This is a genomic window from Streptomyces sp. 12E (assembly GCF_055633275.1).
Genome location: NZ_JBVNCJ010000001.1, coordinates 3,327,140 through 3,436,049, shown reverse-complemented (window position 1 = coordinate 3,436,049; position 108,910 = coordinate 3,327,140). Strand labels below are relative to the sequence as shown.

At 71.6% G+C, this 108,910-nt stretch carries 112 protein-coding genes, 1 tRNA gene, 3 rRNA genes and 1 pseudogene (1 of these 117 only partly in view); 60 read left to right on the top strand and 57 right to left on the bottom strand.

What is annotated here, in order from left to right:
* Positions 1–492 precede the first annotated feature (492 nt).
* The 3 genes from ACZ8ZB_RS15945 (at position 493) to rrf (ending at position 5,642) form a co-directional block, all read left to right on the top strand.
* Positions 493–2,019: ribosomal RNA gene (locus ACZ8ZB_RS15945) — 16S ribosomal RNA — on the top strand.
* 297 nt (positions 2,020–2,316) lie between these two features.
* A 23S ribosomal RNA gene (locus ACZ8ZB_RS15940) occupies positions 2,317–5,438 on the top strand.
* Positions 5,439–5,525: 87 nt separating this feature from the next.
* Positions 5,526–5,642 (top strand): 5S ribosomal RNA (rrf, locus tag ACZ8ZB_RS15935).
* The 16S, 23S and 5S rRNA genes sit together here, the layout of an rRNA operon.
* 50 nt (positions 5,643–5,692) lie before the next feature.
* Here the strand turns inward: rrf and ACZ8ZB_RS15930 are convergent.
* Entirely contained in the window at positions 5,693–6,364 is a 672-nt protein-coding gene (locus ACZ8ZB_RS15930; RefSeq protein ID WP_470738392.1) for a response regulator, read from the bottom strand.
* The gene (locus tag ACZ8ZB_RS15925) at positions 6,361–7,668 is read right to left on the bottom strand and encodes a sensor histidine kinase (RefSeq protein WP_470738391.1); all 1,308 of its coding nucleotides are present in this window, start codon (positions 7,666–7,668) and stop codon (positions 6,361–6,363) included. Before ACZ8ZB_RS15925 ends, ACZ8ZB_RS15930 begins: the two co-directional genes overlap by 4 nt.
* Positions 7,669–7,763: 95 nt before the next feature.
* On the opposite strand from ACZ8ZB_RS15925, the gene ACZ8ZB_RS15920 reads away from it, so the two are divergent.
* Positions 7,764–8,318: a GNAT family N-acetyltransferase gene (locus ACZ8ZB_RS15920; RefSeq protein WP_470738390.1), complete on the top strand. Its 555-nt coding sequence runs from the start codon at positions 7,764–7,766 to the stop codon at positions 8,316–8,318.
* Positions 8,319–8,331: 13 nt separating this feature from the next.
* Here ACZ8ZB_RS15920 and ACZ8ZB_RS15915 read toward each other — a convergent pair whose 3' ends face one another.
* The 6 genes from ACZ8ZB_RS15915 to ACZ8ZB_RS15890 form a co-directional block, all read right to left on the bottom strand.
* Positions 8,332–9,846, bottom strand: coding sequence for a type IV secretory system conjugative DNA transfer family protein (locus ACZ8ZB_RS15915; protein WP_470738389.1), 1,515 nt, complete (start codon positions 9,844–9,846; stop codon positions 8,332–8,334).
* An 11-nt stretch (positions 9,847–9,857) separates the two neighbouring features.
* Entirely contained in the window at positions 9,858–11,267 is a 1,410-nt protein-coding gene (locus ACZ8ZB_RS15910; RefSeq protein WP_351998349.1) for an ATP-binding protein, read from the bottom strand.
* A 13-nt stretch (positions 11,268–11,280) separates the two neighbouring features.
* Positions 11,281–12,840, bottom strand: a complete 1,560-nt coding sequence (locus tag ACZ8ZB_RS15905) for an SCO6880 family protein (protein WP_470738388.1) — start codon at positions 12,838–12,840, stop codon at positions 11,281–11,283.
* The gene (locus ACZ8ZB_RS15900) at positions 12,837–14,174 is read right to left on the bottom strand and encodes a hypothetical protein (protein ID WP_470738387.1); all 1,338 of its coding nucleotides are present in this window, start codon (positions 14,172–14,174) and stop codon (positions 12,837–12,839) included. Before ACZ8ZB_RS15900 ends, ACZ8ZB_RS15905 begins: the two co-directional genes overlap by 4 nt.
* On the bottom strand, positions 14,164–14,976 hold the full coding sequence (locus ACZ8ZB_RS15895) for a hypothetical protein (RefSeq protein ID WP_470738386.1): 813 nt from the start codon (positions 14,974–14,976) through the stop codon (positions 14,164–14,166). Before ACZ8ZB_RS15895 ends, ACZ8ZB_RS15900 begins: the two co-directional genes overlap by 11 nt.
* Positions 14,977–15,177: 201 nt before the next feature.
* A complete protein-coding gene (locus ACZ8ZB_RS15890) occupies positions 15,178–15,486 on the bottom strand; it encodes a hypothetical protein (protein WP_030829533.1) in 309 nt (102 codons plus the stop codon).
* Between the two features lie 552 nt (positions 15,487–16,038).
* Between ACZ8ZB_RS15890 and ACZ8ZB_RS15885 the strand changes: the two genes are divergently transcribed.
* From ACZ8ZB_RS15885 to ACZ8ZB_RS15870, 4 genes are all read left to right on the top strand, one after another.
* Positions 16,039–16,986 carry a bifunctional lytic transglycosylase/C40 family peptidase gene (locus ACZ8ZB_RS15885; protein WP_470741493.1) on the top strand — a complete coding sequence of 316 codons (948 nt, stop codon included), beginning with the start codon at positions 16,039–16,041 and terminating at the stop codon, positions 16,984–16,986.
* A gap of 211 nt (positions 16,987–17,197) precedes the next feature.
* Positions 17,198–17,908: a phosphatase PAP2 family protein gene (locus tag ACZ8ZB_RS15880; protein WP_470738385.1), complete on the top strand. Its 711-nt coding sequence runs from the start codon at positions 17,198–17,200 to the stop codon at positions 17,906–17,908.
* Positions 17,909–18,320: 412 nt separating this feature from the next.
* Positions 18,321–19,157 carry an SCO4651 family lipoprotein gene (locus ACZ8ZB_RS15875; protein WP_470738384.1) on the top strand — a complete coding sequence of 279 codons (837 nt, stop codon included), beginning with the start codon at positions 18,321–18,323 and terminating at the stop codon, positions 19,155–19,157.
* An 82-nt stretch (positions 19,158–19,239) separates the two neighbouring features.
* Complete coding sequence (locus tag ACZ8ZB_RS15870; RefSeq protein ID WP_470738383.1) at positions 19,240–19,425, top strand: hypothetical protein; 186 nt, start codon at positions 19,240–19,242, stop codon at positions 19,423–19,425.
* 6 nt (positions 19,426–19,431) lie between these two features.
* Here ACZ8ZB_RS15870 and ACZ8ZB_RS15865 read toward each other — a convergent pair whose 3' ends face one another.
* Positions 19,432–19,845, bottom strand: coding sequence for a metal-sensitive transcriptional regulator (locus ACZ8ZB_RS15865; protein ID WP_470738382.1), 414 nt, complete (start codon positions 19,843–19,845; stop codon positions 19,432–19,434).
* Positions 19,846–20,084: 239 nt separating this feature from the next.
* On the opposite strand from ACZ8ZB_RS15865, the gene ACZ8ZB_RS15860 reads away from it, so the two are divergent.
* Together ACZ8ZB_RS15860 and pitH are read left to right on the top strand one after the other, a co-directional pair.
* Complete coding sequence (locus ACZ8ZB_RS15860; RefSeq protein ID WP_006136311.1) at positions 20,085–20,705, top strand: DUF47 domain-containing protein; 621 nt, start codon at positions 20,085–20,087, stop codon at positions 20,703–20,705.
* A 7-nt stretch (positions 20,706–20,712) separates the two neighbouring features.
* On the top strand, positions 20,713–21,711 hold the full coding sequence (pitH, locus tag ACZ8ZB_RS15855) for a low-affinity phosphate transporter PitH (RefSeq protein WP_470738381.1): 999 nt from the start codon (positions 20,713–20,715) through the stop codon (positions 21,709–21,711).
* Between the two features lie 155 nt (positions 21,712–21,866).
* Here pitH and pstB read toward each other — a convergent pair whose 3' ends face one another.
* The 10 genes from pstB to ACZ8ZB_RS15805 all read right to left on the bottom strand — a co-directional run bounded on the left by pstB (position 21,867) and on the right by ACZ8ZB_RS15805 (position 32,661).
* A complete protein-coding gene (gene pstB / locus ACZ8ZB_RS15850) occupies positions 21,867–22,643 on the bottom strand; it encodes a phosphate ABC transporter ATP-binding protein PstB (protein WP_470738380.1) in 777 nt (258 codons plus the stop codon).
* A 33-nt stretch (positions 22,644–22,676) separates the two neighbouring features.
* Complete coding sequence (pstA, locus tag ACZ8ZB_RS15845; RefSeq protein ID WP_470738379.1) at positions 22,677–23,732, bottom strand: phosphate ABC transporter permease PstA; 1,056 nt, start codon at positions 23,730–23,732, stop codon at positions 22,677–22,679.
* Positions 23,729–24,733, bottom strand: coding sequence for a phosphate ABC transporter permease subunit PstC (pstC, locus tag ACZ8ZB_RS15840; protein WP_470738378.1), 1,005 nt, complete (start codon positions 24,731–24,733; stop codon positions 23,729–23,731). The genes pstA and pstC overlap by 4 nt, the downstream gene beginning before the upstream one ends.
* A gap of 132 nt (positions 24,734–24,865) precedes the next feature.
* Positions 24,866–25,993, bottom strand: a complete 1,128-nt coding sequence (gene pstS / locus ACZ8ZB_RS15835; RefSeq protein ID WP_470738377.1) for a phosphate ABC transporter substrate-binding protein PstS — start codon at positions 25,991–25,993, stop codon at positions 24,866–24,868.
* 232 nt (positions 25,994–26,225) lie between these two features.
* Positions 26,226–26,666 carry an NUDIX hydrolase gene (locus ACZ8ZB_RS15830; RefSeq protein ID WP_470738376.1) on the bottom strand — a complete coding sequence of 147 codons (441 nt, stop codon included), beginning with the start codon at positions 26,664–26,666 and terminating at the stop codon, positions 26,226–26,228.
* A gap of 28 nt (positions 26,667–26,694) precedes the next feature.
* Positions 26,695–27,885, bottom strand: a complete 1,191-nt coding sequence (locus tag ACZ8ZB_RS15825) for a CHAD domain-containing protein (protein ID WP_470738375.1) — start codon at positions 27,883–27,885, stop codon at positions 26,695–26,697.
* The gene (locus tag ACZ8ZB_RS15820; protein WP_470738374.1) at positions 27,866–30,229 is read right to left on the bottom strand and encodes an RNA degradosome polyphosphate kinase; all 2,364 of its coding nucleotides are present in this window, start codon (positions 30,227–30,229) and stop codon (positions 27,866–27,868) included. Before ACZ8ZB_RS15820 ends, ACZ8ZB_RS15825 begins: the two co-directional genes overlap by 20 nt.
* A 142-nt stretch (positions 30,230–30,371) precedes the next feature.
* Complete coding sequence (locus ACZ8ZB_RS15815) at positions 30,372–31,361, bottom strand: ABC transporter permease (RefSeq protein ID WP_470738373.1); 990 nt, start codon at positions 31,359–31,361, stop codon at positions 30,372–30,374.
* Positions 31,358–32,239: an ABC transporter ATP-binding protein gene (locus ACZ8ZB_RS15810; RefSeq protein ID WP_470738372.1), complete on the bottom strand. Its 882-nt coding sequence runs from the start codon at positions 32,237–32,239 to the stop codon at positions 31,358–31,360. The genes ACZ8ZB_RS15815 and ACZ8ZB_RS15810 overlap by 4 nt, the downstream gene beginning before the upstream one ends.
* A complete protein-coding gene (locus ACZ8ZB_RS15805; RefSeq protein WP_470738371.1) occupies positions 32,236–32,661 on the bottom strand; it encodes a GntR family transcriptional regulator in 426 nt (141 codons plus the stop codon). The genes ACZ8ZB_RS15810 and ACZ8ZB_RS15805 overlap by 4 nt, the downstream gene beginning before the upstream one ends.
* Before the next feature lie 120 nt (positions 32,662–32,781).
* Here ACZ8ZB_RS15805 and ACZ8ZB_RS15800 point away from each other — a divergent pair.
* Positions 32,782–33,003 (top strand): annotated as a pseudogene (locus ACZ8ZB_RS15800) (RNA polymerase sigma factor); the annotation flags it as partial.
* Here ACZ8ZB_RS15800 and ACZ8ZB_RS15795 read toward each other — a convergent pair.
* Complete coding sequence (locus tag ACZ8ZB_RS15795; protein WP_470741662.1) at positions 32,976–33,185, bottom strand: hypothetical protein; 210 nt, start codon at positions 33,183–33,185, stop codon at positions 32,976–32,978. The pseudogene ACZ8ZB_RS15800 and the gene ACZ8ZB_RS15795 overlap by 28 nt on opposite strands.
* Positions 33,186–33,223: 38 nt before the next feature.
* On the opposite strand from ACZ8ZB_RS15795, the gene ACZ8ZB_RS15790 reads away from it, so the two are divergent.
* Entirely contained in the window at positions 33,224–33,607 is a 384-nt protein-coding gene (locus ACZ8ZB_RS15790) for a hypothetical protein (protein ID WP_470741661.1), read from the top strand.
* Here the strand turns inward: ACZ8ZB_RS15790 and mshD are convergent.
* Positions 33,567–34,493: a mycothiol synthase gene (mshD, locus tag ACZ8ZB_RS15785; RefSeq protein WP_470738370.1), complete on the bottom strand. Its 927-nt coding sequence runs from the start codon at positions 34,491–34,493 to the stop codon at positions 33,567–33,569. The two genes, ACZ8ZB_RS15790 and mshD, sit on opposite strands and share 41 nt — an antisense overlap.
* Before the next feature lie 148 nt (positions 34,494–34,641).
* Between mshD and ACZ8ZB_RS15780 the strand changes: the two genes are divergently transcribed.
* On the top strand, positions 34,642–36,462 hold the full coding sequence (locus tag ACZ8ZB_RS15780; RefSeq protein ID WP_470738369.1) for a bifunctional metallophosphatase/5'-nucleotidase: 1,821 nt from the start codon (positions 34,642–34,644) through the stop codon (positions 36,460–36,462).
* A 66-nt stretch (positions 36,463–36,528) separates the two neighbouring features.
* On the opposite strand, the gene ACZ8ZB_RS15775 is transcribed toward ACZ8ZB_RS15780, so the two are convergent.
* Positions 36,529–36,708, bottom strand: a complete 180-nt coding sequence (locus tag ACZ8ZB_RS15775) for a DUF1737 domain-containing protein (protein WP_386013502.1) — start codon at positions 36,706–36,708, stop codon at positions 36,529–36,531.
* An 86-nt stretch (positions 36,709–36,794) separates the two neighbouring features.
* On the opposite strand from ACZ8ZB_RS15775, the gene ACZ8ZB_RS15770 reads away from it, so the two are divergent.
* Together ACZ8ZB_RS15770 and ACZ8ZB_RS15765 are read left to right on the top strand one after the other, a co-directional pair.
* Positions 36,795–37,082 (top strand): hypothetical protein, encoded by a 288-nt coding sequence (locus ACZ8ZB_RS15770; RefSeq protein WP_470738368.1) that lies wholly within the window; start codon positions 36,795–36,797, stop codon positions 37,080–37,082.
* On the top strand, positions 37,079–37,477 hold the full coding sequence (locus ACZ8ZB_RS15765; protein WP_470738367.1) for a PIN domain-containing protein: 399 nt from the start codon (positions 37,079–37,081) through the stop codon (positions 37,475–37,477). Before ACZ8ZB_RS15770 ends, ACZ8ZB_RS15765 begins: the two co-directional genes overlap by 4 nt.
* Before the next feature lie 47 nt (positions 37,478–37,524).
* Here ACZ8ZB_RS15765 and ACZ8ZB_RS15760 read toward each other — a convergent pair whose 3' ends face one another.
* The 6 genes from ACZ8ZB_RS15760 to ACZ8ZB_RS15735 all read right to left on the bottom strand — a co-directional run bounded on the left by ACZ8ZB_RS15760 (position 37,525) and on the right by ACZ8ZB_RS15735 (position 44,915).
* Positions 37,525–39,594, bottom strand: coding sequence for a pectinesterase family protein (locus ACZ8ZB_RS15760; protein WP_470738366.1), 2,070 nt, complete (start codon positions 39,592–39,594; stop codon positions 37,525–37,527).
* Positions 39,595–39,671: 77 nt separating this feature from the next.
* On the bottom strand, positions 39,672–41,093 hold the full coding sequence (locus ACZ8ZB_RS15755; RefSeq protein WP_470738365.1) for a sensor histidine kinase: 1,422 nt from the start codon (positions 41,091–41,093) through the stop codon (positions 39,672–39,674).
* Positions 41,090–41,824, bottom strand: coding sequence for a response regulator transcription factor (locus tag ACZ8ZB_RS15750; protein WP_470738364.1), 735 nt, complete (start codon positions 41,822–41,824; stop codon positions 41,090–41,092). Before ACZ8ZB_RS15750 ends, ACZ8ZB_RS15755 begins: the two co-directional genes overlap by 4 nt.
* Positions 41,825–41,893: 69 nt before the next feature.
* Positions 41,894–42,964: a S1C family serine protease gene (locus ACZ8ZB_RS15745; protein ID WP_470738363.1), complete on the bottom strand. Its 1,071-nt coding sequence runs from the start codon at positions 42,962–42,964 to the stop codon at positions 41,894–41,896.
* Positions 42,965–43,094: 130 nt separating this feature from the next.
* Positions 43,095–44,117: a LacI family DNA-binding transcriptional regulator gene (locus tag ACZ8ZB_RS15740; RefSeq protein ID WP_470738362.1), complete on the bottom strand. Its 1,023-nt coding sequence runs from the start codon at positions 44,115–44,117 to the stop codon at positions 43,095–43,097.
* A 42-nt stretch (positions 44,118–44,159) separates the two neighbouring features.
* Positions 44,160–44,915: a response regulator transcription factor gene (locus ACZ8ZB_RS15735; RefSeq protein ID WP_470738361.1), complete on the bottom strand. Its 756-nt coding sequence runs from the start codon at positions 44,913–44,915 to the stop codon at positions 44,160–44,162.
* A gap of 223 nt (positions 44,916–45,138) precedes the next feature.
* On the opposite strand from ACZ8ZB_RS15735, the gene ACZ8ZB_RS15730 reads away from it, so the two are divergent.
* The 8 genes from ACZ8ZB_RS15730 (at position 45,139) to ACZ8ZB_RS15695 (ending at position 50,151) form a co-directional block, all read left to right on the top strand.
* Positions 45,139–45,996, top strand: a complete 858-nt coding sequence (locus tag ACZ8ZB_RS15730) for an alpha/beta hydrolase (protein ID WP_470738360.1) — start codon at positions 45,139–45,141, stop codon at positions 45,994–45,996.
* A 40-nt stretch (positions 45,997–46,036) separates the two neighbouring features.
* On the top strand, positions 46,037–46,291 hold the full coding sequence (locus ACZ8ZB_RS15725; RefSeq protein ID WP_381223086.1) for a MoaD/ThiS family protein: 255 nt from the start codon (positions 46,037–46,039) through the stop codon (positions 46,289–46,291).
* A gap of 3 nt (positions 46,292–46,294) precedes the next feature.
* Positions 46,295–47,320: a hypothetical protein gene (locus ACZ8ZB_RS15720; RefSeq protein ID WP_470738359.1), complete on the top strand. Its 1,026-nt coding sequence runs from the start codon at positions 46,295–46,297 to the stop codon at positions 47,318–47,320.
* A gap of 138 nt (positions 47,321–47,458) precedes the next feature.
* On the top strand, positions 47,459–48,199 hold the full coding sequence (locus ACZ8ZB_RS15715) for an LmeA family phospholipid-binding protein (protein WP_470738358.1): 741 nt from the start codon (positions 47,459–47,461) through the stop codon (positions 48,197–48,199).
* Positions 48,200–48,396: 197 nt separating this feature from the next.
* The gene (locus ACZ8ZB_RS15710) at positions 48,397–48,504 is read left to right on the top strand and encodes a putative leader peptide (RefSeq protein WP_366482813.1); all 108 of its coding nucleotides are present in this window, start codon (positions 48,397–48,399) and stop codon (positions 48,502–48,504) included.
* 124 nt (positions 48,505–48,628) lie between these two features.
* Positions 48,629–49,474, top strand: coding sequence for a sulfurtransferase (locus ACZ8ZB_RS15705; RefSeq protein ID WP_470738357.1), 846 nt, complete (start codon positions 48,629–48,631; stop codon positions 49,472–49,474).
* A 41-nt stretch (positions 49,475–49,515) separates the two neighbouring features.
* On the top strand, positions 49,516–49,803 hold the full coding sequence (locus ACZ8ZB_RS15700) for a DUF1416 domain-containing protein (RefSeq protein ID WP_067049055.1): 288 nt from the start codon (positions 49,516–49,518) through the stop codon (positions 49,801–49,803).
* Between the two features lie 87 nt (positions 49,804–49,890).
* On the top strand, positions 49,891–50,151 hold the full coding sequence (locus ACZ8ZB_RS15695) for a DUF3099 domain-containing protein (protein WP_470738356.1): 261 nt from the start codon (positions 49,891–49,893) through the stop codon (positions 50,149–50,151).
* A gap of 6 nt (positions 50,152–50,157) precedes the next feature.
* Here ACZ8ZB_RS15695 and ACZ8ZB_RS15690 read toward each other — a convergent pair whose 3' ends face one another.
* Positions 50,158–50,520 carry a DsrE family protein gene (locus ACZ8ZB_RS15690; protein ID WP_470738355.1) on the bottom strand — a complete coding sequence of 121 codons (363 nt, stop codon included), beginning with the start codon at positions 50,518–50,520 and terminating at the stop codon, positions 50,158–50,160.
* A 101-nt stretch (positions 50,521–50,621) separates the two neighbouring features.
* Here ACZ8ZB_RS15690 and ACZ8ZB_RS15685 point away from each other — a divergent pair, with 101 nt between their 5' ends.
* The 6 genes from ACZ8ZB_RS15685 (at position 50,622) to ygfZ (ending at position 55,398) form a co-directional block, all read left to right on the top strand.
* The gene (locus ACZ8ZB_RS15685; RefSeq protein WP_470738354.1) at positions 50,622–51,440 is read left to right on the top strand and encodes a hypothetical protein; all 819 of its coding nucleotides are present in this window, start codon (positions 50,622–50,624) and stop codon (positions 51,438–51,440) included.
* A complete protein-coding gene (locus ACZ8ZB_RS15680) occupies positions 51,437–52,267 on the top strand; it encodes a hypothetical protein (protein WP_470738353.1) in 831 nt (276 codons plus the stop codon). The genes ACZ8ZB_RS15685 and ACZ8ZB_RS15680 overlap by 4 nt, the downstream gene beginning before the upstream one ends.
* Entirely contained in the window at positions 52,264–53,127 is an 864-nt protein-coding gene (locus ACZ8ZB_RS15675; protein WP_470738352.1) for a hypothetical protein, read from the top strand. The genes ACZ8ZB_RS15680 and ACZ8ZB_RS15675 overlap by 4 nt, the downstream gene beginning before the upstream one ends.
* A gap of 227 nt (positions 53,128–53,354) precedes the next feature.
* Entirely contained in the window at positions 53,355–53,930 is a 576-nt protein-coding gene (locus ACZ8ZB_RS15670; RefSeq protein ID WP_470738351.1) for a heme-binding beta-barrel domain-containing protein, read from the top strand.
* A gap of 55 nt (positions 53,931–53,985) precedes the next feature.
* On the top strand, positions 53,986–54,423 hold the full coding sequence (locus tag ACZ8ZB_RS15665) for a Fur family transcriptional regulator (protein WP_470738350.1): 438 nt from the start codon (positions 53,986–53,988) through the stop codon (positions 54,421–54,423).
* A gap of 9 nt (positions 54,424–54,432) precedes the next feature.
* On the top strand, positions 54,433–55,398 hold the full coding sequence (ygfZ, locus tag ACZ8ZB_RS15660) for a CAF17-like 4Fe-4S cluster assembly/insertion protein YgfZ (protein WP_470738349.1): 966 nt from the start codon (positions 54,433–54,435) through the stop codon (positions 55,396–55,398).
* Positions 55,399–55,408: 10 nt separating this feature from the next.
* Here the strand turns inward: ygfZ and dtd are convergent, their stop codons facing one another.
* Positions 55,409–55,834, bottom strand: coding sequence for a D-aminoacyl-tRNA deacylase (dtd, locus tag ACZ8ZB_RS15655; protein ID WP_470738348.1), 426 nt, complete (start codon positions 55,832–55,834; stop codon positions 55,409–55,411).
* Between the two features lie 177 nt (positions 55,835–56,011).
* On the opposite strand from dtd, the gene ACZ8ZB_RS15650 reads away from it, so the two are divergent.
* The gene (locus ACZ8ZB_RS15650) at positions 56,012–56,644 is read left to right on the top strand and encodes an RsiG family protein (protein WP_470738347.1); all 633 of its coding nucleotides are present in this window, start codon (positions 56,012–56,014) and stop codon (positions 56,642–56,644) included.
* Between the two features lie 57 nt (positions 56,645–56,701).
* Positions 56,702–57,958: a GNAT family N-acetyltransferase gene (locus tag ACZ8ZB_RS15645; protein ID WP_470738346.1), complete on the top strand. Its 1,257-nt coding sequence runs from the start codon at positions 56,702–56,704 to the stop codon at positions 57,956–57,958.
* Positions 57,959–58,121: 163 nt separating this feature from the next.
* Here the strand turns inward: ACZ8ZB_RS15645 and ACZ8ZB_RS15640 are convergent, their stop codons facing one another.
* Positions 58,122–58,307, bottom strand: coding sequence for a hypothetical protein (locus tag ACZ8ZB_RS15640; protein WP_470738345.1), 186 nt, complete (start codon positions 58,305–58,307; stop codon positions 58,122–58,124).
* 180 nt (positions 58,308–58,487) lie between these two features.
* Here ACZ8ZB_RS15640 and ACZ8ZB_RS15635 point away from each other — a divergent pair, with 180 nt between their 5' ends.
* On the top strand, positions 58,488–59,396 hold the full coding sequence (locus ACZ8ZB_RS15635; protein WP_470738344.1) for a winged helix-turn-helix domain-containing protein: 909 nt from the start codon (positions 58,488–58,490) through the stop codon (positions 59,394–59,396).
* Positions 59,397–59,429: 33 nt separating this feature from the next.
* Here ACZ8ZB_RS15635 and ACZ8ZB_RS15630 read toward each other — a convergent pair whose 3' ends face one another.
* Positions 59,430–59,618: a hypothetical protein gene (locus ACZ8ZB_RS15630; RefSeq protein ID WP_470738343.1), complete on the bottom strand. Its 189-nt coding sequence runs from the start codon at positions 59,616–59,618 to the stop codon at positions 59,430–59,432.
* A 157-nt stretch (positions 59,619–59,775) separates the two neighbouring features.
* Between ACZ8ZB_RS15630 and ACZ8ZB_RS15625 the strand changes: the two genes are divergently transcribed.
* Positions 59,776–60,657: a GntR family transcriptional regulator gene (locus tag ACZ8ZB_RS15625; protein WP_470738342.1), complete on the top strand. Its 882-nt coding sequence runs from the start codon at positions 59,776–59,778 to the stop codon at positions 60,655–60,657.
* Between the two features lie 483 nt (positions 60,658–61,140).
* A complete protein-coding gene (locus ACZ8ZB_RS15620; RefSeq protein WP_470738341.1) occupies positions 61,141–61,356 on the top strand; it encodes a hypothetical protein in 216 nt (71 codons plus the stop codon).
* Here ACZ8ZB_RS15620 and ACZ8ZB_RS15615 read toward each other — a convergent pair.
* On the bottom strand, positions 61,331–62,218 hold the full coding sequence (locus tag ACZ8ZB_RS15615; protein WP_470738340.1) for an NAD(P)-dependent oxidoreductase: 888 nt from the start codon (positions 62,216–62,218) through the stop codon (positions 61,331–61,333). The genes ACZ8ZB_RS15620 and ACZ8ZB_RS15615 overlap by 26 nt on opposite strands.
* Before the next feature lie 50 nt (positions 62,219–62,268).
* Between ACZ8ZB_RS15615 and ACZ8ZB_RS15610 the strand changes: the two genes are divergently transcribed.
* Positions 62,269–62,613: a winged helix-turn-helix transcriptional regulator gene (locus ACZ8ZB_RS15610; RefSeq protein WP_470738339.1), complete on the top strand. Its 345-nt coding sequence runs from the start codon at positions 62,269–62,271 to the stop codon at positions 62,611–62,613.
* Positions 62,614–62,790: 177 nt separating this feature from the next.
* On the top strand, positions 62,791–64,008 hold the full coding sequence (locus ACZ8ZB_RS15605; RefSeq protein ID WP_470738338.1) for an aminotransferase class V-fold PLP-dependent enzyme: 1,218 nt from the start codon (positions 62,791–62,793) through the stop codon (positions 64,006–64,008).
* A 22-nt stretch (positions 64,009–64,030) separates the two neighbouring features.
* Here ACZ8ZB_RS15605 and ACZ8ZB_RS15600 read toward each other — a convergent pair whose 3' ends face one another.
* Genes ACZ8ZB_RS15600 through ACZ8ZB_RS15590 form a run of 3 tightly spaced genes read right to left on the bottom strand, consistent with a single transcriptional unit; the run spans position 64,031 to position 66,730 of the window.
* A complete protein-coding gene (locus tag ACZ8ZB_RS15600) occupies positions 64,031–65,683 on the bottom strand; it encodes a DUF6297 family protein (RefSeq protein WP_470738337.1) in 1,653 nt (550 codons plus the stop codon).
* Entirely contained in the window at positions 65,676–66,338 is a 663-nt protein-coding gene (locus ACZ8ZB_RS15595; RefSeq protein ID WP_470738336.1) for an ABC transporter ATP-binding protein, read from the bottom strand. The genes ACZ8ZB_RS15600 and ACZ8ZB_RS15595 overlap by 8 nt, the downstream gene beginning before the upstream one ends.
* Positions 66,338–66,730 carry a hypothetical protein gene (locus ACZ8ZB_RS15590; protein ID WP_470738335.1) on the bottom strand — a complete coding sequence of 131 codons (393 nt, stop codon included), beginning with the start codon at positions 66,728–66,730 and terminating at the stop codon, positions 66,338–66,340. Before ACZ8ZB_RS15590 ends, ACZ8ZB_RS15595 begins: the two co-directional genes overlap by 1 nt.
* A gap of 278 nt (positions 66,731–67,008) precedes the next feature.
* Between ACZ8ZB_RS15590 and ACZ8ZB_RS15585 the strand changes: the two genes are divergently transcribed.
* The 3 genes from ACZ8ZB_RS15585 (at position 67,009) to ACZ8ZB_RS15575 (ending at position 68,618) form a co-directional block, all read left to right on the top strand.
* The gene (locus ACZ8ZB_RS15585) at positions 67,009–67,473 is read left to right on the top strand and encodes a helix-turn-helix domain-containing protein (RefSeq protein WP_470738334.1); all 465 of its coding nucleotides are present in this window, start codon (positions 67,009–67,011) and stop codon (positions 67,471–67,473) included.
* A 78-nt stretch (positions 67,474–67,551) separates the two neighbouring features.
* On the top strand, positions 67,552–68,157 hold the full coding sequence (locus ACZ8ZB_RS15580; protein WP_470738333.1) for a hypothetical protein: 606 nt from the start codon (positions 67,552–67,554) through the stop codon (positions 68,155–68,157).
* A gap of 128 nt (positions 68,158–68,285) precedes the next feature.
* Positions 68,286–68,618, top strand: a complete 333-nt coding sequence (locus ACZ8ZB_RS15575) for a DUF2516 family protein (protein WP_470741492.1) — start codon at positions 68,286–68,288, stop codon at positions 68,616–68,618.
* Between the two features lie 19 nt (positions 68,619–68,637).
* On the opposite strand, the gene ACZ8ZB_RS15570 is transcribed toward ACZ8ZB_RS15575, so the two are convergent.
* The 3 genes from ACZ8ZB_RS15570 to ACZ8ZB_RS15560 form a co-directional block, all read right to left on the bottom strand.
* Positions 68,638–70,005: a PP2C family protein-serine/threonine phosphatase gene (locus tag ACZ8ZB_RS15570; RefSeq protein ID WP_470738332.1), complete on the bottom strand. Its 1,368-nt coding sequence runs from the start codon at positions 70,003–70,005 to the stop codon at positions 68,638–68,640.
* A gap of 357 nt (positions 70,006–70,362) precedes the next feature.
* Entirely contained in the window at positions 70,363–71,451 is a 1,089-nt protein-coding gene (locus ACZ8ZB_RS15565; protein WP_470738331.1) for a C40 family peptidase, read from the bottom strand.
* A gap of 195 nt (positions 71,452–71,646) precedes the next feature.
* Positions 71,647–72,438 (bottom strand): class I SAM-dependent methyltransferase, encoded by a 792-nt coding sequence (locus ACZ8ZB_RS15560; RefSeq protein ID WP_470741491.1) that lies wholly within the window; start codon positions 72,436–72,438, stop codon positions 71,647–71,649.
* 263 nt (positions 72,439–72,701) lie between these two features.
* Here ACZ8ZB_RS15560 and mshA point away from each other — a divergent pair, with 263 nt between their 5' ends.
* The gene (gene mshA, locus ACZ8ZB_RS15555; RefSeq protein ID WP_470738330.1) at positions 72,702–74,039 is read left to right on the top strand and encodes a D-inositol-3-phosphate glycosyltransferase; all 1,338 of its coding nucleotides are present in this window, start codon (positions 72,702–72,704) and stop codon (positions 74,037–74,039) included.
* On the top strand, positions 74,032–74,553 hold the full coding sequence (locus ACZ8ZB_RS15550) for a type III secretion system chaperone family protein (RefSeq protein WP_470738329.1): 522 nt from the start codon (positions 74,032–74,034) through the stop codon (positions 74,551–74,553). The genes mshA and ACZ8ZB_RS15550 overlap by 8 nt, the downstream gene beginning before the upstream one ends.
* On the opposite strand, the gene ACZ8ZB_RS15545 is transcribed toward ACZ8ZB_RS15550, so the two are convergent.
* The gene (locus ACZ8ZB_RS15545; protein ID WP_470738328.1) at positions 74,507–75,325 is read right to left on the bottom strand and encodes a helix-turn-helix domain-containing protein; all 819 of its coding nucleotides are present in this window, start codon (positions 75,323–75,325) and stop codon (positions 74,507–74,509) included. The two genes, ACZ8ZB_RS15550 and ACZ8ZB_RS15545, sit on opposite strands and share 47 nt — an antisense overlap.
* Here ACZ8ZB_RS15545 and ACZ8ZB_RS15540 point away from each other — a divergent pair.
* The 3 genes from ACZ8ZB_RS15540 (at position 75,324) to ACZ8ZB_RS15530 (ending at position 77,819) form a co-directional block, all read left to right on the top strand.
* Positions 75,324–75,791, top strand: coding sequence for a DUF2000 family protein (locus ACZ8ZB_RS15540; RefSeq protein ID WP_470738327.1), 468 nt, complete (start codon positions 75,324–75,326; stop codon positions 75,789–75,791). The two genes, ACZ8ZB_RS15545 and ACZ8ZB_RS15540, sit on opposite strands and share 2 nt — an antisense overlap.
* A 12-nt stretch (positions 75,792–75,803) precedes the next feature.
* Entirely contained in the window at positions 75,804–76,313 is a 510-nt protein-coding gene (locus ACZ8ZB_RS15535) for an HAD domain-containing protein (protein WP_470738326.1), read from the top strand.
* 162 nt (positions 76,314–76,475) lie between these two features.
* Positions 76,476–77,819 (top strand): FG-GAP and VCBS repeat-containing protein, encoded by a 1,344-nt coding sequence (locus ACZ8ZB_RS15530; protein WP_470738325.1) that lies wholly within the window; start codon positions 76,476–76,478, stop codon positions 77,817–77,819.
* A 467-nt stretch (positions 77,820–78,286) separates the two neighbouring features.
* On the opposite strand, the gene ACZ8ZB_RS15525 is transcribed toward ACZ8ZB_RS15530, so the two are convergent.
* The 3 genes from ACZ8ZB_RS15525 to ACZ8ZB_RS15515 form a co-directional block, all read right to left on the bottom strand.
* Complete coding sequence (locus ACZ8ZB_RS15525; protein ID WP_470738324.1) at positions 78,287–78,859, bottom strand: PIN domain-containing protein; 573 nt, start codon at positions 78,857–78,859, stop codon at positions 78,287–78,289.
* Entirely contained in the window at positions 78,856–79,953 is a 1,098-nt protein-coding gene (locus ACZ8ZB_RS15520) for a helix-turn-helix domain-containing protein (protein WP_470738323.1), read from the bottom strand. Before ACZ8ZB_RS15520 ends, ACZ8ZB_RS15525 begins: the two co-directional genes overlap by 4 nt.
* A gap of 183 nt (positions 79,954–80,136) precedes the next feature.
* A complete protein-coding gene (locus tag ACZ8ZB_RS15515; protein ID WP_470738322.1) occupies positions 80,137–80,898 on the bottom strand; it encodes a phosphoglyceromutase in 762 nt (253 codons plus the stop codon).
* Between the two features lie 156 nt (positions 80,899–81,054).
* On the opposite strand from ACZ8ZB_RS15515, the gene ACZ8ZB_RS15510 reads away from it, so the two are divergent.
* On the top strand, positions 81,055–82,362 hold the full coding sequence (locus ACZ8ZB_RS15510) for an MDR family MFS transporter (protein ID WP_470738321.1): 1,308 nt from the start codon (positions 81,055–81,057) through the stop codon (positions 82,360–82,362).
* Between the two features lie 80 nt (positions 82,363–82,442).
* Here the strand turns inward: ACZ8ZB_RS15510 and ACZ8ZB_RS15505 are convergent, their stop codons facing one another.
* Both ACZ8ZB_RS15505 and phoU read right to left on the bottom strand, forming a co-directional pair.
* Positions 82,443–82,598 (bottom strand): hypothetical protein, encoded by a 156-nt coding sequence (locus ACZ8ZB_RS15505; RefSeq protein WP_167353487.1) that lies wholly within the window; start codon positions 82,596–82,598, stop codon positions 82,443–82,445.
* A 130-nt stretch (positions 82,599–82,728) separates the two neighbouring features.
* Positions 82,729–83,430: a phosphate signaling complex protein PhoU gene (gene phoU / locus ACZ8ZB_RS15500; RefSeq protein WP_381223167.1), complete on the bottom strand. Its 702-nt coding sequence runs from the start codon at positions 83,428–83,430 to the stop codon at positions 82,729–82,731.
* Between the two features lie 201 nt (positions 83,431–83,631).
* Between phoU and phoR the strand changes: the two genes are divergently transcribed.
* On the top strand, positions 83,632–84,993 hold the full coding sequence (gene phoR / locus ACZ8ZB_RS15495) for a two-component system sensor histidine kinase PhoR (protein WP_470738320.1): 1,362 nt from the start codon (positions 83,632–83,634) through the stop codon (positions 84,991–84,993).
* Positions 84,990–85,670 carry a two-component system response regulator PhoP gene (gene phoP / locus ACZ8ZB_RS15490; RefSeq protein ID WP_030829297.1) on the top strand — a complete coding sequence of 227 codons (681 nt, stop codon included), beginning with the start codon at positions 84,990–84,992 and terminating at the stop codon, positions 85,668–85,670. The genes phoR and phoP overlap by 4 nt, the downstream gene beginning before the upstream one ends.
* A 164-nt stretch (positions 85,671–85,834) precedes the next feature.
* Here phoP and ACZ8ZB_RS15485 read toward each other — a convergent pair whose 3' ends face one another.
* Positions 85,835–86,524: a copper chaperone PCu(A)C domain-containing protein gene (locus tag ACZ8ZB_RS15485; protein ID WP_470738319.1), complete on the bottom strand. Its 690-nt coding sequence runs from the start codon at positions 86,522–86,524 to the stop codon at positions 85,835–85,837.
* A 652-nt stretch (positions 86,525–87,176) separates the two neighbouring features.
* On the opposite strand from ACZ8ZB_RS15485, the gene ACZ8ZB_RS15480 reads away from it, so the two are divergent.
* The 6 genes from ACZ8ZB_RS15480 (at position 87,177) to ACZ8ZB_RS15455 (ending at position 93,661) form a co-directional block, all read left to right on the top strand.
* Positions 87,177–87,659 carry a CarD family transcriptional regulator gene (locus tag ACZ8ZB_RS15480; RefSeq protein WP_003953493.1) on the top strand — a complete coding sequence of 161 codons (483 nt, stop codon included), beginning with the start codon at positions 87,177–87,179 and terminating at the stop codon, positions 87,657–87,659.
* Between the two features lie 324 nt (positions 87,660–87,983).
* On the top strand, positions 87,984–88,757 hold the full coding sequence (ispD, locus tag ACZ8ZB_RS15475; RefSeq protein ID WP_470738318.1) for a 2-C-methyl-D-erythritol 4-phosphate cytidylyltransferase: 774 nt from the start codon (positions 87,984–87,986) through the stop codon (positions 88,755–88,757).
* A complete protein-coding gene (gene ispF, locus ACZ8ZB_RS15470; RefSeq protein WP_470738317.1) occupies positions 88,747–89,241 on the top strand; it encodes a 2-C-methyl-D-erythritol 2,4-cyclodiphosphate synthase in 495 nt (164 codons plus the stop codon). Before ispD ends, ispF begins: the two co-directional genes overlap by 11 nt.
* A gap of 169 nt (positions 89,242–89,410) precedes the next feature.
* Complete coding sequence (cysS, locus tag ACZ8ZB_RS15465; protein ID WP_470738316.1) at positions 89,411–90,811, top strand: cysteine--tRNA ligase; 1,401 nt, start codon at positions 89,411–89,413, stop codon at positions 90,809–90,811.
* Between the two features lie 158 nt (positions 90,812–90,969).
* Positions 90,970–91,911: a 23S rRNA (guanosine(2251)-2'-O)-methyltransferase RlmB gene (gene rlmB, locus ACZ8ZB_RS15460; RefSeq protein ID WP_470738315.1), complete on the top strand. Its 942-nt coding sequence runs from the start codon at positions 90,970–90,972 to the stop codon at positions 91,909–91,911.
* A gap of 118 nt (positions 91,912–92,029) precedes the next feature.
* Positions 92,030–93,661 (top strand): DoxX family protein, encoded by a 1,632-nt coding sequence (locus tag ACZ8ZB_RS15455; RefSeq protein WP_470738314.1) that lies wholly within the window; start codon positions 92,030–92,032, stop codon positions 93,659–93,661.
* Positions 93,662–93,750: 89 nt separating this feature from the next.
* Here ACZ8ZB_RS15455 and ACZ8ZB_RS15450 read toward each other — a convergent pair whose 3' ends face one another.
* The 5 genes from ACZ8ZB_RS15450 to ACZ8ZB_RS15430 form a co-directional block, all read right to left on the bottom strand.
* Positions 93,751–94,155, bottom strand: coding sequence for a VOC family protein (locus ACZ8ZB_RS15450; protein WP_470738313.1), 405 nt, complete (start codon positions 94,153–94,155; stop codon positions 93,751–93,753).
* A 99-nt stretch (positions 94,156–94,254) separates the two neighbouring features.
* Positions 94,255–94,986: a nucleotidyltransferase family protein gene (locus tag ACZ8ZB_RS15445; RefSeq protein ID WP_470738312.1), complete on the bottom strand. Its 732-nt coding sequence runs from the start codon at positions 94,984–94,986 to the stop codon at positions 94,255–94,257.
* Positions 94,987–95,129: 143 nt separating this feature from the next.
* Positions 95,130–95,573 (bottom strand): hypothetical protein, encoded by a 444-nt coding sequence (locus ACZ8ZB_RS15440; RefSeq protein WP_470738311.1) that lies wholly within the window; start codon positions 95,571–95,573, stop codon positions 95,130–95,132.
* 191 nt (positions 95,574–95,764) lie between these two features.
* Positions 95,765–96,853 (bottom strand): ABC transporter ATP-binding protein, encoded by a 1,089-nt coding sequence (locus tag ACZ8ZB_RS15435; protein WP_470738310.1) that lies wholly within the window; start codon positions 96,851–96,853, stop codon positions 95,765–95,767.
* Positions 96,854–97,084: 231 nt separating this feature from the next.
* A complete protein-coding gene (locus ACZ8ZB_RS15430) occupies positions 97,085–98,056 on the bottom strand; it encodes a helix-turn-helix transcriptional regulator (RefSeq protein ID WP_470738309.1) in 972 nt (323 codons plus the stop codon).
* A gap of 91 nt (positions 98,057–98,147) precedes the next feature.
* On the opposite strand from ACZ8ZB_RS15430, the gene ACZ8ZB_RS15425 reads away from it, so the two are divergent.
* Positions 98,148–98,558 carry a DUF3224 domain-containing protein gene (locus ACZ8ZB_RS15425; protein ID WP_470738308.1) on the top strand — a complete coding sequence of 137 codons (411 nt, stop codon included), beginning with the start codon at positions 98,148–98,150 and terminating at the stop codon, positions 98,556–98,558.
* Positions 98,559–98,644: 86 nt separating this feature from the next.
* Positions 98,645–98,721 (top strand) — tRNA-Thr (locus tag ACZ8ZB_RS15420).
* 38 nt (positions 98,722–98,759) lie between these two features.
* Here ACZ8ZB_RS15420 and ACZ8ZB_RS15415 read toward each other — a convergent pair.
* On the bottom strand, positions 98,760–99,656 hold the full coding sequence (locus ACZ8ZB_RS15415) for an aminoglycoside phosphotransferase family protein (RefSeq protein ID WP_470738307.1): 897 nt from the start codon (positions 99,654–99,656) through the stop codon (positions 98,760–98,762).
* A 14-nt stretch (positions 99,657–99,670) separates the two neighbouring features.
* A complete protein-coding gene (locus tag ACZ8ZB_RS15410) occupies positions 99,671–100,645 on the bottom strand; it encodes a zinc-binding dehydrogenase (protein WP_470738306.1) in 975 nt (324 codons plus the stop codon).
* Between the two features lie 178 nt (positions 100,646–100,823).
* Here ACZ8ZB_RS15410 and ACZ8ZB_RS15405 point away from each other — a divergent pair, with 178 nt between their 5' ends.
* Positions 100,824–101,501 (top strand): pentapeptide repeat-containing protein, encoded by a 678-nt coding sequence (locus ACZ8ZB_RS15405; protein ID WP_470738305.1) that lies wholly within the window; start codon positions 100,824–100,826, stop codon positions 101,499–101,501.
* Positions 101,502–101,505: 4 nt separating this feature from the next.
* On the opposite strand, the gene ACZ8ZB_RS15400 is transcribed toward ACZ8ZB_RS15405, so the two are convergent.
* Positions 101,506–102,006, bottom strand: a complete 501-nt coding sequence (locus tag ACZ8ZB_RS15400; protein WP_470738304.1) for a hypothetical protein — start codon at positions 102,004–102,006, stop codon at positions 101,506–101,508.
* Between the two features lie 50 nt (positions 102,007–102,056).
* Between ACZ8ZB_RS15400 and ACZ8ZB_RS15395 the strand changes: the two genes are divergently transcribed.
* On the top strand, positions 102,057–103,460 hold the full coding sequence (locus ACZ8ZB_RS15395) for a M1 family metallopeptidase (RefSeq protein ID WP_470738303.1): 1,404 nt from the start codon (positions 102,057–102,059) through the stop codon (positions 103,458–103,460).
* Between the two features lie 68 nt (positions 103,461–103,528).
* Here the strand turns inward: ACZ8ZB_RS15395 and ACZ8ZB_RS15390 are convergent, their stop codons facing one another.
* Positions 103,529–104,104: a TerD family protein gene (locus ACZ8ZB_RS15390; protein WP_470738302.1), complete on the bottom strand. Its 576-nt coding sequence runs from the start codon at positions 104,102–104,104 to the stop codon at positions 103,529–103,531.
* A gap of 153 nt (positions 104,105–104,257) precedes the next feature.
* On the opposite strand from ACZ8ZB_RS15390, the gene arfB reads away from it, so the two are divergent.
* A complete protein-coding gene (arfB, locus tag ACZ8ZB_RS15385) occupies positions 104,258–104,695 on the top strand; it encodes an alternative ribosome rescue aminoacyl-tRNA hydrolase ArfB (RefSeq protein ID WP_470741490.1) in 438 nt (145 codons plus the stop codon).
* A gap of 200 nt (positions 104,696–104,895) precedes the next feature.
* On the opposite strand, the gene ACZ8ZB_RS15380 is transcribed toward arfB, so the two are convergent.
* Both ACZ8ZB_RS15380 and ACZ8ZB_RS15375 read right to left on the bottom strand, forming a co-directional pair.
* Positions 104,896–105,369: a GNAT family N-acetyltransferase gene (locus ACZ8ZB_RS15380; RefSeq protein ID WP_470738301.1), complete on the bottom strand. Its 474-nt coding sequence runs from the start codon at positions 105,367–105,369 to the stop codon at positions 104,896–104,898.
* Positions 105,370–105,433: 64 nt separating this feature from the next.
* A complete protein-coding gene (locus ACZ8ZB_RS15375; protein WP_470738300.1) occupies positions 105,434–106,015 on the bottom strand; it encodes a flavin reductase family protein in 582 nt (193 codons plus the stop codon).
* A 317-nt stretch (positions 106,016–106,332) separates the two neighbouring features.
* On the opposite strand from ACZ8ZB_RS15375, the gene cdgB reads away from it, so the two are divergent.
* A complete protein-coding gene (gene cdgB, locus ACZ8ZB_RS15370) occupies positions 106,333–108,030 on the top strand; it encodes a diguanylate cyclase CdgB (protein WP_470738299.1) in 1,698 nt (565 codons plus the stop codon).
* A gap of 117 nt (positions 108,031–108,147) precedes the next feature.
* Positions 108,148–108,910, top strand: partial view of a carbohydrate-binding protein gene (locus ACZ8ZB_RS15365; RefSeq protein WP_470738298.1) — the 5' portion only. Its footprint extends 179 nt past the window's final position; 763 of the gene's 942 nt are visible here — the first part of the coding sequence; it begins with the start codon at positions 108,148–108,150; the stop codon falls past the right edge of the window.

The following is a 108,910-nucleotide window of genomic DNA, read 5'->3' as shown; positions in this document are numbered from 1 at the left end:
TCTCCCAGCGGGAAAGATTTCGGCGTGCCCGAAATTCAATTCCAACCCTCGATTTGAGGAACGCGAAGAGGGTCCGCTAAGGTTTGAGACGTCGGAACGGCCCAACGGCCGGGAAGGCAACCCGCTCTGACCGGGAATCAGGCCCGAAAGGATCTGATAGAGTCGGAACCGCCGGAAAGGGAAACGCGGAAGCGGGACCCCGGAAAGCACCGAGGAAATCGGGTCGGAAAGATCTGATAGAGTCGGAAACGCAAGACCGAAGGGAAGCGCCCGGAGGAAAGCCCGAGAGGGTGAGTACGAAGGAAGCGTCCGTTCCTTGAGAACTCAACAGCGTGCCAAAAGTCAACGCCAGATATGTTGATACCCCGACCCGGTCGGTTCGATCGGGTTGAGGTTCCTTTGAAGAAACACACAGCGAGGACGCTGTGAACCGCCGGATCATTCCTCCGGTGGTTCCGCTCTCGTGATGTGCAACCCGATCACGGGTAAACATTCACGGAGAGTTTGATCCTGGCTCAGGACGAACGCTGGCGGCGTGCTTAACACATGCAAGTCGAACGATGAACCACTTCGGTGGGGATTAGTGGCGAACGGGTGAGTAACACGTGGGCAATCTGCCCTGCACTCTGGGACAAGCCCTGGAAACGGGGTCTAATACCGGATACTGAGCCTCGCAGGCATCTGCGGGGTTCGAAAGCTCCGGCGGTGCAGGATGAGCCCGCGGCCTATCAGCTTGTTGGTGAGGTAACGGCTCACCAAGGCGACGACGGGTAGCCGGCCTGAGAGGGCGACCGGCCACACTGGGACTGAGACACGGCCCAGACTCCTACGGGAGGCAGCAGTGGGGAATATTGCACAATGGGCGCAAGCCTGATGCAGCGACGCCGCGTGAGGGATGACGGCCTTCGGGTTGTAAACCTCTTTCAGCAGGGAAGAAGCGCAAGTGACGGTACCTGCAGAAGAAGCGCCGGCTAACTACGTGCCAGCAGCCGCGGTAATACGTAGGGCGCGAGCGTTGTCCGGAATTATTGGGCGTAAAGAGCTCGTAGGCGGCTTGTCGCGTCGGTTGTGAAAGCCCGGGGCTTAACCCCGGGTCTGCAGTCGATACGGGCAGGCTAGAGTTCGGTAGGGGAGATCGGAATTCCTGGTGTAGCGGTGAAATGCGCAGATATCAGGAGGAACACCGGTGGCGAAGGCGGATCTCTGGGCCGATACTGACGCTGAGGAGCGAAAGCGTGGGGAGCGAACAGGATTAGATACCCTGGTAGTCCACGCCGTAAACGGTGGGCACTAGGTGTGGGCGACATTCCACGTCGTCCGTGCCGCAGCTAACGCATTAAGTGCCCCGCCTGGGGAGTACGGCCGCAAGGCTAAAACTCAAAGGAATTGACGGGGGCCCGCACAAGCGGCGGAGCATGTGGCTTAATTCGACGCAACGCGAAGAACCTTACCAAGGCTTGACATACACCGGAAAGCATCAGAGATGGTGCCCCCCTTGTGGTCGGTGTACAGGTGGTGCATGGCTGTCGTCAGCTCGTGTCGTGAGATGTTGGGTTAAGTCCCGCAACGAGCGCAACCCTTGTCCCGTGTTGCCAGCAAGCCCTTCGGGGTGTTGGGGACTCACGGGAGACCGCCGGGGTCAACTCGGAGGAAGGTGGGGACGACGTCAAGTCATCATGCCCCTTATGTCTTGGGCTGCACACGTGCTACAATGGCCGGTACAATGAGCTGCGATACCGCGAGGTGGAGCGAATCTCAAAAAGCCGGTCTCAGTTCGGATTGGGGTCTGCAACTCGACCCCATGAAGTCGGAGTCGCTAGTAATCGCAGATCAGCATTGCTGCGGTGAATACGTTCCCGGGCCTTGTACACACCGCCCGTCACGTCACGAAAGTCGGTAACACCCGAAGCCGGTGGCCCAACCCCTTGTGGGAGGGAGCTGTCGAAGGTGGGACTGGCGATTGGGACGAAGTCGTAACAAGGTAGCCGTACCGGAAGGTGCGGCTGGATCACCTCCTTTCTAAGGAGCACTTCTCAATCAGGCTTGCCTGGTTCAGAGGCCAGTACATCGGCGCACGTCCGATGCTGGTTGCTCATGGGTGGAACGTTGACTACTCGGCACACTTGACCAGCTTCTCTTCCCAGTACTGCTTCGGCGTGGAACGGAAACGAGGAGTGGCGAGGGTGTCGGGCACGCTGTTGGGTGTCTGAGGGAACGAACCCTCAGTTGCCGGCCCCAGTGCACTCGGGAGTCTGTCCCGGGGTGATGGGTGGCTGGTCGTTGTTTGAGAACTGCACAGTGGACGCGAGCATCTGTGGCCAAGTTTTTAAGGGCGCACGGTGGATGCCTTGGCACCAGGAACCGATGAAGGACGTGGGAGGCCACGATAGGCCCCGGGGAGTCGTCAACCAGGCTTTGATCCGGGGGTGTCCGAATGGGGAAACCCGGCAGTCGTCATGGGCTGTCACCCTTGCCTGAACACATAGGGCAAGTGGAGGGAACGCGGGGAAGTGAAACATCTCAGTACCCGCAGGAAGAGAAAACAACCGTGATTCCGGGAGTAGTGGCGAGCGAAACCGGATGAGGCCAAACCGTATGCGTGTGAGACCCGGCAGGGGTTGCGCATACGGGGTTGTGGGATCTCTCTTTCATGGTCTGCCGGCCATGAGACGAGTCAGAAACCGTTGATGTAGGCGAAGGACATGCGAAAGGTCCGGCGTAGAGGGTAAGACCCCCGTAGTCGAAACGTCAGCGGCTCGTTGGAGAGACACCCAAGTAGCACGGGGCCCGAGAAATCCCGTGTGAATCTGGCGGGACCACCCGCTAAGCCTAAATATTCCCTGGTGACCGATAGCGGATAGTACCGTGAGGGAATGGTGAAAAGTACCGCGGGAGCGGAGTGAAATAGTACCTGAAACCGTGTGCCTACAAGCCGTGGGAGCGTCGGGGTGGAGCTTGCTCCATCCTCGTGACTGCGTGCCTTTTGAAGAATGAGCCTGCGAGTTTGCGGTGTGTTGCGAGGTTAACCCGGGTGGGGAAGCCGTAGCGAAAGCGAGTCCGAACAGGGCGTTTCAGTAGCACGCTCAAGACCCGAAGCGGAGTGATCTAGCCATGGGCAGGTTGAAGCGGAGGTAAGACTTCGTGGAGGACCGAACCCACCAGGGTTGAAAACCTGGGGGATGACCTGTGGTTAGGGGTGAAAGGCCAATCAAACTCCGTGATAGCTGGTTCTCCCCGAAATGCATTTAGGTGCAGCGTCGTGTGTTTCTTGCCGGAGGTAGAGCACTGGATAGGCGATGGGCCCTACCGGGTTACTGACCTTAGCCAAACTCCAAATGCCGGTAAGTGAGAGCGCGGCAGTGAGACTGTGGGGGATAAGCTCCATGGTCGAGAGGGAAACAGCCCAGAGCATCGACTAAGGCCCCTAAGCGTACGCTAAGTGGGAAAGGATGTGGAGTCGCAGAGACAACCAGGAGGTTGGCTTAGAAGCAGCCACCCTTGAAAGAGTGCGTAATAGCTCACTGGTCTAGTGATTCCGCGCCGACAATGTAGCGGGGCTCAAGCGTACCGCCGAAGTCGTGTCATTCACACAACAGGGCCAACGCCTGTGTGGATGGGTAGGGGAGCGTCGTGTGCCGGGTGAAGCAGCGCCGGAAGGCAGTTGTGGACGGTTCACGAGTGAGAATGCAGGCATGAGTAGCGATTCACACGTGAGAAACGTGTGCGCCGATTGACTAAGGGTTCCTGGGTCAAGCTGATCTGCCCAGGGTAAGTCGGGACCTAAGGCGAGGCCGACAGGCGTAGTCGATGGATAACCGGTTGATATTCCGGTACCCGCTGTGAAGCGTCAAACATCGAACCAGGCGATGCTAAGCCCGTGAAGCCGCCCCTGATCTCTTCGGAGTGAGGGGGAGTGGTGGAGCCGGCGAACCAGACTTGCAGTAGGTGAGTGATGGGGTGACGCAGGAAGGTAGTCCATCCCGGGCGGTGGTTGTCCCGGGGTAAGGGTGTAGGACGTCAGGTAGGCAAATCCGCCTGGCAATAGTCTGAGACCTGATGCCGAGCCGATTGTGGTGAAGTGGATGATCCTATGCTGTCGAGAAAAGCCTCTAGCGAGTTTCATGGCGGCCCGTACCCTAAACCGACTCAGGTGGTCAGGTAGAGAATACCGAGGCGTTCGGGTGAACTATGGTTAAGGAACTCGGCAAAATGCCCCCGTAACTTCGGGAGAAGGGGGGCCACAACCGGTGATGAGCTTCGCGCTCTGAGCTGGGGGTGGCCGCAGAGACCAGCGAGAAGCGACTGTTTACTAAAAACACAGGTCCGTGCGAAGCCGTAAGGCGATGTATACGGACTGACGCCTGCCCGGTGCTGGAACGTTAAGGGGACCGGTTAGTCACTCTTCGGGGTGGCGAAGCTGAGAACTTAAGCGCCAGTAAACGGCGGTGGTAACTATAACCATCCTAAGGTAGCGAAATTCCTTGTCGGGTAAGTTCCGACCTGCACGAATGGCGTAACGACTTCTCGACTGTCTCAACCATAGGCCCGGTGAAATTGCACTACGAGTAAAGATGCTCGTTTCGCGCAGCAGGACGGAAAGACCCCGGGACCTTTACTACAGTTTGATATTGGTGTTCGGTTCGGCTTGTGTAGGATAGCTGGGAGACTGTGAAGCTCGGACGCCAGTTCGGGTGGAGTCGTCGTTGAAATACCAGTCTGGTCGTGCTGGATGTCTAACCTGGGTCCGTGATCCGGATCAGGGACAGTGTCTGATGGGTAGTTTAACTGGGGCGGTTGCCTCCTAAAGAGTAACGGAGGCGCCCAAAGGTTCCCTCAGCCTGGTTGGCAATCAGGTGTTGAGTGTAAGTGCACAAGGGAGCTTGACTGTGAGACCGACGGGTCGAGCAGGGACGAAAGTCGGGACTAGTGATCCGGCGGTGGCTTGTGGAAGCGCCGTCGCTCAACGGATAAAAGGTACCCCGGGGATAACAGGCTGATCTTCCCCAAGAGTCCATATCGACGGGATGGTTTGGCACCTCGATGTCGGCTCGTCGCATCCTGGGGCTGGAGTCGGTCCCAAGGGTTGGGCTGTTCGCCCATTAAAGCGGTACGCGAGCTGGGTTTAGAACGTCGTGAGACAGTTCGGTCCCTATCCGCTGTGCGCGTAGGAGTCTTGAGAAGGGCTGTCCCTAGTACGAGAGGACCGGGACGGACGAACCTCTGGTGTGCCAGTTGTCCTGCCAAGGGCATGGCTGGTTGGCTACGTTCGGGAGGGATAACCGCTGAAAGCATCTAAGCGGGAAGCCTGCTTCGAGATGAGGACTCCCACCTCCTGGAGAGGATAAGGCTCCCAGTAGACGACTGGGTTGATAGGCCGGATATGGAAGCACGGTAACGTGTGGAGTTGACCGGTACTAATAGGCCGAGGGCTTGTCCTCAGTTGCTCGCGTCCACTGTGTTGGTTCTGAAACCACGAACGGCCCCATGCCAGGTCAGGCATGGTTCGGTTGTCTGTTTCATAGTGTTTCGGTGGTCATAGCGTAGGGGAAACGCCCGGTTACATTCCGAACCCGGAAGCTAAGCCTTACAGCGCCGATGGTACTGCAGGGGGGACCCTGTGGGAGAGTAGGACGCCGCCGAACAATCTTTGTGGAAAGCCCCCGTGCCATTCGGCACGGGGGCTTTCTGCGTTTCAGGACGGCTCCACCAGTTTCGTGTCGTACGCCAGGATCACCGCCTGGATGCGGTCCCGTGAGCCGGTCTTCGCGAGTATCCGGCCCACGTGGGTCTTCACCGTGGACTCGGCCAGGTGGAGGCGGGCGGCGATCTCGGTGTTCGTCCAGCCCTTTCCGATGACCGTGAGGATCTCGCGTTCCCGTTCCGTGAGGGCGGACAGACGCGGGTCGTCGAGGGGAGCGTCCACCGTGCCGTCGCCGGTCGGCAGATGCTGGACGTAGGCGTCGAGGAGGCGGCGGGTCAGGCTGGGGGCGACGACCGCGTCCCCGCTCGCCACGGAGCGGATGCCGGAGAGGAGTTCCTCCGGCTGGGCGTCCTTGACGAGGAAACCGGAGGCGCCCGCGCGGAGACCGGCGTAGGCGTACTCGTCCAGGTCGAACGTGGTCAGGATGAGGACGCGGGTACGGTCGCCGGTGGCGGCGATGCGGCGGGTCGCCTCGATGCCGTCCAGGCCGGGCATGCGGATGTCCATCAGGACCACGTCGGGGTGCAGTTCCGCCGTCATGCGGATCGCTTCGCTGCCGTTCGCGGCCTCGCCCAGGACCGTGATGTCGTCCTGGCTCTCCAGAAGCATGCGGAAGCCGAAACGCTGGAGCGGCTGGTCGTCGGCGATGAGGACGGTGGTCACTGCGGGGTTTCCTCCGGAAGGTGCAGACGGACGCGCCAGCCCTGCTCGGGGTGCGGGCGTGGGCCGGCTTCAAGTGTGCCGCCGTACAGGGCCGTTCGCTCGCGCATTCCGGGGATGCCGCGGCCGTCGGACGGTGTGGGGGACGGCCGGCTCCTTCCGGTGTCGGTGAGGGTGACCGTGACGGCGCCTTTGTCGCCGTGGACGATGACGATCTCCGAGCTTGCGTCGGGGCCGGCATGCTTGAGGGTGTTGGTGAGGGCTTCCTGGACGACCCGGAAGACGGTGAGCTGCCGGCCCGGGGGGAGGGTCGCCCGGCCCTCGGCCCTGATGCGGACGGGCAGGCCCGCGTTGCGGACACCGTCGATGAGCCGGTCCAGGTCGGTGAGGCCGGGCTGGGGGGTTCGTGCGGCGGGGAGTGCGAGGTCGTCGTCTCGGAGGACGTCGAGGAGGCGGCGGAGTTCGCCGAGGGCCTGGCGGCTGGTGGCGCCGATGGCGTCCAGCGCCTGGGTGGCGCGTTCCGGGGACTTGGCGGCCGCGTATTTTCCGCCGTCGGCCAGACCCGTGATGACGGACAGGTTGTGGCCGATGATGTCGTGCATCTCGCGGGCGATGCGGGCGCGTTCGGCGGCGGCGGCGATACGGGCCTGCTGGTCGCGTTCGATCTCCAGGCGGCGGGCGCGGTCCTCCAAGGCCTCGGTGTAGCTCCGTCGGGTGCGGACCGTGATGCCGATGAGGACGGCCACGGCGATGGACGTGAGGTGCGAGCCGATCTGCTGGTGCCACTCGCCCTCGCCGTAGCGGGCCGTGGAGACCGACACGGGGACGATCATCAGGGCCGCCGCCCACCACAGGTTGCGCAGGGGGAGGCGCAGGGCGATGTGGTAAATGACGAGGAGTTGGAGCAGGGCTGCCTGGAGCGCGGCACCGGACCAGGCGTTGACCAGGGCGAACGGGGTCGTGGCGAGCAGGACCGCCGCCGGGTGGGTGCGGCGCGGGAGGAGCGGGGCGGACAGGCCGAGGCTCAGGGTGAACAGGAGCCAGCCGGGAGTGTCGGGGTTGTGGGTGACGCTGCGCCAGCCGTCGCCGACGTAGTCGATGAGGGCGGCCGTCACCCAGAAGCCGGTGACGGTCAGGTCCCACGGCAGGGGGTGGCGCCGGTCGAAGGCGCGTACCCGCTGACTGACGCGCTGCACGTACGGGGCGAGGGGCTCCGTCGTCCGTACCCCCGTCGGAGACTCCTGCTCGTTCGTCACGAGGCCCATGGTGGCGGGTGCGTCCGTCGGGGGGAACACGAGGGGTTGCATGGTCAGATGCTCGTCCGCGCGGGGGGCGGCGGGCGTCGGGCCGCGGGCCGTATTTCGGGTGAGGGCGGTGGTACCCCGGTACTACGGTGGCGGTCATGAGTGCCGTCTCCATCGAGGACTGTGTGATCCGGCCGGTGCGCGCGGAGGAGTGGGCCGCGTCGAGGGAGCTGCGGCTCACCGCGCTGCGGGACCCGGTCGCGCACATCGCCTATATGGACACCTACGAGGAGGCCGTGGCCCGGCCGGACTCCTGGTGGCAGGAGCGTACGGCGAACGGGGCGCGGCAGTTCATCGCCGAGACGGCGGACGGGAGCTGGGTCGCCAGTGCGACCGTGCTGATCGAGGAGGCCGGTACGACGGACTGGACCGGTTCCGTCGTCGCGCGACGGCAGGGGCATCTGGTGGGCGTGTACGTGGCTCCCGGGTATCGGGGGACCGGGCTGGCGAAGGAGCTGTTCGAGACCGCGCTGGAGTGGGCGTGGGGCCGCGGGGCGGAGCGCGTGCGTCTCCTCGTGCACGCGGACAACGCGCGGGCGCTGGGGGCCTACCGCAAGGCGGGTTTCGTGGACACCGGGGTGACCATGTCGCTGGGGGACGAGCCGGACGACCTGGAGCTGGAGCTGGCCGTGGAGCGGCCGGTGTCCGGCTAGTCGGGCCGGCGGGTCAGACCGGTAGTTCGTCGTGCGGCCAGCGGGCCCTGCCCTGTTCACGGGAGCGGAGCAGGGCCAGGGTGGGCATGCCGTGGTCCGTGCCGGTGGTGAGCAGGTCCGGGAGTTGGGGGAGTGGGGCCACGGCCGCCACGTCGTCCAGGACGAGGGTGAGTGGTGGGTCGAGCCGACCGGAGGATGACCGTTCGGCCATGCGCCGGCCGTGCTCGACCACGTGTGAGGCGAGGGCCGTCAGCAGGGGCATCGCGCCCGGGCTGGTACGGGGGTCCTCGATGGATTCGCCCACGACATAAAGTGTGCCCCCTTCGCGGACGAAGGAATCCAAGGCGAGGGCATCAGTTCGGTTGGGAGTGCAGGCCTCGCGGACATTGACCGTGGAGAGCGCGGCCAGGGCGCGGGTGGTCAGCTGCTGGGCCATGTCCCGGCGTTCGGGGTGCGCCGTGAGGGCCGCCTCGAGTTCGCCGGCGGCGCCGGGGGCGGCCTTGGGGTTGGTACGCAGGATGCGTACGGCGTCGTGGACCTGGAGGCCCTGGGACCAGCGGTGGACGTGGCGGATCGTACGGCCGTCCACGGCGGCGGCGTGTACGTAGCTGCGGAGCAGGGTCTCCGCGGTGTCGCTGACCGCCCGGTCGAGGCGGGAGGTGGGGCGGACGGGAGCGAGGAGGGCCGCCGCGCGGGCGACGGCCGTCCGTTTGTCCTCGCAGCCGGCGGTGGGGGACCAGTGGAGGCGGGCCGGGGTGTCGCAGAGGTGGGTGGGGTCGTAGAGGTGGGTGGGGCCGAGTTTGGCGCGGGCGTCCTTGGTGTCGTGCCAGAGGGTGGGGTTGGAGGTGAGGACGAGGGCGGGGCCCTCCGCGTCGCGTACGGCCCGGGCCGCGGTGGTGTGGCGGGTGGCCGGGGGGCCGTAGAACAGCCCCGCGCCCTCGGTGCGGGGGGTTTCCCACCCGCCCGCCTGTGCACCGTCGTCCATGGGCGCGGCCACGGGCTCTTCCCTCGCAGGGGTTTCCTCCTCGGGCCCCCTCGGGGCCGGCACCTCGTGCAGTTGCTCCGGTGTCGGCTGCGGCTCCGGCCGCCTCCCCCGTTCGGGCAGGTGCTCCGGCTGCCGCCGCGTGCCCCCGGTGGCCCGTTCCGCCCGGCGCCGTGCCCGTACCGCTCTCCAGCGGGCCACCGTGCCCAGCACGAACACCGTCAGGACGGTCAGGATCATCAGCTGGCCGATGAGCAGGCCCCAGAAGAGGCCGTGCCCCGAGAGGGCCGACTCCGGGGCGTCCGGCCAGGCGCCGGGGAGGTTCTGCGGGTCGGCGACGAGGTGGCGCATGGCCACCGGGGTGCGGGTGAAGGTGACGCCGGACGGCCAGTGGCCGTGGGCGAAGAGGCCCGCGAGGCCCGTGGCCGTCCACACCATCGCGGTGATGCCGACGAGGAACGCGAGGACGCCGATCAGCAGCCCGTCGGGGATGCCGCCGCCCTGGCCGCCGGCCCGGCCGTGCTCACGGTGGTCGTCCGGTCTCACGCGTGCTCCCCCTACGCCACCGTCGATTCGGAGTCGCCGACGTGCTGCTCCACGAAGGCCGCCGCCCGCTCCTCCGCCTCCCGTTCGGCGGCGCGCAGGGCGTCGTCGGCGAGGTCGGCGGAGGACTCGGTCATCGCGCGGTCGGTGAAGACCAGCGGGCGTTCGGTCTCGGTGACCAGGTGCTTGACCACCTGGACGTTGCCGTTGACGTCCCACACCGCGATACCGGGCGTCAGTGTCGGAATGATCTCCACCGCCCACCGGGGCAGGCCGAGCACCCGGCCCGTCGCCCTCGCCTCGTCCGCCTTCTGGGCGTAGATGGTCCGGGTCGACGCCATCTTCAGGATGGCCGCCGCCTCCTTCGCCGCCGCCCCGTCCACCACGTCGGACAGGTGGTGGACGACCGCGACGAACGACAGACCGAGCCGCCGGCCGAACTTCAGCAGCCGCTGGAACAACTGGGCGACGAAGGGGCTGTTGATGATGTGCCAGGCCTCCTCGACCAGGAAGATGCGCTTCTTCCGGTCGGGGCGGATCCAGGTGTGCTCCAGCCACACGCCGACGATCGCCATGAGGATCGGCATGGCGATGGAGTTGCGGTCGATGTGGGACAGGTCGAAGACGATGAGCGGTGCGTCGAGGTCGATGCCGACGGTCGTCGGGCCGTCGAACATGCCGCGCAGGTCACCGTCGACCAGGCGGTCCAGGACCAGGGCGACGTCCAGGCCCCACGCCCGTACGTCGTCTATGGCGACGTTCATCGCCTCCGCCGACTCCGGTTCGGGGTGGCGCAGCCGCTCCACGATGTCGGAGAGGACCGGCTGGCGTTCGACGACGGACTCGTTGACGTAGGCGTGCGCGACCTTGAGGGCGAAGCCGGAACGCTCGTCCAGGCCGTGCCCCATCGCGACCTCGATGATGGTCCGGAGCAGGGCGAGCTGCCCGGTCGTCGTGATCGACGGGTCGAGCGGGTTGAGCCGGATGCCGTGGTCCAGGGCGGCCATCGGGTCGAGGCGGATGGGGGTGATGCCCAGCTCCTGCGCGACGAGGTTCCACTCGCCGACGCCGTCCTCGCCCTGGGCGTCCAGGACGACGACCTGGCGGTCGCGGAAGCGCAGCTGGCGCAGGACGTACGTCTTCTCCAGGGCCGACTTGCCGTTGCCGGACTCGCCGAGGACCAGCCAGTGCGGGGCGGGGAGCTGCTGGCCGTAGAGCTGGAAGGGGTCGTAGATGTAGCCCTTGCCGGAGTAGACCTCGCGGCCGATGATGACGCCGGAGTCGCCGAGGCCGGGGGCGGCGGTCGGGAGGTAGACCGCCTGTGCCTGGCCCGTGGACGTGCGCACCGGCAGCCGCGTCGTCTCGACCTTCCCGAAGAGGAAGGACGTGAAGGCGTCGGTGACGACGGACAGCGGATCCCGCATATCGGCTCAGCCCCTACCTTCGAATGCCGGTGGCGAACGGGAGTGTGTTCACGAACGCGCGGTGGTGCTCGCGGTCGCACCACTCCACCTTCAGGTACGACTTTCCGGCCGACGCCCGTATGGTCCGCTTGTCTCGGGCCAGGGCCTCGGGATTGCGGGAGGAGACGGTGATGTAGCCGACCAGGTTGACGCCGGCCGCGCCGCTGGCGAGGTCCTCGCCGCGCTGGTCCAGACGGCCGTGGGCGGCGATGTCGCGCGGGTCGACGGTGCGGTTCATCTTGGCGGCGCGGGACGCCTCCGCCTCGTCGTTGGTCTTCTCGGTCAGCATCCGCTCGATGGCGACCTCGGTGGGTTCGAGGTCCATGGTGACGGCGACCGTGCGGATCACGTCCGGGGTGTGGACGAGCAGCGGGGCGAGGAAGTTCACGCCCACCGGGGTCATCGGCCACTCCTTGATCCACGCCGTGGCGTGGCACCAGGGGGCGCGGGTGACGGACTCGCGGGTCTTGGCCTGGAGGTAGGTGGGCTCCATGGCGTCCAGCTCGGCCGGCCAGGCGTTGCGCTGCGTCATCGCCTGGATGTGGTCGATCGGGTGGTCCGGGTCGTACATGGAGTGGATCAGCGAGGACAGTCTGCTCTGGCCGAGCGGCTGCCGTACGCGGATGTCGGCCTCCTGGAGCCGGGAGCAGATGTCGGTCAGCTCACGGGCCATGACGACGGCGAGTCCCGCGTCCCGGTTCACCTTGCCGCCGCCCTGGCTGCGCATCGCGCGGGCCATGGTGGTGGCCTCGGCGGCCAGTTCGCGCGTGTAGTGCATGCAGGCGACGAGGTAGGCGCGGTGCTGCTCGCTGCTGGTCGACACCATCGACTGGAGCTGGTCGTACGACTGCTGGAGCCACGGCGGCGACGTGGCGTCCCCGCGGAGGGCGACGTCCTTGGCGTGGGCGTCGGGGTCGGCCGGCAGGGTGCGGGCGAGCATCTGGATGCGGGTCACGAAGCCGTCGCCGTTGGCGACGTGCTTGAGCAGCGTGCCGAAGCGGTCGACGAGGGCTTCCTGGTCCTCGGAGTCGCGCAGGCCGACGCCCGGGCCCTCGATCTCGATGGCGGCGGTGACGGTCTTGCGGTCCGCGTGCAGCAGTACGGCGATCTCGTCCGGGCCGAAGGGAGCGGCGAGCCAGGTGATCCTGCCGATCCCGGGCGGCGGTCCGATCTCCACCTCGCGCCCGTCCAGCCGGGTGCCCGCCTCGACGGCGCCGGAGCGGTAGGTGGCGTTCCGGCGCACGGTGCGCTTGTAGCTGCGGTTGATCTCGAACCACTTGTAGAAGGTGCGGTGCTTGTAGGGCACGTACACCGCGGCCAGCGCCAGCATCGGGAGGCCCGCGAGCAACACGATCCGCACGGACAGGACGGGGACGAGCAGTCCGCACATCATGCCGAGGAACGCGCCCACGACGATCAGCGCGATCTCACCGGTCTCGCGATTACGGCCGACGATCGCGTTCGGCCTGGCGCGGCCGATCAGATACGTACGGCGGGGCGCGCCCGGATGGGACAGATGGGACTCGGTCGTCAACGCCCTTCACCTCCCGTGCTGTTGGTGCTGCTGTTGCGGGTGTTGCTGGCGTGGGGGGTGTTCACCGGGCTGCTCGAGCGGGGTGCGGGGGTGGATCCGCCGCTGTTCGACGTGCGCGAGCTGTGCGCGGCGACTCCGCCGGAGGCGGGGTTGGAGGGGCGGGGGCCGGTGGACTGGCCGCCGCCCCCGTGGTTGTTGTCGGCGCGGGTGCTGTGGGTCTTGATGCCCTGGGCGACCAGGGTCGCCGGGGAGCTCATGACGGCGGCGGCCTTGCCTTCGGCGCCCTGCATGAGGCGGTTGTTGCGGGAGTTGGCGATCTCGTCGCCGAAGCCGGGGACGAAGCGGTAGATCATCGCGGAGGCGAAGATGGCGAGCAGGATGATGGCGAGGCCCGACACGATCGCGGCGAGCGAGTCCGGGCCCTCGTCCGACGCCAGCGCGCCGGCGAGGCCGAGCACGATGACGATCACCGGTTTCACCAGGATCACTGCGATCATCACGCCGGCCCAGCGGCGGACGTGACCCCACAGGTTCTTGTCCACCAGTCCCGCGTACACGACGACACCGAGCAGGGCACCGACGTACAGGAGCACCGCCCGCAGGTACAGCTCCAGGTAGAGGACGCCTGCCGCGACGATCGACACCAGCGAGACCACGATCAGCATGATCGGACCGCCGCCGATGTCGTTCCCCTTGGACAGGGCCTCGGAGAAGGTCCCGAAGAACGTGTCCGTCTGGTCCCCGGTCGACTTCGCCAACACGTCGGAGACGCCGTCGGTGGCCGAGACGACGGTGTAGAGGATCAGCGGTGTGAACGCCGATGCGAGCACCGTCAGCCACAGGAAACCGATCGCCTCGGACATGGCCGTGACGAACGGCACGCCGCGCACCGCGCGCTTGGTGACCGCGAGCAGCCAGAGCAGCAGCGTCAGGATCGCCGACGCGCCGAAGACGATCGAGTAGTGCTTCAGGAACTGCGGATTCGTGAAGTCGACGTTCGCCGTCTCCTGTACGGCCTTGCTGAGCTGGTCGACGGTCCAGGAAGCGGCGTCGGCACAGCCCTGGGCGAGGGAGGCGAGGGGGTCGAGGGTGGTGGTGGGGTCGTTGAGCGTGCTGGATCGTTCGGATCCTTCGCCGGCTCTGCCTTGTTCGCAGTAGTCCTTGGCGGGGCCGCGGATGAGGTCGCAGGGATCGTTGCTGTCCGTCGGCGTCGGCGTCGGCGTCGGCGTCGGGGTTGGGGTTGGGTCGGCGACAGCTTGTGTGGCGAACAGCACCGTCGTGGTCTGCACAGCGACGACGGCGGCTGTGAACTTGAGGAAGCGGTTAGCGCGCATACGTGAACCCTCCGTACTCCTCGACGGCCTTCGTCATGTCGTCGGCAGTGGAGGCCTTCTGGTCGCGCCCGACCGGGACCGGCCCGTCCTTCTGCTGGAAGTCGGTGACCTTCCAGTCGTTGTCGATCCACTTCAACTGATACGTGGTGGTGTACCAGCTCTCGGTCACCGGGTTGGTCGAGCCATCGCCGGACAAGCCGAACAGCGACGTGTACCAGACCTCGACGGAGGCGTCGCTCGCACTGGACGCCGTTACCTTGGTCCCCACGGGAATCACCCGGGAGACGAAGGTCTGTCCGGCGGGTGCCCGTCCGTTCTTGTCGAGGCCGATGTTGGCGAGGAACTCCGCGTTCGAGTAGGCCTGATCGAGGTCCGCCTGCCTGGCTGAGGCGGCATCCGGTGCGTAGACGGTAGTAACGATCTCGCGGCGCCGTTCCTTGTTGAACATCTCGGCGGAACCCAGAGCCACCGCATAGTTCGCCGCCGCGCTCTCCGCCCCCCGGCGGTCGTGGGCGAAGCCCGACGGGATGCCGGCCGCCTTCGCGTCCACCGGCTTCTCTCCCGACGGGGCCGTCGCCGCAGCCTTGGGGGAGTCGCCGGAGCCGCCGCCCTCCTCTGCGGCGGAATCGTCGCCTCCACGGTTCGCGAAGGCGATCGCCGCGATCAGGAGGACCACCACGCCGACCACCGTGACCAGGCTGCGCGAGGAGGAACGGCCGCCTCTGCGCGCGCCGCCGTACGGATCGCCGCCCCTCTCCGGCAGGCGGGTGCGGGTCTGGCCCGTGTCGTCTCCGAGACTCATACCGCGTACGCCCCCTCAGCGTCGTGCGGAAACACCTCGTACTCCGCGTACTCCATGTACGACGGTAGCCGTGCTGGTCCCCGCGCGGGCGCGGTGTGGTGAGTGGACATCAGGGAAACGCAACCTCAGCCGGTGGGCACGACGGGCGGGTGGGATGGAGGAGGTGCCGGGCGTGCCCGGTCGGAAGCGGTGGGGCGGGGACTACACGGCCATTCCGTACACGATGGTGAACAGCGTGCCGAGCGAACCGATGATGAAGACGCCCGTGAGCCCCGCGATGATGAGGCCCTTGCCCTGTTCGGCGCTGAACGTGTCCCTCAACGCCGTGGCGCCGATGCGCTGTTTGGCCGCCCCCCAGATGGCGATGCCCAGGCAGATGAGGATGGCGACCGCCATGACCACTTCGATCATGATCTTGGCCTCGTTGCCCAGGCTGCCGAAGGGGCCCCAATCCGGAGCGATCCCGCCGATAATGGTGTTGATGTCTCCCTCGTCGGCCGCGAAGAACATGTAAGTCACCGCCCCTGTATGGGTAGTTCTGCACCCCCTGCGTTGTGCAGAGGTCAGGCCTCATTGTCGCCGAAGATGACGCTGTCGCATGTCGGCTTGGCGTCACCTGTTGGCGGGTTTCGTACGAATAGCTTGCCACCGGCGCGCGCCGGACTACGGGAGAGGCGCGCTCCGACGGGTGAGAAGTCGTATCGTTACTCTGTGTATCACGCTGTGTAACGTCGGGCAATGAAGTCGGAACGTGAGGTTCCTGACGGTTGGTGAGGGCGCTCGGCGGGACCCCAGGCCGTGTCGGATCAGGTGGACGACGTGGTCCGCGCCTGTCAGGGCCTCCTCGCGACCGAGCATGCCGCCGGACGTGAAGGTCCGGAGCAGGGGACTTCGCCGTGCCCGTAGCAACCGCGCCAAAGTCCCAAGTGATCATTCCGAAGGGCGGGTGCCGCCTCTACACTGGCGTGCGGCAGTGGGCTGCCGGACGGCGAGGGGCGGTTGACGGTGCGTAAGGCATGGATCGCGGCGGGGATCGCCGTCAGTTCCGCGCTAGCCTTCGTGATGCTGCTCGTCGTCGGGGTCTACGTCGTCGCCGGAAACCTCGTCAACGGGGTCGGCGGCGGGGCGGCCAAGTCGCTGGCCAAGGGAAGCGTGCCGGCCGCCTACCAGGCGCTCGTCCAGAAGTGGGGCAACCACTGCCCGGCCATCAACCCGGCGCTGCTCGCCGCCCAGCTCTACCAGGAGAGCGGGTTCAACCCGAGGGCGCAGAGCCACGCGGCGGCGCAGGGCATCGCCCAGTTCATCCCCGGCACCTGGGCCACCCACGGGATCGACGGGGACGGGGACGGGGACCGGGACGTGTGGGACCCGAAGGACGCGATTCCGTCGGCGGCGGCGTACGACTGCGCGCTCGCGTCCTATGTGAAGGACGTCGGCGGGAATCTGACCGAAAACATGCTCGCCTCGTACAACGCCGGGGCGTACGCGGTGATCAAGTACGGGGGCGTCCCGCCGTACGAGGAGACGCGCAACTACGTCAAGCGGATCCTGGCGCTGGAGAAGAGCTTCGCCGCGCCGGTGGGGCGGGTGGATCCGTCGAGGCAGGCGGCCGGGGCCATCGCGTTCGCGCAGAAGAAGCTCGGGACCTTGTACCTGTGGGGCGGCAACGGCACGCCTGAGCAGGGCGGACGGTTCGACTGCTCGGGGCTGACCAAGGCGGCGTACGAGAGCGTGGGGATCACGCTGCCGCGCGTGGCCAACGACCAGTACAACGCGGGGCCGCATCCCGAGCGGGACGAACTGCTGCCGGGCGATCTGGTCTTCTTCTCGGACGACCTCACCAATTCCCGGGCCATCCGGCATGTGGGCATTTATGTCGGCGGCGGGTACATGATCGACGCGCCCCGGACCGGGGCCGTGATCCGATTCGACCCGATCGACACACCTGACTACTTTGGTGCCACCCGCGTCACCGAAGATGGCGCGAAAGCGCTCCCCACCACGGCGTGAGCGGAGCGTTAACCCCCACCCTGAGCTGCGGAGATGCATCTCTCTTCGATAACGTCTGCGTGATCATTCGGTGGAGTGTGGAACGTATCGACGGGGACCGTGCGTTCCTGTTGTCGTAGCCGAGCGGACGAGCGGATCTACAGACCACGGGGGTGGCAGGATCGGCGTGCGAAACGTGCGCCGCGAAACATGACGAAGGGGCCGCAGCACCATGGCTGGACTCGCCGAATCCGGGTCGAACCCCGACGTCGACCTGCTCTATGACATCAACGGCCTGGCGAAGGCCGCACCGCCGTGGTTCGACCACCTCATGGAGTTCGTGGGCGAGTACGGCCTGCTGTTCGCCCTGCTGGCGCTGCTGGCGTGGTGCTGGTGGGGCGTCAGGCGACGGGGCGGCGAGGACGCGGCCCCGACCGTGGCGGCCCTGGTGTGGGCCCCGCTCGCGGCGGGCGTCGCGGTCCTGGTGAACGTGCCGATACGCGGGTTCGTGGAGAGGCGCCGGCCCTTCCTCGACCACGAAGGGCTCGAGGTCCTGGTCGATGGCAAGAACGACTACTCGTTCGTCAGCGACCACGCGACGCTCTGCATGGCGCTGGCGGTGGGGCTCTTCCTGGCCAACCGGCGGCTCGGGATCATCGGACTGGTGCTGGGACTGCTGGGCGGGTTCATCCGGGTCTACATGGGCGTGCACTACCCGACGGACGTCGTGGGCGGGCTCGCACTCGGTACGGCCGTCGCGCTGCTGCTCTCGCCGCCGGCGATGGCGCTGCTGACGCCGGTGATGCGGGCGGTCGAGCGGTCGCCTCGGGGTGGGTGGCTGGTGTCTGCGCGGGGGCGGCAGCGGGGCCGGCGGAGGAGGGGCGCCCCGGATGCCTCGCGGAACGGCGCGACCGGGGCCGAGGAGCGGGACCTGGCGGCCTGAGCCGCTGTTCGTGGGCGTACCGCGTGCTGGCGCCGGTCGGGGGCGCCCCGCAGCCCGGCGCTTGCGGGGTGCGGGGCACCCCCGGAAGGGGGTACCCCAGCGCCCACCCGTGCCGCCCCGGGGGTCACCCCCCAGGCCTTCAAGGCACTGGGGGAGGCACGACCGCCCGCAGCCACGTGCGGTTACGTCACTCCCCCGTGTGGTTCTGGGCGTCTCTTCTGGCTTGGCTTCTGGCTCTTCTCGCGGGGCCCCGCCAGCCGCAGGTGCAGCGGGCCGTGCAGAAAGGGCCCTGCTCGGTGGTGGTCGTGGTGTGGGAGGCGGGGGTCGGCTCGTCGTCCTGGTGCGGCACGTCGACCACGGTAACGCCCCGTCCGACGGCGTGACGGGGCCCCTTACCGGTCGTTAACCGGACATGGCTCGGATGCGCGGCGTGGTGGCTGGGTTCGGGGTGGTGTGCTGTCTGGGGCTCGGGAGCGCGGGCTGTGCGGGAAGCGACGCCGTGTCCCGCGAGGCACCCGCCGGGGACGCGGTGCGGGTGCTGAGGGAGGCCGCCGACGTGCTGGTGGACGCCGGGAGCTCCAAGGCGACCACCTCCCTGGAGATGGCGACCGGCGGGACCCGGGTCACCATCCGGGGCGAGGGCGTGTACGACTACCGCAAACGGCTCGGGCGGCTGAAGGTGCTGCTGCCGCAGGACCCGGCCGGGAAGGTCGTCCGGCGGCCCATCACCGAACTGCTCGCTCCCGGGGCGCTCTTCATGAAGAACCGGGGGGCCGGGGTGCCCGCCGACAAGTGGGTGCGGGTGGAGACCGGGACGCTGTCCGACGGGAACCTCGTCACCGGCGGGGCCACCGACCCGTTCGCCGCCGCCGAGGTGCTGCGCGGGACGTGGTCGGCGACGTTCGTGGGGCGGACCGAGGTGGCGGGGGCGAAGGTGCGCCACTACCGGGGGACCGCCGACCTGCGGCAGGCCTCGCGGTACGCCTCGGACGCGAACCGGGAGGCGCTGGACGCGGCGGCGAAAGGGTTCGCCACCGCGCGGGTGCCGTTCGACGTCTACCTCGACGACGAAGGACGGATCCGCAAGCTCCGGCACCGGTTCAGCTTCGTGAACGGCCGGCGGGACGAGCCCGTCGCGGTCGCCTCGACCACGCTGCTGTACGACTTCGGGATCCCGGCCGACGTGCGGCTTCCCGAGGACGGGGACATCTACGCGGGCCGGATCGCCGAGGAGCGAGGCCGGGAGTGACCGGCCTGAACTAGCCCTTCCGTGCCATGCGCGGTGCGTGGGGCGCTCCCTACCCTAGGAAGTCGGTGACGACGGGGAAGGGGTGAGGCGCGTGGCACCGCTCGGCGGTGGGACGGTCCTGGTTCAGGACCACGTGGCGCTCGCCGAGATCGAACTCTGCGGGGAGCTGATCATCGCCGCCTCCAACGCCGAGGAGCGGCTCAGCCTGGAGAGCATCGACGAGGTGCTGAGGGTGGCCGAGGCGCGGGCGGAGCCGGGCAGGTTCTGAGCCCGGTCAGGTGCGGAGCATGCGGGCGATGGCCTGCGTCGCCTCCTTGACCTTCGCGTCGATCTCGTCGCCGCCCTTGACGGCCGCGTCCGCGACGCAGTGGCGCAGGTGCTCCTCCAGCAGTTGCAGCGCGAACGACTGCAGTGCCTTGGTGGAGGCGGACACCTGGGTGAGTATGTCGATGCAGTACACGTCCTCGTCGACCATGCGCTGCAGGCCGCGGATCTGGCCCTCGATGCGGCGCAGGCGCTTGAGGTGATCCTGCTTCTGGTGGTGGTAGCCGTGGATGCCGCGGTCGTGATCGGTCACGATGTCCGCCGTGTCGGTCCCGGACGCTCCTCCTGTCGCGTCCGTTACCTCCGTTACCTCCGTTACGTCCGGGGAGGAGGGCGCGTTCGCGCCGGTCTCGGTGGTCGTCATCGCGTCCTCCTGGTGCACTGGCGGGCGACATATACCCCTGGCGGGTATATGGTAACGAACTTTGCTGGGTATAGGCCTCTTGGCCGATGACATGCGCCGCGGCCGGGAACGGACCTCGGAACGCCCCCGTGCCCATCACTCTGTCCGATGGGTGACACTGGTGGGCGGCCCGTTAGTCGTGGCCGGATGATGCGCCTAGCATCAGCCTGACCGAAACCGATGCTCACCGAGGACCCCACGTGCGCTTTCGTCTGACCCCCAGGGAGACGAGCTTCTACGACATGTTCGCCGCGTCCGCGGACAACATTGTCACGGGCTCGAAACTCCTGATGGAACTGCTCGGGGCGGACCCCTCCGCCCGGGCCGAGATCGCAGAGCGTATGCGGGCCGCGGAACACGCGGGTGACGACGCCACGCACGCGATCTTCCACCAGCTGAACTCCTCGTTCATCACGCCGTTCGACCGTGAGGACATCTACTCCCTCGCGTCGTCCCTCGACGACATCATGGACTTCATGGAGGAGGCCGTCGACCTGGTCGTCCTCTACAACGTCGAGGAACTGCCCAAGGGCGTCGAGCAGCAGATCGAGGTCCTGGCGCGGGCGGCGGAGCTGACCGCGGAGGCGATGCCGCACCTGCGCACCATGGAGAACCTCACCGAGTACTGGATCGAGGTCAACCGGCTGGAGAACCAGGCCGACCAGATCCACCGCAAGCTGCTGGCCCACCTCTTCAACGGCAAGTACGACGCGATCGAGGTGCTGAAGCTCAAGCAGATCGTGGACGTACTGGAGGAGGCGGCCGACGCCTTCGAGCACGTGGCGAACACGGTGGAGACCATCGCGGTCAAGGAGTCCTGAGCACTTCATGGACACCTTCGCTCTGGTCGTGACCATCGGGGTCGCGCTCTTCTTCACCTATACCAACGGCTTCCACGACTCGGCGAACGCGATCGCCACGTCCGTGTCGACGCGGGCGCTGACGCCCCGGGCGGCGCTGGCGATGGCGGCCGTGATGAACCTCCTCGGCGCGTTCATGGGCTCCGGGGTCGCCAAGACCGTCAGCGAGGGTGTGATCCAGACACCCGAGGGGTCCAAGGGGATGGGGATCCTCTTCGCCGCGCTGGTCGGGGCGATCGTCTGGAACCTGATCACCTGGTACTTCGGGCTGCCGTCGTCGTCGTCCCACGCCCTGTTCGGGGGCATGGTGGGGGCGGCGCTGGCCGGGGGGACGACGGTGTACTGGCACGGGGTGGTCGACAAGATCGTCATCCCGATGTTCGTGTCGCCGGTGGTGGGTCTGATCGCCGGTTACCTGGTGATGACCGTGATCCTCTGGATCTTCCGGCGGGCCAACCCGCACAAGGCCAAGCGGGGGTTCCGGATCGCGCAGACCGTCTCCGCGGCCGGCATGGCGCTGGGGCACGGTCTGCAGGACGCGCAGAAGACGATGGGCATCGTGGTGATGGCGCTGGTCATCGCCGACGTCGAGGACTACGGCGATCCGATTCCGGTGTGGGTGAAGGTCGCCTGCGCGCTGATGCTGTCCGCGGGGACGTACGCCGGTGGGTGGCGGATCATGCGGACGCTGGGGCGGAAGATCATCGAGCTGGATCCGCCCCAGGGGTTCGCCGCGGAGACGACGGGCGCGTCGATCATGTTCGGGTCCGCGTTCCTGTTCCACGCGCCCATCTCCACGACGCATGTGATCACCTCGGCGATCATGGGCGTGGGGGCGACGAAGCGGGTCAACGCCGTGCGGTGGGGGGTGGCCAAGAACATCGTTCTCGGGTGGTTCATCACCATGCCGGCGGCGGCCGCGGTGGCCGCGCTGTCGTTCGGGCTGGTGAATCTGGCGTTCCTGTAGCCCGGCGTTCGCGGGGCGCCTCCCAGGCCCTCGAGGCACGGGGGGAGGCGCGACCGCCCGCAGCTGAGCGAGAAAGGGCCCGCCCCCGGGAGTTGGGGGGCGGGCCCTTCGGGCCTCGCGGTGGCACCGCCATGCAGCACCGCGAGGAGAATCGGTCAGCCGAAGCGGCCGGAGATGTAGTCCTCCGTGGCCTGGACCGACGGGTTGGAGAAGATGCGCTCCGTGTCGTCGATCTCGATCAGCTTGCCGGGCTGGCCGACGGCCGCCAGGTTGAAGAACGCCGTGCGGTCCGAGACGCGCGCCGCCTGCTGCATGTTGTGCGTCACGATGACGATCGTGAAGCGCTCCTTCAGCTCGCCGATCAGGTCCTCGATGGCGAGGGTGGAGATCGGGTCCAGGGCGGAGCAGGGCTCGTCCATGAGGAGGACGTTCGGCTCGACCGCGATGGCGCGGGCGATGCACAGGCGCTGCTGCTGACCGCCCGAGAGGCCCGAGCCCGGCTTGTTCAGGCGGTCCTTGACCTCGTTCCAGAGGTTGGCGCCCCTGAGGGACTTCTCGACGATGTCGTCCAGCTGGGACTTCTTGTACTTGCCGTTCAGGCGCAGGCCCGCCGCCACGTTGTCGTACACCGACATCGTGGGGAACGGGTTCGGGCGCTGGAAGACCATGCCGACCTCACGCCGTACCGCCACCGGGTCGATGCCGGCGCCGTACAGGTTCTCGTCGTCGAGCATGACCTTGCCCTCGACCCGGCCGCCGGGCGTCACCTCGTGCATGCGGTTGAGCGTGCGCAGGAAGGTGGACTTGCCGCAGCCGGACGGACCGATGAAGGCGGTCACGGAGCGGGGCTCGACGGTCATCGAGATGTCCTCGATGGCCAGGAAGGAGCCGTAGTAGGCGTTGAGGCCGCTGACATCGATGCGCTTGGCCATGGGTATCACTTCTTCTTTCGGGTCCGGAGGGCCTTAGCGACCGGTCTTCGGGGCCTTCCAGCGGGCGATGCCGCGGGCCAGGAGGTTGAGGATCATGATGAACGCGATGAGCGTCAGGGCCGCCGCCCAGGCACGGTCGTACGCGGGGTCGGAACCGGCGCCGAACTGCAGGTAGATGTACATCGGCAGCGATTCCTGCGGGTCCTGGAACGGGTTGGCGTTGATGAAGTCCGTGCCCCACACCAGCAGCAGCACGGGGGCCGTCTCACCGGTGATGCGGGCGATCGCCAGCATGATGCCGGTGATGATGCCGCCGAGCGACGTCGGCAGGACCACCTTCAGGATCGTGCGCCACTTCGGCACGCCGAGCGCCAGGGACGCCTCGCGCAGCTCGTTCGGGACGAGCTTGAGCATCTCCTCGGTGGAGCGGACGACGACCGGGATCATCAGGATCGACAGGGCCAGCGAACCGGCGAAGCCGGACGGGCCCATCTTCAGGATGAGGACCCACAGGCTCAGGATGAACAGACCCGCGACGATCGACGGGATGCCCGTCATGACGTCGACGAAGAAGGTGACGGCCTTGGCGAGCTTGCCGCGCCCGTACTCGACCAGGTAGATCGCGGTGAGCACGCCGACCGGCACGGAGATCAGGGCGGCGAGGCCGACCTGCTCCAGGGTGCCGAGGAGGGCGTGGTAGATGCCGCCGCCGGGCTCCGCGTCGGCGACCACGCCCATCGAGTGGGTGAGGAAGTAGCCGTCGAGGACCTTCACGCCGCGCTCGGCCGTCTCCCAGAGGAGGGAGGCCAGCGGGGTCACGGCCAGGAGGAAGGCGACCCAGACCAGGCTGGTCGCGGTGCGGTCCTTGGCCTGGCGGGTGCCCTCGATCTTCGCGGAGATGGCGTAGGAGCCGACGACGAAGAGGACCGCGGCGATCAGCGCCCACTGGATGTCGCTGCTCAGGCCGGCCGCGGCGCTGATGGCGTAGCCCAGGGCGAGGGAGCCGGCGGCGACGGCCCAGGCGAACCACTTGGGCAGGGTCGCGCCGCGCAGGGAATCGCGCTGGGGGGAAAGGGTTGCGTTGCTCATGCGTTGGCCCCCGAGTACTCCTTGCGGCGGGCGATGATCAGACGGGCCGCGCCGTTGACCAGCAGGGTGATGACGAAGAGCACCATGCCGGAGGCGATCAGCGCGTCCTGGCCCATCACGGTGGCCTCGTTGAACTTGCTGGCGATGTTCTGGGCGAAGGTGCCGCCGCCCGCGTCGAGCAGGCTGGCGGAGATGTCGAAGGACGGCGAGAGCACCATGGCCACGGCCATCGTCTCGCCGAGCGCGCGGCCGAGGCCCAGCATCGAGGCGGAGATGACGCCGGAGCGGCCGAAGGGCAGCACCGACATGCGGATGACCTCCCAGCGCGTGGCGCCGAGGGCCAGGGCCGCCTCCTCGTGCATCCGCGGGACCTGGCGGAAGACCTCGCGGCTGACGTTGGTGATGATCGGGAGGATCATCAGGGCGAGCAGGATGCCGACGGTGAGCAGCGACCGCGCGGGGCCGCCTTCCCACGCGAAGACGCCGGTCCAGCCGAGGTAGTCGTCGAGCCAGCCGTAGAGGCCGTCCATGTGCGGCACCAGGACGATGGCGCCCCACAGGCCGTAGACGATGGACGGGACGGCGGCGAGCAGGTCGATCACGTACGCGACGGTGCCGCCGAGCCGGCGGGGGGCGTAGTGCGTGATGAACAGGGCGATGCCGACCGAGATGGGGACGGCGATGACCATGGCGATGATCGACGACACGATGGTGCCGAAGGCCAGGACCGCGATGCCGAACTCCGGCGGTACGCCGGTGGGGTTCCACTCGAAGGTCGTGAAGAAGTTGGCCTCGTCCTTGCTGATGGCCAGCGCGGCGCGGTAGGTCAGGAAGGCCGCGATGGCGGCCATGAGGACGAGGACGAAGATGCCGGATCCGCGGGAGAGCCCGAGGAATATCCGGTCGCCGGGGCGGGTGGCGCCGCGTGCGGCGCGCTTGTCCTCGGGCGCGGCCGGTCCGGGTGCGGGGGGAGCGGCGGGTTTCTGTGCGGTGATGTCCATCGGGTTCTCCGGTCTGCGGAGCCGCCGGGGCGGGCGGCTCGGTCGGAGCCACCGTGCGCCGGGGGCTCCTGTTGGCGGTGCACCGGACGGTGCGGACCGGCACCGTGGTCGGGGCCGGTCCGCACACTCGGGTCAGGCGAGGCTGGAGATGGTCTCGCGGACCTTGGTGATGATCTCGGTGGGCATCGGGGCGTAGCCGGCGTCCGCCAGCAGGCCCTGGCCGTCCTCCGAGGCGATGTAGTTCAGGAAGGACTTGGTGGCGGGCAGGGTGTCGGCCTTGTTGCCCTTGTCGCAGACGATCTCGTACGTGACGAGGACGAGCGGGTAGGCGCCGTCGGCCTCCGGGGTGTAGTCCAGCTCCAGCGCGAGGTCCTTGCCGGTACCGACGATCTTGGCGGCGCCGATGGCGGCGGTGGCGTTCTCGATGGTGGCCTCGACCGGCTCGGCGGCCTCGGTCTTGAGGGAGACGGTGTTCATGCCGTCCTTGGCGTAGGACAGCTCCATGTAGGAGATCGCGCCCGAGGTCTGCTTCACCTGCTGGGCGACGCCGGCGGACTGCGGAGCGGACTGGCCGCCCTTCGCCTGCCAGGCCTTGCCGCCCTCGTACTTCCAGTCGTCGGGCGCGGCGGCCTTCAGGTACTTGGTGAAGTTGTCCGTGGTGCCGGACTCGTCGGAGCGGTGGAAGGCCTGGATCTTCAGGTCGGGAAGCTTGGCGTCGGGGTTGAGCTTCGCGATCGCCTCGTCGTTCCAGTTGGTGATCTTGCTGTCGAAGATCTTGGCGAGGGTCGAGGCGTCCAGGACGAGGGTGTCGACGCCCGGGAGGTTGTAACCGATCGCGATCGGGCCGCCGACCATCGGCAGGTCGATGCCCTGGCCGCCGGAGCAGATCTTCTTCGAGGCCTCGATCTCCTCGGGCTTCAGCGCGGAGTCCGAGCCGGCGAACGCGGTCTGGCCCTGGGTGAAGGCCGTGATGCCGGCGCCCGAACCGGTCGGGTTGTAGTTGACCTGCACACCCTTGCACGCCGCGGCGTACTGCTTGACCCAGGCGTCGATGGCGTTCTTCTGGGCGGAAGAGCCGGAGGCCTGCAGCTGGCCCTTGGCGTCGCCGCAGTCGATGTTGCCGGCCTGCGCGGTGGCGGAGGCGTCGCCGCCGTTGCCGTTGCCGGTGTCGTCGGAGCCGCACGCCGTGAGGGCCAGGGCGCCGGAGACGGCGAGAGCACCGAGAGCGAGGGCCCGCCGGTTCTTGCGCTGAAGCTTCACTTGAGTCCCTTCCAGTGGCCGCCGTCCTGAATTCGGCGGCGTGCGAAGTGTGGGTGACACGGTCACCCTTCCCTTCGGGCGATCCGCATCGCGTAAGGCCGAAATTAGGCAGAACAGGTGAAGGAGCCCATTGGCGTAAATGAACGAGGGGTGAACCCCTGTGGACGGTGCGGTGAGGTCACGGAACGCTCACGTCGAGGACACGGGGGGATACCGGGCGGGAACGGGACACTCACCGTGCCGGGCGGAGGGTGGCGAGGAAGGCGTCCACGAGATCGGCGTCCCGGGGCTCGGTGAGGCGGGCGCGGGCGGCCTCCGGGGGGAGCCAGAGGACGCGGTCGACCTCGTCGTTCGGGGTGAACGTGCCGGAGACGGCCTCGGCCGCCCAGTAGCGGACCCGTTTGGGGCGGCCGTTCGCCAGGTAGTGCGCGCTGGGGAGTCCGGCGGTCGGGACGGCGGTGTGGCCCGTCTCCTCGGCGACCTCGCGCAGGGCGCCGGCCAGCGGGTCCTCGCCCCGCTTGAGCTTGCCCTTGGGCCAGGACCAGTCGTCGTACTTCGGCCGGTGGACGAGGCAGAGTTCGAGCGCGCCGTTCACGGGGGAGCGGCGCCACAGGACGCAGCCGGCGGCCTGGACGGTGAGGGTGCCGTGCCGTGTCGAGCCGGGGGTGCTCACCGGGTGCCTCCCTGTGACGTGCCGACGCCTATAACGTGCCGAGGGCTTCCTTCTGCCAGACCCGCTGGAACGCGTACCGCGCCGCCTCCACCTCATGCCGCTGGTCGGCGTGGAGCACGCCCAGCGCGTACGCCGTGGCCGGCGCGATCCGCGGGGTGCGGGCCGCCTGCGCGGCGGCGGCCGCGGCCTCGGAGGCGTCGCGGTGCCGGTCCAGCGCCTCGCCGGCGGCGAGGAGGCCCGGGTCCGGGCCGGCGTGGAGGACCTCGAGGGCGTAGCGGTGCAGGCGCAGGAGGAGCCGGACCTGGTGCCAGGGGGCGTCCTGCGGGTGCGGGGCGGGGTCCGGGGAGAGCCCGTGGATCAGCGCCTCGGCGTTGTACGGGCTGCCCGCGGTGAGCAGGGGCAGCGCGCCGACGGCGTCGGCGAGCCGTTCGCGCGCGGCGTCGGCGAGCGGGCGCAGATCGGCGTGGGCCGCCGCCGGGGACAGCGGGACCTCGCTGGCGAGCACGGCCACCTTGTCGGCGACGGCGTGGAACCGGGAGGAGCCGAGGGCCTGCAGCGCGGTGGAGTGCGCACGGGTCCGGGCGAGGGTCAGCTGCCGGTCCAGCAGGGCGCCGGCCTTGGCGGCGCCGACGGTCAGGTTCCCCCGGTCCGGGGTGGTGACCCTGCGGTCGGCGGTGGCCGTCAGTGTCGCCGTGGCGGTGCGGGTCCCTCCGAGGGCGGTCGCCGGGGCGGCGCGGCGGAGGTGTGCGGGGTGTGCGGCCCCGCCTTCGGCCGGAAGGCCGTCCCTGCCCGCACCGCCCGTGCGGGTTCCGTGGTCGGGTGCGGGTGGCCCCTGTGGGGAGTTCCCGCCGTCGGCGGGCGCGGGGGACGGTGCCCCCGACAGGCGGTGCAGGGCCAGGAGGAGCTGGTCCAGGCGGGACGCGCAGGCGTGCTCCAGGGCCAGGGTGCCGGAGACCCAGGCCAGTTCGGGACGCATCGCCTCCGACCAGTCGGGGTCCAGGACCGGCTGGAAGGTGTGCAGGCTGGCACTGACGCGGCGGGCCGCGCGGCGCAGCGCGCGGGTCGCTTCGACGGAGTCCTCCGACGCGGCCGCGCCCGCACCGGTCTCCCGGTGGAGGCGCAGCGCGCGGAGGAACTCGGTCGCCCGGTCCCGCAGATAGCCGGCCAGGACGTCCGCCGGTACCGGACCGGCCGTCGGGTCAAGGTGTCGCTGTGCCACGCCGGCGCCTCCGGGCGTCTATGAGCATCTCCTGGACGTTGCGCAGGGGCTGGCCGTCCGCGTCCGTCGCGTGCCGGGTCCACTCGCCGTCCGCGGCGAGGTGCCAGGACTGGGTGGTGTCCGACATGCCGGTCTCCAGCAGCCGGTTCAGGGCCGCCCGGTGAGCCGGGTCGGTGACCCGCACCAGCGCCTCTATCCGGCGGTCGAGGTTGCGGTGCATCATGTCCGCGCTGCCGAACCACACCTCGGGCTCGCCGCCGTTGCCGAAGGCGAACACACGGGAGTGCTCGAGGAAGCGGCCGAGGACGGACCGTACCCGCACGTTCTCCGACAGGCCCGCCACGCCCGGCCGGATCGCGCAGATGCCGCGCACCCAGATGTCGACCGGCACGCCCGCCTGCGACGCCCGGTAGCAGGCGTCGATGACGGCCTCGTCGACCATCGAGTTGACCTTGATGCGGACGTAGGCGGGCCGCCCGGCGCGGTGGTGCTGGGCCTCCTTGTCGATGCGGGAGATCAGGCCGTCCCGCAGGGACTTGGGGGCGACGAGGAGGCGCCGGTAGGTCTCGCGGCGGGAGTAGCCGGAGAGCCGGTTGAACAGGTCGGAGAGGTCCGCCCCGACCTGCGGGTCCGCGGTGAGCAGCCCGAGGTCCTCGTAGAGGCGGGCCGTCTTGGGGTGGTAGTTGCCGGTGCCGACGTGGCTGTACCGCCGTAGCGTCTCGCCCTCCTGACGGACCACCAGCGACAGCTTGCAGTGGGTCTTCAGACCGACCAGGCCGTACACGACGTGGCAGCCGGCCTCCTCCAGCTTGCGCGCCCACTTGATGTTCGCGTGCTCGTCGAACCGCGCCTTGATCTCGACCAGCACCAGCACCTGCTTGCCGGCCTCGGCGGCGTCGATGAGCGCGTCGACTATCGGGGAGTCGCCCGACGTGCGGTACAGCGTCTGCTTGATGGCCAGCACGTCGGGGTCCTCGGCGGCCTGCTGCAGGAACGCCTGCACCGACGTGGAGAACGAGTCGTACGGGTGGTGCAGCAGCACGTCCCGGCTGCGCAGGGCGGCGAAGACGTCGGGCTGGGACGCCGTCTCCACCTCCGCCAGGTCGCGGTGGGTGCCGGCGATGAACTTCGGGTACTTCAGCTCGGGCCGGTCCAGGCCGTGGATGCGGAACAGGCCGGTGAGGTCCAGCGGGCCGGGCAGCGGGTACACCTCGGCCTCGCCGACCTTCAGCTCGCGCACCAGCAGGTCCAGCACCTCGCGGTCGATGGACTCCTCGACCTCCAGGCGCACCGGCGGCCCGAAGCGGCGCCGCATGAGCTCCTTCTCCAGCGCCTGGAGCAGGTTCTCCGCGTCGTCCTCCTCGACCTCGAGGTCCTCGTTGCGGGTGAGCCGGAAGGCGTGGTGCTGCAGCACCTCCATGCCCGGGAACAGCTCCTCCAGGTGCGCGGCGATGACGTCCTCGACGGGGACGTAGCGGCCGGGGGAGCTCTCCAGGAAGCGGGACAGCAGCGGCGGCACCTTGACGCGGGCGAAGTGCCGGTGGCCGGTGACCGGGTTGCGGACGACCACGGCCAGGTTCAGCGACAGGCCCGAGATGTACGGGAAGGGGTGCGCGGGGTCGACCGCGAGCGGGGTGAGGACCGGGAAGATCTGGTGCCGGAAGAGGGTGAACAGGCGGGCCTGTTCCTTCTCCGTCAGCTCGTTCCAGCGGACCAGGTGGATGCCCTCCTCCGCGAGTGCGGGGGCGACGTCCTCGTGGTAACAGGCGGCGTGCCGGGCCATCAGCTCGCGGGAGCGGGCCCAGATCATCTCCAGCACCTCGCGCGGCTGGAGGCCGGAGGCGGAGCGGGTGGCGACGCCGGTGGCGATGCGGCGCTTCAGTCCGGCCACGCGGACCATGAAGAACTCGTCCAGGTTGCTGGCGAAGATCGCCAGGAAGTTGGCGCGTTCCAGCAGCGGCGTGGCGGGGTCCTCGGCGAGTTCGAGGACGCGTTCGTTGAACGCGAGCCAGCTGCGCTCCCGGTCGAGGAAGCGGCCCTGCGGGAGCGGTGTGGCGCCCTCCGCCAGCGCCTCCTCGTAACCGTCGAGGTCCGCGTCGATGTCGGGTTCCAGATCGGAGACCGTTCCGGCCACGGTGTGCGGGCGGTGGGCGGCTATGGAGCCCACGGAGGGCTGCGGGTGCTGTGCCTGGGCGTCGGGCTGGCTCATGTCCCCATTCTTCCGCGCCGGGAGCGCCACGGGCGCGTCGGAACGCGCGGGTGGGAGCGGTGGTGGCCCTGAGGCGTTCCCGTTCCCCCCGTTCACCCTTGTGGGCGGTGAGGGCTCCGGCACGGCGGGATGCATTGGCCGAGCGTCGCAAGCCCGTCTGAATCGACGGTTACGGAGACATGACGTCCCGGATATCGGGCGGCGACCCGCGGGGGTCCGGGCCCCGGCGCGCGTCCGTACGTCCCTCCCCGCCGGGAGGGACGTACGGACGCGGGCGTCAGGCCGTGCGGCGGCGCAGCAGCCGGAAGGCCGCGTAGGCCAGCAGCGCGGCGACGGCGAGCAGGACGCCGGAGGCGACCAGTTGGAGCGGCCAGTAGTGGGCGGCGGGGTGGAGGTCGCGGTAGAAGCCGACGGCGTGCAGGTCGGACAGGGTCGACTCGCACTCGGGCAGCATGCTGGTGTAGCAGGGGAGGTCCAGCCGGTCGCCGTCGGCGGTCACCACGCCTTGGCCGACCACGATGCCCGATCCGTCCGGGCCGTACCGCAGGCTGCTGAACCGGGTGGTCGCGGGCCACAGGTGCGGCAGGGCGGCGTGGACGGCCGCCCACAGCACGCCGAGCGCGACGGCGGCCGCGGCGAGCGCGGCCATGGCGCGGCGCAGCAGCAGCCCCGCGAGGACGCCCGCGGCCAGCCCGGCCAGGGCCAGGGCCACCGGGACGGTGCCGTTGGCGTAGAACGTGGGGACGGCGTTCCACGACTTGGCGGTGCCGATGCGGCCGTCGGCCGCCGTCCAGGCCAGGCGGTGCAGGCAGACCAGCAGGCCGGTCGCTGCAGCGGTCAGCGCGGCCGGGAAGGCGAGCCGGGAGGCCAGCCAGCGGGCCGGGGAGACGCCCTGGGTCCAGGCGAGGCGGACCGTGCCGGACTCCATCTCGCGGCCGGTCAGCGAGCCGCCGGCCCAGGCGGCGACCAGGAACGGCACGGCGAGGAGGGCGATGGTCGTGTAGTCGTAGACGTTCCTGTAGAGCAGGATCGAGTCCTGGTCGTAGCTGCATGTCAGGGTGGAACTGCAGGCGTCGTACTGCTTCCAGGCCGCCACCGAGGCGTCGGTGAGCGGACCGCCGAGCCAGAGCAGGGCCGCGCCGAGCAGCAGCACGGCCGTCGCACCGGTGAGGAGGGCCGGGCGGTGCAGCCGGTACAGCCAGCGCAGCTGCCGGGGCGCGGGTGCGGGGCGGTCGGAGGTGGCCGGGGCGGTCAGGGCGGCGGTCATGCGGCGGGCTCCATGGGGTCGGCCGGGGTGAGGGCCTCGGGGTTGCGCAGGTAGGACAGGACGAGCTCCTCCAGGGACGGCGCGCCGGTGCTCCAGTCGCCGGGCAGCGGGCCGGAGGGACGGATCAGCGCGCTGAGCCGGCGGCCGGTGGTGCGGGACTCCACGACGTCGTGCGGGGCCAGGTCCGTCGTCGCCGGGGCGGAGACGCGGGTGTGGGCGGCCAGCAGGTCGTCGATCTCGCCGGCCAGGCGGACCCGGCCGCCGCCGATCAGCAGCAGGTGGTCGCAGGAGTCCTCCAGCTCGGCGACGATGTGCGAGGACATCACGATCGTCGTGCCGTGCGCGGCGGCCTGCCCCATCAGGACGCCCATCAGCTCGTGCCGGGCCAGCGGGTCGAGGTCGGCCATCGGCTCGTCCAGGAGCAGCAGTTCGGGACGCTTGGCGAGGGCGAGCGCGAGGGCCACGCGGGTGCGCTGGCCGCCGGAGAGGGCGCGGACGCGCCCTCGCGGGTCCAGGTCGCCGCCGGCCACGATCCGCCGCGCGGTGTCCGCGTCCCAGCGGCCCGGGTTCAGGTCGGCGCCCATGCGCAGCGTCTCGTCGACCGTGAGCTGCGGGTACAGCGGCTTGCCCTGGTCGACGAAGCCCACCCGGGGGCGGGCCGACGCCGGATCGGCGCCGAGGACGGTGACCGTGCCCTCGGTGGGGGCGAGCAGCCCGGCGGCGATCGCGATCAGCGTCGACTTGCCCGCGCCGTTGGGGCCGACGACGGCGCAGACGCGGCCGGCGGGCAGTCGGAAGGAACAGTCGCGCAGCGCCCATGCGGCGCGACGGCCGAAGCGCTTGCCGAGCGCGTCCGCCTCGATGGCCGGGACGGTCATGACGGGTCTCCCTGAGAGGTCTTCGGATGTGCGGGGTCCGGCGTGCGCGCCGGGTAGTGCGATTCGAGTACGGCGGTGAAGAGCGCGGCCAGGTCCTCCCGCTCCAGTCCGGCCTCGCGGGCCCGGGACGTCCAGTCCTCCAGCTCCGCGCGGAGCGGGGAGTCGGCGGGGGCGGCGCCCAGGGAGCGCCGCACGAAGGTGCCCAGGCCGCGCCGGGCCTCCACCAGGCCCTCGCGTTCCAGCTCGCGGTAGGCCTTCAGCACGGTGTTGGGGTTGACGGCGGTGGCTTCGACGACCTCGCGGGCCGTGGGCAGCTTGTCGCCGGGTTCCAGCAGGCCCAGGCGTAGGGCCTGCTTGGTCTGCTGCACGATCTGGACGTAGGTGGCTGTGCCGCTGTGCCGGTCGATGCGGTAGTCGATCACTCGGCAACCACCCTTTCACTAATTGAGTAGTGAAAGGGTGGTGTAGGAGGGACGGAAAAGTCAAACGGTGTTCCCGTGCCTCCCGTGAACCGATCGGCCGGGCCCGGTCGATGAGGGGACGTGAGCGAAACGAGAAGCGACGGGGAGCTGCTGCGCGCCGTCGCGTCGGACGGGGACCGGCGCGCCTTCGAGGAGCTGTACCGGCGGTACGCGCCGTGGCTGACCGCCCGGATGCGCAGCCGGTGCGCCGACGCGGGGATCGTCGACGACGTCGTGCGGGAGACGTTCCCGGCGGTGTGGCGGGGGAGCGCGCCCTACGGGGAGGACGGCGACGCGGCCGGCGCCCCGGGCCTGCTGCTCGCCGCCGCGCCGAGGCCGACGGGCGAGGGGGCGGACGGCCGGCCGGCGCTGAACGTGCTGCGGGCGTCCGCCGTGGCCTTCGCGCCGGGGGGCGGCCTTCGGTGCTGGACGCCCCGGCCCGGCACGCCACGGCCGTCGTCCCCGTCCGGCGCGCCGTCCGCCACGGACTGCGCGTCCTCCTCGTGGTCCCGGTCGCCGCCGTGTGGTGGACCGCCGCGCCGCCCCTGGTGCCCGAGCCCGTACGCCCCCGGCCGCCGGGACCACCCTGGAGGCGGCGACGGCCCTCGCCCTCGCCCTGGCGGGGGCGGCGCTCGCGATCCACCGCGGGGACGGCACCCGGCCGGGTCGGACGGTCGCCGGGCTCCTGCTCGTCCTGACGGTCCTGGGTCCGCCGCCGGCCCCCGGGAGCCGGGCCCTGTTCGTGGCCCCGGGCGACCCGAGGTGGGCGGCGGCCCACGACCGGTGGGCGGCACTGCTGTACGCGGCGGTCGTGGTGGGCGCGGTGTGCGCGACGGAACCGGGGCGCCGCGTCACCTTCCGCGGACTCAGGTCTCCGTCCGGTACATCAGGTCCGTCTCGTGCGTGACGAAGCCGAGGCGCTCGTAGACGGAGACCGCCGCCTTGTTGTCGGCGTCGACGTAGAGCATGGCCGTCGGCAGTCCCCGCTCCGCCAGGTGCCGCAGCCCGATCGTGGTCAGCGACCTGCCGAGGCCGCCGCCCTGGGCGTCGGGGCTCACCCCGAGGACGTACACCTCACCGAGGCGCTCCGCCGCGTGCACCTTGGTCCAGTGGAAGCCGACGAGCCGGCCGTCCTTCTCCGCAAGGAAGAACCCCTCCGGGTCGAACCACGCCTCGGCCTTGCGGTCGTCCAGGTCGCGCTGGGTGAGGGCGCCCTGCTCGGGGTGGTGGGCGAAGGCCGCGGCGTTCAGCGCGAGCCAGGCGGCGTCGTCCCGCCCCGGCACGAACGTACGGACGCGCACGCCCTCCGGCAGCACCGGGTCGGGCAGGTCGAGGCCGGCCAACGGCCGCCGCATCTGACGCAGTTCCCGGAACAGCGTCAGCCCGAGGACCTGCGCGAGGTGCCGGGCGGCGGAGTGGCCGCCGTGCGCCCACACCCGCAGCCGCTTCCCGGAGGCGGCGAGCAGCGCCGAACCGAGCGCCCGCCCGTGGCCGCCGCCCCGGTGCGAGGGGTGCACGACCAGCTCGGCGGCCGGCGGCTCCACCGGATCGGTGTCCTCCAGCTGGGCGTATCCGACGAGTTCGCCGTCGACGGAGAGCAGCAGGTGCGAGACCCCGTCCCGCTCCCCGCCGCGCAGCTGCAGCCGCCCCTGTTCGGACACCGCCTGCTGTCCGTCGGTCCGGGCGGCCTCCGCGAGCAGGTCGAGCACCGCCCCGGTCTGCTCGGGGCCGAGCGCGGCGTACGTCTGGAGCGAGCGGGGGCGGCCGGGCCGTGCGAAGTCGTCGCTGGTCATGCGTACGAGATTAAGGGGAGGCGGCCCCAAAACGGACAGCGGCGGTGTCGACGAAACCTCAACCAGGCCGTAACCCTGGACACCCTGTTGCGCTACGCGCGTTGACTCTAGGCTGCGCCGGTACCCATTCGGACCCACAGGGGGGCGCATGCCAGCCACATCCCCGGCGCACCACCAGCGCCGCAGACGCCGTACGAACCGTCTCCTCGCGACCGCCGCCGGTGTGCTCACCGCCGGCGCGCTGGCCGCGGCGGCCCTGCCGGGGTCGGCGACCGCGGGCGAGAGCCACGGGAGCAAGGGGAAGACCCACCCCGGCCGCTACCAGGACGTGCAGCTGCTGTCCTTCAACGACCTGCACGGCAACCTGGAGCCGCCGTCCGGCTCCTCCGGCCGGGTCACCGAACTCCAGCCCGACGGCACGACGAAGACCGTCGACGCGGGCGGCGTGGAGTACCTCGCCACCCACCTGCGCGAGGCGCGCAAGGGCAACCGCTACTCCATCACCGCCGCCGGCGGCGACATGGTCGGCGCCTCCCCGCTCCTCTCGGGCCTCTTCCACGACGAACCCACCATCGAGGCGCTGAACAAGCTCGACCTCGACGTGACGAGCGTCGGCAACCACGAGTTCGACGAGGGCGCGAAGGAACTGGCCCGCCTCCAGAACGGCGGCTGCCACCCCACCGAGGGCTGCTACACCGACAAGCGGTTCAAGGGCGCCGACTTCCCGTACCTGGCGGCGAACGTCCTGGACGAGAAGACGGGGAAGCCCCTCCTCGAGCCGTACTGGGTGTGGAAGAAGCAGGGCGTCAAGGTCGGCTTCATCGGCGTGACCCTGGAGGGCACCCCGGACATCGTCTCGGCGGAGGGCGTGAAGGGCCTCGCCTTCAAGGACGAGGTCGAGACGATCGACAAGTACGCCGAGGAGCTCCGGCGCCAGGGCGTGAAGTCGATCGTGGCGCTCATCCACGAGGGCGGCTTCCCGGCCTCGTCCTCCTACAACTACGACTGCGACTCCCCGGGCGCCGGCGCCGGCGTCTCCGGCCCGATCGCGGACATCGCGAAGAACGTCTCGCCGCAGGTGGACGCGCTGGTCACCGGCCACACCCACAACGCGTACGTGTGCACCATCCCCGACCCTGCGGGCAAGCCCCGCATGGTCACCTCGGCCGCGTCCTTCGGCCGCCTCTACACGGACACCACGCTGACCTACGACCGCGCGACGGGTGACATCGCCCGTACGGCCGTGAAGTCCGCGAACCACGTGGTCACCCGGGACGTCCCCGAGGCGCCGGACATGACCCGACTGATCGACAAGTGGAACACCCTCGCCGCCCCCATCGGCGACCGCGCGATCGGCTACATCTCCGGCGACATCGTCAAGGACGGCACGGAGTCCCCGCTCGGCGACCTGATCGCCGACGCGCAGCTGGAGTACGGCAGGACGCTGGACGCGGAGACCGACCTGGCGCTGATGAACCCCGGCGGCATCCGCGCGTCCCTCACCCACGCGGCCGGCGGCGCGGAGGGCGACGGCGTGGTGACCTTCGCCGAGGCCTTCACCGTGCAGCCGTTCGCCAACACGGTCAACCTCCAGGACTTCACCGGGGCGCAGCTCGTCCAGGCCCTGAAGGAGCAGGTCAGCGGCGCGAACGAGGCGGCCCCGAAGATCCTCCAGATCTCCTCCGGCCTGACCTACACCCTGGACCTGACGAAGACCGGCGCGGACCGCGTGGTCACGGACTCGATCAGGCTCGACGGCGCGCCCATCGACCCGTCCGCCACCTACCGCGTCGCGACCAACAGCTTCCTCGCGGGCGGCGGCGACGGCTTCCCGACGCTGGGCCAGGGCACGAACGACCTGGTCGGCGAGGACGACCTGGCGGCCCTGGAGCGGTACCTGGTCACCCACTCGACGCCCACGACCCCGATCGCCCCACCGAAGGCGGACCGCATCACCATCGTGCGGTGACCGTCGTCGGGGCCGGTACGGGGGGTGTGCACCGCCCCGTGCCGGCCCCGACGCGTGCCCGTGCCGCTACCCGGGCCACACGACCGCCTGCGCGACGATCACCCGCTCACCGTCGAAGGTGACGGCAGGCCCTTCGTGCAGCCTGTACCCCAGCTCCAGCGCCTCGCTCACCCGGTGGCAGAAGGCCGGGTCGTCGGGACCGGTCAGTACGCGGTAGACGGGCAGCCCGTCCGGTGGTGTCGACATACCCGGAAGCGTGTCACACCCCCTCTTCCGGGTGATGCGATCGGGTGAGCCTGTGCGGGCTGCCGTGGTCTGATTATGGTGAATCCATGGCAGAACACACCACCATCCAGGTGTCCCGGCAGACCCGCGACCACCTCGCCCAGGTCGCGAAGGAGCGGGGCATGACCCTCGGGCAGCTGGTCGAGCAGTTGGCCTCGGAGCAGCCCACCGCGGAGCAGATCGCCGAACGGGTCGCGGCCGACCGGCGGGTCGTGCGCGAGGTCATCGGCCTCGACCTCAGCGACGAGGATTTCGATCAGTCCCCTGACGTGCTGGGGAACATCTACCGGCTCGCCGCGGAGAAGGCTCGCCTGGCACGGGGCGCGGCTGCGTGATCATCCTGGACACGGCTGCCACCCGTGCTCTCGCGGACGGGCACAAGACGCTGAACCTTCTAGCGGGCAACATGGCCCGTACCCCGGGTGACCTTCTCCGGATTCCGGCGCTCTGCCTGACGCAGGCGGAGTCCGAGGACGCGGGCGCGGCGCAGCGTGTTCTGTCCTTCTCATCGGTCGTGGTCGACGAGCTCGGCACCGTCGCCTCGGTCAGTGTCGGAACCATGATCCGAGACGGTTACGGCGGCGCGGACACCTGTCACGCCCTGTACTGCGCCCTGCCGCGTCCGGAGTTCACGGGCATGTCCATTCTGCTGACGGACCGTGAAGAGGCGTACCCGTCCGGCGTGGTCACGGTCGACATCGACTCCCCCGGGATGCTCGGCTTCCACTGAGGCGCCCGGCCCCACGCCGAGGAGGGCGCGGGACCGGGCGCGAGGGGTCAGGACGCCGAGGGCGTCCAGCCGGCCAGCCAGTCGGCGACCTCCTGGTCGGCTGCCTGGGCGTCGGACAGGTGGGGGCGGTTGCTGCTCGCCGCGCCCGAACCGGAACCGGTGTTCCTGTACTCGGCGAAGCGGTCGTCCTTCCAGGAGAAGCCGCTCATGTCGGTCCAGGGCGTGGTGCGGATCGCGGCGCTGAGGCTGGTGTTGCGGACCGTGGTCTGCGGGTCGAGGGAGGCGTCGCCGCCGGCGTGCCAGGGGCGGCCGAGGTGGAAGGTGCGGTCGGAGACGTCGCCGCCCACCGCCGAGTTGGCGATGAGGATGCCCTTGCGGTTCGCGGCCGTGCTCGGGGCCGTGACGTAGCCGGCGGAGGAGCCGTCCCAGCGCTTCTTCAGCGTGATGACCGAGCGGTCGATCACCGCGGTGGCCCGGCCGAAGATGAAGTCGACGTTCCCGACGACGTAGGAGTTGGTGACGTAGACCCGGCCCAGCCTGTCCTTGGCGGCCGTGTCGAGGAGGAGGGTGTCCTGGTCGCCCTCGACGATCACGCTGTCCAGGAAGACCTTGTCGGCCGCCGTGCGCAGGGCGACCGCCTGGTGGCCGGAGAGGGACTGGTTGGCGCGCTCGTCGAAGTCGTTGGAGATCGTCAGGTTGCGCGCCTGGAAGTCGTCGGCCTCCACGGCGACCGTGGCGCTGCCGGAGGTGCCGTACGTGCCCGAGCCGTCCGGCTTCTTCGTGCCGGCCGCGTTGTCGTAGACGATCACCGTGTCCTTGCGGCTGCCGCCGGTGCCCTGGAAGGTGACGTGCGGCTTGTTCGACGGGACCTTGACCGTCTCGCGGTACGTGCCCGGCTTGATGGAGATCACCACGCGGGAGGCGTTGTTCGCGGGGACGGCGTTCACCGCCGCCTGGACCGTCCTGTACTGCCCGGAGCCGTCCTTGGCGACGGTGAACGTCGTGGCCGCCGCGGCCTTCGGGGAGACCTCCGCCGCCGCGGCCGTCGTGCCGATGTCCGTGCGCGGGCCCGTGCCCGACTTCAGCAGCGACGGCACGTCCGCCGCCTTGTCGAGCGCGTACGGGTAGTACGCCTTCGGGTCGAACGCCGTACCGCCGCTCTCGTTCCGTCCCGACGTGCCCGAGAAGACGTTGCCGCGCTGCACGATCGTCGCCGTCGCGTCCTTGATGACCGGGTTCTTCACGCCCTGGAAGTAGCTGTTCTCCAGGACCATCCGGGTGCCGCCGCGCGAGTAGTTGCCGTACGAGGAGTTGATGCTCGTGTTCGCGACGTCCTCGAGGAAGTTGTTGTAGAGGTGCGCGTGGGCGGCGTTGTCCGTGGAGGGGTTGCGCTGCTCGGTCTCGCGGAACCAGTTGTGGTGGATCGTGATGTCCGTGACGACGTTCCCGGTCCAGCCGATGCCGAAGGTCTTGTTGTTCTGGCCGAGCCTGTTCCAGGAGACCGTCACGTACGTGCTGTCCTTGCGGACGTCGATCAGGCCGTCGGCCATGTGCCGCAGGTCGTTGTGGTCGATCCAGACGTGGTGGGCGCCGTCCATCTGGATCGCGTCGAAGTCGTGCTCCTTGTCGTTCCAGACGCCCTGGTAGGCGTCCCGGACCGTCAGGTTGCGGATGATCACATTGTGCACGCCCTGGCCGAGGAAGAAGCCCCCGCCGACGATGTGCCCGGACGTGCCGGAGCCCACGATCGTCTTGTCGGAGGCGACCTTGATCTCCTTGCCGACCGGGTTCATCGTGATCGTCCCGGCCACGACGATGACGTACGGTTCGGCGGCCGTGGCGTACTTCTCCAGGTCCGCCTGCGTCCGCACGGTGACGGTCCTGCCGTCCCGGCCGCCGTACGTGCCGTTCTGGCCGAGCGCGTCGACGGAGGCGAAGCCGTCGGCGGCGGCGGTGGCCCAGGCGGGGGCGGCGGCCGACGCGGCGGACGCCTCCTGCTGGGGCAGGAGGCCGTTTCCGTGGACCAGGAGTCCGGCGGTGGCCAGGGCCACGGGGAGGCCGACGGCCAGGATCTTCCCGGACCTGCGGTGCCGGGCCGTGCTGCGGTGCTCGCTCATGCGGCGATCCGTTCCGTGTGGGGGAGGGGACGACGACCGGTCGCCGCCCGGCACGGAAAGGTTGCCGCCGAACGCGCCTAGGGCACCTCGGGCGGCGGGGTCGGTGCGCCCGGCAGGCGGACCGTGGCCGTGGTGCCGCCGCCGTCCGCCCGGGTCAGGGCCACCTCGCCGCCCGCCTGCTGGACCGTGCGGGCCACGATGGACAGGCCGAGGCCGGAGCCCGGGAGGGCGCGGGCCGTGGGGGAGCGCCAGAACCGGTCGAAGACGTGCGGGAGTTCGTCGACGGGGATGCCGGGGCCGTGGTCGCGGACGGTGAGGACGCCGTCGGCCAGGCGCACCTCGATCACGCCGCCCTGCGGACTGAACTTCACCGCGTTGTCCAGGATGTTGACCACCGCCCGCTCCAGCGCGGACGGCTCCGCCCTGACGTACCACGGGTGGACGTCCGCCGTGATGGTCAGCTCGGGGCCGCGCAGCCGGGCGCGGCGCAGGGCCGACTCGACGACGTCCTGCCAGGCGACGATCTGCGCCCGGCCCGCGTGCTGGCCGGTGTCGGGGCGGGACAGCTCCTGCAGATCGCCGATGAGCGCGGCCAGTTCCGTCATCTGCGCCTTCACGGAGGCGAGCAGGGCCTTGCGGTCGGCCTCCGGGAGCGGACGGCCCGTCTCCTCGCTGCGGGTGAGGAGTTCGATGTTGGTGCGCAGCGAGGTGAGCGGGGTGCGCAGCTCGTGGCCGGCGTCCGCGATCAGCTGCTGCTGGAGGTCGCGGGAGCTGGCCAGCGCGGACGTCATGGAGTTGAAGGAGCGGGAGAGACGGGCGATCTCGTCCTCGTCGGCGTCGTCGACGGGGATGCGGACGGTGAGGTCCTCGGTCCGGGCCACGTGCTCCACGGCCCGGGTCAGCTCGTCCACGGGGCGCAGGGCGGTCCGGGCCACCCAGAGGCCGGCGGCGGCGGCGCCCACGACCCCCGCGCCCGCGACGAAGACCAGGACCAGCGCCAGGTTGTTGAGGGAGTCGTCCACCTCGCTCAGCGGGCGCGCGGCGGAGACGGCGACGTCCCGCAGGCCGGGCACGGTGTAGGTGAAGACCCGGTACCGCCCGCCGTCGGAGCCCGTCGCGTCGTGCAGCGCGTCGGCGGACGCGCCCTCGGCGACGGCGCGGTCGGCGCCGGTGAGCGGGACCTCCTCCGTGCCGATGATGAGGCAGCTCCCGCCCTCGCCGTCCACGAGCTGCACGGACGAGCCGAAGGGGTTCTCCTCGTGCGTGACGGGATCGTGGGCGCACAGGCCCGTGCGCAGGTCGAGGTACTTGCTCACCTGCTGTCCGTTCATGCGGTTCGCCTTCAGGGCCTCGTCCAGCGAGTTCACCAGCACGCTCTTCACCACGAACCAGCACGCCGCCGCCACCACCGCCACCGCGAACGCCACCGCCGCCGCCACCAGCAGCGACAGCCGGGCCCGGATGGGCAGGGCGCGGACGCGGCGGACCAGCCCGCTCACTCCGCGCCGCCCTGCCTCAGCACGTACCCCACCCCCCGCACCGTGTGCACCAGGCGCGGCTCGCCGCCCGCCTCGGTCTTGCGGCGCAGGTACATGACGTACACGTCGAGCGAGTTGGACGAGGGCTCGAAGTCGAAGCCCCAGACGGCCTTCAGGATCTGCTCACGGGTGAGCACCTGGCGCGGGTGGGCCATGAACATCTCGAGGAGGGTGAACTCCGTGCGGGTCAGCTCCACCCGCCGGGCGCCGCGCGTGACCTCGCGGGTCGCCAGGTCCATGCGCAGGTCGGCGAAGGCGAGGACGTCGTCGGACCCGGCGGATGCGGCCACCGCCGCCGCGTACGAGCTGCGGCGCAGCAGGGCGCGGATCCGGGCGAACAGCTCGTCCAGCTCGAACGGCTTGACCAGGTAGTCGTCCGCCCCCGCGTCGAGGCCGGTCACCCGGTCGCCGACCGTGTCCCGGGCGGTCAGCATCAGGATGGGCGTGGTGTCGCCGGTGGCGCGGATGCGGCGGGCGACGGTCAGGCCGTCCATGCGGGGCATCTGGATGTCCAGGACGAGCAGGTCGGGCCGGTGGGCCGCCGCCTTCTCCAGGGCGTCCGCGCCGTCGACGGCGACCTCGGTGTCGTAGCCCTCGAAGGCCAGGCTGCGCTGGAGCGCTTCGCGCACCGCCGGCTCGTCGTCGACGATCAGGATGCGCTGGGGGGCACGGTCGCCTTCTGCGGGGCTCATGGGCTCGGGGTTCCTCACGGCTCTCTACGGGGTCAGGCCTTCAGCCTCGCACGGTACGCGGGCGGCGCGTCAGGTCGTCGAGCCGGAGCGCAGCGCCGGCAGGTCGGACGTGACCGTGTCGACCGGGATGGCGAAGCCCAGGCCCACGCTGCCCGCGTCGGACGAGGAGGAGCCGCTGCCGCTCGACGAGTACATCGCGGAGTTGATGCCGATGACGCGGCCGTTCATGTCGATCAGCGCGCCGCCGGAGTTGCCGGGGTTCAGGGACGCGTCGGTCTGGATCGCCTGGTACGTGGTCGTGGCGCCGCCCGTGTCGCCGTTGAACTCCTGGCCGCCGTACTCGAACGGCCAGCCGCCGCCCTGCTGCCGGCCCTGGCCCTCGTCCTTGGAGACGGTCACGTCACGGTCGAGGGCCGAGACGATGCCGCTGGTCACCGTTCCGGTCAGGCCCTCGGGGGAGCCGATCGCCACGACCTGGTCCCCGACCCGCACACCGTCGGAGTCGCCGAGGGTGGCCGCCTGCAGACCGGAGGCGCCCTCCAGCTTGATCAGGGCGAGGTCCTTGCCGCTGTCGGCGCCGACGGTCTCCGCCGTGTACGTCGTGCCGTCGCTGGTGCGCACCTCGATCGAGGTGGCCCCGGACACGACGTGGTTGTTGGTGACGATCTCGCCGTCGGACGTGATGATCACGCCGGAGCCGGTGGAGGACCCGGAGTTCGAGGTCGCGTTGATCTCGACGATGCTCGGGGTGACCGCCTTCGCGACGCCGGCCACCGTGCCCTTCTGGCTCGACGGTACGACGGTGGTGCCGGTCGGGCCGGCGGCGGCCGGGTCGCCGCCGGCCAGCTCCTGGATGCCGTAGGCGGCGCCGCCGCCCACCACCGCCGCGACGATCGCCACGGCCACGAGCAGGGCCGCCGGGCCGCGGACGCGCTTCCTCCGCGAAGGCCGCGGCGCGGACTCCTGCGGGAACCCCTGCGCGTGTTCCCGGGCGGGCTGCACAGGGAGCTCCTGCGTGATTTCCCGCGCGGGCTCCCGCACGGGCCGCGGGGGCGGCGCGTACGCCGGCGGGGGCGGCCACTCGGGGTTCACCGGGGCGGGGCTTGCGTACTCGCCGCTGGGGCGGGGGCTCTCGGTCATGGCTCCGAGCCTCGCGCCCGACCATGAGAGCGAGCTGAGTGTGTGCTGAGAAGCCCGGCAGAACCTCGTATGCCCGATATGAAGGACGCGGGTCCGGACAGCGGCCGCGGGTCCGGTCGAGGGGGGCGGGTCATCTGCAGCCGCAGGAGTGGCGGACCACCAGGCGGGACGGGTACACCTTCAGCCGCTCGCGGCGGGAACCCGCCACCCGCACGCCGTCGTCCAGGACGAGGTCGACCGCCGCGCGGGCCATCGCCGAGCGGTCGGAGGCGACCGTGGTCAGCGGCGGGTCCGCGAGCGCCGCCTCCTTGATGTCGTCGAACCCGGCGACCGCCAGCTCTCCCGGCACGTCGATCCGCAGCTCCCGCGCGGCGCGCAGGATGCCGATCGCCTGGTCGTCGGTGGAGCAGAAGACCGCGGGCGGGCGGTCCGGGCCGGAGAGGATGTCCAGGCCGACGCGGTAGGCGTCGTAGCGGTTGTACGGGGCCTCGAAGAGGCGGCCCTCGGTCGGTATGCCGGCCTCCTCCATCGCGCGCCGCCAGCCCTCGACGTGGTCGGAGACCGGGTCGCCGACGGCGGGGGTCTCCGCGGTGCCGCCGACACAGGCCACGTACTCGTTGCCGTGCTCCAGCAGGTGGCGCACGGCGAGCTGGGCGCCGCCGAGGTCGTCGGTGACGACGGCGACGTCGTCGATCGCCTCCGGGCGCTCGTGCAGCAGGACGACCCGGGCGTCCCACGCCTCGATCTCCGCGGCGGCCTGGTCGTTGAGCGCGTGGCTGACCAGGATCAGGCCGGAGACCCGCATCCCGAGGAAGGCCCGCAGATAGTGGACCTCGCGCTCGGCGATGTAGTCGGTGTTGCCGACGAGCACCATCTTCCCGCGCTCGGAGGCGGCCTGCTCGACCGCGTGCGCCATCTCGCCGAAGAACGGCTGACGGGCGTCCGGGATGATCAGGCCTATGAGGTCCGTGCGCCGCGAGGCCATCGCCTGGGCGACCCGGTCCGGCCGGTACCCCAGCTCCTTGATCGCGGCGAGGACGCGCTCGCGCGTGGCCGGGGCGACCGGCCGGGGTCCGTTGTTGATGACATAGCTGACGACGGCGGTGGACGTCCCCGCCAGCCGCGCCACATCATCCCTGGTTACCTTGGCCACGCGCGGAGTCTACGCGGATATACCCGGGGCGGGCAGGGCTTATCACACCTTGGACGAGGCCGTTTCCGCGCTGTCCGCCTTCTCCTCGGTCCGGGCGTCCTCCGCGGCGCGCGCCGGTTTCTCGGGTTTCTCGGGGGTGACGAATCGATAGCCGACGTTGCGGACGGTGCCGATCAGCGACTCGTGCTCGGGGCCGAGTTTGGCGCGCAGGCGCCGTACGTGGACGTCGACCGTGCGGGTGCCGCCGAAGTAGTCGTAGCCCCAGACCTCCTGGAGCAGCTGGGCGCGGGTGAAGACCCGGCCGGGGTGCTGCGCGAGGTATTTGAGCAGTTCGAATTCCTTGAAGGTCAGGTCGAGGACCCGGCCCTTGAGTTTCGCGGAGTAGGTCGCCTCGTCGACCGACAGGTCGCCGTTGCGGATCTCCATCGGGGAGTCGTCGTTGACGATCTGCTGGCGGCCCATGGCGAGGCGCAGGCGCGCCTCCACCTCGGCCGGGCCCGCGGTGTCCAGGAGGACGTCGTCGATGCCCCAGTCCGCGGTGACGGCGGCCAGGCCGCCCTCGGTCACGACCAGGACGAGGGGACAGCCGGGGCCGGTGGAGCGCAGCAGCTGGCACAGGCTGCGGACCTGCGGGAGGTCGCGGCGGCCGTCGACCAGGATCACGTCGGCGCCGGGGGTGTCGACGAGGGCGGGTCCCTCCGCGGGGGCCACGCGCACGTTGTGCAGCAGCAGACCGAGGGCGGGGAGCACCTCCGTCGACGGCTGGAGGGCGTTGGTCAGGAGCAGCAGAGAGCTCATCGCACCCCACCGGCCCGGATCGTCGTCGTTCGCTCGTGCACGGTTCGCTCGCCCATAACGTCTGGTTCCTCCTCGGTCCCTGCGAGGACGTTTACGGCATTGCCGCGTGCGTTCGACGGCCCGTACACCGGCGGTTTCCCGCGTTCGTATACAACGCTTCCGAAAGCACAAAAGGACCCGGGGGCTTCACTGCCCGAGTCCTCTTCGCAGCACAATAGCCGACATGAGCACCGGTCGGGCAGGTCATGTGGCGCGATCCACCACGCGATCCACCATTCGTCCGTATTCCGAGACGCCCGGGGCGACGCGGGACCGGGCGCCTTCGCGGACGTTCCTGCGCACCGCGGACGGGGTGCCCGTCGATTCCGTGCACGAGCCGGGGGACCCTCCTTCCCGTGATCTCGTCTTCGTGATCGCGCACGGATTCACCGGGCACGCGGACCGGCCGCACGTGCGGCGGGCGGCGCGGGCCTTCGCCCGGTACGGCGGTGTCGTGACGTTCTCCTTCCGCGGGCACGGGGCGTCGGGCGGACGGTCGACCGTGGGGGACCGGGAGGTGCTCGACCTCGCGGCGGTGGTGGGGTGGGCGCGTGAGCTGGGGTACGCCCGGGTGGCCACCGTCGGGTTCTCCATGGGCGGCTCGGTGGTGCTGCGGCACGCCGCGGCCGGCCGGGACACCGGGGCCGGCGCGGGGGTCGACGCCGTCGTCTCCGTGAGCGCGCCCGCGCGGTGGTTCTACCGGGGCACCGCCCCCATGCGGCGGCTGCACTGGCTGGTGACCCGGCCGTCCGGGCGGCTGGTGGGGCGGTACGGGCTGCGGACGCGGATCCACCACCGGCAGTGGGACCCGGTGCCGGTGTCGCCCGTCGAGGCGGTGCCCCGGATCGCGCCCACGCCGCTGCTGATCGTGCACGGGGACCAGGACGGCTACTTCCCGCTCGACCACCCGCGGATGCTGGCGGCCGCCGCCGGGGAGCACGGGGAACTGTGGGTCGAGACCGGCATGGGGCACGCGGAGAACGCGGCGCCGGAGGAGCTGCTGGGACGGATCGGGGACTGGGTGGCGTCCCGGGCGGGCTAGCCTGACGGTGTTCACCGTCAACCTCATGAGGAATCAGCAGATGGCAAAGGTCACGGTGCGGTACTGGGCCGCCGCCAAGGCCGCGGCCGGGGTGGCCGAGGAGACGCACGAGGCGGCCACGCTCGCCGAGGCGCTCGACGCGGTGCGCGGGCGGCACCCCGGCGAACTCGCGCGCGTGCTGCTGCGGTGCTCGTTCCTCGTCGACGGTGATCCCGTGGGCAAGCGCGCGCATGAGACGGTACGGCTGGCCGACGGCGGCACGGTCGAGGTGCTTCCGCCGTTCGCAGGAGGGTGAGCGATGACGAACCAGCCGTACGGGGCGTACGACCCGTACCAGGACCCGCAGCGGGCCCAGGGCGTGTGGCCGGGGCAGCAGCAGGCGTACGAGGACCCGTACGCGGACCAGCAGTACACGCAGCAGTGGCAGGGGCAGACGTGGGAGACGCAGACGCAGCCGCCGGTGGCCGCGGCGTACGCCCCGGTCCCTCCCGGCCCCGCTCCCGTTCCCGATTCCGTCCCCCCGCCCGGCCCGGCGGCTGACGGGGCCGGGCCCGAGTACGGGCCGGCCACGCTGGGCGGGAACACGCGGGTCACGGACGCGCAGCGGGCGCGGGCCGAGGGACGGTCGCCGATCATCGAACCCGGGATGCAGCCGGCGCTGCTCACCGCGCTGCTGGGGCTGCTGCTGGCCGGTGGGGCGGCGCTGGGGACGTACGCGCTGCTGGTGCCGCTGGTGGTGCTCCAGGGGCTCACGGCGGCGGGCTGGTTCCGGCTGAACGGGATGTGGCCGGCGCGGCAGGGGATCGCGCTGGGGTTCCTCGGCGCGCTGGCCGCGGACGCGGCGCTGCTGCTGTCCGACCGGTCGCCGGCGGCGATCCTGGGGACGCTGGGCGTGTGGGTGCTGCTGTCGCTGGTGCTGCAGCTGCGGTCGCACGCGGATCCCGACGAGCGGATGTACGGCCTGATGGCGACGGTCGTGGCGGCGGCGCTGGCGATCGCGGCGGCCGGGTACCTGGCGGCGGACGCCTCCGCGGTGACCGTGGGCGCGGTGGCCGTGGCGGCGGGGGTGGTGGCGCGGGCGCTGCCGCTGCCGACGCCGGTGTCCGTGGTGGTCGCGGTGGCGGCCGCGGCGGGTGCGGGGTTCGTGGCCGACGGGTCGGCGGGAGCGCTGGTGGGAGCGGGCGCGACGGTGTGCGCGCTGATCGGCCACCGGGTGGCGGGCTACGACTACCCGTCGCGCTTCGTCCACTTCACGGCGGGCGTGGCCCTGCCCCTGGCCGCGGCGGCCCCCGCGGTGCACGTCCTGGCCCGCGTGCTCTCCTGACGGGCGCCGGGGCGGGCCCCTGTCACAAGTGATCGACAAACTCCCGCCCCCCGCCCTCCCCGGCACTACCCTCGCGCTGGGACGGCCGCCCGGTCGTCGACGAACGCCGTCGTCACACGCCCGGTGGGGGAAGACCGCATGCGCGCACTGCGAATACTGCTCGTCATCACGGTGGTACTCGGCGCTGTTTTCGTCGTCGTCGACCGCGTGGCCGTCCACATCGCCGAGGGCGAGGCGGCCGACCGCCTGAAGGCGACCGAGAACCTGGCGCACACCCCCGAGGTGTCGATCGGCGGCTTCCCGTTCCTCACCCAGCTCGCCGACGGCACCCTCGACGAGGTGCGGGTGGGCATCGAGGACTACGAGGCCGGCACCGGTGACGGCGCCCGGACGATCAGGATCGCCGACCTGAGCGCGGACCTGCACGGCGTCGACTTCTCCACCGACTTCAGCTCTGCCGTGGCCGCCGACGCCACCGGCACGGCCACCATCGCCTACGACGAGCTGCTGGAGACCGCCGGGTCCGAGCCCGGCCGGGTGGGCCCCGGCGTCACCGCCCGGGTCGTCGGGCTGTCCGACGGCGGCAACGGGAAGATCAAGGTCGCGGTGGAGGCCGCCGTGCTGGGCGTCGAGCTGCCCGAGCCGGTCTCCGTGCTCAGCTCCGTGACGGTCGTGGACGGCGACACCGTGCGCGTGAAGGCCGACGGGGTGCCGGAGTTCGGCGGGGCCGAGATCGTCGAGTCCGGCGTGCGGCGGATCACCGACTTCGAGCAGAGGGTCGACGGACTGCCGGGCGGTATCCGGCTGGACGAGGTCCGGGCCGCGGAGAACGGGGTGGAGATCACGGTGAAGGGTTCCGACGTCCGCCTGGTCGGGTGAGGAACGGTCTGGACGAGGGCCCTGTCCGAGAAGTGAGACGGGTGTGTCCGTAGGGTAAATCCGACCGCGGCCGCCCGGGCGGGCGGAGCGGGGGAGCGGCGACTCCCGAAGGCGTCCGTCCCGCATGTCGGACGATCGCGTCTCAGCATGCGACACATCGGTGACACGCGTACCCGTCCGTCCTTACGATCGGACCCATGCGGTGTCAGACGAGCGTCCTCCGGCCGAGGGGACAGGCGGATCTCACGAAGCGGCGGGCAGTGGACCTGTGCCGTGTCGCCGCCATGCTCTGTCGCACCTTCTGACGAGCGGACGCCCTGCCGTCCGCCTTCCCGCCCCGCTGAGGGCGTCCGTGCGCCGACCCCGTCGAGGCCGCGCGCACCCTCTCACCCGCACGCCCCGCCGCAACTGCCCCGGAGGAGAAACAGCATGAGCCGCAGCGACGTCCTGGTCGACGCCGACTGGGTCCAGGAGCACCTGGACGACCCGACCATCGCCATCGTCGAGGTGGACGAGGACACCACCGCCTACGAGAAGAACCACATCAAGAACGCCATCCGGATCGACTGGACCAAGGACCTGCAGGACCCGGTCCGCCGTGACTTCGTCGACCAGGAGGGCTTCGAGAAGCTCCTGTCGGACAAGGGCATCGCCAACGACCACACGGTCGTCCTTTACGGCGGCAACAACAACTGGTTCGCCTCGTACGCCTACTGGTACTTCAAGCTGTACGGCCACGAGAACGTCAAGCTCCTCGACGGCGGCCGCAAGAAGTGGGAGCTCGACGCCCGCGAGCTGGTCCCCGGCGACGAGGTGCCGGAGCGCCCGAAGACCGACTACAAGGCCAAGCCGCAGGACGCGTCCATCCGCGCCTTCCGCGACGACGTCGTGGCCGCGATCGGCAACCAGAACATCGTCGACGTGCGCTCGCCCGACGAGTTCTCCGGCAAGCTGCTCGCCCCGGCCCACCTGCCGCAGGAGCAGTCGCAGCGCCCCGGCCACGTGCCGACCTCCCGCAACATCCCGTGGTCCAAGAACGCCAACGACGACGGCACCTTCAAGTCCGACGAGGAGCTCAAGGCGCTCTACGAGGACGAGCAGGTCGACCTGTCCAAGGACACCATCGCCCTGTGCCGCATCGGTGAGCGTTCCGCGCTGACCTGGTTCGTGCTGCACGAGCTGCTCGGCGTGGAGAACGTCAAGAACTACGACGGTTCCTGGACCGAGTACGGCTCCCTCGTCGGCGTGCCGATCGAGCTCGGCCCCGGCAAGTAACCCTCCCGACCGACCTCTCCAGACCACTTCAGGAGTACGACATGTGCGGTGCGAAGGCCGGCGGCCCGGACGCCTCGACGATCAAGCCCGGTGAGACCACCATCCAGGGGCAGGTGACCCGCGACGGGGAGCCGGTGACGGGCTACGTCCGTCTGCTGGACTCGACCGGCGAGTTCACCGCGGAGGTCCCGACCTCCGCCACCGGACAGTTCCGCTTCTACGCGGCGGAGGGCACCTGGACCGTCCGCGCCCTGGTGCCCGGCGGCACCGCCGACCGCACGGTCGTCGCCCAGCAGGGCGGTCTGGCCGAGGTCGCGATCGCGATCTGAGGACACGGGAACGGCCGGAGGGCCGCACCCCACGGGTTGGACGCCCGGGGTGCGGCCCTCCGGTGTGTCCCGACCTACGCTGGACGTATGTACGCGCGCCGGCGGCACGTCTACTTCGTCCTGATGGGCACCTGCGTCGGGCTGTTCGTCCTGGCCTGGGGCGTGGTGCGGCTGTGGTCGGTGCCGGCGGCCGTGGGCATGTGCCTCGCGGCCATGGTCATCCCGCCGGTCGCCGCGACGGTCGCCAACCGGCGGGGGCCGGAGGACCGCTGGTGGGACGACCCGTCCGGCGATCCGGAGTCCGACGAGTGGTGGGACGAGCTGGACGGCAGGAAGCGGCCCCGGTAGGGCCGCTCAGTAGACGAGCGCCTGGACCCCGTCGGCCAGGGACTCCTGCACGAAGACCTGCGCGCCGGCGATGCGCACGCCCTCGATGACGTCCTTCTCGGCGATGTCGCGGCGGGCCGCGCACTGGGTGCACAGGGTGACCCGGCCGGTGGCCAGGACCGAGTCCAGCAGGTCGGGCAGCGGGGCGGCGTGCGGCAGCTCGAACTCGGCCGCCCTGCCCGGCAGGGCGAACCACGCGGACTCGCCGGTGAGCCACAGGGAGACCTCGACCCCGCTGGCGGCGGCCACCGCCGCCACCGTGAACGCCTGCGAGCAGCGCTCGGGTGCGTCGGTTCCCGCGGTCACTTTGATCACAAGCTTCTTCGCCATGACCGAATCGTAATCATGATCGCCACAACTCCGGCCGACGCCTGCGGGTCTCCTGTGCGCGCGTGGACGGAATACGCGCTTCACTTCTTGTGAGGGACGTTGTGGAACAACCCGAAGAAGCAGCCGACGCCCCGGACGCGCCGAGACCGGCGGACGTACCGGAGTCCGGCCCGGCTCCGGAAACACCGGAGGGCCCGGCCCCGGACGCGGACCGGAAACGCCGGCGGGGGCGGACGGCCGTACTGATCGCCGCCGCGGCCGTGCTCGGCGTGGTCGCCGGCGCCTGCACCGGATACCTCGTCCAGGCCGACCGCGAGCCCACCGGGCTGCCGCCGCTGTCGCAGCCGGTGCTCGCGCAGTCGAAGGGCGAGGCGCCCGAGCCGTTGCCGGCGGCCCGGGACCGCCGGGTGAGGACCGACGGCGACCTGCGCGAGCTGCTGCTGAAGAAGCCCCGGGCGGCGCGGGAGGTCCCCTGGCCGTTGGGCGAGGACGGCTGGATGGACCTCGCCGAGTACGCCGGTCAGTACGAGACGCCCGGCTGGACGTTCGGACGGATGGCCACGGACGAGTTCCGCAGGGCGGCCGTCGTCGGCTGGCTCGACGACGACTACAGCGTGGAGATCCGGCTGCTCCAGTTCCGCCAGGAGGAGGTCCTGGCGGCCGCGGACAGCGTCGCCGACGGCCAGTACTGGGCGGAGGACGTGGAGGACACGGACAGCTGGGCCGTCCCCGGCACCGAGGAGGGCCGGGCGTACGTCCACCACGGCCCCGACGTCGAACCCGGCTACGAGCCCCTGTACGGCGCGGAGGCGCACGCCTGGCGCGGCGACATCGCCATGGAGGTCTGGGTGTACGGGAGCAGGCCCGTTCCCAAGGAAATGATCATGGATCTGGCCGAGCGGCAGATGGAGCGGCTGTGAACGAGACACGGAACCCGGCGCCCGTCCCGCCCGTCCCCTCCGCCCCGCCCGTCCCCGGCGGGACCGCCGCCGGGGCCCCCGCGAAGCGGCCCGTGCGGTGGGGGCGCGTCGCGTCCGTCGTCGGCTCCGTGCTGCTCGCCGGGGCCGTCGTCACGGGCGTCGGATACACCGTCGTGACCGTGCGGCACGCCGACCGCGACGCCGGCGCGCCCGGATGGAAGTTCCCCGGGGCGACCGCCGAGGACAAGGCGTCCGAGGGGCGGGGGCTGGCCGGGATGCTCGTGCCGTACGGGTACGACAACTGGCTTCGAGGACCGGACCTCGGCGAGTTCGGCTCGGACGCGCAGCTCAGCGGCGCCCGGGCCACGGCGCTGCAGAAGGAGTCGCTGCGCGGTCTGCCGCGCTCCGAGCGCAAGCGGCTGGAGAAGGAGATCGACCGGTGGCGCGTCGAGGGCATGGCGATGCGCAGTTACACCAGCGGGTCGGCCAGCATCTACCAGGAGGACGAGATCTTCACCGTGGACGTCGTGCTCGCCCGGATGGGGAACAGGGCGGCCGTGCGGGACTTCGCGCGGTTCCAGACCGAGTTCCTCGACACCCTCGACGTCTTCCGGGAGGGGCCGCGGATCAAGGGCCACGAGGACGCCCGGTGCTTCCTGCCGGCGGACGCGGAGAACGGCCTCGACACGATGCGGTGCTCGGCCCACGTCGGCGACGTCCTGGTCACCCTCACCGCGGACGGCGCGAAACCGCTGGACACCGAGAGCGCCGCCGCGCTCTTCCGCGAGCAGCTCGACCGCATCGACGAACCGGGGAAGGCCGTATGACCGAGCAGCCGCAGACCTTCGTGCCCGCCCCGCCCGCGGGACCGCCGGCCGTACCGGACGCCCCGGGCGCGGTGGCCGAGCCCGGGCCGCCGGCGCGCAAGGACCGCCGGGCGCTGCGTGCCGCCCTGCGCTGGACCGCCGCCGTCGTGGCCTTCGCCGTGGCCGGCGCGGGCACGGCGTACGGCATCACCCGGATGGAACGGACGGACGTACCCGGTCTGGCGACCGCCTCCGACGGCCGGTGGGACTACCCGGAGCTGACGAAGCCGCCGTTGCCCGCCGGCAGCCCCGGACCGCAGGCGGAGTCCAACCCTGCCGGCACCCACCACGCCGACCTGCGCGCCCTCCTGCTGCCCGCGCCCGAGGGGGCGGAGGAGAACAAGGCGCTGCGCGGTGAGGACGGCTGGCTGGCGACGGACGACTTCCTCGAGGAGTACGCGGAGGAGGACCAGCGGGAGACCTTCCGGCAGCAGCTCGTCGACGGCGGTCTGCGGCACATCGCGGCCCGCGGCTGGACGACCGCGGACGGCACCCGGACGAGGATCTACCTGCTGCGGTTCGACACCGCGGCCATGGTCGAGGAGGGCTTCTTCCTGCCCTACTTCTCGTACGTCCCGGCCTACCGGGTGCGGGGCGCCGAGAACGTCGACAGCGACGAGTCGTTCCCGGTGAAGGCGGAGGTCGCGGGCGTCCGGCGCGCGGCCCAGGTCGAGACCGAGCCGTACGGCGCCGAACAGGAGCGGATGGCCCACCTCGCCGCCGGTGACGTCCTCGCCGTCGTGCTGCAGTCCCGGAAGGGGACCGCGCACGCCGTGCCGTTCCGGCAGACGGTGGTGCTGCAGAGCCAGCTGCTGGGCTGAGACGGGGGAGGACGCACCTCGCACGACGGGGCCGGGCCCCGGCCGCGTAAGCTGGGGCCCGGCCCCGTGCACACCATCGCACCCCCCGCTCAAGGAGCACCCCGTGGTTATCTTCTTCGAAGCCCTGCTGGTCCTGGTCGCCGTCGGCGTTCTCGCCTTCGCCGGGCTGACCGTGAAGAAGCTGTACCAGGGCCAGCGCTGATCACCGACGCCAGGAAGTTCCGCTCATGATCGAGATCCCGTCCGACCTGCACAAGGACCTCGTCCCGCTCGCCTTCCTGCTCGGCAACTGGGCCGGCGCCGGCGTGCACGACTTCCCCGGCGCCGAGAAGTGCAACTTCGGCCAGGAAGTCACGTTCACCCACGACGGCCGGGACTTCCTGGAGTACAGCTCCCACACCTGGGTGCTGGACGGCGACGGCAACAAGGTCCGCCCGCTGGAGTCGGAGCACGGCTTCTGGCGGATCGACGCGAGCCGCAAGGTCGAGGTGACGATGACCCGCGAGGACGGCGTCATCGAGATCTGGTACGGCGAGCTGGCCGACAAGAAGCCGCAGATCGACCTGGTCACGGACGCGGTGGCGCGCACCGCCGCCTCGCGGCCCTACACCGGCGGCAAGCGGCTGTACGGCTACGTCAAGAGCGACCTGATGTGGGTCGGCGAGAAGCAGACCCCCGAGGTCGAGCTGCGCCCCTACATGTCGGCGCACCTGAAGAAGGTCGTCACCCCGGAGGAGGTCGAGCGCTGGGCCAAGGCCCTGCCCGACGACATGCCGGACGACGGGATCGCCTTCTTCAAGTAGGCCTTCTCCGAGCGGGCCCCCTCCGGCGGGGCACGGGTCGCTCTAGACTCGTGGTGTGGTGAGCACCGACTGGAAGAGCGACCTCAGGCAGCGCGGCTACCGGCTGACTCCGCAGCGGCAGCTGGTGCTCGAAGCCGTGGACACCCTCGAACACGCGACCCCCGACGACATCCTCGGCGAAGTGAGGAAGACGGCGTCGGGGGTCAACATTTCCACCGTGTACCGCACGCTGGAGCTCCTCGAGGAGCTGGGTCTGGTCAGCCACGCCCACCTCGGGCACGGGGCGCCGACGTACCACCTCGCCGACCGGCACCACCACATCCACCTGGTCTGCCGGGACTGCGCGAACGTGATCGAGGCCGACCTCTCGGTGGCCGCCGAGTTCGCCGCCAAGCTGCGCGAACAGTTCGGGTTCGACACCGACATGAAGCACTTCGCGATCTTCGGCCGGTGCGAGGACTGCTCCCCGGAGGCCCCGGCCGCCGAGTCGTAGGCTTGGCGCATGAAAAGCCCCCTGCTGACCCTGCCCGGCGCCGTCCCCGCCGAGGGCGTGGACGAAGGCGTGGCCGCCCACTACGGCGACCTGTTCCGTGAGCAGCGCGCCCTCGCCGAGGGCACCGGTTTCGTCGACCTGTCCCACCGCGGGGTCGTCACCGTGTCCGGCCCGGAGCGGCTGTCCTGGCTGCACCTGCTGCTCACCCAGCACGTCAGCGACCTGCCGCCGCACCGGGCCACCGAGGCGCTGATACTTTCCGCCAACGGCCACATCGAGCACGCGCTCTACCTGGTCGACGACGGGGAGACGGTCTGGGCGCACGTCGAACCCGGCACCCGCCAGGCGCTGATCGCGTACCTGGAGTCGATGAAGTTCTTCTACCGGGTCGAGGTCGCCGACCGCACCGCCGACATCGCGGTGGTGCACCTGCCGGCCGGTTCCATCGCGGAGGCGCCCGAAGGGGTCGCCGTCCGCGAGACGCCGTACGGGCGGGACCTGTTCCTGCCGCGCGGCGACCTGGAGCCGTACGCCCGGAAGGCGGGGCCGCCCGCCGGGATCCTCGCGCACGAGGCGCTGCGGGTCGAGCAGCACCGGCCGCGGCTCGGCTTCGAGACCGACCACCGCACCATCCCGCACGAGCTGGGCTGGATCGGCACCGCCGTGCACCTGCAGAAGGGCTGCTACCGGGGGCAGGAGACGGTGGCCCGGGTGCAGAACCTGGGGAAGCCGCCGCGCCGGCTGGTCTTCCTGCACCTGGACGGCAGCGAGGTCCACCTGCCGCCGGCGGGCACGGAGATCCGGCTGGCCGACGACGGACCGGACGGGCGGAAGATCGGGTTCGTCACCACGTCCGTGCGCCACCACGAGCTGGGGCCGGTCGCACTGGCGCTGGTGAAGCGGAACGTGCCGGTGGACGCGCGGCTGATCGCCGGGGACACGGCCGCCGCGCAGGAGACCGTCGTCGAGCCCTGAGCCGTACGGCTCAGATCTCCAGCAGGACGGTGAACGGGCCGTCGTTGGTCAGCGACACGCTCATCCTCGCGCCGAAGCGGCCCGTCGCCACCGTCGCGCCCAGCGCGCGCAGCTGCCTCACCACCTCGTCGACCAGCGGCTCGGCGACGTCGCCGGGGGCGGCGGCGTTCCAGGTGGGGCGGCGGCCCTTGCGGGCGTCTCCGTACAGGGTGAACTGGCTGATCACCAGCAGCGGGGCGTCGACGTCGCTGCACGACTTCTCGTCCTGGAGCATCCGGAGCGACCAGAGCTTGCGGGCGAGCTGCGCCGCCTTCTGCCCGGTGTCCTCGTGGGTGACGCCCACGAGGACGCACAGCCCCTCGCCCTCGATCGCCCCCACCGTCTCGCCGTCCACGACCACGCTCGCGCCGTCGACCCTCTGCACCACTGCTCGCATACGGCCATCATGCCGGTCGGCGAACAGGCGGCCGACGGCGACCCACGAAGGACCCCGAGCGGGCTATTTTTACTCCTTAACGCCCATCTGGGGCGGATCGGGGGCACTCGCTCACCATGTGGCCGCCCGCGGTGGCACGATGCTGGCACACGCCGGTCGAGGGGACGGTTGAGGCACATGAGCACACCAGGGATCGGACAGCCGCTCGGGGCTGTCCCGTCGGCCCATGCGGGAATCGGTGAACGGGAGTTCTGCCGGCCGCCCACACAGCGCACGGACAGTCCGGTGCTGCCCGAGGACCGGGCGGTGCGCGATCTGGTCATGCTCAGCCTGGCCGAGCTGCGCACGGTGCGGCGGGACGCGCAGCGTGACGAGGCCGACCTCAGTTATGTGCGGCGGCTGCTGCAGGGGCGGATCGACATCCTGCGGGCGGAGCTGGCCCGGCGCCTGCCGCGGGAGGCGCCCTTGGCCGTCGCGCCCACGCAGGCGTCCGTCGTCGAGCGGCTGGGGGAGATCCTGCGGGACACCCCGGCCCGGCACCGTTCCTCCGCCCGGCACGTGACGCTGGGGACGCCGCGGGGCGAGGAGTACCGGCGGCTGGCGTCCGAGATGCTCGCCGAGGTGGAGCTGTCCGACCTGGGCGCGCGCACGGACGGGGAGCTGAACGCCGCGATGGGGCGGCTCGTGCGGTACGAGCAGCAGGTGTCCCGGCGCCGGCAGCGGCTGCAGCGCACGGCCGACGAGTGCAGCGCGGAGATCGCGCGCCGGTACCGGGACGGGGAGGCGCAGGTCGACGACCTGCTCACCTGAGCGGGGCGGGGGAAAACCTCTTCGACACCCGGCGCGCGGCCGACCTACCGTGAGCCCATGACCTCCCGCGCCGCCATCGACGTACGCCCGATCACCGAGTCCGAGTTCGCCGACTGGCAACGGGCCCTGAACACCGGGTTCCTGCGGGAACCCACCCTGTCCGAGGAGATCCTCGAGGCGCGCCGGGCGCAGTTCACGCCCGGCCGGTCGGTCGGGGCCTTCGACGACGGGCGCTGCGTGGCGACGTTCCGGTCCTTCGCGCAGGAGCTGACGGTGGTCGGCGGGGCGACCGTGCCCGCCGATGCCGTCACCAACGTCACCGTCACCGCCACCCACCGCCGTCGCGGCCTGCTCACCCGCATGATGGCGCAGGACCTCGCCGCCGCGAAGGAGCGCGGGGACGTCGTGGCGACGCTGATCGCGGCCGAGTACCCGATCTACGGCCGGTACGGCTTCGGCCCGGCCACCACGGCGACCGAGTGGACCGTCGACGTGCCGCGCGCCGGCCTCGACCCGCGCCGGGCGGGCCCGGAGGACGGCGGCCGGGTCGACCTGGTGGACGGCGAGGACGTCCGCAAGCTCGGTCCCGAGCTGCACGAGCGGCTGCGCCGCACGCAGCCGGGCGCCGTCAGCCGGGACGAGCTGTGGTGGAAGACCACCACCGGTGCCGTGCGCTTCCACCCGGCCTTCCAGGAGCCGTACTACGCGGTGTACCGCTCGGCCGGCGGCGAGGTCGAGGGCATGGCCGCCTACACGGCCGACGACCACTGGGGCGACGCCAAGCAGCCGTTGAACACGGCGCGGGCGAAGTGGCTGACCGCGGTGACCCCGGCCGCCGAGCGGGCGCTGTGGCTCTACCTGTGCTCGATCGACTGGGTGACGCGGGTGAAGAGCGGCTGGCGGGCGCCCGACGATCTGCTCCCGCACCTCCTGCCGGACCCGCGCGCCGCCGCCGTCACCACGCAGGCGGACTGGCTGTGGGTGAGGATGCTGGACGTCGTACGGGCCCTCGAGGCGCGGACGTACGGGGCCGCGGGGACGCTGGTGCTGGAGGTGACCGACCGGGCCGGACTGGCCGGTGGACGCTACCGGCTCGAGGCGTCCGCGGACGGGGCCGGGGTCTGTGCGCCGACCACCGGGAGCGCCGACCTCACGCTGGACGTCGCCGAGTTGTCCGTGCTGTGGCTGGGGGACGAGTCGGCGGTGCGCCTCGCGGCGCTGGGCCGGGTCCGGGAAGAACGAGCGGGCGCCGCCCGTCAGGCCGACGCCCTGCTGCGTACCTCCAGGCGACCGTGGTGCCCGGACGTGTTCTGAGCGCTGTCGCTCCCGCGCCCCTGCCGCCCTCCTCCTTCCGCCGACGACGGGTGACTCGTCCGTAGCGAGCTGTTCGGTTGTGGTGGTGCGGGTGGTGCCCGCCGACGGGACTCCCGGCTCCCCTCCGGAGAGGAGCCCGGCCGGCGGTCCGTGCGGTGTGCCGTCAGCCGGACTGGGCGAACAGCATCACGAGGATGACCGCGCCGATGCCGCTGATCACGGTGTTCCGTGCCTTGATGCCCACGGTGAGGACGACGAAGGCGATGATTCCCATCGGCCCGTACTTCCACTGGACGAGCTGCTCGAACCCGATGGCCAGGGCTGCGAGGGCGATGGCGATGAGCGGCATGACGGTCCCCCTTGTCGTTCGCGGCCCCCACCTCTCTCCCCGATGGCCAACCCTCTGAGGAATCGACCAGGTTGTGAGAGTTGGTTGCCAACTTGCTTTCAGTTATAGCCACTTGGGAGAGGCTTATAACCATCATTCAGTGAACTGCCCGAAGATGGCGGGAAGTTGTACTGTTCGGATGTGGACCCGGAACACGTCTCCGCCCCCGGGCGGAAGAAGCCGCAACGGCCGCGGCCCGCACCTCGTGAGGTGGCCGACGAACTGCGCGCGCGGATCAGGTCCGGGGCGCTGCGGCCGGGGCAGCGCATGCCCACCCAGGCCCAGCTCGCCGCCGAGTTCGGCGTGGAGCGTCCCGTGGTGCGCCAGGCGTTGCGCATCCTGCAGTCCGAGCAACTGCTCACCAACGTCTCCAAGGGCGCCCCGGCGACCGTCGCCGTCGACCCCGCCAGGGCGGTGAGCGGCCCCTCGGCGCTCCCGCTGCCCACCACGGCGGGCCTCGCGCCCAGGATCGCCGCCGCCTTCGAGGCCGAGCACGTCGAGATCGACGCCGTCTGCCTGACCTCGGTCTCCCTCACCCTGGCCCTCGGGGAGCCGCTGCGCCAGATCCACTCGGGACGGCTGAAACCGGCCAAGATCGACCTCCGGGTGCTGCTGCCCGGCCGGGACATCGACCTCGCCTTCCCGGTGCCGGTCGAGGGGCGCGACGGCGCGAAGGGCCCGGTGCACGAGCGGTGGCTGGTCCAGCGCAACGCCCAGGCCCGGGTGCTCCGCCACAACCTGCTCGGCCTGCGCGCCACCCACGGCGTCGACGTGCGCGTCTCCTTCCGGGCGCTGCCGTTCACCCCGCCGGTGAAGCTGTACCTGCTCAACGGCCAGGAGGCGCTGTTCGCCTACTACACGCTGGCGCGCGGCAAGGCGCAGATCGACCAGGAGTACCTGGAGACGTACGACGCGCAGGGCGTCCGGTCCCTGCTGTTCGCCTTCGAGCAGGGGGCCGTCCTGCGGGACGCCGCGTTCGTGGAGCAGTCGCGCCGGTGGTTCGACGCGCTGTGGGAGACCATCGGTTCGGAGCTGGTGCTCACGGGCTGACGCCTCCCGCGGGCCCGGGGCGGCGCCGGCTTCTCACAGGGCCGGCCTCGTCACCAGCAGTGCGAGCAGGACCGCTCCGGCGGAGCTGATGCCCGGCCGGTTGGATCGGACGCCTATGGTGAGCAGCAGCAGGCCGAGGATGCCGGCCGCGCCGTACTGCCACTGGACGAGCTGTTCGACGGTGAGGACCAGGACGGCGGAGACGAGGGCGAGGACGGGCACGGTGCTTTCCTCCTTCGGCTGTGGGTCGGGCTGCGGAACCAGGCGCATGCCAACTTGAAAAAGTTGGTAACCAACTCTATGTAGGTTGTCCCCACTTGGCTTCTCGTCGCAAACAACTTTCAAGCAACTCCCGTCAGATGGATCAAAGTTGTAGCGTTTGGCCGTGACCCAGGAGAACGTCGCAGTGAGCGGCAGCAGCAGAGTCCCGCCGCAGGAGATCGCCGACATCCTGCGGGAACGCATCCGGTCCGGCGAGCTCAAGAGGGGCGACCGCCTGCCCACCCAGGCGGAGCTGGCCGAGGAGTTCGGCGTGGAGCGCGGCGCCGTTCGCCAGGCCCTGCGCACCCTGCGGGAGGACGGCCTGCTCACCAACCACGGCAAGGGCAGCCCGCCGCGGATCGCCGAACCGGCCCCCGTTCCGGAGGAACCCCAGCCGACGATGGTGGGACTGGCGCCGCGCCTGACGGAGGCGTTCTCGACGGCCCAGGTGCGGATCGACGCGGTGTGCCTGACCGCCGAGAGCCTGATGCTGGCGCTGAGCGAGCCGGTCCGGCACATCCACGAGGGCCGCACCCGCCCCGATTCGGTCGACGTCCGCATCCTGCTGCCCAGCCGGAGGATCAACCTGGCCTTCCCCGTCCCGGTCGAGGGGCGCGACGGCACCGACGACCCGGTGCACGAGCGGTGGCTGGTCCAGCGCAACGCCCAGGCCCGGGTGCTCCGGCACAACCTGCTCGCCCTGCGCGCCACCCACGGCGTCGACGTGCGCGTCTCCTTCCGCGCGCTGCCGTTCACCCCGCCGGTGAAGCTGTACCTGCTCAACGGCCAGGAGGCGCTGATCGGCTACTACCTGCTGACCCGGCGCGAGGAGGAGTGGGAGAGCCGCACCCTGGAGATGTACGACGCCCTGGGCTCCCAGTCCCTGCTCTTCCCCTTCGTCAGGCGGGACGGGCAGCGGGAGCGGGCGTTCGTGGAGGAGTCCCAGAAGTGGTTCGACGCCCTCTGGGGAACCATCACGACGGACCTGACACTCTCCTAGCGGCCCCTGAGGCGAAACGGACCGGTGCGGTGACACCTGCACCGCGAGAACTTCATCGCCGGTCCCGGGCGGCGGCTCTGGGCCATCGACCGGGACTCGCGATGGCCGGTGATCCGCTCCACGACCTGGCCGCCCACCCGTACCTCATGCGGTATCCGCAGTGGCGGGCCCGCAGGCCCGCCGGGCGCTGGGCGGGCACCGTCGAGGACGTCCGCCCCGGCGGCTCCACGGGCCGGCGGCGCGACCTGGGACCGCTCCTGGTCTACGGGAAGACCCAGTCCGTGTTCACCGACGTTCACCGACCTCATCCGCGCGGCGCTGTCGCCGGCCCCGGGCCGGGTCGCGGACGCGCTCCTGCGCCGGTACCGGGACCACGCGCCGGCCGGTGGCGGCGCGGCGGACCGACCGGCCGGCCGGCGCGGGCCGTGGCCGTGGGCTCGCCGCACGAGCGGGATCGGCCTGCGGGAGCGCAGGAAGCGGCGGATGCGCCGGACCGTGTCGGACATCGCCGTGCGGCTCTTCCTGGAGCGCGGCCTCGACGCCGTGTCCGTCGCCGAGGCGGCGGCCGCGGAGGCGCAGGAGCGGGGACTGCACCGGCTCTGCGTGGTGCTGACCCGGGCGGTGTCCCGGCTGGAGGTGGTGCGGGCGCGGGAGCTGCCCTTCTGGCGCCCGGTCAGCGGCGGGCGAGCACCTCGGTGACCCGGGTGAAGCCGTCCGTGCCGTGCCCGAGCGCGATGACCCGCCGGGTCTGTCCCTCGATCACCCGCATCACGCTCGCGTCGATGCCGTGGGTCTCGGAGGCGTGGACGACGTGGGCCATGGTCGAGGCGGCCGAGGTGATCGGGTTCGCCTCGCCCGAGTACGTGCCGGCGTCGGTGTCGGCCGCGAACTCGGTGAACAGGGGCGGGAGGATCGCGGCGATTCCCTGGGCGAAGGGAGCGAGCTCCGTCGCGGTGACGCCCTCCGCGCGGGCCACGGCGAGGGCGTGCGCGTAACCGGCCATCGCCGTCCAGAAGATGTCGAGCAGCGCGATGTCGTACGCCGCCGCCCGGCCGATCTCCTCCCCGAGGTGGGTGTGGCTGCCGCCGAGCACCGCCAGCACGGGCCGGTGCTCCCGGTACAGCTCCTCGGAGCCGCTGTGGAGGAAGACCGCGTCGTCCGTGCCGATGGTCGGGGTCGGGGTCATGATCGCCCCGTCCAGGTAGTGGACGCCGTGCCGGGCGGCCCACTCGGCCGTGTCCCGGGCGCGTTCGGGGGTGTCGGCGCTCAGGTTCACGACCGTACGGCCCTTGAGGGCGGCGGCGACGGCCTCCTGGCGCAGCACGGCGTCCGAGGCGTCGTAGTTCACCACGCAGACGACGGTGAGCGGGGCGGCGGCGACCGCCTCCTCGGGCGAGGCCGCCGAGGCCGCGCCCCGGGCGGCCAGCTCGGCGTCCCGGCCGGGCGTGCGGTTCCAGACCGTGGTGCGCACCCCCGCGTCCAGGAACGCGCCGGCCAGCGCCCGGCCCATCGGACCGAGACCGAGGACGGTGACGGAGGGCTGGTCGGTGTGCACGGACATGTGTCAACTCCCGTAATGTTCATGGTGATTACTGAGGAAAGGGGCGGGGTATGACGCACCGGCGCCACGATCCGGACGTCTGCGGGGTGACCGCCGCGATCGCCGTGATCGAGGGCAAGTGGAAGACCACGCTGCTGTGGCTGCTGGAGTCGGGACCGCACCGGCCGGCCGCACTGCGCCGAGAGGTGCCGGGCCTCACCGAGAAGGTGCTCACCCAGGCGCTGCGCGAGATGGAGGCGGACGGGCTGGTGCACCGGGAGGTGCACGACGTACTGCCGCCGAAGACGGTCTACTCCCTGACCGCGTTCGGCCGCGAGCTCGCCGGGGCGCTGGCCCCCCTGTCCGACTGGGGGCACCGCCGCCTGGAGAGGCTGGCCGAGGCCCCGGCCTCCTGACGGGCGGCCGTTCCCGCTCCCTTCCTCTCCGGCGCCCGCAACCAGGTTCGCCGGGCGCCGCCGCGCTGTCGAGTACGCACAAAAAAGTGCGTGTGCCCGCCGCCGGGACACCTCGTGGCGCTCGTGCGGCCGCGTTAGGATCCGGGTTCCGCACCGAGGCACGGGGAGGGGAGTCGCGTGAGCGAGGTCACCGCCGCCCCCCGGCCCCTGCTGCTGGCCGACGGCCGGCCGGCCGCGCGGGCCTGGTCGCTGGACCCCGCCCTGCGCCACCTCAACCACGGTTCCTTCGGCGCCGTACCGCTGGTCGCCCAGGAGCGGCAGCAGGAGTTGCGCGCGCGGATGGAGAGCGCCCCGGTGGTGTGGTTCTCCGGGCTGCCGGAGCGGATCGCGGCGGCCCGGGCCGAGCTCGCCGCCTTCCTCGGCGCGGACCCCGGCGACCTCGCCCTGGTGCCGAACGCGAGCGCCGGCGCGAGCGTCGTGTACGCCGGCCTGGAGCGCCGGGGCGGCGGGGAGATCGTCGTCACCGACCACGGCTACGGCGCCGTGACGGCGGGCGCCGAACGGCTGGCCCGCCGCTGGGGCGGCCGGGTGCGCACCGCCAGGGTGCCGCTGGACGCCGACGAGGAGCAGGCGTACCAGGCGGTGACGGCCGAGGTGGGCGAGGCCACCGGGCTCGTCGTCCTCGACCAGGTCACCTCGGCGACCGCCCGCCGGCTGCCGGTGGAGCGGATCGGCGCCGAGACGCGGCGGCGCGGCGTCCCGCTGCTCGTGGACGGTGCGCACGCGCCCGGTCTGATCGCCGCCCCGCTCGACGGGTGGGACGGCGACTTCTGGACGGGCAACCTGCACAAGTGGGGCTGCGCGCCGCGCGGCACCGCGGCCCTGGTGGCGCGCGGTCCGCTGCGGGAGGGGCTGTACCCGCTGATCGACTCGTGGGGCGCCGCCGATCCGTACCCCGACCGCTTCGACCAGCAGGGCACGCTCGACGCGACCGGCCCCCTGGCCGCGGCGACGGCCCTCGACTTCGTCGACCGCGTCTGGGGCTGGCCCGCCGCCCGCCGGTACATGGACGAGCTGGCCGGTTACGGCGCGCGGATCGTGGGCGCCGCGCTCGCCGGGCTGACGGGTGCGGACGCGTCCGTCGACGTCGGCATGGCGGTGCCCGGCATGCGGCTGGTGCGGCTGCCCGACGGCCTCGGCGAGAACCGCCTCGCGGCCGACGCGCTGCGCGACCGGGCCCCGGCGGAGCTGGGCGTCGAGGCGGCCTTCACCAGCTTCGGCGGAGCCGGCTACCTGCGGCTGTCCGCGCACGTCTACAACACGGCCGAGGACTACGAGTACGTCGCCGAGAAGTGCGTCCCCGTCCTCGGCGAGTGGGCCCGCGCGGCACGGTGAGGGGGCGACGAGCCCGGTGGGCTCAACGGCCGCGCACGGTCCTGCGCGCCGTCACCCCTGCCCACCAGGCCGTTCCCGCCCCGACGGCCAGCGGCCACAGCAGACCCACGGCATTCGGCTCACCCCCGCGCACCGGACCGTCCACGACCGCCAGGCAGCCCAGTGTCACCAGCGGTCCCCGCGCCTGCCACAGCAGTGCCGCGAGTGGCCCCGTGTCACCCAGCGGCGTCGTCGAACCGATCATCAGATGCACCGGTACGACGCCCCGGTAGGCGCTCACCAGCGCGGCGCCGACCAGCGCGGGCACCAGCGAGGGCAGCACCAGGAGCCGGTCCGACCACACGCCGGCCACCGCAGCCGCCGCCGTGCCCAGGGCGAACAGCACCAGCAGTCCCGCCGCGGGCACCGCCCCGTGCCACAGCGCCAGCACCCGGGCGGGCCAGGGCAGATGTGCCGAGCGCCGGACGTCGTCCGTCTCCAGACGCGCCGGTTCCGCCAGTTGCGCCGCGGCCAGATACCCGGCCGGCAGCGCCGTCAGCGAGACCGCGGCCGGTGTGTCGTCCAGGCACAGCAGCGCCACGGCCACGGTGGCCCAGATCGTCGCCCACACCGGCCGCCCCGGTGCGCGCAGCAGCGCGGTCGCGTCCCGCCACGGGACGAGCAGCCCCGCCCGTCGCGGGAGCGGCAGGCGCGGGGTGGAGCGCGCGGTGCGCGAGCGAGTGGCTCGTACGGCCGCCCGTGCCTGCCGTAGATCCAGGGAGTACAGGGACGCCTGCACCCGCAGCGCGGTGCCCGCCTGGGTGCGCAGCACCCGGGCCGGGATCCGTGCTGCCGCGCCGGCTCCTGCCCGGCCCGCGGCGGCCAGCACCGGGGCCGACAGCGCGGCCCCGGCCCATCCGGCCGCTGCGGGGGCCTCGCCCGCCACCGCCACCAGCGGCAGCGCGGCCCAGCCCCACGGCCCTGACCAGGGCACGACCAGCTCCGCGGCCCATGGGCCGCCCGCCAGGGAGGCGGCGGCGAGCAGCCAGAGGACCGCCGCCACCGCCCACGCCGTCCGCCGGATCCAGGCCCGGCGCCGCAGCCCGGTGTCGCTGTGCCGTTGGACCAGGGCGGCCAGGCCGGTCCCGGCGAAGCCGGTCGTCGCGCCCGTCATCGCCCCCGCGGTGGTCGCGGCCCACCAGGAGCCCGCGCCGAGAGCGTGCACCAGGAACCCGGCCACGGCGCCGGCAGCGCTCGCGATCGCCGTGGTGGTCACCGACGCCGCGACGAAGCGGGGCAGCAGCAGGGCGCGCCGCAGCACGGGCTGCGGCAGCAGCCACGACAACGCGGCCCGCTCCAGCAGAACGGGCCCCTGCCACATGGCCCGCTCGGCCAGTACCAGCACCACGGTGGCCAGCACGGCGGGCAGGGTCGTCGGCAGCGCCGACAGCAGGCGCTCGGCCACCGGCCCCCGCAGCCGGCCGTCCGCGCCGGCCCGCGCAGCGGCGACCAGCAGGGGGACGCCCCAGATGCCGAGCAGCAGTGCCGTGCAGTACAACGTGTAGGCGATGCTCTTGCGTCGCTCCTCACGCTGCCCCGCCCGGACCGTCCGGAGCCGGGCCAGGACCGCGCCGGTGTGGCGGGCGGCGTCGGCCTCGTCCGCGATGCGCACCGGACGCGCCATCGGCTCAGCCACCGGACACACCCGCGACCAGCAGGCCTTCGCCGGACACGGTGTATTCGGCGTCGGCCACGGCGTCCGCCAGCTCCCGGTCGTGGGTGGCCAGGAGCACCGCCGTCCCCCGTTCCTTCGCGGACCGCAGCCGTCCGGCCAGCCGGGCCCGGGCGTCCGCGTCGAGCCGCTGCTCGGGCTCGTCGAGCAGGAGCAGCTCGGCGGGCCGGACGAAGGCCTGCGCCAGCGCCATCAACTGGCTCTGCCCGGAGGACAGCTGGTGCGGCAGCGCGTCGGCGCGCTCGGTCAGACGGTGTTCGGCCAGCACCTCGTCCACCGCGTCCTTCGCCCCGTCGCCCAGGCCGTGCGCCAGGGCGACCAGCATCAGATGCTCACGGACGCTCAGGTCCGGATAGCCCACCCCGCTGTCCAGGACGGCGGCGACGGTGGCCCGTACGGCCCAGTCGTCCTCGGAGACGGTCGTGCCGCGCAGTGTGACGCTGCCCGACTCCGGGAGTTCCTGCCCGGCGGCGAGCCGCAGCAGAGTGGACTTCCCCGAACCGTTCTCACCGAGCAGGACGGCGCACTCGCCCGCGCCGACGGCCAGGCTCACCCCGTCGAGGACGGTCCGGCCGCCGTACCCGTGCCGCACGTCCGTCAGTTCCAGCAGGGCGCTCATCAGGCCGCGTCCGCCGCCTCGTGGGCCGACACGCGGTGCCGGCCGCCGGGACCGCGGGGCTCCTTCGGCCGGCCCGCGTACCGCTCGACGAGCCGCGGACCGGCGCGCCGGGCCATGGCGTCGGTCTCGGCGGGCCTGGCGTGGCGCAGCACGGTGCGGGCCGGGCCGTCGGCGGGCATACGGGCCGAGGAGCCGATGCCGGACACATCCACCCCGCGACCGGTCGGCGGTACGGCGGGCCGCCCGTCCCCCGCACCCGGCTCCAGCACGGAACCCCCGGGGGGACGGAGCGCCGGGACGGGCTCCACGGTCCCGGTCGTGCCGGAGAACGCGTCCGGGTGCATCCGGTCGTGGATGTCCGCAAGAAGATCGTCGTGAGCGTTGGTCCCCATGGTGGGCGACGCTAGGCACGCCCCGTCGAGCAGATCAAGAACGAATGATCAGTGCGACCAGGAAGCGGTCCCCTCGCGGGAGCGGCGTTTCCCGCGCTCGAGCAGTCGTCCAGTGGCCTCGAAGGGGTGCGCGGGCCGTGGTCCGGGGCCGAAAACTTTCCTCGGCCCGCGCGAACGAGAAGCCGGTGTGCTCGGGCACACCGGCCCCCGACCGTGTCGTGGCGCACTCTTGCAAGCAGGTGCTTGCAATAGTTAGCGAGGTGGGGCAGTGTGGAGGCATGGCCTCGCTCAACGTCGGCAATCTCGGTGAGTACCTGCGCGAGCAGCGGCGCAGCGCGCAGTTGTCGCTGCGGCAGCTCGCCGAGGCCGCCGGGGTGTCCAATCCGTACCTCAGTCAGATCGAGCGCGGGCTGCGCAAACCGAGCGCGGAGGTCCTGCAGCAGGTCGCCAAGGCGCTGCGGATCTCCGCCGAGACGCTGTACGTCCGGGCCGGGATCCTCGACGCCGAGCGGGACCGGTCCGAGGTCGAGACGCGGGCCGCCGTCCTCGCCGATCCCACGCTGACCGGGCGTCAGAAGCAGGTGCTGCTCCAGATCTACGAGTCGTTCCGCAAGGAGAACGGGTTTGGGGGCGCCGAGGACGGTGAGGCGACGCCCGGGGATCCCGCCGACGCCCCGGCGCACGGCACGGTCGGCGACAGCGACAGCGACAGTGACACCGGTCCGCGGCGAACGGCCGGCTGAGCCGGACCAGGGCGCCGGCCGCCCGCCGCGGACCACATGAAACCCCCAGTCGAGAACGAATCCGGGAGGACCCTCACCATGGCCATCACCGACGACCTGCGCAAGACCTTCAGCGACCCGACCCCGCTCTACTTCGCCGCCGGCACCGCCGACCTCGCGCTGCAGCAGGCCAAGAAGGTGCCGGCCCTGGTGGAGCAGCTGCGCGCCGAGGCCCCGGCCCGCATCGAGGCGGTGCGCAACACCGACCCCAAGGCCGTCCAGGAGCGGGCGACCGTCCGGGTCCGGGAGACGCAGGAGACGCTCCAGACCAAGGTCGGCGAGCTCTTCGGCTCGCTCGACACCGACCTGAAGAAGCTCGGTGAGAACGCCCAGGACCTCGCGCTGCGCGGGGTCGGCATCGCCGCCGAGTACGCCGTCAAGGCCCGGGAGGCCTACGAGAAGGTCGCCGAGCACGGCGAGCAGGCCGTGAAGACCTGGCGCGGCGAGGCCGCCGAGAGCATCGAGGACATCGCCGTCGCGGTCGAGCCGCCGGCCGAGCCGAAGCCCGCGACCCGGCTGGAGCCGGTCGAGGTCAAGGACGACAAGCCCGTCGCCGACGGGGCCACCGAGATGAGGAAGCCCGCCGTCAAGAAGGCCCCGGTGCGCAAGGCCGCGGCGAAGAAGCCGACGCCGCCCGCGGAGTAGGCGGGACGGAACCGGACGGGCCGGGCACTCTCACGGTGCCCGGCCCGTTGTCCGGGTAGCCGACCGCCGGATGCGGGTACGGTGACGGCGTAGAGGACGAGCCGATTCTGGTGGTGGACGTTGTGCTGATGCAGGGCTTCGCGGGGTTCATGTGGCTGCTGAGCATGGCCCTGATCGTGTTCAGCGGCTTCGCGCTGATCGACGCCGCCACGCGCCGTGAGGACGCCTACCGCGCGGCGGACAAGAAGACCAAGCCGTTCTGGCTGATCATCCTCGGTCTCGCCTTCGTGGTGAACCTGGTCTTCAACATCCTGTCGTTCCTGCCGGTCATCGGGCTGATCGCGACCATCGTGTACATGGTCGACGTCCGCCCGGCCCTGCGCGGTCTCTCCGGCGGCGGGCGCTCCCGCAGGGGCTCCAGCAGCGACGGCCCCTACGGCCCGTACAACGGCGGCCGTTGACGGGAGGCGGCCCCGCCGGTCACACCGCCCGGTCCAGCAGCAGCACCGCCACGTCGTCCGTCAGCTCGCCCCCGTTGAGGTCCCGGACCTCGTCGACGGCGGTGCGCAGCAGCTCCTCCCCGCGCAGTCCCTCGGAGAGCCGGCGGCGGATCATCTCCACCATGCCGTCCTGGCCGAGCCGCTCCCCGGTGTCGCCGACCCGGCCCTCGATCAGGCCGTCGGTGTAGAGCATCAGGCTCCACTCGGCGCCCAGCTCCACCCGCGTCCGCGGCCAGCGGGCGCCCGGCAGCATGCCGAGCGCCGGGCCGTTGTCGTCATACGGCAGCAGGCGCGCGGGGTGTCCGGGGCGGGCGAGCAGCGGCGACGGGTGGCCGGCCAGGCACAGTCCCGCCCGGCGGCCGTCCGGGGCGATGTCCACCGCGCACAGGGTCGCGAAGATCTCGTCGTCCGGCCGTTCGTGCTCCAGCACCTGCTGCAGCGTGCCCAGCAGTTGGTCCCCGCACAGGCCCGCGAGGGTCAGCGCGCGCCAGGCGATGCGCAGCTCCACACCGAGGGCGGCCTCGTCCGGGCCGTGCCCGCAGACGTCGCCGATCATGGCGTGCACGGTGCCGTCCGGGGTGCGGACGACGTCGTAGAAGTCCCCGCCGAGCAGGGCGCGGGAGCGGCCGGGGCGGTAGCGGGCGGCGAACCGCAGCGAGGAGCCGTCCAGCAGCGGGGTGGGCAGCAGACCGCGTTCCAGCCGGCGGTTCTCCTGGGCGCGCACGCGGCCCTCGGCGAGCCGCCGCTCGGCGGAGTCGGACCGCTTGCGCTCCACCGCGTACCGGATCGCCCGGCTCAGCAGCCGGCCGTCCAGCTCGTCGCGGACGAGGTAGTCCTGGGCGCCCACCCGTACGGCCTCCGCGCCGCGCTCGGCGTCGTCGGCGCCGGTGAGCGCGAGGACGGCGTGCCGGGGTGCGAGCTCCAGGACGTGCCTGAGCACGGCGAGCTCGTCGTCACCGCCGCCCGCCCGGCCCGGCGCGGGCAGCGCGAGGTCCAGCAGGATGCAGTGCACGTCGTCGGTCAGCAGCCGTCCGGCCTCGGTGAGGTTGCGGGCGGTGCGGACGCGGATCGGCTTGCCGGACTGGTCGAGCAGCTCCGGCACGATCGGCGATCCGCCGGGGTCGTCCTCGATCAGCAGCAGTGTGAGGTGGGTGGGGGCGGGCGTCTCGGGCCGGTCCGGCGCGGAGCCGGCCCGGCCCGTGGCGTTCTCGGACGGGTCCGCCGCGCGCGGGGCCGCCGCCCTGGCCTCCGAGGAGTCCTGGGCGGAGCCGCCGTTCGGTGCGGCGGCCGGCGCCTGACCACCTTCCGCGGCCGGGATCGCTCGCTGCCGCGGTACGGGTGCGGACATTGTCGCGGGTTCCTTCCCTCCCCCCGAGGGCACGGTGGGGGCTCCGGCCGTAGGCCCGTGCCCTGCTCCCACCTCCGGGTGCGAGCAGGGGACGCCCCCTTGGAACGGGGACGATAGCGGCTGACGGCGCCGCCGCGGAATGGTGTGGACCACGCCGCTCCGTCCTCGACCACCGTCATATGCCGCGTTTACCACCGCAGTTGGACAGGGTGCGGACGCCATCGAAATGACGAACGTCACGTTCGCGGGGGTTTGCCCGGGAGTCCGACGTGTACTGGGTCACATGGCGCGTCTCGCCGGGCAGTTGAGCGGACGGGTGGGGGGCGGCCGTGGGGTGGTCGGGAGGGTGCGAACCGCTCAGCTGTCGTCCGCGTCCGGCCGCACCACCCCGAGGATCGGCATCGATCCGGCTCCCGCGAGCGTCACCGTCCGCCCCGGGCGCGGGGCGTGCACCATCATGCCGTCCCCGACGTACATCCCCACGTGGCTGGCGTCGGCGAAGTAGATGAGGAGGTCGCCGGGCCGCATGTCGTCGATGTCGACGCGCCTCAGCTGCTTCCACTGCGCCTGCGACGTGCGCGGCATGCTCCGCCCGGCCGAGATCCAGGCCTGGGAGGTCAGTCCGGAGCAGTCGTACGTGTTCGGCCCCTCGGCGCCCCACTGGTAGGGCTTCCCGATCTGCGCGGTGGCGTACGCGACGGCCTTGCCGCCCTGCTCCGTCGCCTTGCCCCCGATCTCGTCGAGGATGCCGGAGCCCAGCCAGGAGGCCTGCGCCTCGGCGGCGGCCTGCTGCTCCAGCAGGGCCAGGCGCTCCTTCTCCTCCTCCTCCAGCTCGGACTCGAGCTTCTCGGCCGCCTCGATCCGCTTCTCGATCTTCTTCTGCGCCTCGGCCTTGGCCCTGCGGCCCGTCTCGAGCTTCTCCCTCTGCGCTTCGGCGTCCTGCGCGTACTGCTCCAGGTCCTGCTGGGCGCGGGTCATCTCCCCGAGCAGGCCCCTGGTCGCGTGCTCGCCCTGGCGCACCCGGCCCGCGCCGTCGAGGAACTCCTGCGGGTCGTCGCTCAGCATCAGGTGGGCCTCGGGCGGAAGCCCGCCGCCGCGGTACTGGGCGGCGGCCGCGGCGCCCGCGCGGGCCTTCAGCTCGTCCAGCCTCTCCCGGCCCTCGACGATCTTCTTCGCCAGCCGGACGACCTGGGCGGACTGCTGCCGCGCCTTCTCCTCGGCGGCGTTGTACTCGTCGGTGGCGACGGCCGCCGCGCGATAGAGCTTGTCGAGCTTCTCGCGCACGGCCTCCAGGTCCCTGTCGGCGACCACGGTGACGCTCGCGCTCGTACCGGGGGACGGCGGGGGAGCGGGAGCCGCGAACGCCGTACCGGGCGACGCCAGCACGGTGACCGCACAGACCACGGTCACGGCCGCCGTGAGCAACCCGCGCTTGCCCGTCCGCATGAGGCACACCCCCGTTGATTAACCGTCAGTAACATACGGTCGCCCAGGGGATGCTGCCATGCCGACGCGCGAAACGACAGGGGGAGTACCTTCCGTCTTCCCCCGTACGGCACCTCCGGCGCGGCGATCGTCCCGCCCGTGTGACGAACGGCCCGCGGAGATCGTTCCCGGCCCGCGCCGCCACGGGGCCGGGGGTCACCCGAGCGGCGCCAGCGCCTCCCACCGCACCGTCACTTCCCCCTGCCGCCACCGCCCCGGCCCGTCCGTCACCGGCCAGTCGGCCGTGAGGTCCCGCACCGTCCGGATCCAGCGCTGTCGCGCGCCGTACGAGGCGTAGGGCGCGGCGGCGGCCCAGGCGCGGTCGAAGTCGCGCAGGAAGGCGTGCACCGGCTCGCCCGGCACATTGCGGTGGATGAGCGCCTTCGGCAGGCGTTCCGCCAGGTCGGAGGGGCGCTCCAGGGAGCCGAGCCGGGCCGCGAAGGTGACCGTGCGCGGCCCTTCCGGGCCGAGGGCGACCCAGACGTGCCGGCGCCCGATCTCGTCGCAGGTCCCCTCGACCAGCAGCCCGCCGCGCGAGCCCGTCGCCGGGTCGGCGGGCGCGAGCCGCGCGCACAGCCGCCGCCACACGGCGGCGACCTCGGCCTCGTCGTACTGGCGCAGCACGTTCGCCGCGCGGACCAGCACCGGCCGCCCGGGGACCGGGACCTCGAAGCCGCCGCGGAGGAAGACCAGCCCCTCGCGCTCGTACGGCCGTGCCGCCGCGACCCGGGCCGGTTCGATCTCGACGCCCGTCACACGCGTGCGGGGCGCCGCGGCGCGCAGCCGGTGCAGCAGTTCGACCGCCGTCCAGGGGGCCGCGCCGTAGCCGAGGTCGACGGCGACGGGATCGGCGGCGCGGCGCAGTTCCGCGCCGTGCACGGCCGCGATCCAGCGGTCCATGCGGCGCAGCCGGTTGGGGTTGGTGGTGCCGCGCGTCACCGTGCCGATGACGGGACTCCCCCCGCTCGAGCGGAGCCGGGAGCGGGGGAGGGCGCGGACTGTCATGGCAACGAGTATGCGGGTACCCGGCAGCCGCACCGCCGTGAGTGGCGCCGCCCGCTCTCGAACGGTTGAGCGACAGTCGGTAATGATTCGGCAAAAAACCGAACCGGAGAGGGCGTCCGGAAATGGGAGGACGCCCCTTCGGCGTTGACGCCGCCGAGGGCCGCACACCCTTCGACAGCCATGCCCGCAGCGAGGAGGAACGCCACGTGAGCCAGTACATCGCGAGGCTCGGGCGGCGCTCCCCCGCCACGCCCCCGCGCCTGCGGCTGCACCGCAGGCCCCGCCGTGTGGCGATGCTCTCCGTGCACACCTCCCCGCTCCACCAGCCGGGCACCGGAGACGCGGGCGGCATGAACGTCTACATCGTGGAGCTCGCGCAGCGCCTCGCCGCGATCAACATCGAGGTCGAGATCTTCACCCGCGCGACCGCCGCCGCCCTCCCGCCCACCGTCGAGCTCGCCCCCGGTGTCCTCGTCCGGCACGTCGACGCGGGCCCCTACGAGGGCCTCGCCAAGGAGGAGCTCCCGGCCCAGCTGTGCGCCTTCACCCACGGCGTGATGCAGGCCTGGGCCCACCACCGCCCCGGCCACTACGACCTGGTCCACTCCCACTACTGGCTCTCCGGCCACGTCGGCTGGCTCGCCGCCCAGCGCTGGGGCGTGCCCCTGGTGCACGCCATGCACACCATGGCCAAGGTCAAGAACGCCAGTCTGGCCGACGGCGACACGCCCGAGCCCGCCGCCCGCGTCATCGGCGAGACCCAGATCGTCACCGCCGCCGACCGGCTGATCGCCAACACCGCCGAGGAGGCCGGCGAACTCGTACGGCACTACGCGGCCGACCCCGGCAAGGTCGCCGTCGTCCACCCCGGCGTCAACCTGGCCCGCTTCCGCCCGGCCGACGGCCGCGCCGCCGCGCGGGCCCGCCTCGGCCTGCCAGAGGACGCCCTGATCCCGCTCTTCGCGGGCCGCATCCAGCCCCTCAAGGCACCCGACGTGCTCCTGCGCGCGGTGGCCGTCCTGCTCGGCGAGCGCCCCGAGCTGCGCTCACGCATCTGCGTCCCCGTGGTCGGCGGCCCCAGCGGCAGCGGCCTCGCCAAGCCGGAAGGGCTGCAGAAGCTCGCCGCGCGGCTCGGCATCGCGGACGTCGTACGGTTCCACCCGCCCGTCGGGCAGGAGCAGCTCGCGGACTGGTTCCGCGCGGCGTCCGTCCTCGTGATGCCCTCCTACAGCGAGTCCTTCGGACTGGTCGCCATAGAGGCGCAGGCCGCCGGCACCCCGGTGCTCGCGGCAGCGGTCGGCGGCCTCCCGGTGGCCGTACGGGACGGACACACCGGCTTCCTCGTCCAGGGCCACGACCCCGACGCCTACGCGCGCGTGCTGCGCGACTTCGCCGACCACCCGCACCTCGCCGACCGCATGGGCGAGGCCGCCGCCCGGCACGCCCAGTCCTTCGGCTGGGACACCGCCGCGGCGACCACGGCCGACGTCTACACGGCCGCCACCCAGGCCCACCGCCGTCACGTACGCTCGACCCATGGCTGACAAGGCAGCGGCGGAGGCGACGCGGGTCGTCGAGGACGTCCTGAAGGACGCCGGGCTGGAGTGGGAGAGCCCCGCGCCCGGCAGTTACGCGGTGAAGCTCCCCGGCACCCGCAAGCTCTCCACGACCGTGTCCCTGATCGTGGGCCGGCACACGCTCTCCCTGAACGCCTTCGTCATCCGCCACCCCGACGAGAACGAGACCGGCGTCCACCGCTGGCTCCTGGAGCGCAACCTCAAGCTCTTCGGCGTGAGTTACGCCGTCGACCCGCTCGGCGACGTCTACGTCACCGGCCGCCTGCCCCTGGCCGCCGTCACCCCGGAGGAACTCGACCGCCTCCTCGGCCAGGTCCTCGAGGCCGCCGACGGCAGCTTCAACACCCTCCTGGAGCTGGGGTTCGCCTCGGCGATCCGCAAGGAGTACGAGTGGCGGGTGTCACGCGGGGAGTCCACCCGCAACCTGGACGCGTTCACGCACCTGCTGCGGCGCCCGTCGCCCGGTAACGCCCCGGAGTGACCCCGACCAGTCTCCGGAAGTGCCGGGTGAGGTGCGCCTGGTCGTAGAACCCGGTGGCGACGGCGACCTCGCCCGGCGGCCGCCCCTCCAGGAGCAGCCGCCGGGCACGGCCCACCCGGCGGGACATCAGGTACTGGTGCGGCGCGATGCCGTAGGCCCCGCTGAACGCCCGCACCAGGTGCGCGGGATGGGCGGACAGCGTCCGGCTGGCCTCCGCCAGGCCGACGCCCTCCACGACCCGCTCGTCGAGCAGCTCCCGCAGCCGCCGCGCGAGCACGGGGTCCCGCCGGGGCGTGCCGAGGACGTCCCGGGACCGCAGGTGCTCCCGCAGCCGCTCCCCGACGAGCGTCAGCCTGCTCTCGGCCTCCAGCTCGTCCCCGGGCCGCACGAGCGCGGCGTGCACCTGTCCGACGCGCCGCCGCAGCAGGGGGTCGCGCAGATCGGGCCGGTCGACGGCGGCGCCGATGAGGCCGTCGCCGAGATGGCGGCCGTCGAGGTACAGCACCCGCTTGCGGAAGCCGCCGGGGGTGGCGGGGGCCCCGTTGTGGGGGACGTGCGGCGGCAGCAGGGACACGGTGTCGTGCGGGGTGCCGTGCTCGTGCCGGTCGAGGTCGTACCGTACGGCGCCGTCGTCGACGACGAGCAGCGTCCAGGCGTCGTGGACGTGCATCGGGTACGCGTACTCGGTGAAGCGGGCGTGGAGCACCTCGACGACGCCCGGAACACGGGGCCGCCAGGCGGAAACGGTCCGCTCGGGGCGGTCTGCGGCCATGCAAACAACGTACAAGACGCCGGTACGGCCGGACCGGCAGTCTCCGGGCATGAGCACTCGCTTCGACACGAAGATCGCCGTACTGCTGCGCGAGGACCTGGAGCCCTGGCAGCGCCTCAACGTCACCGCGTTCCTGGTCAGCGGCCTGGGCACCCGGCTCCCCGAACTGATCGGCGCACCCTACGAGGACGCGGACGGCGTGCCGTACCTGCCGATGTTCCGCCAGCCGGTCCTGGTCTTCCAGGGCACGAAGGAAGTGCTGAAGGCGGCCCACACCCGCGCCCTCTCCCGCGCCCTGCCCCGCGCGGTCTTCACCTCCGACCTGTTCGCCACGGGGCACGACGAGGCCAACCGCGCGGCGGTCCGCGCCGTGGGCACGGCCGACCTGGACCTGGTCGGCCTGTCGGTCCACGGCCCGAGGAACGCGGTGGACAAGGTCCTCAAGGGCGCACGGATGCATCCGTGAGACGCTGACCGCATGAGCAGTGCGCTCCGCCCGCTCCTCTTCCTGGACGTGGACGGCCCGCTGATCCCCTTCGGCGAGGCCGCGCGGGGGCCCGCCACGGACGACGGGAACCCCCTGCTGGGCCGCCTCGACCCCACGGTGGGTTCCCGCCTGCTCGCCCTGCCCTGCACCCCGGTGTGGGCGACGACCTGGCAGGACGGGGCGAACGACACGATCGCACCACGCCTCGGCCTGCCGCGCCTGCCGACGGTGACCTGGCCGGACGACGACGCCCCCGCGCCACGCGGCCTGCACTGGAAGACGCGACGCCTCGCGCAGTGGGCCGGGCACCGCCCCTTCGTCTGGCTGGACGACGAGATCGGCGAGACGGACCGGGCCTGGGTCGAGGCGGCCCACCCGGCCCCGGCCCTCCTCCACCGGGTGGACCCGGCGAAGGGCCTGACGGAGGCGGACTTCACGACGGTGGAGGAATGGCTGTCGGCACCGAGGACGCCTCCTGCCGCACGTGCCCGACGGCGGTGAACCGCCCCCGGCGGTCACGGGGCGCCCGGGGAGGCCCGGCCGGGGCCGCGACACCGGGGGAACGTGCGCGCCCCCCGGCGTACAACCATCGGGGGTCCGCACACGTCCAAGATCGCAGTGCAAGCGTCCGTCCGCAGGACGCTTCCGGGACCTCGGAGAAGCATGCGATCCTCACGCACCGTCCTCGCCACCGCGGCGGCACTCGTGGCGGGCCTCTGCGCACCGCTCCTCGTCGCCCCCACGGCCTCCGCGGCCCCGGCCAAGTTCGCGGACGACTTCAACGGCGACGGCTACCGCGACTACGCCTACGGGCAGAGCGTCACCGACGCGGGCAACGACGGCTCCGGAACCGTCGGCGTCATCTACGGCACGGCCACCGGACCGAACGGGCGCAAGCAGAACATCACGCAGAACAGCGCGGGCGTCCCCGGCGCCAACGAGTGGGACGACAGCTTCGGCAACGCGCTGGCGGCCGCCGACTTCAACCGCGACGGATACGGCGACCTGGCCGTCGGCGTCTACGGCGAGGACATCGGCGCGAACAAGGAGCAGGGCGGGACCACGATCCTCTGGGGGTCCGCGAAGGGCCTGTCCGGAGGCACCGTCGTCCCGAACAAGATGGCCGGGAAGGGCGGCCAGATGGGACTCGACCTCGCCGCCGGGGACTTCAACGGCGACGGCAAGCCCGACCTGGCCCTGATCAACCACAACACCGCACACGTCTACACCGGCTCGTTCACCAGGTCCGGCTTCAGCGGCAAGGTCACCAGGCTCAGCAACGAGAGGGTGTTCGCCGAGCACCTGGCCGCCGGGCGGGTCACCAAGGACAAGGCTTCCGACCTCGTGGTCATCGGCGCGGTGGACGGAGACCAGCACACCGTCACCGGCGCCTGGTTCATCCGCGGCGGGAGCACGCTCGCCCGGGGCGCGACGTACCGGATGGGCACCGGCGAGGACACCAGCTGGGAGGTCGACGCCCAGATCGCCGACTTCAACAAGGACGGCTACGGGGACATCGCGCTCGGCCACCCCAACGCCACCGGCAAGGGCGGCGTCCTCGTCTGGCGCGGCGGCTCGAGCGGCCCCAGCGGTGTCACCCGCATCAGCCAGGACACCGCGGGCGTCTCCGGCGGCGCGGAGAGGGGCGACCGCTTCGGCGCCCGGATCTCCGTCGGCGACGTCAACCGCGACGGCTACCCGGACCTCGCCGTCGCCGTCCCGGGAGAGGACATCGGCAAACACGCCGACGCCGGCGCCCTCCACATCCTGCGCGGCGGTTCCTCCGGGCTCACCGGGGCCAAGTCCCAGTTCATCGACCGCAACAGCCCGGGCGTACCGGACGGGCTGGAGGCCGGGGAGTCCTTCGGCGAAGGGCTGCGCCTGCGCGACTCGGACCGCGACGGCCACGCCGACCTCTTCACCGACCACCTCCGCCTGCGCGGCGGCTCCGGAGGCATCGTGACGTCCGGCGCCCAGTCCTCGGTCTGGTCGTACTTCCTGCAGTAGAGCGCCGGCCGGCGAACGGCCCCGCGGAGCCGGTGGCCGCGTACGCGCTCACGTAGGCGGCGGGGCGGCGAGAGCGCGTACGCGGCCGAGGACGGCGGGGCCCGCGACTGGTGGTAACGTCGCGCTCTTCGCCGGGCACCCTGCGCGGAGTCCCGTGGACCTGCCGGACGCCACCCTCTACGGCACCGTCCGGCAGGTGGAGGACGACCGGGTCCAGGTGCGCGATGCGGACAGCGGCCGGATGCTGCGGGTCGATCTCTGGAGGGTCATCGGTCGAGACCTATCGGCTCGTTCCGGTGTGCTGGGCGACGGCGTCTTCCGGACCGCGGCTCGGTACGAATCGGCTGGCGGCGTTCATGTCGGCCGCCCGAGAGCACAGGCGGACAATGCGGTTCGCCGGCGCTTGCCGTGGGCGCGGTACCTCGCCGCGTGCTCTGGAACGGAGCGTGTGGAACGCCGCAGGGCTCTCAGCCGCTCGGATCCGCCCCAGGGGCTTCGAACAACCCTTCTCTCTTGCACCACTCGGCGAAGCCGCCCGGCTTGAAAGGGAGGCGGTACTCGCTCCTCAGCAGATCGTCCGCCAGGGCGGACACCAGCGGGACCGTGAGGAGACCCGCATGGATGGCATCGCACATCAGGCCCAGGGTGCGGCGCACCATGACGGGCCGACCGCGGGATGCTGTCACAGCCACTCGATCGTCGACGACTGCTACGGCGTCCGGCAGGGTCTCTGCTAACGCGAGTACTCCGCACTCACCGATGTTGCGCCTTCCCGGACCGACCAGTTGACGCTCGTAGTGGACGAAGGCCGTCAGCTGGCCGGGTGTTTCGAGGGGAACGGTCTCGATCCAGTCCGCGTCGAGCACAGAGCGCAGGTGATGGTGCTGGTCAGTCCCGTTGCGCAGCTCCTCCGCGACCACGTCGGGAATCAGCACCCTGTGATCCTTGAGAACGCTCTTGAGGACCCCGAGCCACTGTGCCTTCGCGAAGTGGCTCAGCGGACCGGTGTCCAGTACGTAGGCGGTCGGTGATCCGGTCACGAGGTCACTTCCCAGATCTCCGCCTCGGGCACGGGGGGCAGGTCGGGGAGGGAGCCCCGGTCGAAGCTGCCGCGGAGCAGTCCGAGAGCCCGGTCGGCAGTGATCGCTTCGTGGCGGTAGAGCTTCAGCACGGCCTGCTCGTAGGGCCGTGGCAGTGCCACGGGCGCCAGTTCGTCCCGGACGACGAGGTTCTTCTCGACGATGTCGGCCTGTTTGGTGTGGACCCGGCGGATGTCCTCCGCACGACTGCCGTCCACCAAGCCGACCTCGAGGAGCCTGCGCGCCAAGGTCGCCATGTCCGCTCCGTAGTGACTGGCGGCGCGCACCGCGGCGTCACGCCACGTTTCGTCCGGGACGCTCAGCCACTTCGCCCAGCGCTCCCGGAGGTCCTCGCCGGGCAGGAGCAGGGCGCGCGCGAAGCGGTCCAGCCGGGCCTCGATTCCCTGAGCCTCCGACGCGGCCACCCGCCAGTCCAGGGAGAACTGGTCGGCGACGAGGTAGTGCCCCAATTCGTGGGCGGCGGCAAGGCGGCGCCGACCGACCCGCCAGTGACCGTTGACGAGTGCGACGCCGCCGCGCCTCAACAACACCGTGCCGGCGTCCGCGCCTTCTCCGAGGTCCACTGAGAAGACCAGCAGCCCCACACCGGCGGCCAACCGGGAGAATTCATGTGCCGGCTGCGCCGGGGCGAGGCCGAGCAGTCGGCGTGCCGAGGCCGCCAGTTCCTCCGCCTCCTCTGCGGTGGTCGGGTGGGGCAGGGGACTCGGCTGCCCCTCGACCAGCTCGGGGCAGCGGGAGGTGAGGAACTCGGCGTCGCGGACCAGTGAGTCGAGCTCCGTGTCGATGGCCTGCGTGGCCACTCCCGGTTGGGCTCCACGGTAGGAGGCGAGCGCGGGTGATGGCTCGTCGACGAACCACTCCACACGACGTCCCAGTTCGCGGGCGATCGCCACGAGTTCCACGGCGGCCACGCGACGACTGCCGGATTCGATCTTCGCCAGCGCCGTGCGGTCCATGCCGATGGAGGCCGCCAGTTGAGCCTGGGTGATCCCGCGCTCCGCTCTGGCTTCGGCCACGCGCACTCCGATTTCCATGTGTGCGAATTTAGCACAACACTCGAAGTATCGTTGCTCTGGGTGACAACCAGGGTGTGCTGGGTGACGGCCCGGTGGAGTGAACCGCGTGGGTGTCACTGTCCTGGCCGACGGAGGCCCGGAGACAGCGAAAAACCCCCTCCCGGCGGAGAACCCGCGGGCAGGGGGCTTGTTCGTGGGCGCTTACTTCTTCTTGCCCTGGTTCTTGACCGCTTCGATGGCGGCGGCGGCCGCCTCAGGGTCGAGGTACGTGCCGCCGGGGGTGACCGGCTTGAAGTCGGAGTCGAGCTCGTAGTACAGCGGGATGCCCGTGGGGATGTTCAGGCCCGCGATGTCGGCGTCCGAGATGCCGTCGAGGTGCTTGACCAGGGCGCGCAGGCTGTTGCCGTGGGCGGCGACCAGAACCGTGCGGTCGGCCAGGAGGTCGGGGACGATCGAGTCGAACCAGTACGGGAGCATCCGGACGACGACGTCCTTCAGGCACTCCGTCCGCGGGCGCAGCTCCGGCGGGAGGGTCGCGTAGCGCGGGTCGGAGAACTGGGAGTACTCGGCGTCGTCGTCGAGCGGGGGCGGCGGGGTGTCGTAGGAGCGGCGCCACAGCATGAACTGCTCCTCGCCGAACTCCGCGAGGGTCTGCGCCTTGTCCTTGCCCTGCAGGGCGCCGTAGTGACGCTCGTTCAGGCGCCAGCTGCGGTTCACCGGGATCCACAGGCGGTCGGCGGCCTCCAGGGCGAGCTGCGCGGTGCGGATCGCGCGCTTCTGGAGGGAGGTGTGGAGCACGTCGGGCAGCAGGCCGGCGTCCTTGAGCAGCTCGCCGCCGCGCGTCGCCTCCTTCTCGCCCTTCGGGGTGAGGTTGACGTCCACCCAGCCGGTGAACAGGTTCTTCTCGTTCCACTCGCTCTCGCCGTGGCGGAGGAGGATCAGCTTGTACGGTGCGTCGGCCATGCGTCCGAGCGTAATCGACGTCACGCGGGGGTCGCGCGCCCCGCCCGCCTGGCGGACGGTTGACGGGATCTGTTAATCGAGTGGTCTCCCGGCTCCCCTGCTTCGTAAGGTGTGCTCGCTGTTCCAGCCGCTTACCACTGTTCCAGGGGGAGTTCCATGTCGGTCGCCGGAGTGAGACGTGCCGTGCGCGAGTCCGTCTCGGGGCTTCCCCGCGCGTTCTGGTGGCTGTGGATCAGCACCCTCGTCAACCGGCTCGGGGCGTTCGTCGCCACCTTCATGGCGCTCTACCTGACGCTCGACCGCGGGTACTCCGCCTCCTACGCCGGACTCGTCGCCGCGCTGCACGGGCTCGGCGGGGTGATCTCCTCACTGGGCGCGGGCGTGATGACCGACCGGCTCGGGCGGCGGCCCACACTGCTGGTGGCGCAGACCGCCACCGCCCTGTCCGTCGCGCTGCTCGGCTTCATGCGGGACCCGGTCGCCATCGCGGCCGTCGCCTTCCTCGTCGGCATGGCCTCCAACGCCTCCCGGCCCGCCGTGCAGGCGATGATGGCGGACATCGTGCGGCCGGAGGACCGCGTCCGGGCCTTCTCGCTCAACTACTGGGCCATCAACCTCGGCTTCGCGATCTCCTCCGCGGGGGCCGGGTTCATCGCCGAGTACAGCTACCTCGCCGGGTTCCTGATCGAGGCGCTGATGACGCTGGTGTGCGCCGTCGTCGTCTTCCTGAAGCTGCCCGAGTCGAAGCCGGTCCGGAGCGCGGAGGCGGCCGCGCGGGAGGACGGCGTGGGGCTGGGGACCGTGCTGCGGGACGGGCGGTTCATGGGGGTCGTCGGGCTGTCGTTCCTCATCGCGCTGATCTTCCAGCAGGCGTCCGTCGGGCTGCCCATCGCGATGGGCGAGGCCGGGTTCACACCGGCCGACTACGGCATGGCCATCGCCGTCAACGGCGTCCTCATCGTGGTGCTGCAGATCCCGGTCACCCGGTTCATCGAGCACCGGGACCCCGGGCGGCTGCTGGTGATCTCGTCGCTGCTGGCCGGGTACGGTCTCGGCCTCACCGCGTTCGCCGGCTCGGTCGGCGTCTTCGCCCTCACCGTGTGCGTGTGGACCCTCGCCGAGATCGTGAACGCCCCGACCCAGACCGGGCTCGTGGTACGGCTCTCCCCGGTGCACGGACGCGGGCGCTACCAGGGCATGTACACCATGTCCTGGGCCGTGGCCGCGCTGGTCGCGCCCCTGATGGCGGGGTTCGTCATCGACCGGTTCGGGTCCGCGTGGCTGTGGGGTCTGTGTGCCGTCACCGGTACGGTGGCCGGCCTCGGATACGGGCTGCTGATGCGCCGGCTGCCGGAAGGGACGACGGAGGCGGCGGTCGTCGAGACGGGCGAGGCGGAGAAGACGGGCGAGACGGGGGAGACGGGCGAGACAGCCGAGGCGGTTCCCGAGGCCAAGGCGTCCTGAGCAGGGCCGGGAGCCCCGGCGCAGCTGAGCGCCGGGGCCCCGGCCTTACGGAGTCCGGGGTCCTACGGGGTCCTACGGAGTCAGCCGCACTGGCACGGGTTGCCCGACTGGCAGCCGCAGCCGCAGCCCGAGCCGCATCCGCAGGCGGCGATCAGGGTGAGGTTCCTGATCTCGGCGGGCTGCTCGGTCTCCCGCTCCCGCGCGGGGTCGGGCGTCGTGCTCGGGGAATCGGCCATGGGTCCCTCCTCGGGGCTGGCACCTGTGCGCACCTGCCCCCATTGGACGCCCGCCCCGCCGGGCGCATCAACGGCGCATGGGGGCTCGTACGCCCTCGGGCCGGGACGCGTCGCGCGGGTGCGCCCCTGATCAGGCCCCTTCCGCCCCCGTCACCGCCTGGATCTCCGGCTGCAGGTCCGCCTGGAGCTCGTCCGCGTGTTCACCGGTGACCAGGTACACCACCCGCTTGGCGACCGAGACCGCGTGGTCGGCGAAGCGCTCGTAGTACCGGCCCAGCAGCGTGACGTCGACGGCCGTCTCGATGCCGTGCTTCCAGCGGTCGTCCATCAGGTGCTGGAAGAGGGTGCGGTGCAGCAGGTCCATCGCGTCGTCGTCCTGCTCCAGCTGGAGCGCCAGGTCGACGTCCTTGGTGATGATCACCTCGGCCGCCTTCGCCATCAGGCGCTGCGCGAGCTGGCCCATCTCCAGGATCGTGGCGTGCAGGTCCCGCGGGACCCCGCGCTCCGGGTAGCGCAGCCGGGCGAGCTTCGCCACGTGCTGGGCCAGGTCGCCCGAGCGCTCCAGGTCGGCCGACATCCGCAGCGAGGTGACGACTATGCGCAGGTCGGTCGCCACCGGCTGCTGGCGGGCCAGCAGGGCGATGGCCCGGGCCTCCAGGTCGTGCTGGAGCTCGTCGACCTTCTGGTCGGCCTCGATCACACTCTCCGCCAGCTTCAGATCGGCGTCGAGGATGGCCGTCGTGGCGCGTCCGATCGCCGACCCGACCAGCCGGGCCATCTCCACCAGACCGTCGCCGATCGAATCCAGTTCCTCGTGGTACGCGTCCCGCATCAGGTTTCCTCTCGTGCGTCTTCGTCCGGGCTTCAGGGGCCCGGTCTCCTCCCCACGCTCCCACGTTCCGTCCCGTACGCGTCCGGTTCCGGCCCCTCATGTGAACCGCCCCTGGCTCCAAGGTGAACTCTGGGCGACGAGTGTTCGAGCTCCCCCTCCGACGGCTGTGGGCACCACCCGCGCCATGCCTAACCTGGACGCATGGACGTGAACGCGGCGGTCGCCGCAGTGGCGGCGATCGCCGGAGTGCTCACCGGCGTCATCGCCATGCTGGCGTTCCGCTTCAGCGAGCGCGAGCAGAGGCGCCCCACGCGCACCTCTCTGCACACCGACCCGGTGCTCCCGCCGGGGGTGGACACCGTGCTGTCCGTGCTGCGCTCGTCGGCCGTCGTCCTCGACGAGGCCGACGGCGTGGTCAAGGCCAGCTCCGCCGCGTACGCCCTCGGGCTGGTGCGCGGAGGCAAGCTCGCCGTGGAACCCATGCTGCAGATGGCCCGCGACACCCGGCGCGACGGCGAGATACGCCAGGTCGAGCTGGACCTGCCCCGCCGGGGGACCGGACGCGGCGAGGCCCTCGCGGTGTCCGCGCGGGTGGCGCCGCTCGGCTCCCGGCTGGTGCTGCTGCTTGTCGAGGACCTCACCGAGGCCCGCCGCATCGAGGCGGTACGGCGCGACTTCGTCGCCAACGTCAGCCACGAGCTGAAGACTCCCGTCGGGGCGCTCTCGCTGCTCTCCGAGGCCGTGATGGACGCCTCCGACGACCCCGAGGCGGTGGAACGGTTCGCCGGGCGGATGCAGATCGAGGCGACCCGGCTGACCAGCCTGGTGCAGGAGCTCATCGACCTCTCCCGGGTGCAGAACGACGACCCGCTGGAGGACGCCGAACCCGTCCGCGTCGACGAACTGGTCGCCGAGGCCATCGACCGCTGCCGGCACCAGGCGGGCACCAAGGAGATCACGATGGCCTCGAACGTTCTGGCGCCCGAAGGGCCCGACCAGGACGGCGACGGGCGACGGGCGGACGGCGTCGCCGACCTGCACGTGTGGGGCAACCGCGGTCAGCTCGCCGCCGCGCTCGGCAACCTCGTCGAGAACGCGGTCAACTACTCACCCGCCCGCACCCGCGTGGGCATCGCGGCTCGTACGGTCGCGCAGCCCGGCGGGAACCTGATCGAGATAGCGGTGACCGACCAGGGCATCGGCATCTCCGACAAGGACAAGGAGCGCATCTTCGAGCGCTTCTACCGCGTCGACCCGGCCCGCTCCCGTGCCACCGGCGGCACGGGGCTCGGCCTCGCGATCGTGAAGCACGTGGCCGCCTCGCACGGCGGGGAGGTCACGGTGTGGAGCGCCGAGGGCCAGGGTTCCACCTTCACCCTGCGGCTGCCGGAGGCCCGTGCGGCCCGCGACCGCGCCCCTCAGATGTCCCACCGGGACGACACGTCCCACCGGGGCGACCCCCGAGGCCTCGACGGTGAGGCCGGACGGGCGTCCCGCTCATCCCCCCACTCTTCCGATCCATCCGCGTACGAAACGCTTCCCTCCCCGGAGGTCCTTCCGTGACCCGAGTGCTCGTCGTCGAGGACGAGGAGTCCTTCTCCGACGCCCTGTCGTACATGCTCCGCAAGGAGGGCTTCGAGGTCGCGGTCGCGACCACCGGGCCCGACGGGCTCGACGAGTTCGAGCGCAACGGCGCCGACCTCGTGCTGCTCGACCTGATGCTGCCCGGGCTGCCGGGCACCGAGGTGTGCCGCCAGCTGCGCGGCCGTTCCAACGTCCCCGTCATCATGGTGACCGCCAAGGACAGCGAGATCGACAAGGTGGTCGGCCTGGAGATAGGCGCCGACGACTACGTCACCAAGCCGTTCTCCTCGCGGGAGCTGGTGGCCCGCATCCGCGCGGTGCTGCGCCGGCGCGGGGAGCCGGAGGAGGTCGCTCCGGCGGCGCTCGAGGCCGGGCCGGTGCGGATGGACGTCGACCGGCACGTGGTGACCGTGGGCGGCACCAAGGTCGACCTGCCGCTGAAGGAGTTCGACCTGCTGGAGATGCTGCTGCGGAACGCGGGGCGGGTGCTGACGCGGATGCAGCTCATCGACCGGGTGTGGGGGGCCGACTACGTCGGTGACACCAAGACGCTCGATGTGCACGTGAAGCGGCTGCGGGCGAAGATCGAGCCGGACCCGGGGGCGCCGCGGTATCTGGTGACGGTGCGGGGGCTGGGGTACAAGTTCGAGCCGTAGGCCCGTGGCGCCGCGTCGGCTGGTGCGGAGGCCGGGCAGGAGCGTTCACGCGGCCCGGCGTGTGCGGGGCGCCCCCTCCGGGGGAGGCCCGACGGCCCGCGGTCACGTGAGAAGGGCGGGACCCCTCGGAGGGGTCCCGCCCTTCGGCGTCGCGCGGAGAGGGGTCAGTGGCCGGCGCCGGCCGACGCGCTGGCGGAGGCCGCGTCGGTCGGGGAGCCCGACTCGGTGCCGGTCTCCGCCGACTCGTCGGCGGCCTCGCCCGTGGCGTCGGCGGCCGGCTCGCCGGAGGACTCCGCCGACGGTTTTGTCGACGGCTCCGTCGAGGCGCCCGGCGCGGCGGCGGCCTCGGTCGGGCCCCACTCCTCGAAGAAGTGCTCGGCCGGGAAGACGAACGCGCGCAGGCTCACGTCACCGGTCTTGCTGAAGGTGAAAGTGACCTTCTGGGCGTTGCCGTCCTGGACGGCCTCACGGCTGCTGGGCAGGACGGCGGCCGCGTTGCCCTCGCCGCCGAGGACCAGCGAGCCGCCGGCCGGGACGGTGAGGCTGCCGCCCTCGGCGGGGGCCAGCTCGGCGGTCTTGCCGGTGCCGGGGAGGGTGACCGACTCCAGCGTCTGGTCGGTGCGGCCCTCGTTGAACAGGGTGGCGGAGACGACCGCCGGGCCCGTCGACTCCAGGTCGGGCTGGGTGATGACGGTGGCGTTCTGGACCTTGATGTCGCCGACGGTCGCCGACGCGTTGTCCGGCTGGATCTCCAGGCTCTGGGCGTCGTGGCCGGCCGCGCACGCGGAGAGCGAGGCGATCGAGAACGCGATGGCGGCGGCGGCGAGAGCGCCGCGTCGAAGGCTGCTGCTCACGGCGGCGGCAACTCCTTGACTCGAGCGTTTGGCGACCCGGTGAAGCCGCCTTTGAGTGTCTGTCAACGGCCTCAGGTTACCGAGCCGTTCCCGCCCGGTCGCACCCGACCCTCCCGAGACGCCCCGCGTTGACCCGGGAAGGAGTGCTCCGAGTCCCCCGAACCGCCTCATCGGCGGTCGGGAGAGGACGCGCCTCGTCTCCCGAGTCACAAGTGACTCACCGGTCACTCGAGTCGCTTTCCCGACGCCCTCCCGTGCCATTCCCATAGTGATGGCGCATTTCTCGCGAAGGAATGAGCGGAGGGCTCCGGAATTGATCACCGGCCGCCCGTCCTCGCGTCGCGTGATCAATTCCGGATTCGACCGGAACCCGGCTCCGCACACCGAACGGAGTAGCGGAAGTCGAGCGCGCGGAACCGGACATATGGGGACGTTCGGCCACTCGTGCACGGTTCCGGATGTGTGTAACGTACGCGTTTCGCTCGTCCCGAACAGCCGCTCCGACCTGCGAATACCTGCTTCCGCCGGGCGTCCGCAGCACGTTCCTGTCGCTGTTGTCAAGCCCCGAGAATGGCCCTGACCTGCGAAAACGCCATTCAGAAGACGCCGTATCCGTGTTACCCTGGATAGCCACGGAAGGGGTACCTGTCACATGACGTTCAAGGTTGGCGACACCGTGGTCTATCCCCATCACGGGGCCGCGCTGATCGAGGCTATCGAAACTCGCCAGATCAAAGGCGTGGACAAGACCTACTTGGTGCTGAAGGTCGCCCAGGGTGACCTGACGGTACGTGTGCCAGCGGACAATGCGGAGTTCGTCGGCGTACGTGATGTGGTCGGTCAGGACGGGCTGGACCGGGTCTTCGAGGTGCTGCGCGCTCCGTATGCCGAGGAGCCCACGAACTGGTCCCGTCGTTACAAGGCAAACCTGGAGAAGCTCGCCTCGGGCGATGTCATCAAGGTCGCGGAAGTCGTGCGTGACCTGTGGCGTCGTGAGCGTGAGCGTGGACTCTCCGCCGGTGAGAAGCGCATGCTCGCCAAGGCGCGTCAGATCCTGGTCAGCGAGCTCGCCCTCGCGGAGAACACCAACGAGGACAAGGCCGAGGCCCTGCTCGACGAGGTGCTCGCCTCCTGAGATTCCCGAGTCGCAGCGCGCGGCTCGCTCTCAGCACTCAGTACATCGAAATGCCGCGGTGCCCGATGACGTCATGGATGTCGCCGGGCGCTGCGGCATGTTCGTACCCGGACGCCTCGGTCGCGTTGCACTTGCGTCGCGCCGGGGAATGTGTCATGACTCACGTCCCCGCCCCTGGCGTACCGGGCCCGGGCGGTCGACTCGACCAGAATCACGGAAGGGGCTGGTCGAGGCGGGACGCCCGGCACTGCCCCCGCTCCGGGAGCAGGGGGTACGCCCAGGCCATACCCACGTAGGCCGAGCACACAAACCTGACAGGAACCGATGTCTGCCGATCCGCTCCACCCGCCGTCGCCGAACCCCGCATCCGGCCGTACGGCCGCCCGCACGGCGGCCGTGATCCCGGCCGCCGGCCGTGGTGTACGCCTCGGCCCGGGCGCCCCCAAGGCGCTCCGCGCGCTGGGCGGCACGCCCATGCTCATCCACGCCGTCCGCGCGATGGCCGACTCCCGCGCCGTCTCCCTGGTCGTCGTCGTGGCCCCGCCCGACGGCGCCCCCGAGGTCAGGTCGCTGCTCGACGCGCACGCGCTGCCCGAACGCACCGACTTCGTCGTGGTCCCCGGCGGCGAGAGCCGCCAGGAGTCCGTGAAGCTCGGCCTGGACGCGCTGCCGGCCGGCTACGACATCGTCCTGGTGCACGACGCGGCCCGCCCGCTCGTCCCCGTGGACACCGTCGACGCCGTCATCGAGGCCGTACGCGACGGAGCGCCCGCCGTCGTGCCCGTGCTGCCGCTCGCCGACACCGTCAAGCAGGTCGGGCCCGCCGCCCCGGGCGAGCCGGAACCCGTGGTCGCCACCCCGGACCGGTCGCTGCTGCGGGCGGTGCAGACCCCGCAGGGCTTCGACCGGGCCACCCTCGTGCGCGCGCACGAGACGGTGCGGGACGACGTCACCGACGACGCGAGCATGGTCGAACAGCTCGGCCTCACCGTCGTCACCGTCCCCGGGCACGAGGAGGCCTTCAAGGTCACCCGCCCCCTCGACCTGGTCCTCGCCGAGGCGGTCCTGGCCCGCAGGAGGCACAACGATGGCTTCTGAGGCGTACCCCCTGCCCCGGGTCGGCATCGGCACCGACATCCACGCCTTCGAGGACGGCCGCGAACTGTGGTGCGCCGGCCTGAAGTGGGAGGGCGAGGGCCCCGGCCTCGCCGGCCACTCCGACGCGGACGTCGTCGCCCACGCCGCCTGCAACGCCCTCTTCTCCGCCGCCGGCCTCGGCGACCTGGGACAGCACTTCGGCACCGGACGCCCCCAGTGGTCGGGCGCCTCCGGCGTCACCCTGCTGACGGAGGCCGCGCGCATCGTCCGGGGGTCCGGCTTCCGCATCGGCAACATCGCCGTACAGGTGGTCGGCCCCCGCCCGAAGGTCGGCAAGCGCAGGGACGAGGCGCAGAAGCTCCTCTCGGAGGCGGCGGGCGCACCGGTCTCGGTCTCCGGCGCCACGACCGACGGCCTGGGCTTCCCGGGCAGGGACGAGGGCCTCATGGCGGTGGCGACGGCGCTCGTCGTACGGGAGGGGTGAGCGGTCCCGTACGGAGGGGCGCGGGGCCGTGCCGACGTGCGGCCCCGCCGCGCGGGCGCGGGCGGACCGCACCGGCCCGCGGGTGACGAACGACCGCGCCCGCCGTGACGGACGCCGTCGAAACAGCGAGCCGCACCGCGCACACCCCCGCGCCTACTACCCTGGTGCCGTGACTATTCGCCTGTACGACACCAGCGCCCGGCAGATCCGTGACTTCACCCCGCTCCGGCCGGGCTGCGTCTCGATCTACCTGTGTGGTGCCACCGTGCAGGCGGCACCCCACATCGGGCACATCCGCTCGGGCCTGAACTTCGACATCATGCGCCGCTGGTTCGAGTACCGCGGCCTGGAGGTGACGTTCGTCCGCAACGTCACCGACATCGACGACAAGATCATCGCCAAGTCCGCCGAACAGGGCCGCCCCTGGTGGTCCATCGGCTACGACAACGAGCGCGCCTTCACCGACGGCTACCGCGCCCTCGGCTGCCTGCCCCCGACCTACGAGCCGCGCGCCACCGGCCACATCACCGAGATGGTCGAGATGATGCGCGGCCTCATCGAGCGCGGGCACGCCTACGAGGCCGACGGCAACGTGTACTTCGCCGTCGCCTCGTTCCCCGAGTACCTGAGGCTGTCCAACCAGGAGCTCGACAACCTGCTCCAGCCGTCCGGCGAGGGCGAGACCGGCAAGCGGGACCCGCGCGACTTCGCGATGTGGAAGGCGGCCAAGCCCGGCGAGCCGAGCTGGGAGACGCCGTGGGGCCGCGGTCGTCCCGGCTGGCACCTGGAGTGCTCGGCGATGGCGCACAAGTACCTCGGCGGCGCCTTCGACATCCACGGCGGCGGCCTCGACCTGGTCTTCCCGCACCACGAGAACGAGATCGCCCAGGCCAAGGCCTACGGCGACGAGTTCGCCCGGTACTGGGTGCACAACGCCTGGGTCACCATGAGCGGCGAGAAGATGTCGAAGTCGCTCGGCAACTCGGTGCTGGTCAGCGAGATGGTCAAGCGCTGGCGGCCCATCGTGCTGCGCTACTACCTCGGCACCCCGCACTACCGGTCGATGATCGAGTACAGCGAGGAGGCCCTGCGCGAGGCCGAGTCCGCGTTCGCGCGGATCGAGGGCTTCGTGCAGCGCGTGGTGGAGAAGGCCGGGGGCGTCGTCGAACCCGCCGCCGAGGTGCCGCCCGCGTTCGCCGAGGCGATGGACGACGACCTGGGCGTCCCGCAGGCGCTCGCCGTCGTGCACACCACCGTCCGGCAGGGCAACAGCGCGCTGGCCGCCGACGACAAGGAGGAGGCCGTCGCGCGCCTCGCCGAGGTCCGCGCCATGCTCGGCGTGCTCGGCCTCGACCCGCTGGACCCGCACTGGGCCGGCGAGAGCGACCGCGGCGAGGACCTCCACGGCGTGGTCGACACCCTCGTCCGCATGGTCCTCGACCAGCGCGAGGCCGCCCGTGCCCGCAAGGACTGGCCCACCGCGGACGCCATCCGCGACCAGCTGGGCCAGTCCGGCCTGGTGATCGAGGACGGCCCGCAGGGGCCGCGCTGGAGCCTCGGCCCGCGTTGAGGGCCGGGCCCTGTCGACCCGGCGCCCGAAGATCGACTGTGCCGTCCGGGCCTCCGGGCGGCACACTTCACAGGTGGGCCGGCGCACAGGCGGACCGGCACGCTTCACCGACGTACACACATACGCACCACCCACGACTTCATGGAGACGGATACCTCATGGCCGCGAACAACCGCCGCATGTCCGGCAAGAAGGGCGCGCAGGTCGGCAGTGGCGGCCAGCGGCGCCGGGGCCTGGAAGGCAAGGGACCCACGCCGCCCGCCGAGATGCGCAAGGGCCACGCCAAGCAGCGCGCCGCCCAGGCGAAGGCGCGCCGCGCCACGGGCCGCACCACGCAGCGGCGCGGCGGGGGCCGCTCGACCTCCGAACTCGTCGTCGGCCGCAACCCGGTCGTCGAGGCGCTGCGCGAGGGCGTGCCCGCCTCCACGCTGTACGTCCAGCAGTTCATCGACAACGACGAGCGGGTGCGCGAGGCGCTCCAGCTCGCGGCCGAGCGCGGCGGGATCAACCTCATGGAGGCCCCCCGCCCCGAACTCGACCGCATGACCAACGGGCTGAACCACCAGGGCCTGGTCCTCCAGGTCCCGCCGTACGAGTACGCGCACCCCGAGGACCTCGTCGCGAACGCCCACGACGAGGGGCAGGAGCCGCTGATCGTCGCCCTCGACGGGGTCACCGACCCGCGCAACCTCGGCGCCGTCGTCCGGTCCGTCTCCGCGTTCGGCGGCCACGGCGTCGTCGTGCCCGAGCGGCGCGCCGCCGGGATGACCGCCGGCGCCTGGAAGACGTCCGCGGGCACGGCCGCCCGTACGCCCGTCGCCCGCGCCACCAATCTGACGCGCGCGCTGGAGGCGTACAAGAAGGCCGGCATCACGGTCGTCGGCCTGGCCGCCGACGGGGAGGCCGAGCTCGGCGACCTGGAGGCGCTGAGCGGACCGGTCGTCGTCGTCGTCGGAAGCGAGGGCAAGGGACTCTCCCGACTGGTCGGCGAGACCTGCGACTTCCGGGTGCGGATCCCCATGCCGGGCGGCGCGGAGTCCCTCAACGCCGGCGTGGCGGCGGGGATCGTGCTGTACGAGGCGGCGCGCCGACGGGGCTGAACGGGTGTTCGGCGGGGTCACCCGCACGGGGTGTTCCGGGTGGTCCGGGCAGGCTTGACGCGGTCCGGACACTTCCGGCGGGTCAAGGCAGTGTCCTAACGCCGTGTCACTCGGTTAGATGAGTGTGGACACCAGAACACCCCGCACACCCACGGGGGACCGCTCGTCGGGACTCGACGACGCTCCCGCGCTGAGCATGGTGAAGGTGCCGAGCGATCCGGCGCAGGTCATCGTCAATCACGCCAGCTTCCGCGTGCAGCTGGGCGCCTCGGCGCGGCGCACCCCTTCGCCGCGGATCGCACGGCACATCGGCGCCGCCGAGGACACCGCCCGCATCCCCGTCGTCACCACCGTGGGCATGCCGGGCCAGAGCGGCGCCCGCCGCCGGCCCGTCGTCTGGAGCGGCCGGTCCGCCCCCGACGACACCGGCGCCCACCGACTGCTCCAGGCCGTACGGCACGAAGGCGTCCGCCCCGCCGACGAGTCGCTCACCGACGCCGGGGCCACCCGGGTCGTCCCGCGCGTCGGCGCCGGGTACGCCCCCGCCGACGACCCGGACACCCAGCCCCTCGAGACCCCGTTCGTCGGCGCCCAGCGCCGCCCCGCCGACGGGCCCCTGCTGCCCCCGATGCGCACGGTCGGCAGCGTCTACGACGAACCCGCCTACGCCGACGGACCCGCCTACGACGACGAGCCCGAGGACACCGGCCGGCACGCCAGGCGGCACGGCGACGACCCGGCCCGGCACGCCTACTACCCCGGGCGCCGGATGAACCTCGGCGTCGTCCTGCTCCCGCTGCGCGTCTTCCTCGGCGGCATCTCCGTGTACGCCGGAATGAGCAAGCTGTGCGACCCCCTCTACTTCGAGGGCGGAAAGCGCGGCTCCATGGTCAAGTGGCTGCACACCCTGCATCCCTGGGAAGTCGCCGAACCGCTGCGCCAGTTCGCCCTCGAACACCCCATCGGCTCCGGACTGGCCATCGCCTTCGCGCAGATCGTCGTCGGCGTCCTGACCGCCCTCGGCTGCTGGCAGCGCCTGGCCGCCGTCGTCGGGGCGACGCTCTCGGCGGCCCTGCTGGTCACCGTCAGCTGGAAGAGCGTCCCCGCCTACGAGGCCCCCGACATCATCTACCTCGCCGCCTGGTCGCCGCTGATCATCGCGGGCGCCCCCGTCTACTCCGTCGACGGCCGCCTCGCGGCCAGGGCCTGGCGCCGGCTCGGCCCGCGCGCCGACCTGTGGGACCTGCGCCGGTACGTGCTGCGCCGCGGCGCCCTGGTCACCTTCGTGGTCTGCGGGTTCAGCATGCTCGTCGGCTCGCTGCTCGGCGGTGCCGTACGGGACGCCGACCGCGTGGTCGTCCCCGGGCCCGGCGAGGCCCCGCGCAACGAGCTTCCCGGCTCCCCGCTGCCGGAGGAGCCAGGCGAGCGCCGGAAGGAGAAGCGGACCCCCACCGCCCCCACCCCGCCCACCCGGGAAGCCGCTTCGGAGGCGGCGAGCCCGTCCGTCGGTGCCACCACCCCCGGTGCGACCCAGGGCGCCGGCGCGACCACCGGCGCGCCCAGCCAGACCCAGGGCAGCGTCGGCCAGGCACCGCCCCAGCAGTCCTCCCCGGTCGGCCAGGCGCCGAGCACCAGCTCCGGTCCGACCTCGGGCGGCGCCGGCGCCTCCGGCGGCAGCGGCACACCGAGCGGCGGCAGCGGCGGCTCCTCCTCCGGGAAACCCGGCCTTGTGGGCGGCCTCCTGGGATAGGACGGCCCCCCGCGTACGACGGTGGGGTCCCGCACATCGTCCGTGCGGGACCCCACTGCCGTCGGGCGGCGGCTACGGCCGGCCGGCCGTCACGCCCCGCTCGCCCGGCCGCGCTGGCGCAGCGCGATCCGGTTGCCGTCCGGATCCACGGCCTCGATGCGCACCCCGAACGGGTAGTCCTCCGGCTCGGGCCGGTCGAACGTCACACCGCGCTCGCGCCACACCGCGAAGTCCTTCCGCAGATCGTCCGACTCGAGGAAGACCGAACCGAGGACCCTGCCGCCCGGCTCCCTCTCGGCCGGCCGCCCCGCGGCCGCCGCGTACGGCCACAGGATGAACTCCAGAGCACTGCCGGGAACGCCCACCGTGAGGAAGCGTCCCTCGGGGCCCGGATGGTCGACGCGCTTCTCCAGACCCAGCTGCTCCGTGTAGAACCTCAGGGACCGGTCCTGGTCGGTCACGTTGATCGTCACGTACATGACGTCGGTCAGCATCGTGCGGTCCTTCCTTCCACTCGTCCGGCGCGGCGGTGCCGCCGCGTCATGTCACTGACGGACGGCGGCCGGACGATGTGACGGGAGGAAGGAGGAGCGTCAACGGCCCTGCGCCGCCAGCTCCTTGGCCGCCTCGGTCAGGTCCTTCGCGGTGTCGATCGCGCGCCAGTAGGAACCCTGGGGGATCGGGAAACCGGCCAGCCGCCGTTCGCGCGCGAGGTGCGGGAACGTGGTGCGCTCGTGGTCGCCGCGCTCCGGGAGCAGGTCGGCGAACTCGGGGGAGAAGACGTACACGCCCGCGTTGATCTCGAAGGTCGACGGCGGGGCCTCGATGAAGTCGGTGATGTGACCGAAGCCGTCCGTGCGCACCGCCCCCCACGGGATGCGCGGTCGGGCCAGGGCGAGGGTCGCGACGGCGTCCCGCTCGGTGTGGAAGTCGGCCATGTCGCGCAGCGAGAAACGGGTCCAGATGTCGCCGTTGGTGGCGTACCAGGGCCGGTCCGGGTGCGGGAGGCGGGCGGCGGCGTACCTCAGGCCGCCGCCGCGGCCGAGGGGCTCCGTCTCGACGACGGTGGTGACCGAGAGGGGCAGGTCGGCGGTGTCCAGCCACTCCTGCAGGACCTCGGCGAGGTGACCGCAGGAGACCACCGCGTCCGTCACGCCCTCCTCGGCGAGCCAGGAGAGCTGGTGGCCGATGATCGGGGTTCCCGTGCCGGGGATCTCGACCATCGGCTTGGGGCGGTCGTCGGTGTACGGACGAAGCCGGGATCCCTGGCCTCCGGCCAGGACCACGGCTTGTACGGGGCGGGCGACGGCACGCGGATCGGTCATGCCCGCACTTTACGCGGCGCCCGCGGGGCGGCCGGCGTGGGTGTGGGCCGGGGTGTTCGCGCGGCCCGACGCCTGCGGGGTGCCTCCCAGGCCCTTGAGGCACCGGGGGAGGCACGACTCCCGCGCCGGCGAAGGGGGCGGGGTCAGCTGTCGGCTGTGGTGACTCCTGAGGCGAAGGAGGTGTCGCAGACCGGGCGGGCGTAGGACTGGGCCTTGGTGGGGCCGTAGACGCGGACCGCCGCCTTGCCGAGGGCGCGGGCGATGGACGCGCAGTGCTTCGCCAGCGACGGGCGGTCGTTCACGGCCTGCTGGAGGTGGGTGAGCGCCACACCCGGGTTCTCCTCCTGCAGTTCGACCAGCAGCCTGTCCCGCAGCACGTGCTGCGGCGCCCGGGCGTCGGCGCGGGAGGACGCGCCGGAGGCGACGGTGAGCACGGGGCTCGAGGAGGTCCCCGACCAGTTGACCTGCGCGACCGCGAGCGTCCCGGAGAACACCAGGACGACGGGCAGGACGAAGGCGAGGGAACGGCCGATCCGGCGGGCGGGGCCCTGGCCGCGACGCGTCTGACGGTTAGTGGAGTGCTTCACGCGAGTGAGGGTAGCGCCCGGTAGCGGAAAGAAAACATTCCGTCACCGTTACGGGGGACGCGGAACCCGCAACTCCGGGCGGCGTGTTGACGTACGCCGCTCGAAATGACCGGTGTGCCGGGGTATTTGTCGACAACGCGAAGGGCCCCGCAGCGACCTGCGGGGCCCTTCCGCGCGACAGCGCGACAGCGTCAGTCGGACAGGCGCGCACCGGTCGACGTCGAGAACACGTGGGTCTCGCCCCCGCGCGGCACGACGTGCAGCACGCTGCCCTTCTCCGGGACGTCACGGCCGCCGACGCGGACGACGATGTCCTTGGCCTCGCCGCTGATCTGGGCGGTGCCGTAGACGAACGCGTCGGAGCCCAGCTCCTCGACGACGTTGACGGTGACGGCGACACCCTGGTCGGAGTCGGCGCCGGCCACGTCGAAGTGCTCGGGGCGGACGCCCACGGTGACGGTCTTGTCGCTGGTCGCGGAGAGCGCGTCGCGCTGCACCGGCACCACCGAGTTGCCGAACTTCACACCGCCGTCGGTGACCGGGACCTCGACCAGGTTCATGGCCGGGGAGCCGATGAAGCCGGCGACGAAGAGGTTCGCGGGCTTGTCGTACATGTTGCGCGGGGAGTCGACCTGCTGGAGCAGACCGTCCTTGAGGACCGCGACGCGGTCGCCCATGGTGAGGGCCTCGACCTGGTCGTGGGTGACGTAGACGGTGGTGATGCCCAGGCGGCGCTGGAGCGACGCGATCTGCGTACGGGTGGACACACGGAGCTTGGCGTCCAGGTTGGACAGCGGCTCGTCCATGAGGAACACCTGCGGCTCACGCACGATGGCCCGGCCCATCGCGACACGCTGGCGCTGACCGCCGGAGAGCGCCTTCGGCTTGCGGTCCAGGTATTCGGTGAGGTCGAGGATCTTCGCGGCCTCCTCGACCTTCTGCCGGATCTCCGTCTTGTTGACGCCGGCGATCTTGAGCGCGAAGCCCATGTTGTCGGCGACCGTCATGTGCGGGTAGAGCGCGTAGTTCTGGAACACCATGGCGATGTCCCGGTCCTTCGGCGGCAGGTGCGTGACGTCGCGGTCGCCGATGCGGATGGCGCCGCCGTTGACGTCCTCGAGCCCCGCGAGCATGCGGAGCGAGGTGGACTTGCCGCAACCGGACGGGCCGACCAGGACGAGGAACTCGCCGTCCGCGATGTCGATCTCCAGGGCGTCGACGGCGGGCTTGGTGGAACCGGGGTAGATCCGGGTCGCCTTGTCGAACGTGACAGTGGCCATGGTGAATGGTCCCCTTCTACCGGCAGGAACGTGCCGGACGATCCGAGTAGGAAGGCGGTGCCACGACGGGTGTTCCGTTGTGGTGTGGTCCACATGGGTGAACTGGCACAGGACGGTACCGGGCGTTCATCTGCTTGTCAGTAGTTCCAGGGCTGTGAATTTCACGGAAACTTTCGGCCGCCGGGATGACGGCCCGGTTGCGCGGGGATCACCGGCCGGCCGAGCGGGGGATCACCGCCCGGCCGCGTACCGGTCCGCCAGCACCCGCACCGCCGTCGCGACCGCCTCCCGCAGCCCCGCGGGACCGAGCACCTCGGCCTCGACGCCGAGCCGCAGCAGGTCACCGGTCGCGACCGCCTCCGACTCGACGGCCAGCTCCACCTCCACCCAGCCCCGCCCGTCCGCCGGCCCCGCGTCCGCGAGCGCCCGCACCCCCGCCGCCCCGAACTGCATCGGCAGCAGCTTCTGCCCGCGCGGTGACAGCCGCAGCCGGGCCGTGCCCTGCCGCGTCGCCTCCTCCAGCCGCCGGGAGGACTCCGTCCAGTACGCGGCCAGGTCGAAGCCCGCGGGCCGGGCGAACCCCTCGCCGGTCTCCGCCACCGCCCGGAACCGCGACACCCGGTAGGTGCGCACCGCGTCCTCCGCCAGCGCCACCAGGTACCAGATGCCGCCCTTCAGCACGAGCCCCAGCGGACGCACCTCCCGGTGCACCTCGCCGCGCCAGCGCCGGTAGTGGGTCCGGAGCACCCTGCGCTCCCACACCGCCCGCGCGATCGGCTCCAGGTACGGCACGGGGTCGGCGTCCCGGAACCAGGCCGGCGCGTCCAGGTGGAACCGTTCGCGCACCCGCCGCGCCTGCTCCGCCAGTTCGTCCGGCAGGGCGGCCTCCATCTTCAGCTGGGCGCTCGCCAGTACGGCGCCGAGCCCCAGGTCCCTGGCCGGTCCCGGCAGTCCCGCGAGGACCAGCGAACCGGCCTCCGCGTCCGTCAGCCCGGTGAGCCGCGTGCGGTAACCCTCCATCAGGCGGTAGCCGCCCTCCGGCCCGCGTTCGGCCCGCACCGGCACCCCGGAGGCGCCGAGCGCCTCGATGTCCCGGTACACGGTGCGGACCGACACCTCCAGCTCGGACGCCAGCTCGGGGGCGGTCATCCGGCCGCGGTTCTGCAGCAGCAGGAGCAGGGAGAGAAGGCGGTCGGCGCGCACGGGAACCATTGTCCCGCCGTACCTGACAGAAGGTGTCAGGTACGGCGGGAAGAGTGGGGCGCTCCGTCAACCACCCCGGAAGGGAACACCCGTGCCCACCACCGAGACCACCGGCCACTTCACCTTCGCCGACTGGAAGGAGAGCGCCGTCACCGGCGAGGACAGCCTTCCCCGGCTGGCGCACGCCACGGTCGCCAACGCCTTCTCGGGCGGCATCGAGGCCGAGGCCACCACCTGCGACTACGCGATCACCTATCTGACCGGCGGAACCGGCGCCTTCACCGGGATGGAGCTCGTCGTCGGCCGGGTCGACGGCCGCGCCGGCACCTTCGTCCTGGAGGAGCGCGGCCGCTTCGAGGACGACGGCACCCTCCACTGCGCCTTCGAGGTCGTCGAGGGCTCGGGCACCGGGGAGCTGACCGGCCTGCGCGGCACGGGCGGGTTCACCTACCGGCACGGGGAGACGAAGGTGGCGTACACCTTCGAGTACGGTCTGGAGTGAGCGGGCGGGGCCCGTCCCCACAAGTGCGTGGCTCGGCGAAACCGGCTCTGTGTACAGTGGACCAGCCTTCGCGCGCGCCGCGCGGCGCCTCCTTAGCTCAGTTGGCCAGAGCAACGCACTTGTAATGCGTAGGTCGTCGGTTCGAATCCGACAGGGGGCTCCACTCCGTCCCGGGCCGGACCGCATCCGGCCCGGGACTCCTCATGCCGTACGGCCGCGCAGGCGGCGCGCGATCTCCAGGTCCGCCTCGTCCAGGGGGCGGCCGTCCCCGATCTCCCACAGGCAGTTCTGCAGCACCCGGCCGTACGTCCACGCGCGCGCACGCGCGCGGTCCAGGGCGAGGACGTCGGTCATGGCGTCGAAGCGCCAGACGACGTCGGCGGCGTCGAAGTTGTTGGCGAGGGCGGGCCAGAGGTCGAAGCCGGGGTCGCCGGCGAGCGGCTTGGGGTCGATGGCGAGCCAGGGGGCGCGGTCCGCGGCGAGGACGTTCTCGTCGTGCAGGTCCCAGTGGAGCAGGCGGTCGCCGGGCTCGTCGGCGACCTCGCGCACGGCGGCGGCGCAGTCGGCGACGAGGCGGCGGACGGCCGGGTCCGGGATGCGGTCCAGGGCCGCGGGGGTCCGCTCCAGCATGGACGCGGCGATGTCGCCGAGGCGGCGCATGCCGTCGGGGGCCGGGGTGGTGTGCAGGTGGGCGAGGAGGCGGGCGATCACCAGGACGCCCTCGTGCGCGTCGGGCCGGTGGGCGAGCATCCGGGAGGCGTCGAGGCGTTCCAGGAGCATGGTGCCGGTGGGTTCGTCGTGGTCGAGCAGGCGGACCGCGCCGTCGCCGTTCCACAGGCGCAGGGCGACCGGTTCGCCCTCGCTCTCGTGGTCGCGCATCTGGAGCTTGAGCACCGCGGGGGTGCCGTCCGCGCGGTCGACGGGGAGGACCAGGGCGCTCACGCCGTGCATGGGCGCCCCGGTGACGCGCAGGTTCCAGCGGCGCAGGAAGGCGGCGGCGAGGCCGGGGAGGGCGGCGACGAAGGCGCGGCCCGCCTCCTTGTTGTACTTCTCCTGGGTGGCGGCGAGTTCCGCGGGGACGTCGATCACTCCGTGCACGGTAGTGGCGCCCGCTACGGCTCCAGAACGACTTTTCCGGTCGTGCCCCTGTTCTCCAGGGCCCGGTGGGCGGCGGCGGCCTCGGCGAGGGGGAAGCGGTGCACGGCGGGGGTGAGTCTGCCCTCGCCGGCTTCCGCGAGGGCGCGCAGTTCGAGGGTGCGGACCGGGTCGGGTCCGCCCGCCCTGCGCATCATCTCGGGGCCGAGGACGTTGAGGGAGCGGCCCTCGACGAGGTAGGGGCGGTCGCCGGCGATGCCCTGGGACGACCAGCCGAACACGATGTGGCGGCCGTCGGGGGCGAGGAGGGCGACCGCCGCGCGGGCGACGTCCCCGCCCACGCCGTCGTACACCACGGTGACCCTGCCCCGGTGGGCGTCGAGCCGTTCGGGCCAGTCGGGGGCCGTGTAGTCGACGGCGAGGTCGGCGCCGCCGGCCGCCACCCGGGCGGTCTTCGCGGGGCCGCCGGCCAGGCCGACGACGGTGGCGCCCGCGTTCTTGGCGTACTGCACGAGGAGGGTGCCGATGCCGCCCGCCGCCGCCGGGACGAGGACCACGTCCTCGGGGCCCGGCTCGGCGAACTGCACGATCCCCATCGCCGTACGGCCCGTGCCGATCATGGCGACGGCCTCGGCGAAGTCGAGGCGTCCGGGGATCTCGTGGAGCCGTCCGGCGTCGGTGACGGCCAGTTCCGCGTAGCCGCCGGGGACGAAGCCGAGGTGGGCGACCACGCGGCGGCCGAGCAGGTCCTCGGGGGCGCCCTCGCCGAGCGCGTCGACCACTCCGGCGATCTCGCGGCCGGGGACGGTCGGCAGGGCGGCCGGAGCCGGGCCGGGGCCCCGCGCGCCTTCGCGCAGGGCCGTGTCGAGGAGGTGGACGCCGGCCGCGCGGACGGCGACGCGGACCTGTCCGGGGCCCGGCCGGGGATCCTCGACCTCTTCGTAGGCGAGGTTCTCGGCCGGTCCGAAGGCGTGCAGGCGGACGGCGTGCATGTGGGATCCCCCAGGAGTCGGGTCGTGTGCCGCTACGGCCCCCACTCTTCGACCTCGAGCACGCTTGAGGTCAAGCGTGTTCCGGTCGGCCGAGGGCGGGAGAGGGCGCGGGAATGCGATGTGTGCGGTGTTTCCGCAGGCCGGGCGGGATGTCAGTGGTGGGGTGCAGCATGGGGCCATGGCGAGGAGAGCGGTGGGCGGTACGGGAGTGAAGGCGGCGCGCCGCCCGGAGTTGCGGTTGCCCGCGTTGGAGCGGTACGAGGGGGGTGGGCTGGAGCCGGACGGGGACTACGACGGGGTGGAGTTCCGGGAGGCCGACCTCACCGGTCAGGACGGCGGCGGGGCGCGCTTCATGGACTGCGCGCTGACGGGGTGCGCGCTGGACGGCACGCGGCTGTCCCGGGCGCGGGTGCTGGACTCGGTGCTGGCCGGTGTGCGGGGTGTGGGCACCGACCTGGCCGAGGCGACCCTGCGCGACGTCGAGCTGACCGATGCGCGGCTCGGGGGGACGCAGTTGCACGGGGCGGCGCTGGAGCGGGTGCTGATCCGGGGCGGGAAGATCGACTTCCTGAATCTGCGCTCGGCCCGGCTCAAGGACGTGGTCTTCGAGGGCTGTGTCCTGGTGGAGCCGGACTTCGGCGGCGCCCGGCTGGAACGGGTGGAGTTCGTGGACTGCGCCCTGAAGGACGCGGACCTCTCGGGGGCCACGCTGAAGGACGTGGACCTGCGCGGGACCGCGCCGCTGGAGATCGCGCGGGGGGTGGACCGCCTGTCGGGGGCGGTGATCAGCACGGCCCAGCTGCTGGACCTGGCGCCGGTGCTGGCGGGGGAGATGGGGATCAGGGTGGAGGGATGAGGGGCTACTGCACGCGGGGGTAGCGGGCCTGGAGGGTCCAGACGGCCGGGTTCTCGCCGAGGTCCTCGTGGAGGTCGGTCAGGTCGGCGAGGAGGTCGTGGAGGAAGTCGCGGGCCTCGCGGCGGAGTTCGGCGTGGGAGAAGGTCAGCGGGGGTTCGGAGGCGGGCAGCCACTCCGCTTCGATGTCCACCCAGCCGAAGCGGCGTTCGAAGAGCAGGCGGTCGGTGGACTCGGTGAAGTCCAGCTCCGCGTGCTGGGGGCGGGAGGCGCGGGAGCCGGCCGGGTCCCGGTCGACGAGTTCCACGATGTCGCACAGCGCCCACGCGAAGTCGAGCACCGGTACCCACCCCCAGGCCGTGGACAGCTCGCGGTCCGACGTCGTGTCGGCGAGGTAGACGTCTCCGCAGAAGAGGTCGTGCCGCAGGGCGTGGACGTCCGCGCGGCGGTAGTCGGTCTGCGGGGGGTCGGGGAAGCGGTTGGAGAGGGCGTAGCCGATGTCGAGCACGAGGGTGATGGTGCCACGTCGTGGCGCACCGTCCCTCATAGGATCCTGGGGTGTGCCCCCACCGCCCCGGCTCCCACCGCGCCCTCGCCGCCCTGCTCGTGGTGTCGGCGGTCGCCTGCGGGGGTGGTCCGGGGGCGCCGGCCGGCGGTTCCGGCGCGGGTGATCCGTACTTCCCGAAGGCCGGCAACGGCGGTTACGACGTCCGCCACTACGCCCTCGGCCTCGCCTACGACCCCCGCGCGCACCGTCTCACCGGCACCGCGACGATCACCGCACGGGCGACGGGTCGCCTCTCCGCGCTGAACCTCGACCTCGAGGGCCTCGACGTCGAGGAGGTCACCGTCGACGGCGTGACCGCCCGCTGGAGCCGGGCGGGGCAGGAGCTGACCGTCCGCCCGCGCGAGGCGGTGGACGGCGCCTTCCGGGTGACCGTCCGCTACGGCGGCGCCCCGCCGACCCTCACCGACCCGGACGGCTCCGAGGAGGGCTGGCTGCGCACCGCCGACGGGGCGCTGGCGCTGGGGCAGCCGGTGGGGTCGGCGGCGTGGTTCCCGGGCAACCACCACCCCTCCGACAAGGCGACGTACGACCTCGCGGTGACGGTGCCGGAGGAGTTGCGGGTGGTGTCCAACGGGGAGCCGGCCGGTGAGGAGCGGAAGGGGAGCCGTACGACGTACCGCTGGCGCACCGGGGAGCCGATGGCGAGTTACCTCGCGACGCTGGCCATCGGCAGGTACGAGGTCCGCCGCACGGCGACCGCCGGAGGGCTGCCCGTGTACACGGCCGTCGATCCGGAGCAGGCGGAGGCGAGCCGTGCGGTCCTTGCGCGGCTCCCCGAGGTGCTGGCATGGGCGGAGCGGACCTTCGGCCCCTACCCCTTCTCCTCCGCGGGCGCGATCGTCGAGCGCCCCGGGGACGCCGGATACGCCCTGGAGACCCAGAACCGTCCGGTCTTCCCCGGCGCCCCCGACACCGCGCTGCTGGTCCACGAGATCGCCCACCAGTGGTACGGCGACTCGGTCACCCCGAAGACCTGGCGGGACATGTGGCTCAACGAGGGCTTCGCGACCTACGCGCAGTGGCTGTGGCAGGAGGACCACGGTGGTGACACGGCACAGCGGACGTTCGACTCGCTGTACGCCGGCGGGTACTTCCCGGACGCGGGGACCGACGAGGCGCTCTGGTCCTTCCCGCCCGCCGAGCCGCCGGACGCGGCGCGCATCTCCGCCACTCCCGTGTACTGGCGCGGTGCGATGGTCCTGCACAAGGTCCGGCAGACGGTCGGCGACGACGCCTTCCGGGCCCTGCTCAGGGGCTGGGCCCGGGAGCACCGCCACGGCAACGCGGACACCGGCGACTTCACGTCGTACGTGGAGGAGTCGGCTCCGGACAAGGACTTCGCCGGGATCTGGGAGGACTGGCTGTACGGGGCGGGACGGCCGGAGCGGCCCTGAGCGTACGTGGGAGCCCCGGCCGGGCGGGACGCCGGGCCGGGGGCTCCGATACGGAAGCGGGGCGTCCGTCAGACGTTGACGCCGAAGTCCTGGGCGATGCCCACGAGGCCCGAGGCGTAGCCCTGGCCGACCGCGCGGAACTTCCACTCCGCGCCGTTGCGGTAGAGCTCGCCGAAGACCATGGCGGTCTCGGTGGCCGCGTCCTCCGACAGGTCGTAGCGGGCGATCTCGGCGCCGCCGGCCTGGTTGATGATGCGGATGTAGGCGTTGCGCACCTGGCCGAAGTTCTGGCTGCGGTTCTCGGCGTCGTAGATCGACACCGGGAAGACGATCTTGTCGATGTCGGCCGGGAGCGCGGCGAGGTCGACGTTGATCGCCTCGTCGTCGCCGGCGCCCTCGCCGGTGCGGTTGTCACCGGTGTGGACGATGGAGTTGTCCGGGGTCTGCTTGTTGTTGAAGAACACGAAGTGGGCGTCCGAGTAGACCTTGCCCTGCGTGTTGACCGCGATCGCCGAGGCGTCGAGGTCGAAGTCCGTGCCGGTGGTGGTGCGGACGTCCCAGCCGAGGCCCACGGTGACGGCGGTCAGGCCCGGAGCCTCCTTGGTGAGCGAGACGTTGCCACCCTTGGACAGGCTTACAGCCATTGTTGGGAGTCCCTTCCCTCGTGTACGTACGGCTAGAAGCTACAGCTACCACCTTGAACGTGGAGAGGGGTGCGAGAGGTTCCGGGTGTCTTTACTTTCTTTACCCGGATCGCGGGATAATTCGGATGACGTGGCCCGGTCGGAGGCGGGAACCTGTACGGCATGTCCGGTCCCTATCCCGTCCGCGGCTCCGTCTCGCTGCCCGAGTCCGAGCTCATGTGGCGTTTCTCGCGGTCGTCCGGGCCCGGCGGACAGCACGTGAACACCAGCGACTCCCAGGTCGAGCTCCGTTTCGACCTCGCCCGCACCGAGGCGCTGCCCGAGGTGTGGAAGCAGCGGGCGCTGGAGCGGCTCGCCGGGCGGCTGACCGGCGGTGTGATCACCGTCCGCGCTTCGGAGCACCGCTCGCAGTGGCGCAACCGCGAGACGGCCGCGGTGCGGCTCGCGGCGCTGCTCGCGGAGGCGACGGCGCCCCCGCCGAAACCGCGCAGGCCGACACGGGTGCCGCGCGGGATCAACGAGCGGCGGTTGCGGGAGAAGAAGCAGCGGTCGGAGACCAAGCGGGGGCGCTCCGCGCGGGACTGGGGGTGACCCCCCGGCTCCCCGCTGATCTCGGGCGTGGCCCGGCCCCGGTGGCTCCTGCGGAGGTGTTGGACCGGAGGTCCGGGGGCGCGCCGCATGAATGTTCCCGCGGGCGCGTCGTGGCTGGTCGCGCAGTTCCCCGCGCCCCTTTCGGGGCGTGTCCGCCGCACGTCTTCGTCCGGTGACCGGCGTGAGGCTGCGACCGCTGTTCAGTCCAGCTCCAGCACGCCCACCGTCTCGCCCTCGACGGTCTCCCCGGTCTTGCGGAAGCCCAGGGCCAGGTAGAAGTTCTCGGGGCCGTCGTCGCCGGGGTGCCAGGTGACGTGGAACTCGCGCGTGCCCCGGCGGCGGAGTTCCGCGGCCACCGATTCCACGGCGAAGCGGCCGTAGCCCTTGCCCTGCTCCTCCGCCGCGATGTTCAGCCGCCACAGGCCGGAGCGGATGACGCTGCCGCCGTCCTCGTGCCAGTCGATGTCGAGGAAGGCCATCAGGAAGCCGACCGCGCGGTCACCGTCCATGATCAGGCGGGGCCAGGCGGAGTCCGGATGGACGTACGCCTCGGCGAGGGAGTTCACCACCGGGGCGACGGCGAATTCCTGGTCGGGGCGGACCCGTACACCGAGGGCGGCCTTGAGGTTCTTCGGGGTGATCTCTTCGATGCGAAGTGCGGTGGTCGTCGTCACCCGGGCACCCTAGGCAGGCAAATCCCTTCCGGTAAAAGAGATTTCGGCGACGACGGCAAATCGCTCAGCCCAACTGCCGGTAACGGCCCCGGAAATACGTCAGCGGACCGCCCTCCGCGCTCGGCACCCGAGCCGTCAGGACACGGCCGATCACCAGGGTGTGGTCCCCGGCCGGCACCCGCTGCTCGGTGCGGCACTCCAGGGTCGCCAGCGCGCCGCCCACCAGCGGCGCCCCGCTGTACTCGCCGCGCAGGTACGGGATGTCCGCGAAGAGCAGGCGGTCGCTGACCCGGCCCTTCATCGCGAAGCGGCCCGCGACGTGCCGCTGGCTCTCGGAGAGGACGGACACCGCCCACAGGGGCTGTTCGTCGAGGAGTTCGTCCATGCGGGAGCCGTTGCGCAGGCTGACCAGCACCAGCGGCGGGTCCAGGGAGACCGACAGGAACGCGGTGGCCGTCATGCCGACGTCCTCGCCGGCCGGCGCCGCGGGGTCGTCGGGGTCCAGCGGCGGCTCCTGCGCGGTCACCAGGACCACGCCGGCGGCCAGCCGGGACAGGGCGGCTCGGAACTCGTCGTTGCTCACCCCCTCAGCATGCCGGGCGGCGGGCGGAGTGGCGCTCGTGGGCGGGGCGGAAGTGTTCGGCACACCGGGAACGCTAATCTCCGCTCCACAGGCACCGCATCGGACCCCGGCCCGAGCCGGGACCTAGGACCAACGCCCGAGCCGGGCGCGGTCCGTGCACCAGCGCCACAAAAAACTGCGTTCGTCGAGCACGCGGGGAAACCGTGGAAAGACCACGCAATTGTTCACGTTCACCTGTGACTTGAGTCACAAGGGGAAAGAATTGTTGACCCTGTGTACCGAGTGGGCAGCGCGCTGTGATTCAGTGGCGGGGAAGCTGCTGGGACGATACGCCGAAGACAACCCTTGATTCGCTGCGAGGTCTCGGGGGGAGGGCGAGGATGGAGACCGAGTCGGAACCCTACGTCCGTCTTGCGTCACTGCGACAGCTCCACCAAGCCATGGCCGACATGAACACGGCCCGCAGCCTGGCGGACACGCTGCAGACGGTCGCCGACGGCGTCGTGGGCGCCCTCGGGTACGAGCTGGCGTGCGTCAACCTCGTACGCCCCGACGGCGACCTGGTCGTCGCCGCCCTGGCCGGGAACTCCGCCGCCGAGGCCCTCATCACCGGCCGGACCGGCTCCCGCGAGTCCTGGGAGCGCCGCCTCGGCATGGGCGAACGCTGGGGCGACCTGGTCTTCATACCGCACACCGAGGGCTGGGTCCTCGACGACGACGACGTCCCGCAGTGGTACACCGACGGGCCCGCGCCCCGCTTCGAGGACGAGTGGCACCCCTCCGACCGGCTCTTCGCCCCGATGTACGCCCCCGGCCCGCAGGGCGGCGGCACCTCCGGGGAGCTGGTCGGCGTCCTCTCCGTGGACCGCCCGCGCAACGGCCGGCGGCCCGGCGCCTGGGGCCGCGAGGCCCTCCAGATGTACGCCTTCCAGGCCGCCATCGCGATCAGCAACGCGCGTCTGCGTGCCAACATGCAGCGCGCCCTGGTCCGCCTGGAGCGCGACCAGCAGGCGCTGCGGGCCAGTGAGGAAAGCTTCCGGCAGGCCTTCGAGTACGCCCCCTCCGGCATGGCCATCGCCGAGATGGGCGGCGACCAGCACGGCAGGATCCTGCGCACCAACGACGCACTGTGCAGACTGCTCGGCCGTCCCGCCTCCGCGATGCGCCGCTACTCCTTCTCCGACCTGGTCCACCCCGAGGACATAGGCACCCTGCTGCGGACCTCCGCCGAGGGCGGCCGGGCCGAGCTGCGCCTGGGACGCCGCGACGGCACCTTCGTCTGGGTGTCCCTGCGCAACTCGGTCGTCGCCGACGCCGCCGACGGCCCCCGCTTCCTGCTCACCCACGTCGAGGACATAGAGGAGCGCAAGCGCCGCGAGCTCCAGCTCGCCCACCGCGCCTCCCACGACTCACTCACCGGACTGCCCAACTCCGCCGAGCTGCGGGCGCGGCTGTCCGCCCGGCTGTGCCGGCAGCCGCCGCAGGGCGCGCTGCCCGCCGCCGTCGCCTCCATGGCGCCCTTCGAGTCCTTCGACTCCCACGACGCCGCCTACGGCCCGCCCGTCTTCGACCGGGGGCACGACTTCGACTTCCCGCCGGGCACGGAGGGGCACGGAGGCTACGACGGCTACGACCACCACGTGCACACCGTCGCGCCCGCCGCCGAGTTCGACGACGGCGCCAAGGGGCTCGCGGTGCTCTTCTGCGATCTCGACGGCTTCAAGTCGATCAACGACCGGTTCGGGCACAACGCGGGTGACGCGGTGCTCATCGAGGTCGCCCGCCGGCTCGGCAACGGCGTGCGGGACGGCGACACCGTCGCCCGGCTCGGCGGCGACGAGTTCGTGATCCTCGCCGACGGTCTCGGCCGGGCCGACGCCCAGGACCTCGCCGTGCGGCTGCGCAACGAGATCATCCAGCCCATCAGGGCCGAGGGGCGGGCCGTGCGGGTCGGGGCCAGCTTCGGCATCGGGTGGGCGCACTGCGGGATGACGGCGGACGAGGTGCTGAAGTCGGCCGACGAACGGATGTACGTCGAGAAACGATCTCGTCCCAAACAGCATCGGCGTGCGGGATGAACCGCAGGTCAGTGGTGTGATGCGGTCTGGGTCACCCGTTCGGGCCATGGGAAGCGGGTAGGCTCGCTTACTCCACCACTCGTACCGCACCCGATCCGCAGCTAGGAGCACCAAGGGATGACGGCCGGCAACAACGGCGCGAGCACGCCGGAGGACGACGACCCGTTCGGCTACCTCTACGCCGACGGGCAGGCCAACGGGGCCCAGCCGCCGTCCGGGGGCTACGGCTACCCGAACTCGGTCAACCGGGTGCGACCGGTCGGGACCCGCCAGTACGGCCAGCCGGCGCAGCCCGCCCCGCAGACACCGCAGCAACAGGGCGGCTACGGCCAGCCGAACGCCCACTACGCCGCCCCGGAGACGCTGCCCGGCGGCGGTGCCACCGCCTCGTCGCACCAGTCGTCGCACGGCGGGGGCGGCCGGGGCCGCGGCCCGAACACCAAGGGCCTGCTCATCGGCGCGGTCGCGGTGGTCGCCGCGGTCGTGATCGGCATCAGCGTGGCCATGCTCGGCGGCGACGAGGGCGGCGACGAGGGCGGCGACCAGGCCGGGGCGAGCCCGACCCGGACCCAGGACGAGGGTGAGCCCACCCCGTCGGCGAGCAGGAGCGGCGCGCAGGAGAAGACCGAGCTGCCGACCACCGACGCACAGGCGCTCAGCCTGGGCGGTGCGGCCTCCCTCGCGTCGGACGTCGAGGGCGCGCAGTCCGACGGCGGTTCCTACGTGGCCAACCTCGACCAGCCGGGCTCCTCGGTCACCTGGACCTTCAGCGGCGTTCCGGCGGACGGCGCCTACACCGTCTTCGTGCGCTACAGCACCACCGACGAGCCCCAGTCGATGACGCTCACCGTCAACGGCAAGGAGTTCGGCTCCAAGCTCA

Excerpts from the sequence above, each read along its gene's own strand:
- ACZ8ZB_RS15775 (WP_386013502.1), bottom strand. The coding sequence starts at position 36,708 with ATGTCGACACCACCGGACGGGCTGCCCGTCTACCGCGTACTGACCGGT.
- ACZ8ZB_RS15550 (WP_470738329.1), top strand. The coding sequence starts at position 74,032 with ATGGCTGACAAGGCAGCGGCGGAGGCGACGCGGGTCGTCGAGGACGTC.
- phoR (WP_470738320.1), top strand. The coding sequence starts at position 83,632 with ATGGACGTGAACGCGGCGGTCGCCGCAGTGGCGGCGATCGCCGGAGTG.
- ACZ8ZB_RS15715 (WP_470738358.1), top strand. The coding sequence starts at position 47,459 with ATGCGCGCACTGCGAATACTGCTCGTCATCACGGTGGTACTCGGCGCT.
- ACZ8ZB_RS15875 (WP_470738384.1), top strand. The coding sequence starts at position 18,321 with ATGGCTCGGATGCGCGGCGTGGTGGCTGGGTTCGGGGTGGTGTGCTGT.
- ACZ8ZB_RS15885 (WP_470741493.1), top strand. The coding sequence starts at position 16,039 with ATGCTGCTCGTCGTCGGGGTCTACGTCGTCGCCGGAAACCTCGTCAAC.
- ACZ8ZB_RS15565 (WP_470738331.1), bottom strand. The coding sequence starts at position 71,451 with ATGCGGACGGGCAAGCGCGGGTTGCTCACGGCGGCCGTGACCGTGGTC.
- ACZ8ZB_RS15750 (WP_470738364.1), bottom strand. The coding sequence starts at position 41,824 with ATGAGCCCCGCAGAAGGCGACCGTGCCCCCCAGCGCATCCTGATCGTC.
- ACZ8ZB_RS15595 (WP_470738336.1), bottom strand. The coding sequence starts at position 66,338 with ATGAGCGCCCTGCTGGAACTGACGGACGTGCGGCACGGGTACGGCGGC.
- ACZ8ZB_RS15570 (WP_470738332.1), bottom strand. The coding sequence starts at position 70,005 with ATGTCCGCACCCGTACCGCGGCAGCGAGCGATCCCGGCCGCGGAAGGT.
- ACZ8ZB_RS15645 (WP_470738346.1), top strand. The coding sequence starts at position 56,702 with ATGACCTCCCGCGCCGCCATCGACGTACGCCCGATCACCGAGTCCGAG.
- ACZ8ZB_RS15770 (WP_470738368.1), top strand. The coding sequence starts at position 36,795 with ATGGCAGAACACACCACCATCCAGGTGTCCCGGCAGACCCGCGACCAC.
- ACZ8ZB_RS15780 (WP_470738369.1), top strand. The coding sequence starts at position 34,642 with ATGCCAGCCACATCCCCGGCGCACCACCAGCGCCGCAGACGCCGTACG.
- ACZ8ZB_RS15620 (WP_470738341.1), top strand. The coding sequence starts at position 61,141 with ATGCGCCGGACCGTGTCGGACATCGCCGTGCGGCTCTTCCTGGAGCGC.
- pstC (WP_470738378.1), bottom strand. The coding sequence starts at position 24,733 with ATGGACATCACCGCACAGAAACCCGCCGCTCCCCCCGCACCCGGACCG.
- ACZ8ZB_RS15705 (WP_470738357.1), top strand. The coding sequence starts at position 48,629 with ATGAGCCGCAGCGACGTCCTGGTCGACGCCGACTGGGTCCAGGAGCAC.
- dtd (WP_470738348.1), bottom strand. The coding sequence starts at position 55,834 with ATGCGAGCAGTGGTGCAGAGGGTCGACGGCGCGAGCGTGGTCGTGGAC.
- ACZ8ZB_RS15640 (WP_470738345.1), bottom strand. The coding sequence starts at position 58,307 with ATGCCGCTCATCGCCATCGCCCTCGCAGCCCTGGCCATCGGGTTCGAG.
- ACZ8ZB_RS15530 (WP_470738325.1), top strand. The coding sequence starts at position 76,476 with ATGCGATCCTCACGCACCGTCCTCGCCACCGCGGCGGCACTCGTGGCG.
- ACZ8ZB_RS15760 (WP_470738366.1), bottom strand. The coding sequence starts at position 39,594 with ATGAGCGAGCACCGCAGCACGGCCCGGCACCGCAGGTCCGGGAAGATC.
- ACZ8ZB_RS15520 (WP_470738323.1), bottom strand. The coding sequence starts at position 79,953 with ATGGAAATCGGAGTGCGCGTGGCCGAAGCCAGAGCGGAGCGCGGGATC.
- pitH (WP_470738381.1), top strand. The coding sequence starts at position 20,713 with ATGGACACCTTCGCTCTGGTCGTGACCATCGGGGTCGCGCTCTTCTTC.
- ACZ8ZB_RS15575 (WP_470741492.1), top strand. The coding sequence starts at position 68,286 with ATGCAGGGCTTCGCGGGGTTCATGTGGCTGCTGAGCATGGCCCTGATC.
- ACZ8ZB_RS15745 (WP_470738363.1), bottom strand. The coding sequence starts at position 42,964 with ATGACCGAGAGCCCCCGCCCCAGCGGCGAGTACGCAAGCCCCGCCCCG.
- ACZ8ZB_RS15710 (WP_366482813.1), top strand. The coding sequence starts at position 48,397 with ATGCGGTGTCAGACGAGCGTCCTCCGGCCGAGGGGACAGGCGGATCTC.
- ACZ8ZB_RS15700 (WP_067049055.1), top strand. The coding sequence starts at position 49,516 with ATGTGCGGTGCGAAGGCCGGCGGCCCGGACGCCTCGACGATCAAGCCC.
- ACZ8ZB_RS15910 (WP_351998349.1), bottom strand. The coding sequence starts at position 11,267 with ATGCGGGATCCGCTGTCCGTCGTCACCGACGCCTTCACGTCCTTCCTC.
- ACZ8ZB_RS15610 (WP_470738339.1), top strand. The coding sequence starts at position 62,269 with ATGACGCACCGGCGCCACGATCCGGACGTCTGCGGGGTGACCGCCGCG.
- ACZ8ZB_RS15480 (WP_003953493.1), top strand. The coding sequence starts at position 87,177 with ATGACGTTCAAGGTTGGCGACACCGTGGTCTATCCCCATCACGGGGCC.
- rlmB (WP_470738315.1), top strand. The coding sequence starts at position 90,970 with ATGGCCGCGAACAACCGCCGCATGTCCGGCAAGAAGGGCGCGCAGGTC.
- ACZ8ZB_RS15650 (WP_470738347.1), top strand. The coding sequence starts at position 56,012 with ATGAGCACACCAGGGATCGGACAGCCGCTCGGGGCTGTCCCGTCGGCC.
- ACZ8ZB_RS15510 (WP_470738321.1), top strand. The coding sequence starts at position 81,055 with ATGTCGGTCGCCGGAGTGAGACGTGCCGTGCGCGAGTCCGTCTCGGGG.
- pstB (WP_470738380.1), bottom strand. The coding sequence starts at position 22,643 with ATGGCCAAGCGCATCGATGTCAGCGGCCTCAACGCCTACTACGGCTCC.
- ACZ8ZB_RS15720 (WP_470738359.1), top strand. The coding sequence starts at position 46,295 with ATGACGAACCAGCCGTACGGGGCGTACGACCCGTACCAGGACCCGCAG.
- ACZ8ZB_RS15730 (WP_470738360.1), top strand. The coding sequence starts at position 45,139 with ATGAGCACCGGTCGGGCAGGTCATGTGGCGCGATCCACCACGCGATCC.
- ACZ8ZB_RS15865 (WP_470738382.1), bottom strand. The coding sequence starts at position 19,845 with ATGACGACCACCGAGACCGGCGCGAACGCGCCCTCCTCCCCGGACGTA.
- ACZ8ZB_RS15820 (WP_470738374.1), bottom strand. The coding sequence starts at position 30,229 with ATGCATCCCGCCGTGCCGGAGCCCTCACCGCCCACAAGGGTGAACGGG.
- ACZ8ZB_RS15405 (WP_470738305.1), top strand. The coding sequence starts at position 100,824 with ATGGCGAGGAGAGCGGTGGGCGGTACGGGAGTGAAGGCGGCGCGCCGC.
- ACZ8ZB_RS15895 (WP_470738386.1), bottom strand. The coding sequence starts at position 14,976 with ATGAGTCTCGGAGACGACACGGGCCAGACCCGCACCCGCCTGCCGGAG.
- ACZ8ZB_RS15810 (WP_470738372.1), bottom strand. The coding sequence starts at position 32,239 with ATGACCGTCCCGGCCATCGAGGCGGACGCGCTCGGCAAGCGCTTCGGC.
- ACZ8ZB_RS15880 (WP_470738385.1), top strand. The coding sequence starts at position 17,198 with ATGGCTGGACTCGCCGAATCCGGGTCGAACCCCGACGTCGACCTGCTC.
- ACZ8ZB_RS15675 (WP_470738352.1), top strand. The coding sequence starts at position 52,264 with ATGACCGAGCAGCCGCAGACCTTCGTGCCCGCCCCGCCCGCGGGACCG.
- ACZ8ZB_RS15725 (WP_381223086.1), top strand. The coding sequence starts at position 46,037 with ATGGCAAAGGTCACGGTGCGGTACTGGGCCGCCGCCAAGGCCGCGGCC.
- ACZ8ZB_RS15690 (WP_470738355.1), bottom strand. The coding sequence starts at position 50,520 with ATGGCGAAGAAGCTTGTGATCAAAGTGACCGCGGGAACCGACGCACCC.
- ACZ8ZB_RS15390 (WP_470738302.1), bottom strand. The coding sequence starts at position 104,104 with ATGGCTGTAAGCCTGTCCAAGGGTGGCAACGTCTCGCTCACCAAGGAG.
- ygfZ (WP_470738349.1), top strand. The coding sequence starts at position 54,433 with ATGAAAAGCCCCCTGCTGACCCTGCCCGGCGCCGTCCCCGCCGAGGGC.
- ACZ8ZB_RS15670 (WP_470738351.1), top strand. The coding sequence starts at position 53,355 with ATGATCGAGATCCCGTCCGACCTGCACAAGGACCTCGTCCCGCTCGCC.
- ACZ8ZB_RS15540 (WP_470738327.1), top strand. The coding sequence starts at position 75,324 with ATGCAAACAACGTACAAGACGCCGGTACGGCCGGACCGGCAGTCTCCG.
- ACZ8ZB_RS15695 (WP_470738356.1), top strand. The coding sequence starts at position 49,891 with ATGTACGCGCGCCGGCGGCACGTCTACTTCGTCCTGATGGGCACCTGC.
- ACZ8ZB_RS15580 (WP_470738333.1), top strand. The coding sequence starts at position 67,552 with ATGGCCATCACCGACGACCTGCGCAAGACCTTCAGCGACCCGACCCCG.
- ACZ8ZB_RS15815 (WP_470738373.1), bottom strand. The coding sequence starts at position 31,361 with ATGACCGCCGCCCTGACCGCCCCGGCCACCTCCGACCGCCCCGCACCC.
- ACZ8ZB_RS15615 (WP_470738340.1), bottom strand. The coding sequence starts at position 62,218 with ATGTCCGTGCACACCGACCAGCCCTCCGTCACCGTCCTCGGTCTCGGT.
- mshD (WP_470738370.1), bottom strand. The coding sequence starts at position 34,493 with ATGACCAGCGACGACTTCGCACGGCCCGGCCGCCCCCGCTCGCTCCAG.
- ACZ8ZB_RS15900 (WP_470738387.1), bottom strand. The coding sequence starts at position 14,174 with ATGCGCGCTAACCGCTTCCTCAAGTTCACAGCCGCCGTCGTCGCTGTG.
- ispD (WP_470738318.1), top strand. The coding sequence starts at position 87,984 with ATGTCTGCCGATCCGCTCCACCCGCCGTCGCCGAACCCCGCATCCGGC.
- ACZ8ZB_RS15450 (WP_470738313.1), bottom strand. The coding sequence starts at position 94,155 with ATGCTGACCGACGTCATGTACGTGACGATCAACGTGACCGACCAGGAC.
- ACZ8ZB_RS15455 (WP_470738314.1), top strand. The coding sequence starts at position 92,030 with ATGAGTGTGGACACCAGAACACCCCGCACACCCACGGGGGACCGCTCG.
- ACZ8ZB_RS15585 (WP_470738334.1), top strand. The coding sequence starts at position 67,009 with ATGGCCTCGCTCAACGTCGGCAATCTCGGTGAGTACCTGCGCGAGCAG.
- ACZ8ZB_RS15410 (WP_470738306.1), bottom strand. The coding sequence starts at position 100,645 with ATGCACGCCGTCCGCCTGCACGCCTTCGGACCGGCCGAGAACCTCGCC.
- ACZ8ZB_RS15445 (WP_470738312.1), bottom strand. The coding sequence starts at position 94,986 with ATGACCGATCCGCGTGCCGTCGCCCGCCCCGTACAAGCCGTGGTCCTG.
- ACZ8ZB_RS15545 (WP_470738328.1), bottom strand. The coding sequence starts at position 75,325 with ATGGCCGCAGACCGCCCCGAGCGGACCGTTTCCGCCTGGCGGCCCCGT.
- ACZ8ZB_RS15535 (WP_470738326.1), top strand. The coding sequence starts at position 75,804 with ATGAGCAGTGCGCTCCGCCCGCTCCTCTTCCTGGACGTGGACGGCCCG.
- ACZ8ZB_RS15590 (WP_470738335.1), bottom strand. The coding sequence starts at position 66,730 with ATGGGGACCAACGCTCACGACGATCTTCTTGCGGACATCCACGACCGG.
- ACZ8ZB_RS15925 (WP_470738391.1), bottom strand. The coding sequence starts at position 7,668 with ATGCAACCCCTCGTGTTCCCCCCGACGGACGCACCCGCCACCATGGGC.
- ACZ8ZB_RS15735 (WP_470738361.1), bottom strand. The coding sequence starts at position 44,915 with ATGAGCTCTCTGCTGCTCCTGACCAACGCCCTCCAGCCGTCGACGGAG.
- ACZ8ZB_RS15515 (WP_470738322.1), bottom strand. The coding sequence starts at position 80,898 with ATGGCCGACGCACCGTACAAGCTGATCCTCCTCCGCCACGGCGAGAGC.
- ACZ8ZB_RS15435 (WP_470738310.1), bottom strand. The coding sequence starts at position 96,853 with ATGGCCACTGTCACGTTCGACAAGGCGACCCGGATCTACCCCGGTTCC.
- ACZ8ZB_RS15505 (WP_167353487.1), bottom strand. The coding sequence starts at position 82,598 with ATGGCCGATTCCCCGAGCACGACGCCCGACCCCGCGCGGGAGCGGGAG.
- ACZ8ZB_RS15920 (WP_470738390.1), top strand. The coding sequence starts at position 7,764 with ATGAGTGCCGTCTCCATCGAGGACTGTGTGATCCGGCCGGTGCGCGCG.
- cdgB (WP_470738299.1), top strand. The coding sequence starts at position 106,333 with ATGGAGACCGAGTCGGAACCCTACGTCCGTCTTGCGTCACTGCGACAG.
- phoU (WP_381223167.1), bottom strand. The coding sequence starts at position 83,430 with ATGCGGGACGCGTACCACGAGGAACTGGATTCGATCGGCGACGGTCTG.
- ispF (WP_470738317.1), top strand. The coding sequence starts at position 88,747 with ATGGCTTCTGAGGCGTACCCCCTGCCCCGGGTCGGCATCGGCACCGAC.
- ACZ8ZB_RS15890 (WP_030829533.1), bottom strand. The coding sequence starts at position 15,486 with ATGTTCTTCGCGGCCGACGAGGGAGACATCAACACCATTATCGGCGGG.
- pstA (WP_470738379.1), bottom strand. The coding sequence starts at position 23,732 with ATGAGCAACGCAACCCTTTCCCCCCAGCGCGATTCCCTGCGCGGCGCG.